Annotated in this window: 98 protein-coding genes (2 of these 98 running past the window's edge); 32 read left to right on the top strand and 66 right to left on the bottom strand. The window is 48.1% G+C overall.

Annotated elements, in window-relative coordinates:
• On the top strand, positions 1–729 hold the 3' portion of the coding sequence (locus ACY2RR_RS14920) for a hypothetical protein (protein ID WP_490108954.1). It extends 39 nt beyond the left edge of the window; only the last 729 of its 768 coding nucleotides appear in the window; the start codon falls outside the window, past its left edge; the stop codon is at positions 727–729.
• Between the two features lie 68 nt (positions 730–797).
• Here the strand turns inward: ACY2RR_RS14920 and ACY2RR_RS14915 are convergent, their stop codons facing one another.
• Together ACY2RR_RS14915 and ACY2RR_RS14910 are read right to left on the bottom strand one after the other, a co-directional pair.
• Complete coding sequence (locus ACY2RR_RS14915; protein WP_490108953.1) at positions 798–1,088, bottom strand: DUF406 family protein; 291 nt, start codon at positions 1,086–1,088, stop codon at positions 798–800.
• Between the two features lie 59 nt (positions 1,089–1,147).
• Positions 1,148–1,669 carry a hypothetical protein gene (locus ACY2RR_RS14910; protein ID WP_490108952.1) on the bottom strand — a complete coding sequence of 174 codons (522 nt, stop codon included), beginning with the start codon at positions 1,667–1,669 and terminating at the stop codon, positions 1,148–1,150.
• A 213-nt stretch (positions 1,670–1,882) separates the two neighbouring features.
• Between ACY2RR_RS14910 and ppc the strand changes: the two genes are divergently transcribed.
• The 8 genes from ppc (at position 1,883) to ACY2RR_RS14870 (ending at position 9,517) form a co-directional block, all read left to right on the top strand.
• A complete protein-coding gene (gene ppc / locus ACY2RR_RS14905; RefSeq protein WP_490108951.1) occupies positions 1,883–4,537 on the top strand; it encodes a phosphoenolpyruvate carboxylase in 2,655 nt (884 codons plus the stop codon).
• 114 nt (positions 4,538–4,651) lie between these two features.
• Positions 4,652–5,302, top strand: coding sequence for an adenylate kinase (gene adk / locus ACY2RR_RS14900; RefSeq protein WP_490108950.1), 651 nt, complete (start codon positions 4,652–4,654; stop codon positions 5,300–5,302).
• A 41-nt stretch (positions 5,303–5,343) separates the two neighbouring features.
• Positions 5,344–6,075, top strand: a complete 732-nt coding sequence (tsaB, locus tag ACY2RR_RS14895; protein WP_490108949.1) for a tRNA (adenosine(37)-N6)-threonylcarbamoyltransferase complex dimerization subunit type 1 TsaB — start codon at positions 5,344–5,346, stop codon at positions 6,073–6,075.
• Positions 6,075–6,881, top strand: coding sequence for an undecaprenyl-diphosphate phosphatase (locus ACY2RR_RS14890; RefSeq protein WP_490108948.1), 807 nt, complete (start codon positions 6,075–6,077; stop codon positions 6,879–6,881). The genes tsaB and ACY2RR_RS14890 overlap by 1 nt, the downstream gene beginning before the upstream one ends.
• Positions 6,882–6,918: 37 nt before the next feature.
• Complete coding sequence (locus ACY2RR_RS14885) at positions 6,919–7,719, top strand: class I SAM-dependent methyltransferase (RefSeq protein WP_490108947.1); 801 nt, start codon at positions 6,919–6,921, stop codon at positions 7,717–7,719.
• Positions 7,720–7,883: 164 nt separating this feature from the next.
• Complete coding sequence (locus tag ACY2RR_RS14880; protein ID WP_490108946.1) at positions 7,884–8,240, top strand: metalloregulator ArsR/SmtB family transcription factor; 357 nt, start codon at positions 7,884–7,886, stop codon at positions 8,238–8,240.
• A 37-nt stretch (positions 8,241–8,277) separates the two neighbouring features.
• Positions 8,278–9,273 (top strand): permease, encoded by a 996-nt coding sequence (locus tag ACY2RR_RS14875; protein WP_490108945.1) that lies wholly within the window; start codon positions 8,278–8,280, stop codon positions 9,271–9,273.
• 13 nt (positions 9,274–9,286) lie between these two features.
• Positions 9,287–9,517 carry a thioredoxin family protein gene (locus tag ACY2RR_RS14870; protein WP_490108944.1) on the top strand — a complete coding sequence of 77 codons (231 nt, stop codon included), beginning with the start codon at positions 9,287–9,289 and terminating at the stop codon, positions 9,515–9,517.
• A gap of 2 nt (positions 9,518–9,519) precedes the next feature.
• Here the strand turns inward: ACY2RR_RS14870 and ACY2RR_RS14865 are convergent, their stop codons facing one another.
• Complete coding sequence (locus ACY2RR_RS14865; RefSeq protein WP_490108943.1) at positions 9,520–11,580, bottom strand: hypothetical protein; 2,061 nt, start codon at positions 11,578–11,580, stop codon at positions 9,520–9,522.
• Positions 11,581–12,017: 437 nt separating this feature from the next.
• Between ACY2RR_RS14865 and ACY2RR_RS14860 the strand changes: the two genes are divergently transcribed.
• A complete protein-coding gene (locus tag ACY2RR_RS14860; protein WP_490108942.1) occupies positions 12,018–12,536 on the top strand; it encodes an NUDIX hydrolase in 519 nt (172 codons plus the stop codon).
• A 6-nt stretch (positions 12,537–12,542) separates the two neighbouring features.
• Here ACY2RR_RS14860 and ACY2RR_RS14855 read toward each other — a convergent pair whose 3' ends face one another.
• The 7 genes from ACY2RR_RS14855 to dapE all read right to left on the bottom strand — a co-directional run bounded on the left by ACY2RR_RS14855 (position 12,543) and on the right by dapE (position 21,703).
• Entirely contained in the window at positions 12,543–13,433 is an 891-nt protein-coding gene (locus tag ACY2RR_RS14855) for a radical SAM protein (protein WP_490108941.1), read from the bottom strand.
• 129 nt (positions 13,434–13,562) lie between these two features.
• On the bottom strand, positions 13,563–14,594 hold the full coding sequence (locus ACY2RR_RS14850) for a threonine aldolase family protein (protein WP_490108940.1): 1,032 nt from the start codon (positions 14,592–14,594) through the stop codon (positions 13,563–13,565).
• A 153-nt stretch (positions 14,595–14,747) separates the two neighbouring features.
• Positions 14,748–17,288 carry a glycerol-3-phosphate 1-O-acyltransferase PlsB gene (plsB, locus tag ACY2RR_RS14845; protein ID WP_490108939.1) on the bottom strand — a complete coding sequence of 847 codons (2,541 nt, stop codon included), beginning with the start codon at positions 17,286–17,288 and terminating at the stop codon, positions 14,748–14,750.
• Positions 17,289–17,406: 118 nt separating this feature from the next.
• Complete coding sequence (locus tag ACY2RR_RS14840; protein ID WP_490108938.1) at positions 17,407–17,790, bottom strand: hypothetical protein; 384 nt, start codon at positions 17,788–17,790, stop codon at positions 17,407–17,409.
• Between the two features lie 8 nt (positions 17,791–17,798).
• On the bottom strand, positions 17,799–18,641 hold the full coding sequence (locus ACY2RR_RS14835) for a putative RNA methyltransferase (RefSeq protein ID WP_490108937.1): 843 nt from the start codon (positions 18,639–18,641) through the stop codon (positions 17,799–17,801).
• Positions 18,642–18,698: 57 nt separating this feature from the next.
• Complete coding sequence (locus ACY2RR_RS14830; protein WP_490108936.1) at positions 18,699–20,435, bottom strand: ubiquitin carboxyl-terminal hydrolase family protein; 1,737 nt, start codon at positions 20,433–20,435, stop codon at positions 18,699–18,701.
• Between the two features lie 113 nt (positions 20,436–20,548).
• Entirely contained in the window at positions 20,549–21,703 is a 1,155-nt protein-coding gene (gene dapE, locus ACY2RR_RS14825) for a succinyl-diaminopimelate desuccinylase (RefSeq protein ID WP_490108935.1), read from the bottom strand.
• Between the two features lie 204 nt (positions 21,704–21,907).
• On the opposite strand from dapE, the gene ACY2RR_RS14820 reads away from it, so the two are divergent.
• Entirely contained in the window at positions 21,908–22,219 is a 312-nt protein-coding gene (locus ACY2RR_RS14820) for a hypothetical protein (RefSeq protein ID WP_490108934.1), read from the top strand.
• Positions 22,220–22,269: 50 nt separating this feature from the next.
• Here ACY2RR_RS14820 and ACY2RR_RS14815 read toward each other — a convergent pair whose 3' ends face one another.
• Both ACY2RR_RS14815 and ACY2RR_RS14810 read right to left on the bottom strand, forming a co-directional pair.
• The gene (locus ACY2RR_RS14815) at positions 22,270–22,659 is read right to left on the bottom strand and encodes a DUF2721 domain-containing protein (RefSeq protein ID WP_490108933.1); all 390 of its coding nucleotides are present in this window, start codon (positions 22,657–22,659) and stop codon (positions 22,270–22,272) included.
• Positions 22,660–22,777: 118 nt separating this feature from the next.
• A complete protein-coding gene (locus tag ACY2RR_RS14810; RefSeq protein WP_490108932.1) occupies positions 22,778–23,029 on the bottom strand; it encodes a hypothetical protein in 252 nt (83 codons plus the stop codon).
• A gap of 181 nt (positions 23,030–23,210) precedes the next feature.
• On the opposite strand from ACY2RR_RS14810, the gene ACY2RR_RS14805 reads away from it, so the two are divergent.
• Complete coding sequence (locus ACY2RR_RS14805; protein ID WP_490108931.1) at positions 23,211–24,293, top strand: alpha/beta hydrolase; 1,083 nt, start codon at positions 23,211–23,213, stop codon at positions 24,291–24,293.
• Here ACY2RR_RS14805 and ACY2RR_RS14800 read toward each other — a convergent pair whose 3' ends face one another.
• The 3 genes from ACY2RR_RS14800 to ACY2RR_RS14790 form a co-directional block, all read right to left on the bottom strand.
• On the bottom strand, positions 24,294–25,232 hold the full coding sequence (locus tag ACY2RR_RS14800; protein WP_490108930.1) for a hypothetical protein: 939 nt from the start codon (positions 25,230–25,232) through the stop codon (positions 24,294–24,296). It abuts the gene before it with no gap.
• Positions 25,232–26,626: a hypothetical protein gene (locus ACY2RR_RS14795; protein ID WP_490108929.1), complete on the bottom strand. Its 1,395-nt coding sequence runs from the start codon at positions 26,624–26,626 to the stop codon at positions 25,232–25,234. The genes ACY2RR_RS14800 and ACY2RR_RS14795 overlap by 1 nt, the downstream gene beginning before the upstream one ends.
• Positions 26,627–26,845: 219 nt before the next feature.
• Positions 26,846–27,679: a DUF547 domain-containing protein gene (locus ACY2RR_RS14790; RefSeq protein ID WP_490108928.1), complete on the bottom strand. Its 834-nt coding sequence runs from the start codon at positions 27,677–27,679 to the stop codon at positions 26,846–26,848.
• A gap of 172 nt (positions 27,680–27,851) precedes the next feature.
• Between ACY2RR_RS14790 and ACY2RR_RS14785 the strand changes: the two genes are divergently transcribed.
• Complete coding sequence (locus tag ACY2RR_RS14785) at positions 27,852–29,075, top strand: threonine/serine exporter family protein (protein ID WP_490108927.1); 1,224 nt, start codon at positions 27,852–27,854, stop codon at positions 29,073–29,075.
• Positions 29,076–29,221: 146 nt separating this feature from the next.
• Positions 29,222–29,650, top strand: a complete 429-nt coding sequence (locus tag ACY2RR_RS14780; RefSeq protein ID WP_490108926.1) for an OsmC family protein — start codon at positions 29,222–29,224, stop codon at positions 29,648–29,650.
• A 24-nt stretch (positions 29,651–29,674) separates the two neighbouring features.
• Here the strand turns inward: ACY2RR_RS14780 and ACY2RR_RS14775 are convergent, their stop codons facing one another.
• The 14 genes from ACY2RR_RS14775 to ACY2RR_RS14710 all read right to left on the bottom strand — a co-directional run bounded on the left by ACY2RR_RS14775 (position 29,675) and on the right by ACY2RR_RS14710 (position 44,817).
• A complete protein-coding gene (locus tag ACY2RR_RS14775) occupies positions 29,675–30,553 on the bottom strand; it encodes a DMT family transporter (RefSeq protein WP_490108925.1) in 879 nt (292 codons plus the stop codon).
• A gap of 106 nt (positions 30,554–30,659) precedes the next feature.
• The gene (locus ACY2RR_RS14770) at positions 30,660–32,132 is read right to left on the bottom strand and encodes a pyridoxal-phosphate dependent enzyme (RefSeq protein WP_490108924.1); all 1,473 of its coding nucleotides are present in this window, start codon (positions 32,130–32,132) and stop codon (positions 30,660–30,662) included.
• A gap of 150 nt (positions 32,133–32,282) precedes the next feature.
• The gene (gene thrC, locus ACY2RR_RS14765; RefSeq protein WP_490108923.1) at positions 32,283–33,470 is read right to left on the bottom strand and encodes a threonine synthase; all 1,188 of its coding nucleotides are present in this window, start codon (positions 33,468–33,470) and stop codon (positions 32,283–32,285) included.
• A gap of 431 nt (positions 33,471–33,901) precedes the next feature.
• Entirely contained in the window at positions 33,902–34,540 is a 639-nt protein-coding gene (nth, locus tag ACY2RR_RS14760; RefSeq protein WP_490108922.1) for an endonuclease III, read from the bottom strand.
• Positions 34,541–34,603: 63 nt separating this feature from the next.
• Positions 34,604–35,602 (bottom strand): metallophosphoesterase, encoded by a 999-nt coding sequence (locus ACY2RR_RS14755; RefSeq protein WP_490108921.1) that lies wholly within the window; start codon positions 35,600–35,602, stop codon positions 34,604–34,606.
• The gene (locus ACY2RR_RS14750; protein WP_490108920.1) at positions 35,602–36,615 is read right to left on the bottom strand and encodes a hypothetical protein; all 1,014 of its coding nucleotides are present in this window, start codon (positions 36,613–36,615) and stop codon (positions 35,602–35,604) included. The genes ACY2RR_RS14755 and ACY2RR_RS14750 overlap by 1 nt, the downstream gene beginning before the upstream one ends.
• 114 nt (positions 36,616–36,729) lie before the next feature.
• Positions 36,730–37,362, bottom strand: a complete 633-nt coding sequence (locus ACY2RR_RS14745) for a hypothetical protein (protein ID WP_490108919.1) — start codon at positions 37,360–37,362, stop codon at positions 36,730–36,732.
• 52 nt (positions 37,363–37,414) lie between these two features.
• Positions 37,415–38,119 carry an electron transport complex subunit E gene (locus ACY2RR_RS14740; protein WP_490108918.1) on the bottom strand — a complete coding sequence of 235 codons (705 nt, stop codon included), beginning with the start codon at positions 38,117–38,119 and terminating at the stop codon, positions 37,415–37,417.
• On the bottom strand, positions 38,112–38,816 hold the full coding sequence (rsxG, locus tag ACY2RR_RS14735) for an electron transport complex subunit RsxG (RefSeq protein ID WP_490108917.1): 705 nt from the start codon (positions 38,814–38,816) through the stop codon (positions 38,112–38,114). Before rsxG ends, ACY2RR_RS14740 begins: the two co-directional genes overlap by 8 nt.
• A complete protein-coding gene (gene rsxD / locus ACY2RR_RS14730) occupies positions 38,813–39,856 on the bottom strand; it encodes an electron transport complex subunit RsxD (RefSeq protein WP_490108916.1) in 1,044 nt (347 codons plus the stop codon). Before rsxD ends, rsxG begins: the two co-directional genes overlap by 4 nt.
• Before the next feature lie 9 nt (positions 39,857–39,865).
• Positions 39,866–42,118, bottom strand: coding sequence for an electron transport complex subunit RsxC (rsxC, locus tag ACY2RR_RS14725; RefSeq protein ID WP_490108915.1), 2,253 nt, complete (start codon positions 42,116–42,118; stop codon positions 39,866–39,868).
• On the bottom strand, positions 42,115–42,708 hold the full coding sequence (rsxB, locus tag ACY2RR_RS14720) for an electron transport complex subunit RsxB (RefSeq protein WP_490109023.1): 594 nt from the start codon (positions 42,706–42,708) through the stop codon (positions 42,115–42,117). Before rsxB ends, rsxC begins: the two co-directional genes overlap by 4 nt.
• A 35-nt stretch (positions 42,709–42,743) precedes the next feature.
• Entirely contained in the window at positions 42,744–43,328 is a 585-nt protein-coding gene (gene rsxA / locus ACY2RR_RS14715) for an electron transport complex subunit RsxA (RefSeq protein ID WP_490109022.1), read from the bottom strand.
• Positions 43,329–43,605: 277 nt separating this feature from the next.
• Positions 43,606–44,817: a hypothetical protein gene (locus ACY2RR_RS14710; RefSeq protein ID WP_490108914.1), complete on the bottom strand. Its 1,212-nt coding sequence runs from the start codon at positions 44,815–44,817 to the stop codon at positions 43,606–43,608.
• Positions 44,818–45,050: 233 nt separating this feature from the next.
• Here ACY2RR_RS14710 and ACY2RR_RS14705 point away from each other — a divergent pair, with 233 nt between their 5' ends.
• From ACY2RR_RS14705 to ACY2RR_RS14690, 4 genes are all read left to right on the top strand, one after another.
• A complete protein-coding gene (locus ACY2RR_RS14705; protein WP_490108913.1) occupies positions 45,051–46,106 on the top strand; it encodes an ABC transporter ATP-binding protein in 1,056 nt (351 codons plus the stop codon).
• Positions 46,096–47,388, top strand: coding sequence for an ABC transporter substrate-binding protein (locus ACY2RR_RS14700; protein ID WP_490108912.1), 1,293 nt, complete (start codon positions 46,096–46,098; stop codon positions 47,386–47,388). Before ACY2RR_RS14705 ends, ACY2RR_RS14700 begins: the two co-directional genes overlap by 11 nt.
• A 160-nt stretch (positions 47,389–47,548) precedes the next feature.
• On the top strand, positions 47,549–48,421 hold the full coding sequence (locus tag ACY2RR_RS14695) for a carbohydrate ABC transporter permease (RefSeq protein ID WP_490108911.1): 873 nt from the start codon (positions 47,549–47,551) through the stop codon (positions 48,419–48,421).
• On the top strand, positions 48,418–49,257 hold the full coding sequence (locus tag ACY2RR_RS14690) for a carbohydrate ABC transporter permease (RefSeq protein WP_490108910.1): 840 nt from the start codon (positions 48,418–48,420) through the stop codon (positions 49,255–49,257). The genes ACY2RR_RS14695 and ACY2RR_RS14690 overlap by 4 nt, the downstream gene beginning before the upstream one ends.
• A 20-nt stretch (positions 49,258–49,277) precedes the next feature.
• Here the strand turns inward: ACY2RR_RS14690 and ACY2RR_RS14685 are convergent, their stop codons facing one another.
• The 3 genes from ACY2RR_RS14685 to ACY2RR_RS14675 form a co-directional block, all read right to left on the bottom strand.
• Positions 49,278–50,075, bottom strand: a complete 798-nt coding sequence (locus ACY2RR_RS14685; protein WP_490108909.1) for a glutathione S-transferase family protein — start codon at positions 50,073–50,075, stop codon at positions 49,278–49,280.
• Between the two features lie 40 nt (positions 50,076–50,115).
• Positions 50,116–50,787: a glutathione S-transferase family protein gene (locus ACY2RR_RS14680; protein WP_490108908.1), complete on the bottom strand. Its 672-nt coding sequence runs from the start codon at positions 50,785–50,787 to the stop codon at positions 50,116–50,118.
• Positions 50,788–50,876: 89 nt separating this feature from the next.
• Positions 50,877–51,308 (bottom strand): MarR family winged helix-turn-helix transcriptional regulator, encoded by a 432-nt coding sequence (locus tag ACY2RR_RS14675; RefSeq protein WP_490108907.1) that lies wholly within the window; start codon positions 51,306–51,308, stop codon positions 50,877–50,879.
• A gap of 226 nt (positions 51,309–51,534) precedes the next feature.
• Here ACY2RR_RS14675 and ACY2RR_RS14670 point away from each other — a divergent pair, with 226 nt between their 5' ends.
• Entirely contained in the window at positions 51,535–52,773 is a 1,239-nt protein-coding gene (locus ACY2RR_RS14670; RefSeq protein ID WP_490108906.1) for a B12-binding domain-containing radical SAM protein, read from the top strand.
• A 79-nt stretch (positions 52,774–52,852) separates the two neighbouring features.
• Here ACY2RR_RS14670 and ACY2RR_RS14665 read toward each other — a convergent pair whose 3' ends face one another.
• Positions 52,853–53,074, bottom strand: a complete 222-nt coding sequence (locus ACY2RR_RS14665; RefSeq protein WP_490108905.1) for a hypothetical protein — start codon at positions 53,072–53,074, stop codon at positions 52,853–52,855.
• 350 nt (positions 53,075–53,424) lie between these two features.
• On the opposite strand from ACY2RR_RS14665, the gene ACY2RR_RS14660 reads away from it, so the two are divergent.
• On the top strand, positions 53,425–55,644 hold the full coding sequence (locus ACY2RR_RS14660) for an inositol phosphate phosphatase SopB (protein ID WP_490108904.1): 2,220 nt from the start codon (positions 53,425–53,427) through the stop codon (positions 55,642–55,644).
• 230 nt (positions 55,645–55,874) lie between these two features.
• Here ACY2RR_RS14660 and ACY2RR_RS14655 read toward each other — a convergent pair whose 3' ends face one another.
• Complete coding sequence (locus tag ACY2RR_RS14655) at positions 55,875–57,527, bottom strand: aspartate-alanine antiporter-like transporter (protein ID WP_490108903.1); 1,653 nt, start codon at positions 57,525–57,527, stop codon at positions 55,875–55,877.
• 275 nt (positions 57,528–57,802) lie between these two features.
• Here ACY2RR_RS14655 and ACY2RR_RS14650 point away from each other — a divergent pair, with 275 nt between their 5' ends.
• Positions 57,803–59,527 carry an ABC transporter transmembrane domain-containing protein gene (locus ACY2RR_RS14650; protein ID WP_490108902.1) on the top strand — a complete coding sequence of 575 codons (1,725 nt, stop codon included), beginning with the start codon at positions 57,803–57,805 and terminating at the stop codon, positions 59,525–59,527.
• Between the two features lie 3 nt (positions 59,528–59,530).
• On the opposite strand, the gene ACY2RR_RS14645 is transcribed toward ACY2RR_RS14650, so the two are convergent.
• From ACY2RR_RS14645 to ACY2RR_RS14625, 5 genes are all read right to left on the bottom strand, one after another.
• Positions 59,531–59,956 carry a hypothetical protein gene (locus ACY2RR_RS14645; RefSeq protein ID WP_490108901.1) on the bottom strand — a complete coding sequence of 142 codons (426 nt, stop codon included), beginning with the start codon at positions 59,954–59,956 and terminating at the stop codon, positions 59,531–59,533.
• A gap of 137 nt (positions 59,957–60,093) precedes the next feature.
• Positions 60,094–60,948, bottom strand: a complete 855-nt coding sequence (locus tag ACY2RR_RS14640) for a hypothetical protein (protein WP_490108900.1) — start codon at positions 60,946–60,948, stop codon at positions 60,094–60,096.
• Between the two features lie 122 nt (positions 60,949–61,070).
• Positions 61,071–61,778: an SDR family NAD(P)-dependent oxidoreductase gene (locus ACY2RR_RS14635; protein WP_490108899.1), complete on the bottom strand. Its 708-nt coding sequence runs from the start codon at positions 61,776–61,778 to the stop codon at positions 61,071–61,073.
• A gap of 126 nt (positions 61,779–61,904) precedes the next feature.
• Positions 61,905–62,282, bottom strand: coding sequence for an SET domain-containing protein (locus ACY2RR_RS14630; RefSeq protein WP_490108898.1), 378 nt, complete (start codon positions 62,280–62,282; stop codon positions 61,905–61,907).
• A 93-nt stretch (positions 62,283–62,375) separates the two neighbouring features.
• Complete coding sequence (locus ACY2RR_RS14625) at positions 62,376–62,762, bottom strand: winged helix-turn-helix transcriptional regulator (RefSeq protein WP_490108897.1); 387 nt, start codon at positions 62,760–62,762, stop codon at positions 62,376–62,378.
• Between the two features lie 140 nt (positions 62,763–62,902).
• Between ACY2RR_RS14625 and ACY2RR_RS14620 the strand changes: the two genes are divergently transcribed.
• Entirely contained in the window at positions 62,903–63,814 is a 912-nt protein-coding gene (locus ACY2RR_RS14620) for an alpha/beta fold hydrolase (RefSeq protein ID WP_490108896.1), read from the top strand.
• A gap of 137 nt (positions 63,815–63,951) precedes the next feature.
• Here ACY2RR_RS14620 and ACY2RR_RS14615 read toward each other — a convergent pair whose 3' ends face one another.
• The 4 genes from ACY2RR_RS14615 to ACY2RR_RS14600 all read right to left on the bottom strand — a co-directional run bounded on the left by ACY2RR_RS14615 (position 63,952) and on the right by ACY2RR_RS14600 (position 71,579).
• Positions 63,952–67,347 (bottom strand): hypothetical protein, encoded by a 3,396-nt coding sequence (locus tag ACY2RR_RS14615; protein WP_490108895.1) that lies wholly within the window; start codon positions 67,345–67,347, stop codon positions 63,952–63,954.
• A gap of 142 nt (positions 67,348–67,489) precedes the next feature.
• Complete coding sequence (locus ACY2RR_RS14610; protein WP_490108894.1) at positions 67,490–69,172, bottom strand: alkaline phosphatase D family protein; 1,683 nt, start codon at positions 69,170–69,172, stop codon at positions 67,490–67,492.
• Positions 69,173–69,333: 161 nt separating this feature from the next.
• Positions 69,334–70,803 carry a HAMP domain-containing sensor histidine kinase gene (locus ACY2RR_RS14605; RefSeq protein WP_490108893.1) on the bottom strand — a complete coding sequence of 490 codons (1,470 nt, stop codon included), beginning with the start codon at positions 70,801–70,803 and terminating at the stop codon, positions 69,334–69,336.
• A complete protein-coding gene (locus tag ACY2RR_RS14600) occupies positions 70,797–71,579 on the bottom strand; it encodes a response regulator transcription factor (protein ID WP_490108892.1) in 783 nt (260 codons plus the stop codon). The genes ACY2RR_RS14605 and ACY2RR_RS14600 overlap by 7 nt, the downstream gene beginning before the upstream one ends.
• A 200-nt stretch (positions 71,580–71,779) precedes the next feature.
• Here ACY2RR_RS14600 and ACY2RR_RS14595 point away from each other — a divergent pair, with 200 nt between their 5' ends.
• The gene (locus tag ACY2RR_RS14595) at positions 71,780–72,439 is read left to right on the top strand and encodes an outer membrane protein (protein ID WP_490108891.1); all 660 of its coding nucleotides are present in this window, start codon (positions 71,780–71,782) and stop codon (positions 72,437–72,439) included.
• 80 nt (positions 72,440–72,519) lie between these two features.
• Here the strand turns inward: ACY2RR_RS14595 and purU are convergent, their stop codons facing one another.
• The 5 genes from purU to ACY2RR_RS14570 all read right to left on the bottom strand — a co-directional run bounded on the left by purU (position 72,520) and on the right by ACY2RR_RS14570 (position 79,807).
• The gene (gene purU / locus ACY2RR_RS14590) at positions 72,520–73,383 is read right to left on the bottom strand and encodes a formyltetrahydrofolate deformylase (RefSeq protein ID WP_490108890.1); all 864 of its coding nucleotides are present in this window, start codon (positions 73,381–73,383) and stop codon (positions 72,520–72,522) included.
• Between the two features lie 371 nt (positions 73,384–73,754).
• Positions 73,755–74,888, bottom strand: a complete 1,134-nt coding sequence (gcvT, locus tag ACY2RR_RS14585; protein WP_490108889.1) for a glycine cleavage system aminomethyltransferase GcvT — start codon at positions 74,886–74,888, stop codon at positions 73,755–73,757.
• A 69-nt stretch (positions 74,889–74,957) separates the two neighbouring features.
• On the bottom strand, positions 74,958–77,870 hold the full coding sequence (gene gcvP / locus ACY2RR_RS14580) for an aminomethyl-transferring glycine dehydrogenase (RefSeq protein WP_490108888.1): 2,913 nt from the start codon (positions 77,868–77,870) through the stop codon (positions 74,958–74,960).
• A gap of 106 nt (positions 77,871–77,976) precedes the next feature.
• On the bottom strand, positions 77,977–78,354 hold the full coding sequence (gene gcvH, locus ACY2RR_RS14575; protein WP_490108887.1) for a glycine cleavage system protein GcvH: 378 nt from the start codon (positions 78,352–78,354) through the stop codon (positions 77,977–77,979).
• 76 nt (positions 78,355–78,430) lie between these two features.
• Positions 78,431–79,807 (bottom strand): L-serine ammonia-lyase, encoded by a 1,377-nt coding sequence (locus ACY2RR_RS14570; protein ID WP_490108886.1) that lies wholly within the window; start codon positions 79,805–79,807, stop codon positions 78,431–78,433.
• A gap of 275 nt (positions 79,808–80,082) precedes the next feature.
• Here ACY2RR_RS14570 and ACY2RR_RS14565 point away from each other — a divergent pair, with 275 nt between their 5' ends.
• The gene (locus tag ACY2RR_RS14565; protein WP_490108885.1) at positions 80,083–80,727 is read left to right on the top strand and encodes a helix-turn-helix domain-containing protein; all 645 of its coding nucleotides are present in this window, start codon (positions 80,083–80,085) and stop codon (positions 80,725–80,727) included.
• A gap of 226 nt (positions 80,728–80,953) precedes the next feature.
• Positions 80,954–83,452, top strand: a complete 2,499-nt coding sequence (locus ACY2RR_RS14560) for a ricin-type beta-trefoil lectin domain protein (RefSeq protein WP_490108884.1) — start codon at positions 80,954–80,956, stop codon at positions 83,450–83,452.
• Between the two features lie 130 nt (positions 83,453–83,582).
• On the opposite strand, the gene glyA is transcribed toward ACY2RR_RS14560, so the two are convergent.
• On the bottom strand, positions 83,583–84,884 hold the full coding sequence (gene glyA / locus ACY2RR_RS14555; RefSeq protein ID WP_490108883.1) for a serine hydroxymethyltransferase: 1,302 nt from the start codon (positions 84,882–84,884) through the stop codon (positions 83,583–83,585).
• 472 nt (positions 84,885–85,356) lie between these two features.
• Here glyA and ACY2RR_RS14550 point away from each other — a divergent pair, with 472 nt between their 5' ends.
• On the top strand, positions 85,357–86,733 hold the full coding sequence (locus ACY2RR_RS14550) for an alanine/glycine:cation symporter family protein (protein WP_490108882.1): 1,377 nt from the start codon (positions 85,357–85,359) through the stop codon (positions 86,731–86,733).
• Positions 86,734–86,847: 114 nt separating this feature from the next.
• Positions 86,848–87,597, top strand: a complete 750-nt coding sequence (locus ACY2RR_RS14545; RefSeq protein WP_490108881.1) for a substrate-binding periplasmic protein — start codon at positions 86,848–86,850, stop codon at positions 87,595–87,597.
• An 11-nt stretch (positions 87,598–87,608) separates the two neighbouring features.
• Here ACY2RR_RS14545 and ACY2RR_RS14540 read toward each other — a convergent pair whose 3' ends face one another.
• Complete coding sequence (locus ACY2RR_RS14540; RefSeq protein WP_490108880.1) at positions 87,609–88,865, bottom strand: metal-dependent hydrolase family protein; 1,257 nt, start codon at positions 88,863–88,865, stop codon at positions 87,609–87,611.
• A 183-nt stretch (positions 88,866–89,048) separates the two neighbouring features.
• Here ACY2RR_RS14540 and yfcE point away from each other — a divergent pair, with 183 nt between their 5' ends.
• On the top strand, positions 89,049–89,609 hold the full coding sequence (yfcE, locus tag ACY2RR_RS14535; RefSeq protein ID WP_490108879.1) for a phosphodiesterase: 561 nt from the start codon (positions 89,049–89,051) through the stop codon (positions 89,607–89,609).
• Between the two features lie 128 nt (positions 89,610–89,737).
• On the top strand, positions 89,738–90,946 hold the full coding sequence (locus tag ACY2RR_RS14530; protein WP_490108878.1) for a diguanylate cyclase domain-containing protein: 1,209 nt from the start codon (positions 89,738–89,740) through the stop codon (positions 90,944–90,946).
• A 79-nt stretch (positions 90,947–91,025) separates the two neighbouring features.
• On the opposite strand, the gene putP is transcribed toward ACY2RR_RS14530, so the two are convergent.
• The 4 genes from putP to ACY2RR_RS14510 form a co-directional block, all read right to left on the bottom strand.
• Complete coding sequence (putP, locus tag ACY2RR_RS14525; RefSeq protein WP_490108877.1) at positions 91,026–92,516, bottom strand: sodium/proline symporter PutP; 1,491 nt, start codon at positions 92,514–92,516, stop codon at positions 91,026–91,028.
• A 133-nt stretch (positions 92,517–92,649) separates the two neighbouring features.
• Entirely contained in the window at positions 92,650–95,826 is a 3,177-nt protein-coding gene (putA, locus tag ACY2RR_RS14520) for a bifunctional proline dehydrogenase/L-glutamate gamma-semialdehyde dehydrogenase PutA (protein WP_490108876.1), read from the bottom strand.
• Between the two features lie 106 nt (positions 95,827–95,932).
• Positions 95,933–96,715, bottom strand: coding sequence for a helix-turn-helix domain-containing protein (locus ACY2RR_RS14515; RefSeq protein ID WP_490108875.1), 783 nt, complete (start codon positions 96,713–96,715; stop codon positions 95,933–95,935).
• 85 nt (positions 96,716–96,800) lie between these two features.
• Positions 96,801–97,379: a hypothetical protein gene (locus ACY2RR_RS14510; protein WP_490108874.1), complete on the bottom strand. Its 579-nt coding sequence runs from the start codon at positions 97,377–97,379 to the stop codon at positions 96,801–96,803.
• Positions 97,380–97,566: 187 nt separating this feature from the next.
• On the opposite strand from ACY2RR_RS14510, the gene ACY2RR_RS14505 reads away from it, so the two are divergent.
• Positions 97,567–98,796 carry a sterol desaturase family protein gene (locus tag ACY2RR_RS14505; RefSeq protein ID WP_490108873.1) on the top strand — a complete coding sequence of 410 codons (1,230 nt, stop codon included), beginning with the start codon at positions 97,567–97,569 and terminating at the stop codon, positions 98,794–98,796.
• A gap of 53 nt (positions 98,797–98,849) precedes the next feature.
• Here ACY2RR_RS14505 and ACY2RR_RS14500 read toward each other — a convergent pair whose 3' ends face one another.
• The 3 genes from ACY2RR_RS14500 to ACY2RR_RS14490 all read right to left on the bottom strand — a co-directional run bounded on the left by ACY2RR_RS14500 (position 98,850) and on the right by ACY2RR_RS14490 (position 101,356).
• Entirely contained in the window at positions 98,850–99,791 is a 942-nt protein-coding gene (locus tag ACY2RR_RS14500; RefSeq protein WP_490108872.1) for an esterase/lipase family protein, read from the bottom strand.
• A 91-nt stretch (positions 99,792–99,882) separates the two neighbouring features.
• The gene (locus ACY2RR_RS14495; RefSeq protein ID WP_490108871.1) at positions 99,883–100,929 is read right to left on the bottom strand and encodes a lipase secretion chaperone; all 1,047 of its coding nucleotides are present in this window, start codon (positions 100,927–100,929) and stop codon (positions 99,883–99,885) included.
• Positions 100,930–101,170: 241 nt separating this feature from the next.
• Positions 101,171–101,356, bottom strand: coding sequence for a hypothetical protein (locus ACY2RR_RS14490; protein WP_490108870.1), 186 nt, complete (start codon positions 101,354–101,356; stop codon positions 101,171–101,173).
• A gap of 449 nt (positions 101,357–101,805) precedes the next feature.
• Between ACY2RR_RS14490 and ACY2RR_RS14485 the strand changes: the two genes are divergently transcribed.
• Positions 101,806–102,546, top strand: a complete 741-nt coding sequence (locus tag ACY2RR_RS14485) for a hypothetical protein (RefSeq protein ID WP_490108869.1) — start codon at positions 101,806–101,808, stop codon at positions 102,544–102,546.
• A gap of 155 nt (positions 102,547–102,701) precedes the next feature.
• Here ACY2RR_RS14485 and ACY2RR_RS14480 read toward each other — a convergent pair whose 3' ends face one another.
• The 9 genes from ACY2RR_RS14480 to ACY2RR_RS14440 form a co-directional block, all read right to left on the bottom strand.
• Positions 102,702–103,370: a YciC family protein gene (locus ACY2RR_RS14480; protein WP_490108868.1), complete on the bottom strand. Its 669-nt coding sequence runs from the start codon at positions 103,368–103,370 to the stop codon at positions 102,702–102,704.
• 104 nt (positions 103,371–103,474) lie between these two features.
• Positions 103,475–103,951: a BamJ family beta-barrel-assembly machinery protein gene (gene bamJ, locus ACY2RR_RS14475; RefSeq protein WP_490108867.1), complete on the bottom strand. Its 477-nt coding sequence runs from the start codon at positions 103,949–103,951 to the stop codon at positions 103,475–103,477.
• 17 nt (positions 103,952–103,968) lie between these two features.
• Positions 103,969–104,562 (bottom strand): HD domain-containing protein, encoded by a 594-nt coding sequence (locus tag ACY2RR_RS14470; protein ID WP_490108866.1) that lies wholly within the window; start codon positions 104,560–104,562, stop codon positions 103,969–103,971.
• Between the two features lie 115 nt (positions 104,563–104,677).
• Positions 104,678–105,160 carry a hypothetical protein gene (locus tag ACY2RR_RS14465; protein ID WP_490108865.1) on the bottom strand — a complete coding sequence of 161 codons (483 nt, stop codon included), beginning with the start codon at positions 105,158–105,160 and terminating at the stop codon, positions 104,678–104,680.
• On the bottom strand, positions 105,157–105,492 hold the full coding sequence (locus ACY2RR_RS14460) for a hypothetical protein (RefSeq protein WP_490108864.1): 336 nt from the start codon (positions 105,490–105,492) through the stop codon (positions 105,157–105,159). Before ACY2RR_RS14460 ends, ACY2RR_RS14465 begins: the two co-directional genes overlap by 4 nt.
• Before the next feature lie 123 nt (positions 105,493–105,615).
• Positions 105,616–107,694: a methionine--tRNA ligase gene (gene metG / locus ACY2RR_RS14455; protein WP_490108863.1), complete on the bottom strand. Its 2,079-nt coding sequence runs from the start codon at positions 107,692–107,694 to the stop codon at positions 105,616–105,618.
• 141 nt (positions 107,695–107,835) lie between these two features.
• A complete protein-coding gene (locus ACY2RR_RS14450; protein WP_490108862.1) occupies positions 107,836–109,797 on the bottom strand; it encodes a preprotein translocase subunit SecA in 1,962 nt (653 codons plus the stop codon).
• A complete protein-coding gene (locus ACY2RR_RS14445) occupies positions 109,794–111,950 on the bottom strand; it encodes a site-2 protease family protein (protein WP_490108861.1) in 2,157 nt (718 codons plus the stop codon). The genes ACY2RR_RS14450 and ACY2RR_RS14445 overlap by 4 nt, the downstream gene beginning before the upstream one ends.
• 1 nt (position 111,951) lies before the next feature.
• Positions 111,952–113,769: a GAF domain-containing protein gene (locus ACY2RR_RS14440; protein ID WP_490108860.1), complete on the bottom strand. Its 1,818-nt coding sequence runs from the start codon at positions 113,767–113,769 to the stop codon at positions 111,952–111,954.
• Positions 113,770–114,106: 337 nt separating this feature from the next.
• Here ACY2RR_RS14440 and ACY2RR_RS14435 point away from each other — a divergent pair, with 337 nt between their 5' ends.
• On the top strand, positions 114,107–115,343 hold the 5' portion of the coding sequence (locus ACY2RR_RS14435) for a TolC family protein (protein ID WP_490108859.1). 335 nt of this gene lie beyond the right edge of the window; the window shows 1,237 of its 1,572 coding nt (coding positions 1–1,237); the start codon lies at positions 114,107–114,109; its stop codon lies beyond the right edge, outside the window.

Here is a 115,343-nt window from a genome sequence, read left to right as displayed (position 1 = left end):
GCCCGTGGCAAGACTACTGAACAGCATGCAGGCAATAAGGATTCTGTGTCTGTAAATAGCAGAGGCCATGAAATTGCAATTGTAGACAGTGAGAGTGACGACGATTCAGAAATGTTTGCTCAGGTGAACCCGTCCCTCTTTTCAACGACTACAAGTTTAAAAGAAGTCACACTTCCTGAAAGGAAGACGGAAAGTGCGGAATCTGATTCAACTCTCACCGTTTCTACTTCACCTTCATCCTCTCGGGCTGCTCATAAAGTAGAGCTTGCGCTTGCACTACACACCCCTTTAAGACCCAGTAATGAACAATGCTTGGCTGCATTAAGAAAGCTATACGATAAACCAAGGAAAAATCCATTGTTGTTTGTTTTCGGGCCACAGCTTACTGATTATGCTAAAGCTTGTACTGAACTCCTTTTATCTAAGGACTTTAAGGAAAGCCATAAGGAGATAAAAGGTTATCAAGAGAATATTGCGAAGGAAATGGCCAGACGCGAACTAAGTAAAGCGAACAGGGCTGGCTCTAAAGATGAGATGGTCGAGAAAATTCTGGCGAAATACGCAGAGAAAACAGGCTCTGGAGATGGTTCACTCTTGAGCAAATTTCAAGATGATGACATCCGTGGTTTAAAGTCTCGTAAGAGAAAGGCAACAGATGAGCTATTGGATGCAGAAGGTCTTGAAGGAAAAACACCAACCAAGAAAAGCCTGGAATCAACCGAAGACTGATATTGGGTGTGTACATAACAGCGAATGCTTGCTGTTATGTACACTTTCTTAAGTGATGCCTGCAACAGTTACGCTATAAGTGAGCGGGCACGCATTTCAAATATCAATTTCTCAGCTGCACAGCTAAATGTAAAAGAAACCTGAGAGGTTTTGTCTTCACCTTCCTGAATAGAAATTTCGCAGGCATCGTCGTTTTCAACGCTTCGGGCCAGCTCCGTCAAACGAACCATAACCTCATCCTTGTTATCTCCCGACAAGGTGATTTGAGAGACGCAATCTGATTCTTGAATAACGGTTCCGATATCCATCACATTGCAGGCCGTGCAGGTTACATCTTCGCTTTGGTCAGAAATGCTCATACTTTCCACTCCGGAGTCATTGAATGAGCGAATTATAGGGCACTGTCTTGTACCCCGGACTAGGGGTTTTCCGGTTCAAAGGTACTGCGTTCTAAATGATCGAGATTCTGCCCCTCTATGCGAATAAGACGGCCGGGCTGTGCGCGCAAGGGAGAGTGGATAGCTCCAGTCGGGTAATAGTGCACATCGCCCGGATTGAGAGAATAGGCTCTTACTTTGCGTACCTTGCCGAGAGTTTCTTTATCTGGTGGCGTTACCAGTTCCCAATCAGTCATTTCGGTTTTGCCGGCAGCCTGGCCGTAAATCGCCCAGGTTGAACCGTGGTTATGGGGAGGAACTTCTCTTCGGGCGCTGTTGATATGAGCGCAGATACAAAAGCCAAACAGGTCATCTTCGTAGATGATTTTTCTACCTTCCCAATCTGCCGGGCCGAAGCAGGCTTTGAGGAACTGAGGGTTTAACAGTTGTTGCCCCAGATACTTCACAATTCTTTTGCAGGCCGTGTTCTGATCGTATTTTTCGAAAGAAACACGGCAAGTAGCAGCAAAATCCAGTAAACGTGCTGAGTCGGGTTGAACCATAACCAATTCACCTCGGAATACTCAGAAGTAACATAGCAATGAATGATGAGAAACAATGCTTCCAGTGCTACAAAATCAGGTGAAATCCGTTCAGATTGTTATGCTGAATGCTGTTTGTACGCATATTCCCTAGTGGTCTTTACATATCAAAGATGTTTTTTTAATCAACATAAGATACTTTCTCTGCATTGCTGCTTAAAGGGGGCTTTTGTTATGGCGCAGGATATAACCGGTCAGTCTGAGGATGAGCACGCGGTACTCCGTCAGAATGTACACCTGATGGGCAAACTGCTGGGTAATTCGATTAAAGGGCAGTTGGGCGATGATTTTCTCGAAAAAATAGAGCAGATTCGCCATCTCTCCAAAAGTGCCAGAGCCGGAGATCAGGGCGCCCAGCAGGAACTTCTCGATTTTCTGCATGGCCTCTCTGATCACGAACTGCTCCCGGTTACTCGAGCTTTTACCCAGTTCCTTAATCTGGCCAATATTGCCGAGCAATATCACACCGTCTCCCGCCATAGAGAAAAGTTTGGCAGTACCCTTGATAGCCTCGATGAACTCTTTACCCGGCTGTTAAAGCAGGGTGTTGATGCTGAAACCATCCATAAGCATGTAGAAGATATGGAGGTTGAGCTGGTACTCACCGCCCACCCTACAGAAGTAACCCGCCGTACGGTTATCCAGAAATTCAATGGAATTACTCGGTGTCTGGCCCGACTCGACAGAGATGATTTGCTACCAAGAGAGCAGGCCGAAACCGAGAGCCGGTTACAACAGCTGGTCAGCCAGATCTGGCATACCCGGGAAATCCGTGATCGCCGGCCAACTCCGGAAGATGAATCCCGCTGGGGTTTTGCCACTGTTGAACATTCTTTATGGAAAGCTGTTCCTCGCTTCCTTCGTCAGCTAGATCAGCGTTTACTGGATAAAACCGGCAAAGGTCTTCCCATCACTGCCATGCCCGTGCGTTTCTCCTCCTGGATGGGTGGGGATCGGGATGGCAACCCTAATGTCACCGCTAAAGTAACAGAGCGTGTATTGCTCAATGGCCGTTGGATGGCAGCTGATCTGTTTATCCGCGAGTTGAAAGATCTGGCTCCCGAACTTTCCATGCCAGAATGCAGTAAAGAACTCGACGCTCTGACGGAAGGTGCCAGTGAGCCCTATCGTTACGTTTTACGTGACCTGCGTAACCGTCTCAAGAAAACCAGAGCCTGGTGTGACAGCCGGTTGAAAGGGGAGCAAGGAGATGAGTCCGATGTTCTGCATCGGGATGAAGAGCTGATTATTCCTTTACAGATTTGCTACGACTCCCTGTGTTCCTGCGGTATGGAGTTGATTGCTAACGGCGCTCTCCGTGATCTTCTCTGGCGTGCTCGCTGTTTTGGTCTGGGGCTGGTGCGACTGGATATTCGTCAGGAAGCCGATCGTCATACTCAGGTGCTTTCAGAGCTGACCCAGTATCTTGATCTTCCTGATTATGGTCGGGCCTCTGAAAAGGAGCGTCAGGCATTTCTGCTGAAAGAACTGGATAACCCCCGGCCACTGATTTCTCCCCGCTGGCAACCTTCTGCAGACTCTCAGGAAGTTCTGGATACCTGCCGGGTGATAGCCGCTCAGGAGCCGGAGCGCCTGGGGCCGTATGTGATTTCTATGGCCAGTACTCCTTCCGATGTTTTGGCGGTGATTCTACTTCTGAGGGAAAGTGGCTGCTCCTTTGATATGCCGGTAGCACCACTGTTTGAAACTCTGGCTGACCTTGATCAGGCCAGTGACAGTATTGAGCGGTTGCTGAGTGTTCCCTGGTATCGTGATTATGCCGCTGACCGGCAGATGGTAATGGTCGGCTATTCTGATTCGGCTAAAGATGCCGGGCAGATGTCTGCAGCCTGGGCGCAGTATCGGGCAATGGAAGGGTTAACAGAGCTGTGCAAGCAGAAAGGCGTGAGTCTGACTTTGTTTCATGGTCGTGGCGGTACAGTTGGTCGTGGCGGTGGCCCTGCTCATCAGGCGATTCTTTCCCAGCCTCCCGGCTCTGTGAATGGTCATTTGCGGGTGACAGAACAGGGTGAAATGATTCGCTTCAAGTTTGGTTTCCCTCGTGTAGCAGTGGAGAGTCTTTCTCTCTACATGAGCGCAACTCTTGAAGCATCTTTGTTGCCACCTCCGGCTCCCAAAAAGGAGTGGCGTAAGGTGATGGATCAGCTGTCCGCAGACTCTCTCAAGGTTTACCGGGGCATGGTGCGTGAAGAGCCGGAGTTTGTGCCTTATTTTCGTTCTGCGACACCTGAATTGGAATTGGGCTTGCTGCCCTTGGGAAGCCGCCCAACTAAACGTAAACCCAATGGTGGTGTGGAAAGCCTGCGGGCGATTCCCTGGATATTTGCCTGGAGCCAGAATCGGCTAATGCTTCCCGCCTGGCTGGGCAGTGGCGTGGCGCTCAACAAAGCTGTTGAGCGTGGCCAGGAGCCTATGCTGCAGGAGATGGTCGCTAACTGGCCGTTCTTCCGGGCGCGTCTGGCTCTGCTGGAAATGGTGTATCTGAAAACCGATGCCGATATTGCCAGTTATTACGATGAACGACTGGTGCCAAATGAATTGAAACATTTGGGTGAAAAACTCAGAACGCTGCTGAGTGAAGCGATAGAGGTCACTGTTGAACTGAAAGGCGGAGCTCTTCTGGGAGATCAACCCTGGGTGCGGCAGGCGATTGAATTGCGTAACCCTTATTCTGACCCTCTGCATTATCTGCAGGCAGAATTGCTTCACCGGGCCAGATCAGTTCCTGAAGCCGCAGGGCAAGACCGGGATCAGGCATTGATGATTACTATTACGGGTATTGCTGCAGGTATGCGGAATACCGGTTAGATCAGACCACTGACTTGAGTTGACGGGGCGGGATGTGTATTGTTGCGCGTTTCGGCCCTGTCAGAGCGTTTCTCTGTTCAGACGGCAAGGATCATTATTCCAGGAGCATAATACATGCGTGTCATTCTGCTGGGCGCTCCGGGCGCAGGCAAGGGAACTCAGGCTAAGTTTATTACTGAGCAGTACGGCATTCCCCAGATTTCTACTGGCGACATGCTGCGCGCAGCTATCAAAAATGAAACCCCGCTGGGTTTGAAAGTGAAAGCTGTTATGGATGCTGGCCAGCTGGTATCTGATGACATCATCATCGATCTGGTGAAAGAACGTATCGCTCAGGACGACTGCGCAAAAGGTTTCCTGTTTGATGGTTTCCCTCGCACTATTCCTCAGGCTGAAGCGCTGGTTGAAGCTGGTGTGGATATTGACCATGTTCTGGAAATTGCGGTTGAAGATGAAGAAATCATCAAGCGCATGAGCGGTCGTCGTGCACACCTGTCCAGTGGTCGTACTTATCACGTTATCTACAACCCACCCAAGGTTGAAGGTATCGACGACGAAACTGGCGAACCTCTGGTTCAGCGTGATGATGACAAGGAAGAGACTGTTCGCGAACGTCTTTCTGTATATCACAAGCAGACTAAGCCACTGGTTGGTTTTTACACCGACCTGGCTGAGCAAGAAGGCAAGGTTAAGTATCACGCAGTGGCTGGTGTTGGCTCTGTTGAAGATATTACCAAGGCCGTGCTGGCCGCTCTGAGCGAGTAAGCACAATTTAGCCTTTTGCAAAAACCGCCCAGGGGCTAACCTTGGGCGGTTTTTGCGTTTTATTAGTCGCCCCTGATTTTGTGAATGCCATGGCTCTGATACTTGCCCTTGATACTGCCACCGAAGCCTGCTCTGTTGCCATTAACGATAATGGCGAAGTGCAGGAAATCTATGAAGTGATTCCCCGCCAGCACAGTCAGCGTCTTTTGCCGATGATTGATGAACTGTTGGCCAAATGCGGCAAGTCCCGCAGTCAAATTGATGCCATTGCTTTTGGCCGGGGGCCGGGTGCCTTCACTGGTGTACGCATTGCTACTGGTGTTGCACAGGGGTTGGCATGGGCGCTGGATCGTCCGGTTATTCCGGTATCCACTTTGGCAGCGTTAGCCCAACAGGCTTACCGGGAATATCAGGCCGATAAGATTCTTACCGCCATTGATGCCCGTATGGATGAAGTTTACTGGGGTGTTTTCGGTATTAAAGATGGTTTGGCAGTACCTGAGCTGGATGAAAGTGTCTGTGCTCCTGAGTTGGCTGTTAATAAATTGCCTGAAGGCTGGCAGAGGGAAGCCACAGGTATTGGCTCAGGCTGGATTTACAGCGATAGGTTGGCCATTCCATTGAAGCAGGAAATTGAGGAAGCTTACCCTCATGCTGCGGATATTGCTGTTCTGGCGGCTCCTGCTCTTGCAGCCGGGGAAGCGGTTTCTGCTGAACAGGCTTTACCGGTTTATCTGCGGGATAATGTGGCACTGAAAAAGAGCGAACGTTAATGGATTCACTCCAACTCTTTATTCTGGCGATTATTCAGGGCATTACGGAATTCCTGCCGATCTCCAGTTCTGCGCATCTGGTTTTGCCCTCTCAGGTTTTGGGATGGCCTGACCAAGGGCTGACCTTTGATGTGGCTCTGCACCTTGGCACGCTTACGGCAGTGTTAGTCTATTTTCGTAATGATCTGCGGGCGATTATTCAGGACTGGTGCCTGAATACTGTGGGTAAGGGGCCAAAAACTGTTCATAGCCGTCAGGGCTGGTTTTTAATCTGGGCGACTATTCCGGCTGTTGTTTTTGGTGGGCTGGTTAGTGTGACCGGTGCCGACGAAGCCATGCGCTCCACTACTGTTATTGCTGCTACCACGTTGATTTTCGGTACGCTTCTGGGCATAGCTGACCGCAGAAAAAATCTGGTTCAACCACTGGAAAAGCTGACTTTGAAACAGGCCATGATTATGGGCTTTGCTCAGGCGCTTGCGATTATTCCCGGTACATCCCGTTCTGGTATTACCATGACTGCGGGTTTGATGATGGGCTTAACCCGCGATGCAGCTGCCCGCTTTTCATTCCTGATGTCTATCCCCATTATCGTTGCCGCTGGTGCATTGATGATTTTGAAGCTACTCAGTTCCGGTGAAGCGATTCACTGGGGGGAACTGGCTATGGGTTTTGTGGCATCCGGCGTCAGTGCCTATCTTTGTGTGCACTACTTTCTGGCCTTTATCAATCGCATTGGCATGATGCCTTTCGTGATCTACCGTTTGATTCTCGGCTTTGTGCTTCTTGGCATCGTACTTTTCTAAGATTATGAGCAGATTCTAAGTTGTTCTGGTACTGATTGTGAGTGAAGCAATATTTGATATCTCTGTTCTGGTAACGCCGGAATGTGATACTGAGCAGTTGGCTGCATTAAAAGAGTCAACTGGCCTCAGCGTAATTGAAGCAGAATCCCCCAAAGCGATTCGTCATCAACAGCTGGTGCTCTGGTACAGCCCGAAAGGGTTGGCATTACAGCAAACAGGTAAAGGCGCTCCGGGCCCGGTGATTGTTGATTTTGTGGGAGGGGCTGTCGGTCATCGTCGTAAATATGGTGGTGGCAAAAGCCAATCCATAGTCAAAGCCGTTGGTGTTGCTGATGCCAGCAGACAGTTGCATGTTCTGGATGCTACCGCAGGTTTGGGGCGCGATGCTTATGTTCTGGCAACTATGGGGTGTCAGGTAACTATGATTGAGCGTTCGCCAGTAGTGCGAGCGTTGCTGGCCGATGGTTTAGCCCGTGGCATTGATGGTGCGGAAGTCGGCGAAATAGTTCGCCGTATGTCTCTTGTTCCTGGCCATGCACCGGAACTGATGAGCAATTTCATCGCCCAGCAAAAACAGTTTGATGTCGTTTATCTTGATCCTATGTTCCCTCACCGGGATAAATCCGCTGCAGTTAAGAAAGAGATGGTGCTGTTTCAGAGCCTTCTTGGGCCGGATATGGATGCCGATGATCTTCTTAATCCGGCATTGGAGCTGGCGCAGCACCGAGTGGTGGTTAAACGACCGAAGAAAGCGCCGGACCTGAATGATCAGGAACCCGGATACCGCCTTGAAGGCAAGTCCGGCCGGTTTGATGTTTATCCTTTAAAACGTTTTTAAACGACGTTTTTCTCTTACTTGGCCCCTGAACCTTTCCTGGTTCAGAGGCTACCTCACCTTTCCCTCAAAGTTGGCAAATCCCGCCCCAACTTTTCCCCGTTTTTTGCCCTTTTTATATGTGCCTAAGCGTATATATTCCTATCCGAATATTCGATTTGGCGTATATGAGCGACTTGATGGACCCTCTGCAGTTTTACAAGTGTCTCGCAGATGAAACCCGGCTGCGTTGCCTGTTGCTGATTCAGCAGGAAGGTGAGCTGTGTGTTTGTGAGTTGACAGCTTCTCTGGAAGAACACCAGCCCAAGATTTCCCGCCATCTTGCAGTCTTGCGTAAGCATAAGGTTCTTGTTGAACGCCGGGAAAAACAATGGCTGTTTTATCACCTGCACCCTGAATTGCCTGCATGGGTTCGGAACGTTTTGAAGGCAACAGCAGACAGTAATCGTTGTTTTATAAAAAAGAACAGCAACAATTTGTATTGTATGGAAAACCGGCCAAATACTGTGCGAGTTAACGACTAATTCAACCGTAATCAATCTGATGTAAGGACAGGCGGTTATGTTTCAAATATTTACCAGTTTTGCTGACTGGCTTGTTTATCAGTTGATAGGGTTGTCTCCGGAAACTAAATCCGGCGAAGCACTACATTTCTTTGTGGAAGACACCACCAAAATTTTTGCTTTGTTAGTGGTGATGATTTATTTGATAGCCCTGATCAGAGCCTCTCTGGATGTTGAACGGGTGCGTGATTACCTTAGCGCTAAGCATCGGGGCATTGGTTATTTGATGGGATCTGGCTTCGGTACCATTACGCCGTTCTGCTCCTGTTCCAGTATCCCGGTTTTTCTTGGTTTTACCTCTGCGGGTATTCCGTTAGGTATAACCATGTCATTCCTGATTACTTCCCCCCTGATTAATGAAGTGGCTGTACTGCTTCTGGTTAGCCTTCTGGGTTGGAAGTTCACCTTCTTTTACGTCGTGATCGGTATGAGTGTGGGTATGTTGGGTGGTTTCTTCCTGGATACTATTAAAGCTGAGCGCTGGTTGCAGCCTTTTGCCCTGAAAGCCCTCAGGCATGGACAGCAACAGGAAAAAAACGACTCTGGTGAAACCACTGTAACGTCTATGACGCTGCAAGAGCGCCATAAGTTTGCCAGGGAAGAAACCCAGGAAATCTTCAGGCGTGTATGGAAGTGGGTCATTATCGGCGTTGGTCTGGGTGCCGCTCTTCACGGTTTTGTTCCTGATGGCTGGATTGAAAGCTATCTGGGTGATGGTCAATGGTGGTCGGTGCCGGCCTCTGTTGTGCTGGGGATTCCCCTTTACTCCAATGCAACAGGGGTCATTCCGGTGATGGAAAGCCTGATTATGAACGGGCTGCCTATTGGAACCACGCTGGCGTTCTGTATGAGTACCGTTGCTGCCAGCTTCCCTGAATTTATCTTACTCAAGCAGGTGATGCAGTGGCGTTTGCTGGCCACTCTGTTTGGCCTGCTGCTAGTGGCATTTACCGTTGTTGGCTGGATCTTTAACTTCCTTACTCCCTTTATCTGAACGGAGAAACATCATGAAAGAAATCAAAGTACTGGGCAGTGGCTGCAAGAAATGCAATCAACTTGTTGAACAGATCAAAGGAATGGCTGCAGAAGCTAATGCTGAGGTTTCCGTTGTGAAGGAAACCAACCTGGAAGCGATTATGGGCTACGGCGTTATGAAAACCCCTGCCGTTGTGATTGATGAAGAGGTTGTTCACAGCGGCTCTCTGCCGGATGAATCCATGGTCCAAAGCTGGTTGTAAATCTACTTGTGCGCCCCACTTTTACGAATAAGAAGTTCCTGTAATTGTGGGGTGTAGTGTTGTTGCATTTGATCAAGAACCTGAACGGCCAGAGCATCCCTTTGTTCTTTATCTATTTTGGGAAACATGTGCTTACTGGCTTTGTGGTACATTTTCAATTCCGGGCGGTCGTGAACTGGGAGGTTGGGGCTTTGGAAATAGGCTATAGAGGATACAGCTGTTAATTCACAGGGTAGTGTCGGGTCATATAGGCACTGCTCATGGATAGACCTCTGCCTTATTTTGTCCAGCAATTTTGCTAGTTTGTTGATATTGACAGGCATGCGCTTTTCATCATGTGTCAGTACGGTCCAGCCTGTTAATTCTTTCGATGTCTCCATAAAGTCACTGATGACTTCGTTTGGTACTCTATCCAGAGATCCTGAAATGCGAAGTGGAAAGTGTAATTCCTGACTTTGCAGCTGGGATAAAAGATCCCGTGCTCCAATGGGTAACTCCTGATAACCCATCAAAAAGAGTTTGTGTACAAGACTGCTGCCAAGTAACTGAGGGTGGCTGGCCATTGTGGTATGAGAGTCACCAGACAAGGAGACATTGGTATATTGTCCCGATGATGGGGTAGGGTTAAGCAGGTAATCGTTCAGGACATGAGCAAGAAATGTATAAGGTAAATACGACCAGGCTCTTGAAACAACTTTTGCGATAGCGGCAATGGTATTTTCTTGATGAGTTTTGAGGAAGGTTATTGTTGTTGGAAATGCTCTTAAAGGATTTTGGCAAAGCTTATTGAGTTCTATATAACGCGCGACATGGCGTTTCCATGCATCAGGTGAGATAAAGAATCCCTTATCTACATAGCCCTTACTAAAGGCCGGGTGATGTGGATCCTGATTGAAATACCCCAGAGCTTGATAAGCCGATTCCAGTGCCTGACAGGCCATGTCCTGATCGAACTCAACAGCAAAGCTGAGATCTGGCTTGTTAATCAGATCCACCCCCAGTGATGTATAGAAATCCCTCCACCTCTGCATAAGTGGAGCGTACTTTGAGAAAAATGGGAAGTGACCGCTAACGACCTGATGCAGGTGATGGTCGCCTGTTTGAATATTCAGCAGTGTTAATGTTTGTGCAGGATTAATGGGATTGACATGTGCCAAAGTCAGATTTCGGCTTCTACCACTGAAGAGCTGGCTTATTGTTGCAATAACCCAGTCTGGCTGTTTACCTTCAAAGCTATGGCTTAATAATGCAAAGCTCAGAGCGCTCATGAATTCAACACTACAGACGGGCTGTTGATATTCTTCGGAAAGGGAGGTGGAACTAAGCATTTGCGTGACAGAGTCCATCGTGGATGGACCTTGCCAGCTGCCCTGAAAGCTGGATGAAGACGCATTAGTGGAACTTCGACTTCTGTGGGTGCCGGTATCGGAGCCAGAGTGGTCAGATGAAAAACTGACACCGGATAGTTTGGGGGATATGCCTGTGGGTGTTGAAATCGGATAGGTTTGTGTACGCGTTTTGTGGCGTGCAATATTTGTGGGGGTGGAGGCTTGTTGAGTATATTGAACGGTGTGAAGTTGCCCCGTCATATCATTGCTTAACCGCCATAAGGTTCTGCGCACTTCGGCCTCTTTGGAAAAGTCTATCAAAATTGGGAAGCCCGCAGAATTCAGATCTACATACAATGGCGGCCTGTGGGTATGATCCAGAAACAGAGTTTGCATATCCCAGTTGGGGGAAGAAATCTCGGCAAAACTTTCCTGTAATATCGCATAATCCGCGGAGCTGATTTGAATAGTCGTATACCAAAACTTGTTCACAAGGTCTGTTTGTGTAGGCATTGGCGTTAAATACTGGCCTGCTCCCACCAGTTGCTCAGGTGTAATATCTTTGATGTACAGAGTTAAAAGATAATTGTCCGAATCTGCCTCTTTTCTGGCCAAAATAATGCTGACAAGGCGGGCTGTTAGCTCCTCATCCTGCATGTCCTCCATCAGGGGAGTTAACCCCTGATGTGCCATTGCCTGAGTAAAGGGCGCTGAAATAACCAATGGAGCTGACACGTCTGGTTCTGAATGGACTGTTGCCATTGAGAGTTGATCGAGACTTCTGATGAATGCGATGTATCCGCTTTCTGAGCTTTGGGCTATGTGGAAATACACCGGAGCAATATAGCCACGTACAGCTTTAACTGGAGAGGATGTGAAGCAGAAATAAAGACCGAAGATGGCTGTTAAAAAAAGAGGTATAAATCCCGAACAAGAGCCTCTCGTTCGAAGCTCCTGTCTGGTATGGAGGTAAAGACTATAGGTCATAGCTGTTTCCTCTCATGATCATTTTTCTGTTGATTGCGTTGGCATCCTGCGAATTGCAAATTTTCAGAAATACTAGCTAAAAAGTTTGCGCTTATTGGGAATATTTTCTTATAAACAAAAAAATCCAAGATTGGAGTGGCTATATTGAAGCTGTATGATTTCGCACTTTTAAAACTGTTCTGCTCATGAACCTTCTTCGCACAACCTGCCATCCTGACGTGGATAGCTCTAATCCCTCCCGTCTCAATCGTATTGCTGCCCGTGGAATTATTCTTAACGGTTCAAATATTCTGCTGATGTATACCGAGCGTTATCACGACTACAGCCTTCCCGGAGGTGGTGTTGATGACGGTGAACATATTATTGAAGGCCTGGTTCGGGAAATTGAAGAAGAAACCGGTGCCCAGAATATTCAGGTACTGGAACCCTACGGTATCTATGAAGAGTATCGCCCTTGGTACAAGCCAGAGCATGATGTGCTGCATATGGTTTCCCACTGTTATCTCTGCAGTGCCGATGAAGAATTGGGTGAAACCAGCCATGAGGATTACGAGCAGGCCAATGGTATGGCGCCTGTGTGGATAAATATTCATGAAGCTATCGGCCACAACCGTGAGGTTATGGCCAACAGTGATAAGAAAGGACTGTCTCTGGAAAGAGAAACCTGGCTGCTTGAGAAAATAGCCGGTGACTTTTGTTCTTAATTCAGACTAAAGCCCTCTCTCCCACTCATTGCGTAAGGGGATAGTTCCGGGCTGGTTAATAGCCGCTTTGACCGTGCTGAGAAGTTTCTGTTTGTCTTTTCCAAGAGTACCTTTCAGAACCAGATAATTTGAAGCATGGTCACTGCGGAAAATGGTTTTCTCCAGCTCTAATGTTTCCAGCAGTATTTCCATCTCCCGAAACAGTTCGGCCTGCTGGAGAGGTTGAAAATCACCTTTAAAGTTTTCCTTAAACCGTTGATCGCCCAAAGGGAATGAAACAACCAGTGTGGAAAGGTAATCCGGTTGAGCATCATTCATCAGCTTGGCGGAGTTGGTGGCGTGCTGCTCAAGGTATTTGCTGCCACCAAGGCCATTAAGAATCATTACTGAGCTTTTCATTCCGGCAGCACGAATTTTGTTCAATGCTGCCAGGGAGCTGTTGTAAGTTTCTCCCTTTTCTACCAGCTCAAGCACCTTGTCGTCCCCAGATTCACAGCCCACATACATCAGGCTTAGCCCCAGCTCTTGCAGTTCATGCAGCTCTTCAACAGTTTTGTTATTGAGGTTTCTCGGCAAACAATAAGAAGAAATGCGCTGAACACCGGGCAGGTATTTATGAATGGCTTCCAGAATCGCTTTTAACCGGCGGAATGACAAAGTCATAGCATCGCCGTCAGCGAGAAAAATACGCCTTACCGGCATATTGCTTTGGGCAATGGTTTGTAGTTCCTGCTCCAGATCTGCCTGGGATTTTGGGCGAAACTTTTTCTGCGGCTGGGTATACATATCGCAGAAGGTGCATTTGTTCCAGGAGCAGCCATTGGTCACTTGCAGGATCAGCGATTTCCATTCACTGGGTGGGCGAAAAACCGGTTCAATATAGTTGAGGTTATACATGGCGATTACGGCTTTGACTTGGATTTATATTGATCGCGTCTGGTAAAGCGGAGTCACAAAGAAAATGCGCCACTGCTAACAGTGACGCATTATAGGGAAGCTGTGGAATGTATTGTAGAAAACTGTTTATTACGCTGCTTTACCGAGCAGTTGATCTACAAGGTTCAGGAAACCATCCACATCTTCTTCTCTGGTGTCATGGGACGTGATCAGACGAACCAGATTTTTCTGCTCATCAAACACATAGAAAGGGTAGGCTTCCTGTAGTGGCGCAATAATATGTTTGGGCAGAGTAATAAACATCTGATTACTTTCCACAGGAAAAGCTGCCTCTACCTGTTCTCTGTTTTCCAGCCCTTGCCAAAGCCTCTGAGTCATACGGTTGGCATGAGCGGCAGCGACCATTCCCAGATCATCGGTAAACAAAGCCTGAAACTGGGCAGAAACAAAACGCATTTTTGATGCCAGTTGGAGGCCGAGCTTTTGCTGGCGACCAAAGTGCTCTCCCAGCTGCTGGTTGATAAACACCATGGCTTCACCAAACATCAATCCGGCCTTGGTACCACCCAGGCAAAGAATATCGGCGTACTGAGCCAGTTCCGCCAGAGAACAGTTCAGGGCTGCGGCAGCGTTATATAGACGACAGCCGTCCACATGAATTAGCAAATCCAGTTCATTACAGGTGTTGCGAATAGCTGCCAGCTCGTCAAGCGTATAAACAGTACCGAACTCGGTAGGTTGACTGATGCTGAGTACTTTTGGTTCCGTGGAATGAATGCCCCAGAAAGACTCTTTGTTATGAAGTTCTTTGATCGTATCCGGTGTTATCTTGCCGTTTTCACAAGGTGCGGTTAGAAGTTTTGTACCACAGATGTGTGCAGGTGCTCCGGTCTCATGGGTAACAATATGAGCTGTGTCCGGAGCAATAACACTCTGGAAATCTTTCAGCATCACCTTTAGAGCCAGAGTATTGGCTGCTGTGCCAGTACCAACAAAGTAAACGGGCGCTGTTGTATTCAGGGCTTCCTGAATCAGTGAAACAGCGTTCTTGGTGATTGGATCATTGCCGTAGGCAGGAACATGTCCAACATTGGCGTCTGTAAGAGCTGTAAGAACGGCAGGAAGGGCGGTTGCGTAATTGTCGCTGGCAAACGAAATCATAAAATAATTGTGGTTCTTTCCGTAGGTTTGATAGCAGATTCTGCCATCTTGTTTTTTTAATGGGCTGTCTCAGGTCATCAACCGTGATACATGAAAACACAAAGCCCGGTTTTATAAACCGGGCTTTGTGTTCGAACTTAAGGTTTGGAGCGATCAGGGTGCTTCAGCTTCTTTTTCCTTCTCGACTTCAACCTTCTGGATAGTAACTTCCGGTTCATCAACTTCCGGGCCACTGCTCCAGGTTACCTGACGAATGCTGTGGCGAATTTCGCTGGGCAGCAGACGACGGGAGTCTTCGGCCATAGCGACAATCCGGTCATCAAAGGCCAGATGACCACTTTCATCCTCTTCGAGTAAGGCCAAAGACTTCAGCTCACCGATAAAGTGACGGAACAGGGTTTTGTCGAAGAACTCTGGCGCATTTAAGCCGTGAAGCATAGACAGACGCTGAGACATCTCTTGGCTCTGTTTCTCCAGTTCTTGGGCATCCACATTGCCGGAACCATTGCGCAGCAAGAGGCTGACCACAACAAAGTAACGTTCCAGAGGTTGCTGAATAGCCCGGGACAAAATTGTCAGGGTAATAAATTCAGAACTGCTGGAATCCGGGCGAATAAAGGTTTCCCCTTCGCAGCTCAGCAGGCCAGCTTCAACCAGCGCTTCCAGCCACTGATTAACGACATCTGTCAGTTGATCATTGTCCCAGCGCAGGAATAACTCTGCTTTCAGGTATGGATAGAAGTTCTGGCAGTTAGCCAGGATTTCACTGCGCTCCAGCTGATAAGTATTGGAGTACAGGCGGCAGATCAGAGACGGAATCGCAACAAGATGGAGAATGTTGTTGCGGTAGTAAGTCATCAGAACAGTATTGCGCTCATCCAGGCAGATAATATCGCCAAGGCTGTCGGAACGACGCTCGACCATATTCAGTGCTTCTACCTGCTTGATCATGGCCTGACCATCCAGATCCGGGCGGGTGATGTAGTCACTGTAAGGAACCCGTGCCATCAGGGTATTCAGGGCATTCAGCAGTAGTACAAGCTCTTCTTCACCCAGTGCCATACGAGGCGTATTGAGCAGTGCGGTACCCACCATGTTTACAGCATTAATAGCTGCAGCATTGTTGATACTGCTGGCAATAGCTGTACCCAGATTGTCAGTGACATCCCGCAACCATGCCGGACGGTACTCTTCGTCATATTCCTGTTCCTGCCAGTCAGGCTGAACCTGATTCAGGAATTCACCCAGTTTGATGGGCTCGCCAAAGTTTACGAAAGCGTTGCCAAAGTTTTCTTTAAGAGCCGCTACTGTGCGAAAAATATCCAATGGTGATTCTTTCTTCTTCTGGGCACCGCGGAGTTCACCCATATAAGTACTGGCTTCCAGGACCTTTTCATAGCCCACGTAAACCGGTACCAGAGCGATAGGTTTGCTGTGGCTGCGCAGGTAGCTGCGTAGCATGATAGCCAGCATACCGGTTTTTGGTTTCAGGGTGCGGCCAGTGCGGGAGCGTCCGCCCTCAACAAAGAATTCTGTTGGGAAACCACGGGTGAACAGAGTATGCAGGTACTCATGAAACACCATCGAGTAAAGCTGGTTGCCTTTGAAACTACGGCGAATAAAGAAAGCACCACAGCGACGCAGGATAGAACCTACAATCGGCATGTTCAGGTTGATACCTGCAGCAATATGGGGAACCTGAAGGCCACGGTAATAAAGCACATAAGACAACAGCAGATAGTCTATATGGCTGCGGTGGCAGGGCAGATAAACAACCTCGTGATCCTTGGACAGCTCACGAACGGGTTCAATATGATTGACCTCTACGCCGTTGTAAATTTTGTTCCAGAACCAGGTAAGCAGCATATCCATAAAACGCACGACTGGGTGCGAATAGTCGGACACAATCTCGTTGGCGTATTTACGGGCACGCAGGTAGGCCTTCTCTTGAGAGATGCCTTGTTCCTGAACTTCTTTTTCAATGGCGCGGCGAATCACATCGGATTCCACCAGACCATCGACCAGTGTTCTGCGGTGTGAAAGGTCTGGACCATTTACAGACGTATGCAGCTGGCGGAAGTGAACGCGCAGAATACGATTGATTTTACGCAGGGTGCGTTCTTCATCCTGGCCTTCGTCCACAATCTCACGCAGAGACATCGGAGCATTGAAGTGCACCAGGGTCTGGCGACCGTGGAACAGCACGGCCAGGAATTTCTTGAAGCGACTGCCAACGTTGTAGTTCCAGGCAAACAGCAGTTTAAATGCAGACTGCTCTTTATCTGGCTGGCGTCCCCAGAAAACGCTGACTGGTACGATTTGTACGTCGGAACCATCGTTTTTGCTGATCGCCTGTGCAAGCCGCATCAGACGCGGCGCATTATGCATTTTCTCCCGACGCAGAATGACGCCTTCTGGCTTAGTCAGGAAGAAATAGGCATGGCTTTCATCAATATCCTGCCCGGTCATAGGTGCGTATGGACGCGGAAGGCCTGCCTTCAAGCACTCCCGGTCAAGAACCAGAAGGTCTGATAATGAGCGGCTGTGCAGCACATAAATAATGGGCTTTTTGCCATCAACTTCGTTGTCCGGCAATGGCGGAAGGGTACCCTGTACAGACGTCTTCACCCAAAGAAACATCAGGCGGCGTAACAGGTTAAAAAGGTATCGACTGATACTGACAGTTGTGTCCATGCTTATCTTTCAGCTTTACAGCATTGCTTTGTATTGGGGCATTCTATCACTCCTCTGGCACAGAATGTTGACTCGGTGCCTGAGGAGTTGTCTTCAACCGGGAATACTGGCTTTAAAATCAGGATGGCCAGTCAATCAGCTTTTCGTTGCCGTCGGTGCCTATTTCCAGCCATTCATCCATGTTTCCGGCATTTTCCTGCCAGAAAGAGGCGTTGCAGCGGACTCGTGCACTCAGCTTGGCGTGCGCTTCCCGGCCACATTCCGCATCACAGGACCAAGGCGTGTTGACGGAATCAAACCAGACGCTGGTCCACGCCTTACCCGAGGCATTTTCTACAATGTTCACCGGAATCACCCGCTCATCATGTATCACTTCCAAACTATGACTCCGGCCATGGGTGACAGGTTCCGAACAGCTGTCAAAACGATCGTCGAGCCATTGCAGAATGGATTCAACAGATTGTTTCATCAGATAAATTTCAATATCCGTCTGGGTGTCCATGGTCAGCCTCACAGCCTGCCGGGTTGATAGGTAATGGTATACAGGCGCATGTCGAGCTGACAGGTCAGCTCTTCCAGTTGTTCCAGTTTCTCACGCTGGGATGGCTTAATGTGCCAGAAGTGCGGAGTCATCGCCAGAAGGTCCATGATGGTTTGCTTTCCCTTGACATATAGCTTGTCTGAGACTGTATCTTTTTTCGTCAGTTCAAAGCTTTCTGGCAGTTTTTCCAGAAGCTTGTCTTCCGGATATGAGCGGACATCTTCATAAATTTCCTGTCGTAATTCCAGAAGATGATCCGGACCTGGGCCGAGAATAAGAATCTGCCCACCGGGCTTCAGCAAACGGCCAAACTCTTGCCAGTCCACACGGGAAAACACACTGATGATCAGGTCGGAACTGTTATCCAGCAGTGGAATATCCGCCACGCTGGCAACCAGCCATTGAGTGTTGTTTGTTGACCGTCGGCAGCATCGCTGAACAGCGGCCTTGGAAATATCAAAACCAACAATAGAGGCACTCGGCAAAACATTGGCCAGACGCTCTGTGTAGTAACCCTCGCCACAACCAGCATCCACGATCACTGGGTTGTTTTTACCCACGGTAGAATCAACAGCTGCCTTTTCCAGCGCTGAAGCGGGAGCATCGTAGAGATTGGTATCCAGAAACCGGGTACGAGCCTGCACCATCTCGGCACTGTCGCCGGGATTGGCACTGCGCTTTTTATGAGATGGCAGAAGGTTAAGGTACCCCTGACGGGCCCGGTCAAAACTGTGCCCGCTGGTGCAGGATGCACCGCTATCTGTAGAGGTCAGCAGTTGCCGGCATACCGGGCAACGAAGGGGGGATGGCATTATGTCTGTTTACAGCTGGTTACAAAGATGCGTAGTGTACAGCTCCTTGGTTTTTGCTCAAGTTAATGTGGCATAAACCATCTGTTTCATAAGACCTGTTGCTGTGCTCTGGAGCTGCTGGATTCTTGTTGGCTTCTCAACGGCCTGCAGGGCAAAAATATAGCCGCAGGCTGACTGTCCCTTAAAGTAATCCTTCAGCGATGAATAGCCCAGGTTCTCGAGAGTTTTTACGCTGCTGTCATCGCAAATCACATACTTGCCATTATTGGATTTGACGGTGAGATAATGCCCACCGGCGAACTGAGTATGTACAACTACACTTCGAACCCGGTATTTCTGTGGAACAGGGGAATCACCGGTTACCTTAACTTCGTCCCCAAACTTTTCAGCCTGATAACAAGGGATGACCAAGTCATCTTCAAAGTGTTCCATCAGGCTTTGCCCTTCTTTGCTCAGTCTTTGGGCTCTGCGCGTTGCCTGATCAAAACTATATAGTTTGGGCATAACAATTAATGACCTGGGAGGCCTGGCTCCGGTAAAGGCCAGTACCAGCTCTTTATGATCCTCAGTACCTTCCAGAAGCTTGTCTACCTCTTTTTTACTAGTTGGAGCTTTGTCCTCAGACTCAATAAGTTTTGCTTCGACCAAGTGTTTTGGTTGCCACTCGCAGCGAGAGTCTTTGTCCATAGGCTCTTTGGCCAGAAACTGGTCAGTACAGCCTTGAAGAGTAACGATGTCTTGTCGTGGCGTTTCCATACATAAAACTGCAGAGCGGTCACCGGAAGCACTGCCAAAGCGCTGTGTCAGTAAGGCATCTTCTCGTTGGAGACTGAATTTACTCAGAGTATTCAATGAGCTACTGTCTTCTGAGTTAAGGCCCAGCACATCATTAATAACATTCAGGAATTCCTGAGCATCCTGCTGAGAAAAGCAGCCATCATTGTTGTCAACGACCTTGAGGGCGGACTCTCTGTTAGTCGCCTTCGCAAAGTCTCTGTAACTTCTTACAAACTTTTTCATTTCGCTGTTAACTTTGGTTGAGTCCCAAGGGTCAGCGGTTAAAGCTGCACATAAAGTCCTTATGTCAGATCTAAGAGCGTAAAACGGGGTGTTTATATCCAAAGCTGATTTATTTGGAGGCGCGTTTCTTTCCAGTTCCTGAAATAAGGCATCAGGAATAGCACATGTGTAGGCTTGCTCAGAAATACCATGAAATGTGATGAAGTCTGCAACCATCTGCATGGCTGCATTCATAAAGCAACTGTTCCCTTGATTCATTAAACCGGGGCCAGCAACAGAGCTGGTAGGGATTAGTCTACCCAATATATTCGGCATGGAAGATTCCGCCCAGTCCACTGCTTTATAGGTCATACCAACAACCTGTTCTCGTAAACCAAGCCATGAGTATGAAGACGGTGGTTCGGATTGTGTCACCCGGGGCCTGCTGTAAGCTTCAAGATCAAAGCTCTGCTCACCATCTGCGAGTTCATCTTCTGAATCATCTGCGAAATCAGCGGGAACAAAGCAAACACCTCGCGGTACGCTTACAGTCTGCATCAAGCGGTTTGGATTTGTTGATGGTGTGTCACCGAGCCTGGCTATTTTTGCTGGCCGAGGGATTTGAGGCGGTGCACTGAAGCTGTGGACACTCCCAAGGGTAGAGTGAGAGCCCTGTCTGGATGTTCCCCCGGGTACCTCCCAAGGAAACCTGTCGCTGTCGTCTCTGTGACTGACGGAACGCTTTTCCCCTGTCTGTGGTGGGGACGGTGGTGGTGAACCAGGAACCTGTTGCATATCCCTTCAGTGACCTCCAAATCAACGCTTCTGGTGTAAGGTTGATTTAGAGGTTTGTATGGGCGGTGTGTTCACCGGTGGTTAGCAGATCAAACAACCTGGTTCAGTTTCGCTTATTTACTCAGCAGCAGGTTTTGAAGAATTTGTTCATAAATATCTGAAAGAGTATTCAGGTCTTCAGCTTTTACCCGTTCATCAATTTTATGGATGGTGCCATTGCAGGGGCCAAGTTCCAGAACCTGGGCTCCAGTGGGGGCGATAAAACGGCCATCGGATGTGCCTCCGGCTGTAGAGAGTTCCGTGTCATACCCGCAAACAGATTTAATTGCTGCCACAGTAGCACTGACCAGCTCACCTTTGGCCGTTAGGAACGGCTGTCCGCTAAGATTCCAGTCAATGTCATATTTCAGGCTGTGGCGATCCAGCAGAGCTTCAAACTTGGTGCGCAACCCTGAGTCGGTTTGTTCCGTGGAAAAGCGGAAATTGCAGACAATATTTACATCGCCCGGAATCACGTTGGTGGCACCAGTGCCAGCCTGAATATTGGAGATTTGGAAGCTGGTGGGGGGGAAGAATTCGTTGCCTTTATCCCATTCCGTCGTCGCCAGTTCTGTAATAGCGGGAGCTGATGTATGAACCGGGTTTTCTGCCAGGTGAGGGTAGGCCACATGCCCCTGAATACCTTTGATGGACAATTGTGCTCCCAGTGAGCCCCGTCGACCATTTTTAATTACATCACCGACTTTATTTGTGCTGGAAGGTTCTCCTACCAGGCACCAGTCGATTTTTTCACTGCGGTTTTCCAGGGCCTCAATAACTTTCACCGTGCCGCAGGTGGCTGGGCCTTCTTCATCACTGGTAATAAGTAAAGCGATAGAACCCTGATGATCAGGATGGTTCTCAACAAATCGTTCTATCGCAACAATGATGGAGGCAATACTGCCTTTCATATCTGCCGCGCCACGACCACAGAGATAACCTTCGTGGATACGTGGCTCAAAAGGAGGAAACTGCCACTGATCTTCCGGGCCAGAAGGAACCACATCGGTATGGCCAGCAAACACAAATAGCGGACCACTATCGCCTTTTCGTAACCACAGATTATCAACGGTGCCATGATGATCGCTGTATTGCATGGATTCCGCTTTAAAGCCAAGGGGAGCAAGACGATCGATGAGAAGTTGTTGGCATCCGGCATCTTCAGGAGTGACTGAAGGGCGGGAAATCAGTTCGCAGGCCAGTTGCAAAGTGGGTGACAGCTCAGACATCAGGGCATTCTTCTGGTTTGTTTGGCACGAATAATAACAGATTAGGGGCTGTTGATGTTTTATGTTCCGTTGAGTTTGACCACAAAAAACCAACAGTTCCTACACTCAAGTTTGCTTCCAGAGTGTTTTCTATTCCATACTGAGGAAATGGCTGTCGTTGTACTTTTGTTTAAATAACAATCAATTCGAAGGGATTTACCAAGAATGAACAGCTCTCAGTTACTGCTGGTGCACTTTCCTGAGGAGTTTGCCGCACTGCCCTGCGTACACGCTCGTGTTTACGTTGGGGTGATGGAAAAAGAAGAGGAAGGCATGTACCAGATTGGCTGGGCCATGTATTTCTATGAAGATGAAGAACATACACAGGCCAGCGAACAGGAACCTCAGTATGTTGTGAAAGACCTTTCACTGGCTCCTGATGACCTGAACGCTACTCTGGATGCGTTTCAGGAACTGCCTTCTATTTATGGTGATGATGACCAGTCCTGTAATTACAAGCTGGTTATTACTCACTGATTCCAAACCTGTATACAGAGCGCTGTTATTACAGCGCTCTGTATGACTATTTATTCCATATCATGCATCTGCAGATCGAGTGCTGTGGTAGAGATATGAATCTCAATCGCGCAGAACAACAGCGAAGCCAGCAGCAGCAAAAGGCAGGCACCGAAAACCAGCAATGCTGCATGCTCCATTCCCAGATACAGCAAGAACATATCCATTACACAGAAAATAAAGCTGCCGATTCCTAATCCCTGCATATATTTGATCAACAGCATCCTGCGTCTCAGATTGACGATTTGATCAGGCAGATGTAGTTGGTCTGGATTTACCTGAAACTCCTTGTGAAGGCTGCGGATCAAGGTGGCCAGCGCAAGAAACTTATTGGTGTAAGACAGGAAAAGCAAAGATATAGCGGGGAAAAATAGCGCTGGGGTTGTCAGGGTGAGCTGCATGTAGTCTCCATGCGTGTGGCTAAAACAGCAAAGCTGGGTTTATTTCGTTCTATTTTAGCCACCATTTATAGATGGTTTTCACCGATTTCCCCATTAGTAAAAACACAGAACCTCAACGTTATTCATGGTGATGAGACTGGATCATTTCATCATCCACGGCTTCTGCGAAATGCATACCCCGACGGTCAAGGTGTTCTCCGGGAATATCAGGCAGATGTGTAACCGGCCAGAGATAGGCCGTGGTACTTCCCAGTAATGCACCAATAGCAAGGCCAGCAAAGCCCCCACTCAGGCCAGCAAGAACAACACCTGTAATACATCCAACGCCAGCTCCTGCAATTCCCGCAGCAGATAACTTACTGATTTCCATAATCTCTCCCTAATCCTTAGGTCCTGAAAAATGAAATATCAATGTCTATACGCTTCGAAGGAACAAATGGATCAGCCCTTGGTGATCCTGATAACTGGTGATATAAACAGGGCATTGATAAAAATAATAGTGCTAAAAGTTCCCTGGATCGGGGCTTTTACAGTTGTAAGGGAGGGAGACAATGTTTGAAGGGATCGTAAAAGGCTTTGCAAAGGTTCTGGCCACTATGCATAGCCCGAGCCCAGCCTGGTTAGGAATGGATCGGGATATGCGTAAGTTGATGTCCCTTTTTCAACGCATGCCATCTCCTGAGACGCAGCCGCCCCAGAAACTGCGCCGATCTTATCGTCTAAGTACATCTCTCTGGAGTCTTCCGGCTCAACCATCAGTCGCAACTCGGGATGAGATTGTCAGCGAAGATATAACCCTGCGCTGGTACGAATCTCCGAGGGAGAATGACCAGTGCCTGGTTTATTTTCACGGTGGTGGAATGATGGTAGGTGATTTACAAACCCATGATCGTTTCTGCCAGTGGGTTGCCAACCGCCGTGGTATGACCGTTGTTGCGGTTGATTATCGTCTTGCTCCGGAAAATCCATTTCCTGCTGGATCTGAAGATGCCATTAAGGCCTGGAATCATATTGCTGCCACTTGGAGCGATGCCGGGAAAGAGTTGAAAAACCTGGGCATTGGGGGCGACAGTGCCGGCGGCTATCTGGCAGCTATGGTGTGTCAGCAGTTTGTTCGTCCCGGTCTTTCCGTTAAACCGGATGTTGCGCCAGCCTGGCAGTGGTTAATTTATCCGGTAACTGATTGCACAGAACGTTCCAGCGATGCCTGGGGAACCTACAGTCATGATCTGGTGTTGACCAGCCAACTGATGAGTCGTTTTCACGACAACTATGTGCCAAATGCTGAGCAGCAAGGTTTGCCTGAAGCTTCACCTGGATTAGCTACTGATGAAGTGTTTGCCCAGTTGCCACCGGCGATTGTGATTACGGCAGAATACGACCCTCTGCGGGATCAGGGGTTGGCTTATGCCCGTAAACTCCGGTCGGCAGGTGTGGCTGTGGTTTCCCACCATGAACCCAAGTTGCCCCACGGCTATATCAGTTTTGGAGGTTACTCTGAAGGGGCACGGAGAGGTATTGAAAAAGCGATAAGCCTGATTGATGTCATCTGTCTTCAGGCTCGCAGAACTCTGCCCGGGCAGGTCGATAAAGTAACTGCGGATAAATCCCGTCAAACCCTGTTTCTGGATTAGTCAGGAACAGGGTTCTTCCATTCCCTGCAACAGAGCCATTTTCATCGCGGCGGGTGCTGCAAAGGATGAGCCTCTAAGAACTTTCCAAAATGTTTTCGGATATTTTTCTTTTGGTGTGCTGCTGTAGCCGGTCAGGCGATTCAAAGGAATATCAATACAGCGGTCACCATCCAGGTCGTAGCCGAGAGGTTCACCGGCTTCATTGTCGACACGTACCAATTGGTAAGCGGCTCTGGCATAGGTATCGACAAAAACATTGTTGGCTACAAAATGTTCCAGCTCCTGTTCGGATGCCCCCACAGTAATAACGCCCTGTGCAAAAGAGAATGTGTTGATCATTCTTCGGCCACCGTTACCGGCAATGGTGTAAACAGCCACGCCATTTCGGGCTAACAATTCCAACTCCTGAATAATTTTCCAGGTATCCATCCAGATCTGTGATTCCTTGCCCATGGATTTAACGGTTGCAATATATTGCTGTGCTTTATGTTTTTGGAGTGGTTGTTCAAAAGAGCTGACCAGTGTTGAAGATTCCCAAGAAAGCACCAGTGCATCTACAGGTTGAACGGACATCCGTGTATTTATCTTCTGCAGGTTTTCCAGAATATCGGCCATTGGATTTTGGTTATTGTGAATCGGGTAACTGATGAAGTTAATATTACGATGGGCTGCCAGCATTTTAACCAGATCACCGTGATAAAACGGTTCGGACTGTTCGTCCTCATCAATGTCCGTTAGTCCATACAGAGCCAGATGGTGATCCCGTTGAACGTCGGAGGTAAAACCTTCTGCGGGTGGAAAGAAACGATCTAGTATGGCAACCCGGTATTGCTGCTCAGTGTAAGAAGCGGGTTCAGTGAAGATTCCCTGCCCAGCAAAGCTGTGAGCAGATAAGAAAACAAAAAGGCTGAAACATAAAAACGTGTATCGATAATTCACTAACACCTGCTGGCATCCTTGCACATCAGAGAAGTAGGAGAGGGGTACGGGCAGTTATCGAGCAGCGTCTTAATCAATAATGCCTTCTTTTTAGAATAGCTCTCACTGGCAATACTGCCGGGGGGGATGTGCAAGAGATCAAACCAGAAATTAAGAATTTCTTTCAGTTCTTTGGGGTGAAGTGAGAGGTCACTGTCGTTTTCAATACAGGAGCCACCAAGAACTATCTGCACCCAGGGGCGGTACAGTTCGTGGCGAATAAACACATAATGAGAGCCAGCCCAGTAACTGTACTGATCTATATGCTGCAGATCTTCCGGAATCAGGCTGTGAGGAATTTTGAGTACTACAAGATCCCCTCGAATAGGCATAGATGGTTGGCAGCCAAAAATAGCACTGGCACCGTGTCCGCTGGCATTTATCACAAAGGTTTGGGTATCTGGTTGAAAGTGTTCAGTGAGTTCGGTGTAACTTTCCAGAGGGGAGGGGAGTTGGGTAATAGTTATGTTTTTCTGCAGGACTTCCTCCATTGAGTAAAGCAGTACTGATGAAGTGTCTACCTGTATAAAGCTGTCAAAAGATGTCATATCCGGGAAATTAAAAACTTCGCAGGTTGGTTGCTCAGCTTTGCTGTAATCGTTTCCCAAACATTGGGTGTAACCAAGTTCAGCAGCGTTCATCTCCGGATATAGAGGTGTATGAAAAAGTCGGTTAAGGTCTTCAACCTTAGGCTTCTTCTCAGAATAGGAATTGGCCGGCTCAGGGAAAACCAGAGCACGAACGTCTTTAACCGTTTCACTAAGGGCTGGACTCTGACTCATCTGCTCCCAGATTTCCTGTGCCCGAAGAACAATTTTTGGCCAACGCTTCTGGTCTTTTAAATGGCCGATATGAAGCGGCAGAACAAAACCACCTGCAACCTGACTGGGGAAATTATCAGCCAGGGAGGGTTCTGAAGTTTCTGGAAGAATTGTTGAACAGCCTCTGGGAAGTGCTGAAGCTATTACGCGAATAGTAATATCCTGCCTTTCCCGGTTATCCAGATCTTTACGCAGAGCCAGAGCGGTAAATATGCCGATATAACCGGCTCCCAAAATAATAACTTCGTTGTGTTTGTGGGGAGGAGAAGGTTGCAGGATTTCAGGGCAAACCGTGTGACTGATTTCTTCTGCAATTGCTGGAGCCAGGGTCAGCCCTGCACCACCAAAACCATAAGCGTGAAAAACCGGGTTACGGCTGGTCAGTGTGCGGGTTTTATCCCAGCCCAGGGCGATCGGTTCAGAAAAGTGGCGCTGACCGGTTAAGGCCTCTACCTCACCGTGGGTTAAAGCCAGCTCAGCAAGCCGGAACAGGTCAGGCAGGTGAATACGGTGTGCTTCGGTATTAGATGCCATAGGCCGACCTTTTGCCAGATCGGCCGAAGCATAGACGCTAGCCCAGATATTTCATAAACATGCTCCTGTTCTCGCTTGCCCTTTGCAGCTCTAAGAAAGTTTGGCTCAGTCGACCGTACTCCCTGGTACGGCGCTCTTTCGCCAAATTCCTTAGAGCCACAAATGCCTGCGCGAGATTCAGGCAGTTTATGAATTATCTAGGCTGGTTTCGGAATGGCACTATTTTATGAATTGGTTGAGATTCCAGTCATAGCGGTATTCAACAGCGCCCCTGAAGTTTTTCAGGTCAGAAGCCTTATCGGCTGGCGCGTATTTTTCCAGGTGTTCTCTGAGCTGCTCCATGGAGCCAAAGTCAGAACCGTACCAGTCATAGATACTGGAGAGAAACAGGACTTCACCTCTGATCTCAAAACCTTTTGATTGTTGGGCATAGCGACGAGCTGCCAGCTCCAGCATCTGCTCCTTGTTCTTTCCCGTCCAGGCCTGTGGGAACAGATCCGGGCAACCTACGCTGGCACAGTTTACGGCGTAGTGAATACGGGCATCTTTCCAGATAGGGCGCAGGATTCGGTGCTCAATATCGTTCAGGGTCAGTTCTTGACCAGCCACTTCGGCAATATCATTATCCCAGGGGCCAAATCCCAGCCAGCTGCCGACCTTGCGAATGGATTTCACGGGGTAGTTATCAAGAATCAAACGCACAGTAAGAGCGTTATAAAGGTTCACCCAGTAAGCAAACTGTTCATCTTTGTTATAAGTTCTTGGATCGAGGGACTGCATCTGGCTGAGGTAAAACTTCAGCATCTGCTTATCTTTTTCGGTAACTTCTTTGTATTTCACCCGGTACATGGTGCCGGTCATATCTTCCTGAATATAGGTTTTCAGAAAACTGTCCCATAGCTGGTGGTCTATTTCCTGGGAATTTCGTTCATCACTTTTATCCCATTTTGGCCAGTATTCTGCGGACGGAGCTGCGTGACCTGCCGACACAAGAGACAGTGTGAAAAAAAACGATAAAAAAATTAGCCTCAAATTCAGAACTTGTTTTCGCATAACCTGCTCCGGAAAGAATTATTCTCTGTTTTTCTCTTACTGAAATAAGCCTTCTTTGGATTCAGCGTTTTTCACAATCTTAATAGTTGAAAACCGGTGTAACCCCGCTGGAATCATTCCTGTACCATCCGCCGATCTTTTATCGTTCACCCCCTATTTCCGGAAGTTTTCGATGGATCGTGAGAGCTATCGTCAGCGGCGCAATTTCATTATTGAGCTTGGTAAAGCCCTGCATAAATTTGGTACCCCGGCCTTTAGGCTTGAGGCTCATTTACACAACGTGTGCCAGAGCCTCGACCTTGAAGGCTATTTTATAGTGTCTCCCACATTGTTCACTATTGTTCTGTGGGATCCGGAGTATCCAAAGAAACATAATTATCATATTCGAGTGCGTCCCGGTGACCTGGATCTTGGTTCTTTGGCGGTGACTGATCAGCTGGTGGATGAAGTTGTTTCCGGTGATTGTTCTGTAGAAGAAGCGTTGGAACGTCTGGAGCAGATTCATAGCCGCCCCGCAACGTTTGGCATGTTTTCTACCTTGCTGGCCTTTGGTGTTACCAGTGGTGCCTTTGCCATGCTGGTTGGGGGGAGCTGGCAGGATGCTGGAGTTTCCTTCATTACCGGATTGGTGATCTTTGCCTTGCTGTGCTGGGTGGAAGGTTCCGAGCGCCGGGGCGAAGTGCTGGAACCTTTGGCAGCCATTGTTTCTGCTATCTGTGCCAGCCTGATGGCGTACTTTGTACCGGGGGTGAATATTCCGCTGGTGATTCTCTCCGGCATTATTGTGTTTATTCCTGGCCTTTCGATCACCATGGCTTTGAAAGATCTGGCGGCGCGGCATCTTCTATCAGGCACCACGCGGTTGATGGATAGCCTGATGTGCCTCTGCAAACTCTACTTTGGTTCTGTGTTGGGCACAGCCATGATGGGAATGTTCGTGCCACATGACTCTATAGCAATTGGACCAGCGGTGCCGGATTGGACTCTGTGGTTCACCATCCCTCTGTTATCCATGACCTTGATTGTGGTGTTCCGAAACCGGTTGAGGGATATTCCCTGGGGGATTCTCTCTGCCGTGGTCGCTTACTTGGGCAGCGTGATCGGTGCAAGTTATCTGGGTGATAATGTTGGCCCGTTTGTGGGCGCGTTAATTGTTGGTCTGTACAGCAACATTTATTCCCGGATTTCCAATACACCATCTCTGGTTGTTTTGCTGCACGGTGTGGTTTTGCTGGTACCGGGGAGTAAAGCTTACATTGGCTTGAATCAGGAAGTAACAGGCAGTGCCTTTATGAATATGCCCCAGGTCAGTGCCCAGGCGTTTCTGATCTTTATGTCGATTCTGGCCGGTTTGATTTTTGCCAATATGATTTTCCCCTCCCGTAAAACACTCTAAGTGTTTTCTTGATAACGATTCAGCAATGCCTGTTGTTTAAGCAGGCATTGTTGTATTTGTTATCGGCTGTTGTGTTTTGTTGATGTCCATCAACATTCGTTGAATCACGAGTGATTATGGTTTTCCGCTCTAACCAAGGAGCATTTATGAAAGCCACACTGCAATGGAACGGTGACTACAACTTTAAAGGCCAGGTAGGTACTGGCGACGAGAATCACGAGTTTGTAATGGATGCGCCAGGCCGCGCCGGTGGTGATGGTGTTTCCATGACCCCAATGGAAGCGGTTCTCGGTGCTACTGGTACCTGTGCTGGTATGGATGTGACTATGATCCTGCGTCAGGCTCGCCAGAATATTAAAAATTGCAAGGTAGAGCTGACATGCGAGCGCGCTGATTCCGAGCCTGCTGTTTTCACCAAGATTCACATGCACTTTGATATTTATGGTGAAGATATTTCTGACAAGCAGATTGAAAAAGCACTGAAGTTGACTTTCGAAAAATACTGCACAGTATCTATTATGCTGATTAAGGCTGGCGTGGAAGTGACTTCCGATTACACCTTCCACCAGGCTTGATACTCAATCACCTTTGAATGCTCCTCAGGTTTTATTTATTGGGGAGCGTTGTATCCGCTGGCTTTGAATAAGAATATATCCCCCACTGATCACTACAACTGCACTGCCAATTAAGGTGAGGGCATCAATAGTTTCACCGAATACCAGCATGCCTAATGCTAAAGCAAACAATAATCGGGTATAGCGGAACGGAGACACCACAGAAATTTCCCCGGTTCTCATGGCAATGGTCAAGGCGTAGTAGGCAATGACACCAAAAACTGTGGCCGCCAATGTTTGTGCGCCGGACAGAAGTTGAATGTTCACCGGTGAAGAGCTGAAGGCCATAATAATCAGCCCGGTTGGTATCAGAATAAAGAATCCATAAACTCCTAGCTGTCGGTTAGACAGTACCGGTGGTGCTGCACGGGTGGCGAGATCACGCCCGGCAAAACCAAGGGTGGCAACTACGGCAAACAACGCATAAAAATCAAAACCTTCCAGTCCTGGGCGAAGAATCATCAGTACACCCAGAAAGCCAATGAAAACAGCTGTCCATCTTTTCAGGCCAACATGTTCGTTAAAGAACATAGCGGCACCTAACACCACGACTAATGGGGCGGCCTGTAGAATTGCCGAAGCGCTGGAAAGAGGCGTTAAAGTAATTGCGAGGGCAAAGGTTAACCTTCCCGTCAGCTCACAACTGGCGCGAACAAGAATTGGCTTCGATTGCAGGGCAGGGTGCAGAATCTGTTCGTGGGATAACCGAGTCCAGATAATAAAAACAGCGGTTCCGCCCAGACCAAACAACGTCATAACCAGCCCGAGCGATGCAGAGCTGGCAGCCGCTTTGATAAACATGTCCTCTATGGCAAAACAGGCCATAGCCAGCGCCATAAACAGGCTTCCACGAAGATTATCCAAACAGCACCATGTATTGAGTTCAAATGACTGAAACGCCCCGACACTGTAACAGTGTCAGGGCGTGGTTTTACAGGGCAGCTTTATTTTTCAGTATTGAACGATTGGATTAGCGGTTCAGACCAACCATATCGTTAAACTGCTCAATCAGGTCATCCATCTGTTCGGCCATGGCGAAGGTGCCCTGCCAGTAGTTGTCATGATCAGTCCACTGGGCATTCAGTTCCTTCACATCACGCTCCTGCTGCTCAACCCATGTGTAGTACTTCAGGTTGTGCACAGACTTCTTGTCCCAGTAACCCATTTCCTTAACGAAATCGATACCCACATTTTCCAGCAGATCGGCATCACGGTGTGCCTGGAACTCATTGTACGCACCACGCTCTTCAGTCATTTCAGACAAGCGGGAGCCGTACATCTTCAGAGAGTCAGTGCCGATAGTCACCAGAACCTGCTTCTCATCCATTTCCTGGTGCTTGGCAAACTTGATAGCGGCCACAACGTTGGCAATACCAGAAATACCCAGCAGGCTCAGCTTTTCAATCAGCTGAGGGTCAACGCCCTGGGCTTTCAGTAGTTCACGGCCTTGAGGCTCGTTGAACAGACGCAGCAGACGTACTGGAATTTCGTCGTCTACAGCCACGCCAGCGTCCATGTTGCGGCAGTCATGAATCCATGGGATGTGCTTGTCGCCGATACCTTCGATACGGTGGTCGCCGTAACCATTGTTCACGATAGTTGGGCATTGCAGGGCTTCAGCTACAACCAGCTTGGATTTAGGGAACTTATCCTTCAGGTAGTAACCGCCAGCCAGTGTGCCGCCGGAACCTGAACTGGAAACGTAGCCAGCCAACTGCATGCCTTGATCCAGCAGAGGCTTGATAGCCGCTTCAGCAGAAGGACCTGTTACGTTGTAGTGCCAGGTTGGGTTACCCAGTTCTTCGAACTGGTTGAAGATCATCAGGTCCTGACCGGAACGCTTCAGCTCCCAGCACTTGTCGAAGATCTCTTTAACGTTGGATTCGCAGCCAGGAGTCGCGATGGTTTCACCGGCAACTTTGGCCAGCCATTCGAAACGCTCTTTTGACATACCTTCTGGCAGGATAGCGATAGACTGACAGGCCATCAGGTTGGAAATATACGCACCACCACGGCAGTAGTTACCGGTGGAAGGCCATACAGCTTTGGTTTGCTCAGGGTTGAACTGACCCGTTACCAGACGTGGAGCCAGACAGCCGAAGCTTGCACCAACCTTGTGTGCGCCGGTAGGGAAGAACTCACCACACAGAACCACGATAGTCGCCTTACAGCCAGTCAGTTCTGGTGGCAGAACCAGATGGTTCACGTCACCATACAGGCCGCCTTTTTCCTTCTGCTCGTTGCGCCAAGTGATACGGTACAGGTTCAGTGGGTTCAGGTCGTTGCGGCCGATATCCTGCAGACCGTCTTTGATGTTCTGAGGAACGTGCTGCTCCGGATCACGCATCATCTTGAAAGTTGGCAAGGTGATGCCTTTTTCACGGCAATAGCGGGCAGATGCTTCCAGTTGCTTCTGGTTAATGGTCAGGTCGATAGTTTTCATATTCCCCTCCCCGGGGACAAAAATTAAAAGTTCGGTCTGGACAGGCCTGCCGACTTGCGTGACATCGACCCAACCTGTTCCTGTTTTTTATGAGGAGCTTCGGGGGAGTTCACCGAAGCTGTCTTTAAAGACCGGATTACGGGCGGTTGCTTACACCGCCAATTCATCCAGAGACGAAATAGGTTTTGGCAGATCCGGGCAGCCACTTGCTGCTGTTTTGGGATCTTTCAAGCCATGACCGGTGGTTAGTACAACAACCTTGTCGTTAGTATTTATTTGATCTCTGACTGCCAGCAGGCCAGCAAATGCTGTAGCACCGGCAGGTTCACTGAACAAGCCAGAGGTTTCAGAAAGTTTTTTCTGGGCTTTGAGAATGTCGCTGTCTGATACGGTGATGCAGCGGCCACCGAATTCTTTCAGTTGCTTCAGAGCGTGGTAACCACTGGCAGGCATATCTACAGAAATAGAATCCGCAAGAGTTGAGGCAGGCTTGGCTTCAAACTTGTGCTCTGGGTGGTTAAAGGCGCGGGTCAGGGTATCGCTGTTTTCAGACTGGATTGCCCAGATCGTTGGTACTTTTTCAATTACACCAGCCTGGTACAGATCCTTAAAGCCTTTGTAGACGCCGCTGAGAATGCAACCATCACCACAGGAGACAAATACATGGTCAGGGTTGTCTTTCAGTTGTTTGAACAGTTCCAGTGAAACGGTTTTCTTCCCTTCAATCGTCATAGGATTGAAGGCGGTGTTGCGATTCATGCCACCAAACTTCTGGCAGTACTCCATAGCCATGGCAAAGGCCTGATCGTAATTTCCATCAACCAGTACCAGACGAGCGCCGTATTGCTGACCCTGAATCAGTTTTGCAACAGGAGCCGCGGCAGGCAGGAACAGAGTAATACGCTGGCCAGCAGCGGCGCCAATACCTGCCATGGAAGAACCGGCGTTGCCAGTAGAGGCTAGAACGATGTCATTCACACCGTGCTGCTTGGCAAAAGCGGAGACCAGCCAGGATGCACGGTCTTTGAACGATGCCGTTGGATTGGCACCGCCATCTTTTACATAAAGATTGGGAAGATCCAGTTCTTTGCGAAGGTTGGCAGGCTGCCAGAGAGGGGTGTTACCAACAGGAATGGAAGCAAAGTGTTCTGCGGGTACCGGCAGCATATCGAACAGTGACCAGTTCTCACCGAGTATTTGATCCTGGTAAACCACTTCCAGAATACCTTTCAAAGGCTCATCGGATGTTTGGCTGGAAGAACAGGATGGGCAGACCATCAACTCAGGGGAAATATCATAGCGTTGACCACAGTCGGTACAGATATAGCTGGCTTTCAAGATCAGACCTTTGTACGGCTACTGACAGCGGAGCGTTGCAGCCGTGATTTTCTATTGATCATTTTTTGTATTGCCGGCATTTAGCTTTATCGAGTCTCTGCGGGCAGAACGCAGACTGCTGTTAACTGAAGATGCCAGCTGGGATGGGCTCAGTTTATGGACTGGGAAGGGGCAAACTTTGACGAATGTCGGTGTTTGAGAGTTTCAGGCATGGAGGCTAGGAAATAATTACTAGTGTGCTCTGTTGCCTAGCTGTTGGAGTGTTTAAAGGCTATTGAAGTTGAGCTTGGTAAAGAAGAGTGTACTTCTATCAACGTAGATAAATAATTGCTGGCTATACCGTGTGATGTGCTCTGAATTTGAGTGGCGGTGAAGTCACAGTTAAACAAAAAGGGAACACATTGGCTCCCGATTATTAGAGTCTCAAAACATCAAATGTATCTGTCTTTATCTTTAAACTCACACAAATCTTCAATCCGACAGGAGCCGCATTGAGGTTTTCTGGCTTTGCACACATAACGGCCATGTAAAATCAGCCAGTGATGGGCATCCAGCAGAAATTCTTTGGGCACCAACCGGATTAATCGTTTTTCCACTTCCAGAACATTTTTTCCGGGAGCTATGCCAGTACGGTTGGATACCCGGAAAATATGGGTATCAACAGCCATAGCAATCTGGCGAAAGGCGGTATTTAAAACCACGTTTGCTGTCTTGCGCCCAACACCAGGTAAGGCTTCCAGCTCTTCACGGGTTTCAGGGATTTCACCACCGTGCTTCTCAACCAGCATGGTGCAGGTTTTCATCACATTTTCAGCTTTGGTATTAAACAGGCCGATGGTTTTTATATAGCTTTTCAGGCCATCTAGACCCAGATCGAGAATCGCCTGTGGAGTATTGGCAACAGGATAAAGTTTACGAGTAGCTTTGTTGACGCCCACATCTGTTGCCTGTGCAGACAGGAGTACCGCTATCAGCAGCTCAAAGGGGGAATTGTATTCCAATTCAGTTTGTGGGTTGGGATTATCATCCCGCAGGCGGGTGAAAATTTCCTGACGTTTTCCCTTGTTCATTCTCGGCTCGTTACAACAGCAGGCTTGGTTATTGTGAGCCGAGTATACCTGAATCAGTGGCGATTACTGATTATCGAGGGGGAAGTAGTCGTGTTTACTCTGCCAGGCCATTTTCGGTTGATTCTCACGATCGAGAGTCCAGGCCTCAATGGTCATTTCGTTATCAGAGAGCTGAATCCAGAAAAAGCCCAGAGTATTTTCTGATTGCCAGTATGCCGGGTTGCGATCTTCATCTACCAGACTTTCACGTTTCCCTGCGGCACCAGAAACAACAAACAGCGTGCGACCACACTGACTGTTTGCCTGGAGAAACTGCAGAGTATGATCATGGCCGCTAAGTAGCAGATGAACTTTATCGCAAAGGTTGTTTTCAACAAGTTGCTGCCAGAGTTGTCCCCGCCCTTGAACCCCGTCGTAATCTCCAGCATTACCGTGGCGGCCATTAGAAATATATGGGTAATGGGCAAAGGCAATGCGCCAACGGGCTTCTAACTGGGGCATCAGGTTGCTGAGCCAGTTGGTGTGGGCAGTCATCTGCTCTTGCTGGTCATATTCTTTCTGGTAGGTGTTGTCTCCCGCTACGGTAGACGAGTCCAATGAAAGGAAGTCTACATCCGGTGATTCTTTGGGGTAGGGCGCGTGATAATAGCGGGCGGGCATGTACCATTTTTCGCTGATGCGATCTTCCCGGTAATGGTACTGAACCTGAATATCTCCCCGCTTGATATCTAGATTATCTTTGTTTTTGATCTGGGTAATATCGTGATTGCCAAGGGTCATATAGAAAGGCATATCAAGGTTGGCGTAAGGGATTTCAAACCGGGTCAGAAAATTCAGGTCATTTTCGCTGGTGGCACCGTGATCATAAATATTATCGCCCAGGCCAACAGCCAGGTTGCACTGGCGCTGTTCGCTGCACACTTTACCAATGGCTTCAGAAACCGCGTGTTGTCGCCAGTCTCCTGTGCCAAAATCTCCCAGCGCAACAAGGCTGACAGTTTCCGCATTCAATTGGGTGGACAGGAAATAGCAGAGCAATCCAGCTCTTAGCTGGCTGCTCATTAGCTGAGATCCTCGAGTTGTTCGGCCAGTCTTGATTCCCGGATATCCTGATTGGGGTGGGCGTCATGCCACTCTGGGGTTAGTTCCGGGTAATCGTTACCCGTGGTCACTTTTTCAAAGGCAATAAGGATTTGCTGCTCAGCCACAGCCCGCTCAGATTGGGTATGGTAATTTTTAGAAGCCCAGTCATTACGCACCTTATCAATAAGAATTTCTTTGCTGTGTTCCCGTTGGTCGGCAGGAACTTTTGAAAGATATTTCTCAGCCAGCACGCGGGTACGGTAAGCATGACCACCGCTGGTTTGGCGCAGTAATTCACGGGTCAGGTTAGAGGTGTTGCTGTAACGGGAGAGCTGTAAGAAAAGGTCAGGGTCTTTCTGCGCGGCTTGCTCTGCCCATTCTTTTGCTTCGTCGAGTTTGTCTTCCATATAAAGAATATTATCGTTGGCGGTATCTTCGAGATTGTTTCCTTGAATACCTTTGACATGGTCATGAGCATTTTTGATTTCAGCGTAAAATATGGCTCGTGAATTCTCACCATGATGCCGTTGAGTATTACCTTTCAGCCTTGTTTCTATATCTGAACGAATCTTATCCGGATCAACTTCAGGCTGGCTCATAACATCCTCCAGAAATAAACGAGCCTCATAAGCTTGTCCCTTATCAATCATTTTAAAACCGTATTTTATTGCATCCTGAGTACCAATCTTCTGCTGGTTTGGGCGGTGGCTTACAGATGGGTCTTTCTGGTCTGCTTCGTTGGCCAGGTCTTTTTTAATTTTAGCTTCCAGCATTTGTACAGACTGGCTTGCTCTGGTATGGGCCACATGCCTCTGGGCTAATGGCACAAAGCGGGGTTTGTGATTGAGTTGTGGGGCAAGACTTCGAATACTGTGATCAGGACGAATCAACTGCACCAGACGGTTTAAATGGGTTCCCGCCCTGCGACTGGAACTGGAATGATTGTGTATAAAATCTGCGATGTTGGTTCTTATATTATCGAGAACTTTCATTAGCCAACTCCACCCTGGAATAAATTTGCGCCTTCAATGGGTATCAATCGGCAATTTGACGGAGTGGGTTAGGTTCAGGGCTGGTGTTTGGTCGGGTTTCTGGTATTCGTGGAATTAATAGACTTCCTCCATCGCTTTTCCGTAAGCCAGTTCTATGGCCTCTAATGTGTCATCTATTGTGGGGCGGGAATAAGTAGCGTAACGATCTGAGGTAGAGGCAAGGAGCTTGAGATCTTCCTTATGTTTTTTAAGTCCGGCTTCCTCTGTCGCCAGGTTCTGAGCGTGCTTCTTCTCATCCCTGCCATGGCCAATCAGTCCATCAACACTAGTACTGATAAGCGTTTTAGAAATGGCCTCTTGCTTTCTCTCCATTGAGTACTGTAGCAAGAGCAGAGCTCGTAAAGGTTTACCTTTGTTGACCTGTTCTATTGCCTCGTTAACAAGTGTTGAATCATAAACATAAGCACCGACAAAGCGTTTCAGATATTGGTGCTTCCAGATATCTGCCTTTTCCAGCGGGGATTTTTTATGGAACAGACTTCTTTTCGGGGGCACAGGGGCGATATCCCAGTCATCAAGGGTTTTTCCGTTTGGATATGTGGATGCCTGGTCAGAAGGCCAGAAATGTTTCTGAGGGCTGATCTTTTCAACCAGCCAGTTCAGGTGGGTGTACTTGGTACGTGCGGATTTAATATGGCTGCGCAGGGAATCGGCAACAGCCGCTCGAACAGTTGAGACAATGGACATTGTTGCTCCTTCCCTGGAGTCTCCAATTCATTGTCTTCAGATTAGCAGCTGGTTACCCGGTGACCCGAACCCGTTTGGTTCCTTTGGAGGGTTTTTCCCGGTTGGCCAGCCTGGCCTGCTCCATTTTGCTGTCAGCGATATTTTTCACGGCGATCAGCAGCCCCATAAACACAAAGGCTCCGGGTGGCAGAATGGCGAACAGGAACATCTTGTAGTCAGGGATTACGGTAATCTTCCAGCTAGCCGCTACAGAGCCGAGCAGGAAGTCCATATTAGCCATCAAAGTGCCCTGACCAACCAGTTCCCGCAGAGCGCCAAGCAGAATCAGAACCCCGGCAAAGCCTAAGCCCATCATCAAACCATCCAGTACAGCTGGGATAGGAGCATTGCGAGAGGCAAAAGCATCAGCCCGCCCCAGAATAATGCAGTTGGTCACTATGAGAGGAATGAAAATGCCAAGAATTTTGTACAGTTCATAGGTGTAAGCCTGCATCACCAGTTCCACACAGGTGGTGAGTGAGGCAATAATCATCACGAAGACTGGCAGACGAATAGTATCTGGAACATAGTTGCGAAACAGAGACACCAGCAAATTGGAGCAAACCAGAACAGCGATAGTCGCCAAGCCCAGTCCAAGAGCATTGACCACGCTGCTGGAAACACCCAGCAGAGGGCACAAGCCAAGCAGCTGAACCAGCGCCGGGTTATTCTTCCATAAACCCTGAACCGTGATTTCACGAGGTTGAAAGTCAGCCATTGGAGTTCTCCTGATCAACCTTGCTGGCATTCAGCACAGCTTCGCCCCGCTGAAATAACTCTTCCCGGTTTTGGGCGAAGTATTCCAATGCCCGATAAACAGCCCCAACAACCGCGCGAGGCGTGATGGTTGCGCCGGTGAACTGGTCAAAATCACCGCCATCTTTTTCAACGGCCCAGCCATCGGCTTCGGGGTATAACAATGACTTACCCGCAAAACTGAGAATCCAGTCAGAAACGCGGGTTTCAATGCCGTCACCCAGTCCGGGGGTTTCTTTGTGAGATACAACCCGTACACCAGTCAGTTCGCCTTGATAGTTCACAGACACCAGCAACTGAATGCGGCCGTTATAACCATCTGGAGCCACCACTGGCAGAATCACCGCAGCTGGTTGGGCATTTTTAAAGGCCACCCAACCTTTTGCGCCATTTGCGATGGGGCCCAGCAGTTCTGTGTCTGGCAGAGAAATGATGGTATCCAGCAGAGAGTTATCAAAGTTGCTCTTTGGTAATACCTGATACAGCGCTCGCTCTTCACTGGCACGCACCTGATCAGCAATACGGTCTTTGGTTACCAGCCAGGTTAGGGAGACCAGACCGACAGTCAGCAGAGCAAACAGCCCAAGGCTTAAGCTGTTCCGGCGAATGGCCGTGAATGTTCCATTGCCAGTCTCAACGGGGGGAGTTTCTGTGGTCATTCTGATTTCGCCATCCCGCGCTTAGGTTTACGGTGCCCGTAAGTGCGGGGCTGAGTCCAGTAATCGATGGCAGGAGCCGCCATATTCATAAGCAAGGTGGCGAAGGCAACCCCATCAGGGTAACCGCCCCAGGCCCGAATAATATATGTGATTACGCCAACCCCAAGGCCAAACAGCAGGCGGCCTTTATTGGAGGTTGCGCCACTGACCGGGTCGGTAACAATAAAGAACGCGCCCATCATCGTCGCGCCGGAGAACAGGTGAAATATGGGGGAACCGTGGGATTCGGAACCAGTACCATTCCAGAACAACAGAGCCATAACGCTCAGGCCTGCCAACATTCCTACAGGGGCATGCCAGCTGATAACTTTCTGTTTCAGCAGAAACAGGCCGCCAGCCAGAAAGGCAAGGTTTACCCAGAACCAGCCAGTACCCGTCATGCCGGAAAGTTGAGGCTTTTCCTGCCACAGTTCAGCAATAGTCAGGCTTTTGTTTTCCCGCACAACATCCAGAGGGGTTGCCATTGTCCAGCCATCAATGGCGTGGCCAGCGAAAATCGCCTGAAGAGAGTCAGCGAAACCGGCGATTTCGATACCTGCTCCCTGCGGAGAAAACCAGCTGGTCATTTCCAGCGGGAAGGAGATCAGCAGAAGTACATAAGCGAGCATGGCCGGATTAAAAGGGTTCTGCCCCATACCGCCATAAAGCTGTTTGCCAAACACAATGGCGAAACTTACGCCAATCAGGGAGAGCCACCAGGGTGAGCCGGGAGGGATAGCCATCGCTATCAGCCAAGCTGTAACCAGAGCGCTGCCATCTTTCAGGTAAAACGCCAGCGGCCGTTTACGCAGTTTTAATACCAGAGCCTCTGAACCCAGAGCGATCAGAGAACACCAGATAATATTGACCAGCGCGCCCCAGCCAAAGAAACCGATTTGCACGGCCAGAGCTGGAACCAGTGCCACCATCACCAAACGCATAATATGGTTGGTCTGGTTCTTTCCCAGAGTATGGGGCGAAGTCTGTCTAATTAATGCCATAGTGTTGTCTTACGCCTCCGCACTTTCGCTTTCAGCCAGCTCACGACGCTTGTCTTCCAGCGTCTGGCGCAGGGTTTCAATTTGATCGCTGCCTGATTCTTCCGCTGCAGCTAAAGCTCTTTCAGCTTTCTTAATTGCAGCTTTTTTCATCGCCAGCTCAATCTTGCGCTTCTTTTCTTCATCGCTAAGAGCAGGTTTTTTCGGTTTCGCAGGTGGAGCTGATTGCTCCAGCTTTCCCAGAGTCTGCTTCTGTTCTGCCAACTTTTGTTTCAGCTGCTCAGTGTCTTCGCTATTGCTTTCCAGTGCGGCAGCCAAAGCGCGTTCCGTTTTCTTCATAGCGGCTTTCGCCATTGCCAACTCTATTTTGCGTTTTTTCTCATCGGCGCTGAGTTCTGGCTTTTTCGCTTTAGCAGGTTTTTCTTCCCCAGCTTTGCTTTCAGCAGGTTGTGGAGCAGCATCAGCCAGAGAATCAAACTCTTTCTGTAGCTTCTCAACCTGTTGCTTCAACATGGCAATGTTGTCGTTAAGTTTGGTCGCTTCTTCTGAACCGTCTTCAGCTTGTCCCAGTGCTCGCTCTGATTTCTTCAGCTGAGCCTTGGACATAGATAACTGAATCTTCAGTTCTTTCTGTTTAGGAGATAGCTGCGGTTTAGCGGGTTTCGCAGGTGCTTCTGTTCCGGCGGCACGGGCCGCTTTCTTGGCTTTTGCCCGTTCAAGGGCTGCTGCAACCGGGTCAACCTCGGCTGCTTTAGCAGGCTTATCCGCTTCTGGAGACTCTTTCGCAGCGGCGGCCTTGGCTTCTTTCAGCTTGCGAGCCTTCTCTGCATTGGCTTTACGACGAGCTTCTTTTTCAGCAGCGGCAGCATCCAGACGAGCCTGACGCTGTTCAAAGCGAACCCGTGAACGTTCAGCTTTTTCACTCTTGGCTTTTTGAACCCGAATTTCATCTTTCGAAGCCCGATAGTACTGCACCAGTGGAATAGCGCTGGGGCAGACATAGGCGCAGGCGCCACATTCAATGCAGTCAAACAGGTTGTGGTGCTGGAGTTGTTCATGGTTCTGGGCTTTGGAATACCAGTGCAGCTGTTGTGGTAGCAACTCAACTGGGCAAGCATCAGCACACAAGCCACAACGAATACAGGCTTGTGCCGAAGGCGCTTCTGGGAACTCCTGCTGCGTACCGGCAATAAAACAGTTGCTGGTTTTAATCACTGGAACAGCTGTGGTTTCCAGTGTGTGACCCATCATCGGGCCACCCTGAATCAGGGTGTGAAACGCATCATCTTTAATACCGGCAAATACCAGCAGATGTTCTGCCGGTGTACCGATCAATACTTCAACATTGCCGGGGCGCTCAAGAGCGGAACCGGTCAGTGTGGTAATACGGGAAATCAGTGGGCGGCCATGAATAATGGCATCGTGAACGGCAACAATCGTACCGACGTTGTAGCAGAGAATGCCGATATCCACGGAGCGGGCATCGCTGGGAACTTCTTTACCAGTAAGGAGCCAGATCAAACGTTGTGCGTCACCGGATGGATATTTAGTCGGTACCGTGCAGACTTCAATGCCTTTCTTGCCAGCGCAGGCTTTTTCCATCGCGGCAATAGCTTCAGGCTTATTATCTTCAATGCCGATTAATACTTGCTCTGGCGACAACATGTGCTGGAGGATTTCTATGCCGGACACCAGTTGCTCAGCTTGCTCACGCATCAGCATATCGTCGGCAGTAATATAAGGCTCACACTCGGCACCATTCACAACCAGTGTGTGAATCTTACTGGCTTTGCGGGATGCTATTTTTACTGCTGCGGGGAAACCTGCGCCACCCAGGCCAACAACGCCTGCGTCGTGTATACGCTGTACCAGATCTTCCTGTTCTGCGGTTGTGTAATCAGCAACAGGTGAAAGTTCACACCATTGATCTTTTCCATCCGGCTGCAGGATCAGGCAGGTTTCTTCCAGCCCTGACCAGTGCGGAACCGGGTGCATTTCAATAGCGGTGATTGTTCCGGATGTTGGCGCATGAACCGGCGCGCTGACAAAACCACTGGCTTTGGCCAGAACCTGACCTTTCAATACCTGATCACCCACATTCACCAGTGCCTGTGCAGGTGCGCCGGAGTGCTGATTCAGTGGCAATACCAGTCGTGATGGTAATGGTGGTACTGCAATCGGTGTCTGGGTGGACTGATGTTTATTTTCTTCCGGATGTACGCCACCCGGAAAATCATGAATTGTTCTCAGAGGGATCGCATTCATGCCACTTCCCCCTGTTTATCGGTTGCAATCAATTGCGCTGTGTTCTGTTCTGTGGGTGTAGGCAGTGACCACTGCCAGTTACGGGTGGTGGTTGCAATCGGCAACATATCAATACAATCCACCGGGCAGGGCTCTACACAAAGGTCGCAGCCAGTACATTCATCGGTGATAACTGTGTGCATCTGCTTGGCGGCGCCGAGAATGGCATCCACAGGGCAAGCCTGAATGCACTTGGTGCAGCCGATACATTCATCTTCCCGGATGTAGGCGACCATGGGAGGTTTTTCCTCGCCATGTTCGTCATCCAGTTCCATGGGCTCCATATCCAGCAGGTCGGCAAGGGCATTGATGGTTGCCTGACCACCGGGAGGACATTTATTAATAGGCTCGCCATTGGCAATGCCTTCTGCATAAGGTTTGCAGCCAGGGTGGCCACACTGGCCACACTGGGTTTGGGGCAGAAGATCGTTGATCTGGTCAACAATAGGGTTGCCTTCTACTTTGAAACGCTCGGAAGCAAAACCGAGTATTGCCCCAAATACCAGCGCAAGCGCCAACAGAGCAAGAAGAGCGTAAATCACAATTTCCAGGGATAAAAAGTCCATAAACCTGTTTCCGGCTCTCCTTACAGCTTGATCAGACCGGTGAAGCCCATAAAGGCCAGAGACATAAACCCAGCGGTCACCATACCAATCGCAGCACCACGGAAAGGCGTGGGTACATCGGCAACTGCAATACGCTCACGCATAGCCGCAAACAACACCAGTACTAAAGAGAAGCCTGCGGCAGCGCCGAAGCCGTACATGGCAGAATCAATAAAGGTAGAGTTCAAACGGTTACTGTTCAGCAGAGCCACACCCAACACGGCACAGTTACTGGTTATCAGCGGTAGGAATACACCGAGAACCCGATAAAGCAGCGGGCTGGTTTTGCGCACAGCCATTTCGGTGAACTGCACGACTACCGCGATTACCAATATAAAGGAGAGAGTCTTAAGAAACTCCAGCCCAAGCGGTACAAGAATGTATTGATAGGTGATATAGGAGCATATTGATGCCAGTGTTAATACAAAGGTAGTGGCCAGTGACATTCCCACAGCTGTTTCCAGCCGGTTGGAGACACCCATAAACGGGCACAGCCCGAGGAACTGTACCAATACAAAATTATTGACCAGTATGGCGCTGACCAGAATAAGAGACAGCTCGGTCATGGTTTCCATAAATCTTTTTACCCTGGCAGCGGCGGAGTGGATTCTTTGCTCCAGCCGGGCAGTGCGATAAGCAAGGCACTGCGATTGTGTCTGTAATCCGGTGGGTGCCTATTATTCAGGAGCTCAATATTCCATACAACTAGGGTTTTGTATGGGATTAAGTCTTTTCGGGAATATGTATATAAGCGGGATGCAAAATTTGCCGCCCGTTACTGTGGAGCCCTGAACAAATCAGTCACTGTAACCGGACGGCGCATTATAAAGGGTGAGGGGTAAATTAACAGCTCTCAGCTATGCCTTCTGATTGATTCTCTGATGACTCGTCGCAGTTACAATCCATCTCTGAACCAAGGTTTTGCGGAATTGACCTTCTGCGTTGGCCCAGTCCCACATGGGTGTCTGGATCGATGTCTTCTTCCGGAGTAAAGGCCAGGCCAAGCTTTTCACTCAGAGGAGCATTCGCTGCGTCTATAGTTGCATTGTGGCGAATCTCTTCCCTGACTTCCTCAAAGGTTTTACCTTCAAGTCGGGCAACCAGTTTATCTGTTCCAGCTTCCACAAGTTCCTTTGTCATTTTGCATCCAACTCTGAAAGCGGATTTCCCAAATAGCTTTTGGGCATAGCTTTGAGAAATGTCTGACATTTCTGTCCAGTCATTAAACAGGGCCTTGACCATGGCAATAAAGAAGCGACCACGGATCAAGTCCATGCTCACATTGCAGCCCGCAACCGGGTCCAGCCCTGTTTTAAGCATTCTTCGGAAATCTTTGCCCATGTCCTCAACATCTTTCTCATAGGTCAGAATAAACATGGTTGTTGGATCTATAGTCAGGCCTCCTGCCTGAAGCAGGCGAGCTGTTCTTGATGGGCTTTTGGCAATGAACTTGGCACAGTCCCAGAAGGACTTCCAGGGATGCATCAGCATTGAGCTAAGAGCATTGGCCTCATCACGAATAAACTGCAGGGGGGTAGAAATAATCCATGGTCCACGGCGAATCAAAATGGATACCGGGTTAATGGTGTCCCAAGCCTTTGCCAGAACATTGAGTGGTTTCTTCAGCGGACTGGAGATGGCCTTGCTCAATAGAGAGACGGCAGAACTGGCACGCAGATAGTTTGTTGCTGTTGCATGACAGACCTTGGCTGTTGCCAGGCGAAAAGCAAAAAGTGCGTAGACCGTTGCATAAACGCCACGATCAATTTTTCGCGCTATGGCGAGTGTTGCTTTACGGCCAAATTCGTAGGTTTTAGTTTTGGTTGCTGAGATCGCTTTACAGGTCCGAGATCCGATCCGCTTCACAACAGAACAAGCGGTTACCGCAATGTGGAAACCCAGAAACAGCGCAGATACGGCATGTTGTGCAGCTTTACGGCCATAATGACGAGTTGTAAGAATTCCATCGACCAGAGCATCCCTGGCATCAGGAACAGAGCTCCGAATCAGCTCTTGGCTGATATAACCATTATCGACTGCTGCTTTCATGAACATATCCGAACCCTCCTGATTCGCCTGTAAAGACCGTTTTCCTTAGCTGTTAGTGATACTGACACGACTGTTGCCATGAATGACTGACAGGGTTGTTAGTATTCCTAACACAAACTTGATTACCGTATTCGTCTAAGACCAAAGTCTTAGAGTCATATTTCTGAAACATTTCCTTCACCTGAGTGTCACCAAATCGCAGCAATATAGAGATCAATCTTCTCTCTGGCTGTCTTTTTATGAGTCGCTTAAGCATTCAGAAATTACGCAAATCCTGGGGTGATCCACCCGCCGCAGACGATATTGATTTTACTGTTGAGTCCGGTGAATTTGTTGCCCTTCTTGGCCCCTCCGGCTGTGGTAAATCGACAACACTACGCATGATTGCTGGTCTGGAAACTCCAGATAGCGGAAGCATTTATCTCAATGGCAAAGATATAACCCACCTGCCACCCGGTAAGCGGGATCTGGCTATGGTATTTCAGTCCTATGCACTGTTTCCCCATTTAAGTGTGCGGGAAAACATCTTATTCGGTTTGCAGGTGCGAAAGGTCTCTAAAGAGGAGCAGAAGCGTCGGCTCAATTTTGTGATTGAGCTGGTGGATCTTGGTCCACACCTTGATAAGAAACCCGGTCAGCTCTCAGGTGGCCAGTGCCAACGTGTTGCACTGGCACGTGCTGTTGTTTCAGAAGCCCGCCTTTGTTTGATGGATGAGCCGCTCTCAAACCTGGATGCCAAATTGCGAGCTGAAATGCGATCAGAGCTTAGAGCGTTGCAGCAACGTCTGGGCATGACTGTTCTCTATGTCACCCATGATCAGACCGAAGCCATGAGCATGGCGGATCGAATCATCCTTCTGAATAAAGGACGTATTGAGCAGATTGGCCGACCGGAAGAACTTTATAACCAGCCAGAAACAACATTTGTCGCACAGTTTATTGGTGCACCTCCTATGAACCTGTTGCGAACCCAAAGTCATGTACTGGGTATTCGGCCAGAACATATTCAGTTGGTGCAATCGGGAGCGGGTTTAAAAAGTTCTCATCGGGCGATTGTCAAAGGTTGTGATTATTTGGGTGCAGATACCCTGATTCAGTTGCAACTGGATGAACATAGTTTGCAGCTGAGAATTACAGGGCACCAGCAGTTACAACTTGGCAGTTCTCTCGAAATCAGCTGGGCCGAGCAGGATCAGCACAGTTTCTGTCGTACAAGTGGTCAGCGGTTAACCGCTGATTCTCCGCAAGAACAACACACCGAAAATACGAAGAAGGAAACTCACTATGCTGCGTAAATTGCCAGCGCTTGGCCGCACTGTCACAGCGGCCCTGGCCGCCATTGGGTTCTCGGCCTCTGTTAGCGCCCAGACTGAACTGACTATGTACTATCCAGTCGCTGTTGGTGGCCCACTGACCAAAGTCGTGGACAATATGATTGAAGGGTTTGAAAAGCAGAATCCTGATATCGATGTAAATGCCATCTACGCCGGTAACTACAACGATGCCCGGGTAAAAGCTCTGGCGGCACTGAACAGTGGCAAGCCAGCTCAGCTCTCCGTGATGTTTTCTATCGATGTGCACGAACTGATGGATCAGGACGCCATTGTCGCTTTTGATGATCTGGTAAAAACTCCAGAAGAAAAGCAGTGGCTGAGCAGCTTCTACCCAACTCTGATGCAGAATGGTAAAGCCAAAGGTAAAACCTGGGGTATTCCATTCCAGCGTTCCACCATTGTTATGTATTACAACAAAGATGCCTTCCGCGCCGCTGGCCTGAACCCTGAGCAACCACCCAAGAACTGGGATGAGCTGGTGACCATGGGGCAGAAACTCACCAAGCGAGATGCCAGTGGCAAAGTGCAGCAGTGGGGCGCAATGATTCCTTCCACTGGATACCCTTACTGGATGTTTGGCGCACTCACCAAGCAGAACGGTGAAGTGTTGATGAACCAGGACGGCACACAAACTTATTTCAACAACCCCGGTGTAGTTGAAGCTTTGAGCTTCTGGAAAGACCTGGGCAGCAAGCACGAGATTATGCCGCAGGGAACTGTTGAATGGGGCACATTGCGCCAGAACTTCCTCGAAGGAAAAACGGCCATGATGTGGCACTCCACCGGTAACCTGACCACAGTGAAGAAGAATGCCAAGTTCGACTTCGGCGTGGCTATGTTGCCTGCACAGAAGGAACTGGGTTCACCAACGGGTGGCGGTAACTTCTATGTGTTCAAAAACTCCACTGCAGAAGAGAAAGCCGCTTCTCTGAAACTGATTCGTTACATGACTGCACCTGAACAGGCGGCGTCCTGGAGTAAGGCTACTGGTTATATGGGGGTGAGCGAAGATGCTTACAAAATTGCTGAGCTGTACGACTATGTACAGAAGTTCCCAGCTGCCGCTGTAGCCCGTGATCAGCTTAAGCATGCTACTGCTGAACTTTCTACTCACCAGGCCGGTCGGGTTCGTAAGCTTCTGGATGATGCGATTCAGTCTGTACTGACTGGTGAAAAAGAAGCGGATCAAGCTCTGGCTTCAGCCCAGAAACAGGCTGACCGAATTCTCAAGCGTTACCGCTAATTGATGTTTCGTCGGCAGAGATGCTGGCAAGGGAGACTCTGGTTTCTTCTTCAAAGGCCAGGATGGCCTGAGAGCGACTTGATACAGGGATGTATCACTGGAGCGGAAGAAGATGCCAGAGTTTCGCCATTCACCCGAAAGTAATAAACAGAACTTCAGAATGAATCGAACCCAGCAACTCCACGCCTGGTTATTGCTGTTACCGGCCCTCGTGATGCTGGCAGCATTTACCCATATTCCCGCCGTGCAAACCCTGTTGCACAGCTTTTACAACAACCCGATGGGCGGCAAACCATCCAGCTTCGTTGGCATGGAAAACTTTGAGTTTCTGTTAGAAGACGAAACCTTCTGGCAGGTGCTCTGGAACAACTTTTGGTATGCGCTAGTCACTGTTCCGGCCAGTATTGCTCTGGCACTGATTATGGCCATCTGGGTAAACGGCAGACTGGAAGGTCGCGCGATTGTACGACTGGCGTATTTTACTCCCACCGTTCTGCCAATGATTGCCGTGGCTAATATCTGGCTGTTCTTTTACACACCAGAAATCGGCCTTCTGAATAATGTACTGGGCTGGTTTGGTATTGATGGCATCAACTGGCTGGGAGATCCTGACTTCGCCTTACCAAGCCTGATGGCAATGACCATCTGGAAAGAAGCCGGCTTCTTTATGATCTTCTATCTTGCCGCACTGCAAGGTTTGGATCGTTCACTCTACGAAGCTGCTGCTATAGAAAATGCGGGCCGCTGGCAGGTATTCAAACGTATTACCTGGCCACTGCTGATGCCAACCACGCTGTTTATTTTTATAAACGCACTTATCAATGCTTTTAAGCTGGTGGATCACCTTTTCATTCTTACCAAAGGTGGCCCGAACAATGCCAGTAACTTGCTTCTTTATTATATCTACGAAAATGCATTCAGCTTTTTCGACACAGCTTATGCCGCAACATTAACCACCGTAATGCTGATCATTTTAGCGCTGCTGGCCTGGCTGCAGTTTGGCGTACTGGATAAGAGGGTTCACTACCGATGATGGCCTTGGCAATAAATACCTCAGCAGTTGATAACCAATTGTCTCTGGCAGAAAAGCTCTGTGCTTGGGTTCTCGGTTTCTTGTGGCTTATGCCGTTACTGTTCGCATTCTGGGCAGCACTTCACCCCGCAGAGTATACAACCAGTTTTGATTTGTTCGCTCCTCTGACTCTCGAACACTTCTACTCAGCCTGGGAACAGGCACCTTTTGCCCGGTATATGCTCAATACCCTGATTATCACCATGATTATTCTTGGCTGCCAGCTGGTACTCTGCACATTGGCGGGTTATGTATTGGCCCGGATTCCTTTCCGAGGGCAAGGCTTGGTTATGGCGCTGGTAATGATGCAGCTGATGGTTATGCCAGAAGTTCTGATTGTTGAAAATTACCGTACACTGGCAAACCTGAATATGATCGATACCTGGGTTGGGGTTGGCCTGCCTTACATGGCCAGTGCCTTTGGTATTTTCCTGCTGCGACAAACCTTTGCCACAGTTCCACAGGCTTTGGATGATGCCGCCAGAGTAGAAGGCTGTTCACGTTTGCAAGTGTTGTGGAAAGTGTATGTGCCGCAGGCCAAGCCGGTCTATCTTGCCTATGCTCTGGTGTCCATCAGCTATCACTGGAATAATTTTCTCTGGCCGCTGGTGGTGACTAACACTGAAGCCAGTAGACCATTAACTGTTGGGATGGCCATTTTTGGCGCACCTGAATCCGGTGTGGATTGGCCAGTCATCTGTGCCGGCACCCTGATAGCTGTATCACCATTACTGGCAGCATTCCTGCTTTTCCAGAAGCAGTTTGTACAGTCGTTTATGCGAGCAGGAATTAAATAACCGGCTGGAACAACTCATAGTTAAGAGCGCTGCCCGGTTGTTCGGAGAGTTCTCGTGACCGTTCTGGCTACAATCCCCAGTAACCAAAAAGGAATCGGAGGAAACTCTGTTCGATAGTGGTTTCTGTAAGCGGGTCTGGCCTCTATACGTTTGATCCATTTCTGGGTGTTGGGAAACGGTTTGTAGGAATAACCCAGTAATCTAAGGGGAATGGTATTGGCAAACCAGGCAATATCTGCCAGAGAGTAGCTATTGCCTACCAACCACTTCTGCCCTTCAAGGGCTCGTTCCATTTTTTGGTGCTGCTGATGCAGAACTTCCAAAGCCTGAGCTGGATTGCAAGCGACTTTCTTTTGCCGTCGCAGCTGATGAAAGCGAGTACGATGAGGGATATGTTTTTGATAGAACTCCCAGTCTCTCGGGGTAGGCAAGCGGCCGTAACCATGAGAGTAAACATAATTAATTACGCCTGATTCATGGGAGCTTCTGGCCTCCTCTAACCAGATGTTCATTTCCTCTTTTAGTTGTGTCGCTTTTGGAACCAGAGAAGGTGATGGGAAGGTTTCTTCGAGATAGTGCAGAATATCAATAGATTCATGCATAGCTTTGCCATTGTGAACGATGGCTGGCACTTCTCCTTTTGGGTTGATGCGAATGTAGGCTTCACTCAACTGTTCGCTTTTCATCAGGTTGATTTTGTGTTTTTTCGGATTCAGCCCCTTCTCGGCCATGGTTAGTAATACACGACCGGAGCAATCTGATACTGGATGGTAAAAAAGATGCAGACCCTCCAGTTCTGTTGGATATAGCATTTCCATTGTTTCTTAATACCTGTTTTAAAGAATCTGTTTCCGGGAACTACTCAGCTAACGGACAAAACGGGCCACTTTTCTTTAAGGCCGCCTGATAGGCAGGGCGTTCACGCATTCGTTTTAAAAATCCATGAATGTGCGTGTACTTCTTGTCAATACCAGTGCGCACTTCGGCCACTTCCAGGCAGTAACCCATTACGATATCAGCTGCAGTTAATTCCTCTCCTGACAACCAAGTTGAGCAACTTAATTCTTGCTCCATAAAGGCAAGGTGACGGTTGTAGCGTGGCCATAGAAATCCATTACGTACCTTCTCAACAACCAGTTTGATGGCCGGGCGTATAAAGAAAGGCACTTTGGACACCATACGTTTGAAGATCAGCGCATCCAGTAAAAGGGGCATAAAGCTGGCTTGGGTGGCGTGCATCCAGTACAGGTAGCGGGCGCGTTGTGGATGGCCTGCTGCCGGACGCAAGTTTGAGTGGGGATGCTGATCGAGTATGTACTCGATAATTGCTCCGGTTTCAGGAAGCACCAAATCGCCATCGGTCACAGTCGGTGAGGTACCAATGGTATGAAGCTTTTTATATTCCTCTGGAGCGACTGTTAGAGGGCCGACACGTTGGTAGTGCAGTAGCCGGTAATCGGCACGCAGTTCTTCTAGTAACCAAAGAATGCGAATGGATTGGGAATTCTCCAGATGGTGGACGGTGATCATTGTTAACTCCAATAGATTACATGGAAATATATATCATGATATATATTTCCATGTAAAATAACCCCAAGAAAAATAGCAAGGTAAGAGGGTTAGAATTTTGCTAGAAGTTTACAGAGTTGCTCAGACTCTTTTGTGTTCAGGGGCAGCTTGTACGACAGTAAGGCTTTATCTGCTTGCTGGTGGGTTGTGCGTCCTTGGTCGGTTATTTCCACATATACGACGCGCTGATCTTCCACGCTGCGTTTTTTAATCACCAGCCCTGTATCTACCAGTTTGTTAAGGGTGCGGGAAACATTAGGCGTTTCGTCCAGCATCACAGATTTCAACTGGTTAACAGTCAGAGTGCCGTCTGGAGCACTGTCCAGAGCATGGAGGATTTGTAGCTGCAGCATTGATATGCCGAAATCACTGATTAACCGTTCCATGGCAACCTTGGATTCCTGAGCAACACAGACCAGCATAGCCAGAGCTTTTTGTTCGATGGTCAGGTTCAGATGTTCAAGGAGTTCTTTATTGGCCATAGGGTGGGAATCAAGTTAGGCAACTGTGAGAGGTTTAAAACGAATTTTAACGGTAGGCCACAACGGGCTCAAGGGTACTGACAGAGAGTGGCAGGAGGTTTTTATAAACTCAGCAGTTTTGGACACAAACCCAACTCTTCCAGGCACTACTCTGTGTACATGAAATGCGAGTTGTTCTCTGAGATATGTGAGAGGACACTCTGCCACATGTTTACGGAGACTGTTAATGAAAGTCACTCTTATCAAGGCTTCTGCCCCAAGCGAGTTTAAAAAGTACAAGAAAGCGCGAGGAGGCCCTCCCCAATCTCTTTTCTCTGCGGCTGCAGCAACTCCTGAACGCTATGAGCTGGAAATGATTGATGAGACAGTGCAGAAGTTGAATGTCTCCAAAATAAAATCCGACCTTGTGGTTTTGTTCTTTTCTACACCGGATGCAGTGCATGGTTATCGGATTGCAGACCAGCTGCGCGGTAATGGCATACAGGTTGTGATTGGCGGCCTTCACGCCACTTTTATGCCTGAAGAAGCTATGGAACATGCTAATGCTGTGTTAACGGGCGAGTGTGAAAATATCTGGCTGCAGATTCTGAAAGATGCAGAGAACAAACAGTTAAGTCCTTTGTACAAAGGAACTCCTGCTGATTTAAGTCAGGTTGCACACTATCCCACGCATCTAATTCCTCATTCCAAATATGATGGTTTCTGGTCGGTGCTGGTGAGCCGTGGTTGTCGTCATAAGTGCAGTTTCTGCCTGGTGCCAGGCATGCTGGGTGGCAGTCGTTATCGCCCGATTGACGATATCGTTAATGAGATAAAACAGCTGGATACCGACTGGCTGGAACTTCATGCGGATAACCTGACCGATGACCGTGATTATGCTCTGGCATTGTTTAAAGCGCTGGAACCTCTGAATATAAACTGGGTGGGTGAAACCACAATCAAGATTGCTGATGATCCGGAGCTGCTGGAAGCGGCGGCACGTTCAGGTTTGAAGTATTTGCTGATCGGTATTGAAACTCCATCCAAATCAGCTTTGAAATATTCCGGTAAAGGCTTTGTGAAAGCCGAGAATGTTAAAGCTCAGATTGCCCGCTTGCATGAATATGGCATTGTTGTGGATTCTGCGGCCATTCTGGGATTTGACGAGCACGATACAACGATCTTCAGTGAAAGCGCGGAGTTCTTCCATGATGCAGGTGTGGATGTGTGTGTGCCGGTGATTATGATTCCTTTCCCTGGTTCCCGAGTGTTCCAGCAGCTGGAGAAAGAAGGCCGGATTATGACGTACGACTGGTCGAAATATGATGGCACCCATGCGGTTTATAACCCCAAGGGAATGACAGCTGTTGAGTTGGAAGAGGGCGCTGAATCTTTTTACTACCAGTTCAATAAACCTGGGCGATACATCAAACGGAAAGCCCGGCAGTTTCGACAGCTTGGTGTGACGGCATCACTTTATATTTAACAGTTTTGGTGTTGTGCGTATTTGGAAAGGCTCAGTCGCTCTGACTGTAAATCCATCCCCCCGGAGAGCCTTTCCCGTTTTATAAGCTGTTCTTTCTTTTCTTGCACTCTGCTTGTGCAAGCATGACTTTTTCATAATCCAGATTCAGAGGATCGTACCAGTCAGAATTCAACTGAATGGGAGGCTTCCCGGACGGTTTCTCAGAAGGCATATACTGAGTGAATAGAACAAGCCCACCAACGGCCAGTGTTATCAGAAATAGAATGAATTTCTTTCGACTGAATGGTGCCGTTGCTGACATATGTCTCTCCCTTCCTACTATTGATTTACAGGTATTGGAAGATTATTGGGAAAGGTTCAGGGAATCACTGACGGGGTTGTTGGATTGGCTAACATATGTGTGTGACACACTCGTTATATACAAAGAAGTTTAGGGTCAAGAAACCTTTATCAATGGCGTTGGTCTTTCTTATACGGTAAATCCAATAAGCTGGGCTTTGTATTATGGAGAGAGCATTTTCTGACTCTAGGGTTCAATATGTCAGCGGGGCTGGGGGTGGCACTACTGAAAGGCCATCAAGCACTGATAGACCAGATATTTACGTCACCCATAGTGACGAGACACTTTCTCGCACATTGAGCTCAAGCCCTGTGCCCAGAAAACATCTTTATCAGCGGCAAGCTTCTCGGAGCCGGCTGGAATCCTGGGTAGATATTGAGAGTAAGGGAAGCGTTGTTGGTGAAGTGATGCTACCTGCGAAAGAGGGTTCAACAATACAAAGCATATTGCCATTCATGGGGGCTCAAGAGAGAAAGTTTTTAAAGAATGAATCTGCTTTCTGCGTCTTATCTTCAGAGTGCGAAGATAAAGCTCAGGCACAAGCTGCGTTAGAAAAGAGCGTTGACAGATTATTTCTTGGTACAAGAATGCTCCCAAATATCAGTAAAACACTGGGTCAGTTTTGCTTTAAAATGATGAGTTTGCGCAATTCACCTGCACACAATGCACTGGTTGCATATGCAGGTGGTCTAGCAAAGGCTGTCTGTGTATCCCCTCTCGATGATGCCAGCAGTCAAAGCTGGTCTGAATCCCTCAGTACACTTAAGCAGGCAAAGATAAGGCTGGAAAAGTTAGTACATGATTGTGAATGCGAAGACCCTGATAATTGTGAAATATACAGCGCAGACGGTTCAATACTGAATGAAATTATTGAAAACAAGATAAAAGAAATTCAGCTTCTTATGACTGCAGATTATCGTCAAGGTCATGTCATACATTCATTGGCTGGTCTTCTTTTCAGGGCTGCTTATAAAACGATTGATATAAGTACACAGGAAACTCCACCGCTTGCTGAAAGCCCCACGCCAGAAACTTTGGAGAGTGGGATGCACTTATTGAGCACCGGTTTAAGTAAGCAGCTCAGTGTTGGCTCCAGCCAAAGTAGTCAGGAAGAAACTGATGTGCACAGTGTGTCGCCAGGTTTGCTTACCGGAAGAACGCTTGATACTGGCAAGAAGCACTCAATGCACTTGAAGGTAGATAACCTGAATTCAGAGCTTCGCACAAGTATTCCTCATGATCACAGTGTCCACTGTCCGCAGAAGGTTCTGGCAGCTCTTACAGGAAAGGTAAAACATTGTGTGAGGCACGTACATGGACATAAACGTCAGTTTAAAGCTATGTATATGTCTGAATTGCTGGCTGAACCATGGGAGGAGCTCGTCCACTCTTTGTATATCCCCTATGGCTTGGATTCTTTGAAGGTGAGGTGTCAGATTATACCTGCAAACATGCTGCTTAAAGGTCGTTACGATGCAAAGCAAGGCGTTCCCAGCGTGATTCGTGATGAGAGTAAACATGTATGCAACCTGAATTGCAGTCAGATTACAGTTATGGAACAAGGACAAGAGAAGGACTTGCTTGTTGGCCTGCACTCCTCATGTTGCTGTGCCTTTGGCATAGAAGATGAACGCGCTCGAAAAGCTGCAAACCTGAATAAAGCCCGAGAAGTGTTGACGGCAGCTCTTGATAGGTATTTAGCCATTAATCCACAGGCTGCTCTGAATCTGGCTGAGCATGAAGTTCCTGTACTCGTTCTTTCGTTAATGACTCCGGACACTACTCGTCAGGCAGGTCATAAACTTGGTGTAGTCAAATTTAGCCAGGATGAAAGGAAGTTATTGCAAGAAAGCATAGAGGCCTTGAATACAGTTTGCAGAGAGGCCAGCGAAGGGGATGGTTTTCCTGTCGATCTTGGGAGTGGTATTGTTAAATTCCCGGTAAATTTTAAGTTGTTTCATTTTTGTTTTGGGGTAAATATTTTCTCTAAAAGCTTGTTAGGTAAGGTTTCAGGTTCTCAGAGTTATACTGACAGAATGAATGACCTTGCCTTTGAACAACTGTTTTCCAGCGATTTTTTTGAGCCATGTATCTCAAAGCTCTCTGATGAAAAAAAGACTTTGGCTATTGGATTAAAGAACTATCTGACTGGCCTCTATGAAAGTGGAATTCATAAGGGAGAGATGAGGCATACTTATATTATTCCAGAGGCTTTAATAGCTCTGGCCTTTTCAATGGGGATAATACCCTACTGGTTTTGTAAAAGTGGCACAGATCGAACTCTTGACTGCCTTCTTAATGTTTGGCGTTTTGTCTGTGATCTTCATGCAGGTTTGGGAACGAGTGCTCTTAATCTTGAAGGCCATCCCTATAGTGATGAATGTTATAAGCACCTGTTTCTTGGTGGAGGAGTGCAAAAGTTGCAGGGGCAAAACAGGGGGACATTAAATTTTAAGTCGGATACACATTTTGCTGAAGTGTGCCCCTCTATGGCTGATGAGGCCGTTTATGTAAAGTCGATGTTTAACTAACTCCTGCCTTTATCTGATTGTTGTATCGCAGTCCCTGGAAGGTACATTGTTTACGTGAATAAAAATGGAGCTTGTGTACTTTCGACTGACAGCCTTACAGTTCTTTATAGTTAAGAACTCAGGCAAGTAGCTGTTGAAGTTTTGCCTGAGTTTGTGCATTAAATGCTTTTATCTATTTCCTGCTATGAAAAGCCGTCGCGCTTTAAGAGACAACATAAAGTGCCCTTCACTTACAGCACAATCATCATCGTGCCCACCAATGTCAGGAATACGTTAGCAAAAGTGTAAGTGCCGGCATAACCCAAAGATGGAACATTACTGTCAGCTTCCTGGGTAATAACATTCAGAGCTGGTGTTGATGTCATGGCACCGGTAATTGCTCCGAGCAATAAAGCCCGATTCATTCCCATGCAGTAACGCCCGAAGATATAAGCGATCATCATCAGAGTGATTTCGATAGTGACACCACTGATAACCACCTGCAAACCTGCACTGCTCATAGCCGTGACAATGCCACCACCAGCTTTCAAACCAACATTAGCCATAAAGAACATCAGGCCGAGTTCCATCATTATATAAATGGCAGCCGGAGGAACCTGACCAAAGGTTGGTTGGTTCGCCCGTAAGTGACCAATCACAATACCAGAAAGAAGCAGGCCGCCCGCATTACCCAGAGTGACATCCAGCCCCCCCAGCTTAATGATAATCTGACCAACCAGCAGACCCATCACAATGCCCAGACAGAAGGTGATCAAATCGGTTGCGTGGGATTGTTTTTCTTCATAGCCCAGAATGCCGGTCAATCGTTCCAGACGAGAGCGTTCGCCGGAAATCAACATGATATCTCCCTTGGATACCCGCAAACCTTTGTTGATTGGCATTTCGATCTGGGAACGTTTGATCTTGTGAACAAAGCAGTGATGCTGTTCATCAATCGCAAGGCTGGAGAGTTCTTTACCTGTAACCTTTTGATTGGTTAAAACGATCTTGCGATATTCCACCTGGTGATCAAGCATTTCGGTATCGAGAATTTCATCGCCCAGCTCATAAGGAAACTTGCGAAAATCCCTTGGCTTACCAACCAGAGCAACAGAGTCACCTTCCAGCAGCGGTGTATCACCACTGGGTTCAAAAATACTGCCATTGCGGCGAATCTTATCAACCAGACAACCGGTGCGTTCATGGAGGGAAAGCTGGCGCAGGGTTTTGCCTTCAAGGGTTTCCGCCAGTTTGGCACTAACGCGGTACACCCGAATAATTGGCAGGTCACCTTTACCGATCGCATCCGGATCTGCTGTCAGGCCACGTTCCCGGGCCAACATTTCGGACTCGTTTTTCAGATTAATATTCAGAAGTTTGGGGAAGTAGCGAACGCCAATAATCAGCAGCAGAGTACCGGTGATGTAGGTCATGGCGTAACCAACACTCAGCATTTGCAGCAGATCAAATTCATTCCCTGGAGCCAGTTGTTTAATGGCATCCTGTGCACCAACCAGTGTTGGAGTGCTGGTGAGAATGCCTGCCAGCATACCGGCTGCCAGTGCTGGGTCCATATCCAGATACCAAGCAAAGATTTTAGCCATAACCAGCGCACTGCCGGACACAACTGCTGCCAGAAGAATATATTTGGAACCATCTTCAAGAAATACGCTGAAGAATCGTGGACCGGCCTGTAAGCCAACGCAGAAAATAAACAGAATAAAACCGATGTCGTCTAATCCGCCTGGCATCGACAAACCAAAGTGCCCGAATAAAAGTCCTACTAACAAAACCCCCGATGTCGATCCCAGCTCGAACGAGCCAAATCGCAGTTTGCCAAGGGTGTAGCCAAGAAACAGAACAACAAAGACGAGCAGTGGCACGCTCTTATGTAAGAGGGCCATAAGGTCAATTTCCACGGTAGTGTCCGCAATGATATGGGGGGGAGAATTGGCGCGAATAATAATACTGCCGATTGCGAAAATATTGATGTATATCAACGGAATTGCCGGTCAGTTAAAAATGATGAAAATCAGTTTTTCAGCTGAATTTTTTCTGCGGCTAATGCCCGCGTATTGCCGGTTTTACGAAGAGTTTTCTGGGCTTCCGTTGAATAATTAGTAAACAGCCCCGATAGTGAGTAAACAGTTCAGCGAATTTGCTTCAGGGAATAAAAACAATGCTCAGTTGGATCTGGTTATGGCTCCGCCCTTATAAATGGCAGATGACCGGCGCCCTTATTGCGCTGGTGTTTACTGCGGGCGTTACCCTGGCTTTAGGGCAGGGGGTTCGGCTGATGGTTGATCTTGGTTTTGTCCAGGGCTCCATCGAAGGCTTGGAGCAGGCGTTAATGTTTTTCCTTGTGCTGGTTGTGGCTATGAGTGTAGGGGCTTACTGCCGGTTTTATCTGGTGTCCTGGTTAGGGGAGCGAGTGGTTGCTGATATTCGGCGCAAACTCTACAGCCATCTGGTTACCCTGCAGCCTTCATTTTTTGAAGAGAATCTTTCCGGTGAAATTCAAAGCCGAGTCACAACAGATACCACTCTTCTTCAGTCTGTTATCGGCTCTTCGGTTTCTTTTGCTTTGCGCAATGTGCTGATTTTCTTTGGTGCTTTTGCCTTGATGGTGATCAGCAACCCCAAACTGAGTTTGATCGTTTTAACCGCCGTTCCTCTGGTTATTTTCCCGTTACTGTTTTTTGGCCGCAAAGTTCGCAAGCTCTCCCGGGACAGTCAAGATAAAGTGGCAGATGTTGGAGCCTGGGCCGGTGAAAGCCTTCAACATATTAAAGTTGTGCAGGCCTTTAATGGTGAGCAGCGGGTTGTAGAACGTTTCAATGGTTCTGTTGAAGGTGCGTTTCAGGTGGCCCTTCGCCGTATTCGCCAGCGCGCATTATTAATCGCTCTGGTGATGTTGTTGGTGCTGGGCGCTGTGGGCGGCATGCTTTATATTGGCGGTAAGGATGTTCTGGAGGGAACATTGTCTGGCGGTGATCTGGCGGCCTTTGTGTTCTACGCCATTATGGTGGCCGGCTCACTAGCTGCGGTGACTGAAGTATATGGCGAGCTGCAAAGAGCAGCGGGCGCTGCAGATCGTTTGCGGGAATTGATGGCTACTGAACCGGAGATTTTCTCTAAAACTGACCCTCAGATCATTCCAAGGGTTGAAGGTCGTATTCGGGTTGATGATCTTTCTTTCCGTTATCCATCACGACCCGATGTTCCGGCGCTGGATAATGTAAACCTGCAGGTGGAAGCGGGAGAGCGGATTGCTCTGGTCGGCCCGTCTGGTGCAGGTAAATCTACATTGTTTGAATTGTTGTTGCGTTTTCGTGATCCGGACTCTGGCTGTGTACTTTTGGATGGCACGCCACTGGAGGATATGTCTCTGGAGCAGTTGCGCCAGCAGTTCGCTCTTGTGCCCCAGCAACCGGTGCTGTTCAGTGCCAGCGTTCGGGATAATCTTCGCTATGGTGCTCCCGATGCCACAGATGAAGAGATTGAAGCTGCGGCTATTGCTGCTCACGCTGATGAATTTATCCAGCAGATGCCTGATGGTTATAGCAGCTTTTTGGGTGAGCAGGGTGTGAAGATTTCTGGAGGCCAGCGACAACGGTTAGCTATTGCCCGTGCATTACTGCGTAATCCTAAAATTCTTTTGCTGGACGAAGCAACCAGTGCACTGGATGCAGAAAGTGAACACAAGGTTCAGAAGGCTTTGGATCAGCTGATGGAAGGGCGCACCACATTTATTATTGCTCACCGTTTGGCAACCATTGCTCATGTTGACCGGATTGTAGTGATGGACCGAGGGCAAATTGTGGCTGTGGGTACCCACGACCAGCTGTTAGCCAGCTCGCCGTTATACCGACGGCTGGCAGAGTTGCAGTTCCGGGCTGCGTAATTCTTATTTTGGTTTGACCTCATGGTCATGAAGACAGCAGGGGCCGGTATCATGGAAGGTGACATTCTCTGGCGTAGGAATGTTTCCCACAAATGTGACCGGAACCCTGCTGATCCAGTGAGTATCTGAACTGCCACTATCCTGGATAAGTTTCACATCAAATAATCGGCCGTAAACCTTTCCCCCAACAAATTGTCTTTGGGTAATGCACACAGTCACTGAGTCCCCAGGCTCTCCGCTTATGCTGTTCACAGTAACATCATGGCTGACCGGCAGATCATAAAAAATGGGAATGTCTGTAGTTTTACCTCTGGTAAAGGCAAAAGCTAAATCTGAAGAGGTTTTGTTCTCCATCACAATACTTTGTTTGAAGTCTGCGTGGCTAAACAGGGATATGAATAAGGTAGTGGTAAGACATAAACGCTTCATAGGAAGTAATGCTGCTGAAATATGAAGGCGTAAAGGTTAGAAGACAGAGCTTGGTTTATCCAAAATATTGGAGACAGCAAAGAACTCCGTTGCTCCTGTTTTCTATGCTGTCTTCAACCCTTTATGGAGTAAAGTATTTAATTAGCCTTCCCGGCCCACTTCTTGATAGTTGCTCTCGGGGAGGCAAGAAAAGACTGAAGGGTGGTTTTTTCGTGTTTGGCTGGCTGCAGTGATCTCACAGCGTCGAGGTTGGCTTGGGTATATTGTGAGTGGACCCCTGTACCATGAACTTTCTTGCCAGCGTTATCTAAGGTGCTGGCTCCAGGTACATCGCCGTAAACCTGCTGACCTTCACTCTCTATTCTATGTAGATTTTGATGGTGCTGTCGTTCGCGACTTCTTAGACGGCTATGGCATAGCATCTGTGATCCCGGAATAGCAGCAGTGAACAGCAGTGAGAGTGGCAGGCCAAACTGCTGGGCAAAAAATAGTGCTGCCCCCACGCCTAAAGCCAGTTCATAGCTATGCTGCCTCATAAAGGTTTTCCAGTAGCTTTCACTGTTAATACTGCTCCCTCCAGACACAGTGTCCATAATCGCTGCGTTCTGTTGATTAAGCTCCTGACGCAATGCCAGGTTGCTCTGACTCTGGGCTGGCAAATGTTTCTGTTGGACTTGTATGCTTTTCAGCGTCTGGATATTCGCTGCAAACTTGTTAGCTTCATGAGTACACTTTCGATCAAATAAACAGTAATCCAGCCACGGACTAAGGCCTGCCCAGGCCATACAGGCTGCGCCACCAATAGAAAGGTAGTTAGCGGTTGTTTCGAACAAGGCTACAGCCCTGCCTGAAAAAAGCCCCAGAGAGGAGGATATGATTTTCTGGCTGCCAGCAAGTAATAGAGCTCCTGCTACAGCGGCTGAGGCAATAGCTGTGTTTTCTCTGTTTATTAAGGATGGCCTTGGCGGGGATGCGTGAACTGAACTGTGCATAGGAAACTGTCTCCTGAGTTAACAATAGTGGTATTTGGTACCATTTCATTGACAGGAGCAGGCAGGTTTTGTTGCAGATAGGTAGCAGGGTTGTTAGGGCTGTTAACTCTTGTGGATAGAGCTCACCATACAATTTCAGAGCCATCAAAACTGATAAATTTTCCAGTATCACTCGGTGTTGAAGTATTAATTGTTTTTAACAGTGCAGAGGCGGTAACGTCGGGAGTATGTAGCTGACCTGCAGGTAGCCTTGCCTGAAAGGGTTTTGATAGTTGGGTATCTGTTGTTCCCGGATGGAATAATAGAACACAGCAATTGGGTAACTTTTTCTTCCATTCAATGCTGATGGTTTTCATCGCCATATTCAGGGCGGCTTTTGAGGAGCGATAACTGATCCAGCCCCCCAGTTTATTGTCACTGATACTGCCTACTTTTGCTGACAGCACAATATAGTAAGTATTATTTTCTGAGCGAAGAGTATTTATAAAATGTTTCGCCAGAAGAATGCTGGGTAGTGTGTTCAGGCTCAGATTTGCTTGATAAAAATCGACATCGAATTCCTTAATGCTTTTTTCCGGCTTGCGGTCGGGAGTGTGAAGAAAACCGACAGCATTTATAAGAATATCTATGGAACCCAGCTCGTTAGCTAAATTTCTTATCTCTTCTTCATTGGTGACATCAAGCCTGGCCCAGCGAAGTTTCTGGTGTTCCAATTCAGGAATCACGGAGTTATAGGTCGCTATAATGTTCGCACCGGAATAATGCTGCAGACACTTTTCCACAGTCGCGAGGCCGATTCCGCCAGAACCGCCAACTATCAGTATCTTCATACAGTCCCCAAACAAAGCCTCAATAAAGTATATAAAAGCTTTGGATCACACTTTTGTACATGAACGAAAGCTGGTTAGTTTCCTTTATACGGATTTATGGAGGGGCTGGTTTTAGAAGAGTGAAATTTAATCGACCAGGTTTCTGCCTTCACAGGTGTCGAGCTCATCATAGTCCTGCAACAACTCGGAACCAGCAGATATGTCTTTTATTGCGATTAAAGAGAACTCATCATGAAGTGTAATATTTGAGTCTTTTGCATGATTGCAAAAGCGAATATGGTCATGAAACAGAGTCCACTTCTGAGAGTTTTTATCAAAAAATCCATAGTGAGCAATAAAGCTCTGTTCTTTGCTGGGAAGGGCTCTGTATTTTTCGTCACTCAAAAGAAGATTCAGTGTCATGTCGGGAGTATAAACAAGCTCTCCTTTCTTGATCTCTTCTCTGGTAAATATCCCAACGCCGTGAATAGGGCTGTTCTTCACTACAACATCATGGTGAAACATCTATCCAATCTCGCAGAATGAGTGCGATAAAAGATAGACCAAGATTATTATCAAACTTCAGCGCTGCACTTATATATCTGCGGAAAAAGCGGTTTACTTTTCATTTTCTTGATCATATTGCTGACGTGCTTTGCGAATATCGACATGATGATCATCCGCCCAGGACACTAGCTGCCAGACGGAAGACGACAGGCCTTTCCCTAACTCCGTTAGCTCATATTCCACTTTAACAGGAACTTGCGGGTAAACCGTGCGCAGTACAAAACCGTCACGCTCCAGGTCTCGCAGGGTTTGCGTCAGCATACGTTGTGAAATGCCTTCAATACGGGACTTCAGGGAATTGAAGCGATCTGGACCATCAACCAGCGCAAATAAAATCAGAATCGACCATTTGTCGCCTATCTGGGCAACAACATTTCGGATGGGACAATCTTCATTGTTCTGGAACACGCGCCTTTCACTGATTGCCTGTTGGGCCATCGTCCACTCCACGGGTTATCAAAAGGTAACTTAATCACAAAATACTGCCTTATTGTGGTGTAACACTCAATGCACTAGCCTAGTATATAAAAGTAACTAGCATTAAAAATAAATACTTTTGTAGAGAAAGGAGCCGCATAATGACACAACACCTTCTTAACAAGGCATTGGCCCAGTTTGCTTCCGATAAGCCAGAACCTGTTAATGATCTGTTTGCACCACAGTTTGTGAAGGTTGGAAAGTTCGATATACGTTACCTGCGCAGCGAGAAGCGGAATGCTCCAACTCTGCTGTTACTGAATGGGCTGCCACAAAGTATTCGTATGTGGGAATCCTCCATCGAAGCGCTTAGTAATAGATTTGATGTGCTGGCCTTTGATATTCCGGGTTTTGGTTTATCGAAAGCAGATGAAGTGGATATGTCGCCGAGTAAATTGAGCGAGGTGATTGTTCAGGTCATGGATCATTTTGGCATCGGGCAGGCTCATCTTGTCGGCCCTGATGTCGGAGTACCCATAACTCTGACCGCAGTTATTAATCACCCGCAGCGATTTTTGAGTCTGAATATCTTTGATGGTCCGGGAAGCTACCCACCCAAGCTGTCTCCCATTTTGATGGCTGTAATCAAATCACGTTTTGTACGCTGGCTGGCGAAAGGCATAAACAAAAAGCCGGTGATGAAAACCAATTTTCTGACTGCGGTAAAAGAAGGTTATCACCACTACAAACCCAGTAAGCGTGCCGTCAAAGAGTATTACGACATTACTTTTAACGAACAGTCACATAATTGTGCGATCAGCTTCTTTGGCACCTATTCAGAAGAGTTGCCATGGATTGAGCAGCGGCTGAAGGATATTCAGGTACCGACTTTAATTACCTGGGGTAGGAAAGACCCCTTTGTATTGGTTGAAAACGCAGAATTTCTGGCGAGGAGCATTCCCAATAACCAATTGGTGGTCTTTGAAAATGCATCACACTTTTCCTCAGAAGATGCTGGAAAGGAGTATGTGGCTCTGTTGACCGACTGGATTGAGGTTGGTTTTAATTCATAGGCTTTGAGCTCAAGAGCATAAATTAATGAAGTTTCTTCATATAGATCTGTAGACCTGTCCGTCACCTCCTTTCAAGGGAAGGAGAAGAACAGGTCGAATTTCAAGCTACAGATTTCTTCCTTTATAAATTCACGCCTTTAAGCACTGATAAGATCCTGAACCTGAGAAAGCTCAAGTTCCAGATCAGTGTGCGGGCACCCAGTCATTTGTGTGAAATGTTGCTGCAGGGTGGCCTTTATCCTATCGATTTGGTTGAGCAGAGTTGATCCTGGCCCGGGGTTATCGAATGTTGACGAAGGCAGTCGATAAATGCCGGTTAAAGGGCTGCTTATTAACCAGCGGCCATTGGTTTGCGGAACCATATCAATAAAAAAGTTGTATGGTGCTGCAAGCTCATTTTCTGTCTGGTTTGAGTAGCGCAGACGGAATGGAAGTGGATACTGACGGGCAACGTTATCGAAAACGGCATCCTCGAGATCCTGAACTGAACATCGTTCTCTTGTTAATGGAAGAGAAAGCTCTCTCTCCTCTTTTCCTGAAACCTCCAGGTAATGACGCATATAGGCTTCATTCCGGTCATCAGTGTTGCTCTCTGGTAAAAGCTGGGCGATACCTATTGTTCGCACGGCATTGAGGGCATCACGAAATACCTGTGGGGAACAATCAAAAGGAGAGTTTTTTCTGCTGTGGAGTAGCTCTTCCGGTGTTCTTACAGGTTGCATCCCGGTTCTGATCAGCTGTTGCTGTATTTCGGAAACTAAAACTGTATCTGCGACTTCCTGAAGCTTTTCAACAGGTGTAGTCATTGACGTGGAGAGTTGTTCAGCACTGAGTTCTGGTTCAGCAGAGGCATGAGTTGTGTTATCACCATCATGTTCGTTGAGATCACTGAACTGGTTGATATCTTCAGGTGGGGTTACAGGAATGTGTAAGTCTGCCACTCTATGTTCGTACATCCTGTGTGGGGACATAGAAAGGTGGGGATTAGTTTCATGGAAGCGACTGATTGATAACTGACTGTTCATAGTGCTCGTGATTATTCTAAACAGAGCTATGATTTTCTGGTCATAGGTTTCGCCAGCAATATGAAGATTATGAAAATCAGGTATAGAAAGCATTCCCCATGAAGGGATAACCAGCAGCCAACCATTTTCCCCAACAGGCAGGAAACAACAGAGTTCTGTCAGGCTGTTCTCTACCTCTTCGGAGGCTTCCTCCCTTATTTTTACCAGTAAAGTATTGTCCATCGGGCAAATATGAATGACGCCTGCCTGTCGTCTGGTAATGATTCTGTGTAAGCAGTCATCACAGCTGTGGTGTGAAGTTTGCGTGGCCTTTGAAAGATCATTTAACAGGTCACATACATTTTTCTTGAACTCCAGGATTGTTCCGCCAGGTAGGGAATAATGATCATCGTGAGCTTCAAGCACAAAGGTCCCAAGACTGGAAACCAGACTAGATAAACAGTTGACTTGGGGAAGATGCACAGATTTCCAGGTGGTTGAGTTTGCAGAGGCAATCACGTTTAGTCCGGTTGAATCTGTAAGCCGGTTTTGTGCGGCGACTATCGATGATTCATCTCTGGGAAGCATCAGCCCTTTTATTGAAGGTGTGGGTAACTCAAGAAGCTGTTTGCTGAACGGAGCTATTGTGAGCTGTTGGCTGCCATTCGGAGAAACAGGAATGTTAATGTTGTCGCACATAATCCGGCTGACGACCGTAAGCAGAGATTCCATTTTCTGTGCATCGGTTTCACCTTCAACATTGAGGCGGGATAGCGGAGGAATGGCAAATATCCCCCATGACGGTATAACCACCAGCCATTTCTCTTCGTCACCTACTGGGATAAAACAGCAAAGTTCCGTCAACTGACGTTGCACATCAACTTCTGAAAGCCCAGGAACTTTAACTATTTCACCAGCTTGCATAGGGATAAGCGAAAAAATTCCGGCTTTTCGGCCTTCAATCATTTCCTGTAAACAGTCATTTGTGGTTTTGTTAGATTCTATAACATCGCACCTGGCAAGATGGCCACAACTACGCAGTACATCTTCACTGAAGGTTTCACCAGAATAATGAACGGGTTTTTCCAGGCTGCTTTGGGTCAGTAATAATGCATGTTGAAGCCTCTCGATGAGAAGCTGTACTTCACAGACTCGATGGACCTTCTGCTCTTTCCAATCCTGATTGGTGGCAGATAGTGCCTGTGTCATATTTGTTGCCGCACAGAGCAACCCGCTGGCGTTGGTAACAGCTTCATCCGATCCAGGGAGTGTTAGTGCCTTTACGCTGTATTCGAGCTGTGGAGTAGCCGTTGTACCTTCGCGGACAGAAGCTGAGGCTGGAACTGGTGTTGATTCTGGTTCGGTGTGTCTCTGTAAGGCTGCTTCAAGTGGTGATGTGTTCTGGTGTGGAGTCGGATCAGATGAAGTTGATTCAAATGCAGCTGTTTCAAATAAGGTCGTTTCAGGTGCAGAAGTGCTGCAGGGCTCCACTGATAAATCGTTTTCTGGAGAGGATGGAATGTCTTCTCTAGCTGCATCAACTGGTTGTTCCACTTCGGCTTCAGTGTCGGGCTCTTCTTCGGAATCGCTGGGAGTCATCGGTGGGCTGCTCTCAGCAACTCCTGCGGCTTCTTCTGCTTCATCCACCTCTGGAGAAGGTAAGCGGGCACGACTCTTTTCATCAAGATACATTGGATAAACAGAACCAACTGTAGCCTGAACAACAATATCTGCTGTGTGTTCTTCAAGATGTATTGGTGGCGTGTAGCATTTATCCAGCTCATTAATGATTTCACTAATAATCTCTGTAACAGATGCCGGGTCTGTTTTATCTGAAGGTAACAGTGCTGCTCCTGTCACCTTGTTAACAAGCACCCATCGATCACCAACAGGTAAAAGCACAAGAGTAAGATGCTCTGAAGAGTCGCAGGGTGAACCTTTAAGCGTTGGACTTACGTGAATAACAACAGCTTCACGCCTGCTTAACCCTTGCTCTATGGCACTGCGAGGAGGTTGAGGATTGCGCAGCGATAAATCTTTTTTTGCTAATAGGGTCAGGCCGTTGTGCAACCTCTCGCACAGTTCTGGAGTACGCTCCTCCTCAGCAAGAGAACGTGGAAGGTGGTGTGGCTCTGTTGGTACGACCTTGCTAACGGTTTTTAATACTTTTTTGGGACTATTGTCGTTGTGGCAGGCATTGCGTACATGGCCTTCAATTGCTTCCCCATGCATGCTGTGAAGCGGTCTCAAACCAAGCTGTGTCTGTAGTCGTAATAAACGATAAAAACGCTGGGTGGAGTTTAAAACGTGTCCGGTCAATCTGGCGGTGGCCAGACCTGAACATTGTGCAGGAGTAGTAAGCGCCTCGGCAGAACGTTGAGGCAGGCTTTTGCTGTTATACCTGAAACTGTCAGAGTCATCGGTGCCAGGCATGAGTGGTGTAACAGAAGATTGGTTATCTTCTGGTGTGGGCTGGGTTCCGCCCCAGACCATTCCGCCTTTGTTCGGTAAATATCCAGTGACTGCCATCTGCGCTTTTCCTTGAGAATCCGTAATCTCAAATAGACAGCAGTCAGCTTTAATTTATCTCTGGAAGGACTTGATGGTTAGAGTGGGTAACAACTCTGCAACCATTCCACTGAAAGATTGCAGAGTACTGTTATATCAACCGTTAGTCTTTGCGCTTGATCCACATCCAGTATGGGTCGTATTTGTAACGGCGGTGCAGTTTCTTCTCAGCATTTGGGTTGAAGGTGTACTTGTCTATTTCATAGACATTCCAGTACATATCATCCCGATCCAGTTCAACTACGGCATAACCGTAAATATCAGTCGACATGTGCTTGATATGAGGGTTATTGAGTTTTAAAGCCGCTGCCATGGCTTTGTCCAGTTTCAGACCATCGGTATTCAGTGCACTGTTGGCATAATCTTCCGGGTTGGGAGAAGTGACAGAAGGTGTCATAAACTCTGCACCTACCAGGTTGTCATAATCCCAGTTGTTGATATTGCGGTAGTCTACCTTCAGGTAGGAGGCCAGAGACGTGTGATAATCACCCGTTATCACCACAAAGTTATCAACCTTGGCACCTTTAATGGCGTTCATGATTTCGGTGCGCTCAGCCTGATAACCATCCCATGCATCAAGGTTCAAATACCCCAAACGACGGCCAGCAATGGTAATTGCCAGCTGAGCCATCATGGTCTGGTTGCCCCAGAACTTCCACTTGGCATCAGAGTTGGTAATACCATCAACAATCCACTGCTTTTGGCTCTGGCCAAGCATGGACTGTTCTACATCCTGCTGTTCGCGACATTCCGGCCAGGATTCCCCTTCATCAGAACATGGCTGTTCCGTTCGGTAGGTTCGGCTGTCGGAGATAAACATTTCCAGAAGATCACCGGCTTTAAAGCTGCGGTAAATAGATACCTGCTCGTGTGGGTGAGTTGTATCTTCATTCACTTCAAGACGTGCAGGAATATATTCGATCCAGGCTTTCTGGGAATCCAGCTTGAGCTTACGCATATCGGCGGCACTGCCGCCGTTTTTCATAATGGGGTGCTTAGGTGCGCTGAGAGTGTCGTTCTCGTAATCCCAGTAAGCATTATCAACAATCTCATGATCATCCCAGGTTAATACCCAGCTATGGGCTTCCATAGCGCGCTGCAGTGCCGGATCACTGCGATAGGTACGGTACAGATGACGATAATCTTCCAGGTTAACAGCAACCTCTTCACCGCTTGGCAGTGGAATGGGGCGCACGTGGTTTTCCATACCTTCGTAAGCTGCGTACTCATAAATAAAGTCGCCTAGGTGTACGACAAAGTCGAGATCTTCTTCAGCCAGGCGCTCAAAGGCGTTGTAATAACCTGTGGTGTAATCCTGGCAGGTGAGTACAGCGAACTTAAGTTGATCCACTCTCGTATTATCGCTGGGAAGAGTTTTACAACGACCGGTACGGCTGCTGACACCACGATAAATAAAGCGATAGTAATAACGACGGCCACTTTCCATACGACCATCAAGATCAAGGTTGACGGTGTAGTCCCGTGAAGCCCCAAAATCTTTTGGTTCAACCTGACCCTGAACAACAACCGCGCCAAACTGTTCGTCTAAGGCAACTTCAAAGTAGAGAGGTTCAAAGGCGTTGTACTGATCTGGATTAATACGGGTCCAGAGAATGACGCCAGTGGCAGAAGGGTCACCAGACGCTACAGACAGGCCAAAAACTTCCTGTGGAGCACGTGTTGTATTAATAAAACTGGCCAGTGCCTGAGAGCTTGTACCGGGAAGAACGGTAAAAGGTGTTACCAGACTCACACCAAGAGCCTGAAGAAAATTTCTTCTTTTCATTTAGCGTTATTATCTTTTGTTGGTTTGTTGTACTGCGCATCCATGCAACATTGAAACCACCTGTTACGCAGGTGGTGCTATGTTAAACGAAAAGTGTCGTATTGTGTTGATTTGGCGGGAACTTTGTTCGCTGGCGCTTTGATTTTATGAAGCTGGAATCTTTATTGAGTGGGAAGGTGGAAGGTAAATTGAGCACCACCGTTAGCCCTGTTGCGTACTTGAATCTCACTCTGGTGCAGCATCAGTGCCTGTTTGACAATGGTCAGCCCTAACCCTGAAGACGAAGTTGTTTCGTCAGGTTGAGATGAAGAACGATAATAGCGTTCGAAAACAAAGGGCAGGTCACCCTCATCAATACCGGGGCCAGTATCATCAATAGTAATTTGGGTTGATTGGTTTATGGGGTCTGTAAGTGTAATTGTTATCTGGCCATGTGATGGCGTGTGTTGAATAGCATTGCCAATCAGGTTTTCAAACACTCTCTGTATCAGCCCTATATCAGCATAAACCTGAATATTGGCAGATGGACAATGAACCATAAGCTGAATGGATTTCTTATCCGCTTCAGGCTGGCACTCCTGCACAGTGTCATAGATCAGTTCTGTTAATGAAAAGCTTTCTTTTTTGATTTGCCCATTGAATGTTTCCAGTTTGGAAAGTTCAAACAGGTCGGCAATCAGGTGAGACAATCTTTGTGCGCCTTTTTCGGCAGTCAGTAAGTACGTGTGGCGCTGTTCCTGGTTTAGTAAGTGATTCTTTAAAATCAGTGTCTCCAGATAGCCCTGTACAGAGACAAGAGGTGTGCGCAGATCGTGGGAAATATTCGAGACTAATTCTCTTCGTTGTTGATCAGACTGTGTAAGCAGCAGGAACTGTTCCCGAATACGTTCAGCCATTCCTGTGAAAATCGTAGATAATTTATCAATTTCATCACCGACCACTGTTTTTTTATTACAAGCAGTTGGTTCATCTGGCATCAGCTCTTGATGTGAAAAATCACACATAGTATTACTGAGGTTTTCCAGCCTTGCTGACAGTCGCCTGATAATAAATCCGCCTGCTACCAGTGATATGACGAAGACAATGCAGAGTGCGAGAAGAGAAACTTTTCCGATATGGCTAAGTGGTGCAAACAAACTTGATGAGTTTGAAGTATTGAGTACAACATAGAAATAACCTTTCAAGCGTCCGTCTTGAATGACTTCTGAAGCGGAAAAAATAACATCGACACCCGGCTGTTTAGGATCTGTGCTTCTGAGAGGGAAGTTTGTACTTCCATCAAGAAATTCATAAATAGGTTTCAGGTTAATCTGGTTTGTTTGCAGAGTGTTCGCAGGAAATGGATGAGAAACAACTGCACCTTGCGGATCAAGAAGGTAAACCTCAACAACCGGGTTAATAATCATTGCCTGCCTGGCCAGGCTGTTGATGATATGGGTGTTGTCGATAGTGTCTGCAAACAGGCTGTACTCCTGAGTCACATACATAGCAATACTGCGATTTTTTAACTGTGTCTGTTCTTCGAAGTACAGCTGCATACTTTTTTGTCCAATAACAACAGCCAATACTCCAACGGTCAGCATCAGTACACAGAGAAGAAACAACAATCTGGCACGCAATGAGCTCAGCAAGGGGAAAGCCCAGTCTCTAGTGAAACCGTTGCTGACTTATTCGCCGATGTATGGGCTGTCGGGGGTTCAAGCTTGTAGCCAACACCCCAGACCGTGACGATATATTCAGCTTGCCCAGCAATAGTGTTTAACTTGGTTCGCAGCCGGTTTATGTGGGAGTTAACCGTGTGTTCATATCCCTCATAGCCGTAACCCCAAACTTTGTTCAGCAGTTCGCTTCTGCTGAACACTTGCCCGGGGTGTTTGGCAAAATGTTCAAGAAGACTGAACTCCCGGGCCGTGAGTTCAACTCTTTGGCCTTGAATAGAAACTTCATGGCGATTGTGATCGATAGATAATTCACCAAACTGGAGTTTGGATTCTTCCGGTATTTGTGTGGGGCAAACTGCTTCCATTCTTCGGAACAGGGCTTTCATTCGGGCAATTAATTCGAGAACACTGAAGGGTTTGGAAATATAGTCATCTGCTCCTGCATCAAGGCCAAGGATGCGGTCAGTTTCTGTTGTTCGTGATGTGAGAAGAATAACTGGTATGTAATTGCCGTTCTTTCTTAGCTGCCGGCATATTTGCAGTCCGCTTGCTCCCGGGAGCTGTATGTCAAGAATGACTAAATCCCAATCGGAGCTGGAGAGGGCGCTGAGTGCTTTGTTGCCATCAGCAATATGGGTCACTCTTGCGCCCATATCTTCTAAATGAAGCGAGAGCAGGCTGGCGATATCCTGCTGATCTTCGACAATAAGAATGTTTTTATTATTCATATTTCTCAGGCTGTCCATTAACCCTTCCCTATATACGCAGAGTTTATGAACATGGATTCAACTATCACAAATACATTTTTTCTTTGTGATGAAAACAAATGTATTTCGTGATTTTTTTGTGAGATTTGGCCTTTAGGGTGATTAACCAGAGTTTGATGTTCATCGGCGTTCATAAAACGGCGTGAGAACTCTTGCCAAAAATCACAAGGACTCAATTAATGAAAATGAAAGCACTCACTCTGGCAGCAGCACTGCCGCTGGCTCTAGCTGTTGCTGGTCAGGCATCTGCCGGAGATGGTTTCTATGTATCCGGTTTTATCAATAACAGTACTCTGGAACACAGTCTGGAGCGTGACACCGGAACAAATACAACACCAAGTATTACCACCAAGAGTGATGAAACGGATGTCGGCTTTGGTGTAGGTATTGGTTATAAACTGCACGTTGCTGATGATATTTTCCTTGGTGCTGAAGCTTTCTATACCAAGGAAGATGTAAAGACCACGAACCTGAATAATCTGCTCCGGACTGAGGTTACTCTGGAATCCACTTATGGAGCCAAGCTTCTGGCCGGTATCGATATCACCCCAAAAGTGGCTGTATATGGTTTTGCCGGTGCAACCCGTTTGGACTTTGATCTGCGAAATTCTTATCCCTTCGCTCCACCAGTAAGAACAGCGACAGAAAAAGAAACAGCTTTTAATTTCGGTTTTGGTTTTGCTTACAGTATTAACAAGAACCTTTCCCTGGTAGGTGAATACTCACAAATTAATGATGTGGATTTTGATCCTATCCCTGAAGTGGCTGTGGCAGGAAAGATTAACGAAAACGAACTGGATTTGAGCAGCTGGAAGCTGGGCCTGAACTACTCATTCTGATTTCTCTGCTGTGTTGTGTGAACGCTCTCCCCTGAGACCATTAGCCCGGGTTAACCCCGGGCCTTTTTGCTGCTGCATCTTTAGCGAAGAATGATGGTTCGCTGACCATTGATAAACACCCGATGCTCGCTGTGCAGGCGCACGGCTTCAGCCAGGGTCTGGCTTTCGGTGTCTTTTCCTTTTGTGGTTAAATCTTCTGCACTGTGGCTGTGATCAACAACTGCTACCTGCTGGGTAATGATTGGCCCTTCATCCAGGTCACTGGTTACGTAGTGAGCGGTAGCACCGACAAGCTTTACACCGTGTTCAAAGGCGCGCTGATAAGGGCGGGCACCTTTAAAGCCTGGCAGCAAAGAATGGTGAATGTTGATGGCTTTACCATGAACATCAGCACACATTTCTTCTGTCAGAATCTGCATGTAGCGGGCAAGAATCAGTAGCTCGCTGCCGTCTTTCTCCATGATTTCAAGTAGCTTCTTTTCCTGTTCCCGCTTGTTTTCTTTGGTGACCGGCAAATGGTAATAAGGCAGGTTATGCCAGTAGGCCAGCTGTTCAAGATCAGGGTGGTTGGAAACTATACCCTTGATATCAACCTTCAGCTGGTTTGTACGCCAGCGATACAACAGGTCGTTAAGACAGTGGTCGTACTTGGACACCATGATCGTGACCTTGATACGCTCATCACTGTTATGAATCTCCCAGTTCATATCAAAGTTTTTGGCTCGGTCAGCCATAGTGGCACGAAAGCCCTGCAGACAGTTGTCATCTGCCGTGCAGCGGAATTGAACCCGAATAAAGAACATATCGTTGGAGGTATCATCGAAGCTGGCCATATCATCGATATAGCAATCATGTTCTACCAGAGTACGGGTCACAGCATCGACAGTTCCTAAAGCACTGGGGCAGGAAGCTGTCAGGATAAAGTGTTTGGCTGCAGAAGACATAAAACCACTCTCTTGATAATTCTGGTTTTTTTTAGGCTTTTCTGAACACGCTCTTGTGGCGTTTCGTAGAAATAAAATGGGCTCCGGCCTTGCGAGGGGGAGTGCAGTCAGAATATGACCGACCGGAACCCGGAAAACTTTATTATGGCTGTGAAAAAACAGGGAGCCTGCCAATGGAATCAAACCGACACGATTTGAGGTCACCAGTGCAGCACATACAGGCTCCCTTTGCCCCAACGATCAGGACATAAACAGGGGCTCAGTGCGCTCTTTTGCCTGCATAGTCCAAAAGAGCGCTGATCCGTCAGCCCCAATAACGAATCAAGGACATAACTATTTCGCTTTAACTTCTCGTGCTTAACCCTGCGCTCTTAACCTCTGTAATAGCGCTGCTCGATGAATGGCATACGACTAACGGTCATAGACAGTTTCTTACCACGAACCAGGGCAAATACTTCGGTATCAAGGACGGCGTATGCTTTGTCTACATAAGCCATAGCAACGGGCGCATTGATAGTCGGGCCGAAGCTGCCAGATGTTACCTTTCCGATAACTTCACCGGCTTCGTTCACCAGTGCTGTACCTTCACGTACTGGTGCACGGCTGGAACCCAGCAGACCAATACGCTTGGTGGTGAACTCTTTGGTTTCAATCTGGCCAAGAACCTTTTCAGCACCTGGGAAGCCTGCAGCACGATCGCCACCGTTACGGCGAATCTTGCTGATTGCCCAGATCAGGCTGGCTTCAATAGGTGTGGTTTCGGTAGTGATATCGTTGCCGTACAAGCACAGGCCAGACTCAAGACGCAGGGAGTCACGGGCACCCAGGCCAATTGCTTCAACTTCTGGCTGGTCGAGGAACATTTTGCAAAGACGCTCAGCATCAGCTGCAGGAATGGAAATCTCGAAACCATCTTCACCGGTGTAGCCAGAACGGCTCACAAAACAGTCAATGCCTTCTACGCTCAGCTTGCGGGAATCCATGAAAACCATGTCTGCAGTTTCCGGGCAGAAACGCTTCATCACTTCGCCAGCCGCTGGGCCCTGCAGAGCAACCAGAGCACGGTCATCCAGCAGTTCCAGCTCAACACCTTCAGGCAGATGTGCCTGGATGTGGGCAATGTCCTGTTCTTTACAGGCTGCGTTCACAACAACGTACAGAACTTCGCCAGCTTCGGAGGAGTAGTTGGTGACCATCAGGTCATCGAGAATACCGCCTTCCTCGTTGGTAAACAGAGCGTAGCGCTGCTTACCGGATGGCAGGTCGATAATGTCCACAGGAACCAGAGATTCCATCATGGCCGCAGCGCCTTCACCTTTCAGAAGAACCTGGCCCATGTGGGAAACATCAAACAGACCGGCTTTTTCACGGGTTTGCAGATGCTCATTCTTTACACCCAGTGGAAACTGCACAGGCATTTCATAGCCGGCAAAGGGAACCATCTTGCCGCCAAGGGAAACGTGCAGGTCGTAGAGCGGTGTTCTTTTCAAATCGACATCAGACATATCTATTTCCTTAATTCTCAATAGTGGCTGGGCAAATTGAAAACCAATATTGCCCAGCACTCCTGCGATTTAGTCCTGGTAACTTTCAATAGAAGGACAGGAGCAGATGAAGTGACGGTCACCGTAAACATTGTCGACACGGTTCACGGTTGGCCAGTACTTGGAAACCCGGGTAGCTTCAGATGGGAATACCGCTTCCTCTCTGCTGTATGGGCGATCCCAATCTGCGCTGGCAAGGTCCACCATGGTGTGTGGGGCATTCACCAGAGGGTTACTCTCCAGTGGCCACTCGCCGGATTCGACTTTGCCGATCTCTTCACGGATGGAAATCATGGCCTCGATAAAGCGATCAATCTCAACCTTGGATTCGGATTCTGTAGGCTCGATCATCAGGGTACCGGCCACAGGGAAGGACATAGTTGGCGCATGGAAACCATAGTCCATCAGACGCTTGGCAATATCTTCCTCAGAAATACCGCTTTCTTCTTTGAGTGGACGAATGTCAACGATGCACTCATGGGCAACCTTGTTGTTGCGGCCACGGTAAAGAATCGGGTAATGAGCAGACAGCTTTTCAGTCATGTAGTTGGCATTCAGGATAGCCAGCGCAGTTGACTGACGCAGGCCTTCTTTACCCAGCAGCACGCAGTACATCCAGCTGATTGGCAGAATAGATGCGCTGCCATGTTGAGCTGCTGCAACAGCACCAATGCCTTCGTTGTCACCTGCCAGAGGGCTTACTACGTGGTTGGGCAGGTAAGGTGCCAGATGGCTCTTAACGCCAATCGGACCCATGCCGGGGCCACCACCACCGTGAGGAATAGCGAAAGTTTTGTGCAGGTTCAGGTGAGAAACATCGGAGCCAATTTCGCCAGGCTTGGATACACCAACCTGGGCGTTCATGTTGGCACCATCCATGTAAACCTGACCACCATTGTCGTGAATGATCTGGCAGATCTCACGAATCTGTTCTTCAAACACGCCGTGGGTAGAAGGATAGGTCACCATCAGGGCAGACAGGTTTTCTGAATGCTCTTCGGCTTTGGCACGCAGATCTTCAACGTCTACGTTACCGTCTTCATCACAGGCTACGATAACGACTTTCATATCCAGCAGTGCTGCAGAAGCCGGGTTAGTACCGTGAGCAGAAGAAGGAATCAGGCAGATGTTGCGATGCTCCTGATCGTTCGCCTGCTGGTAGTTGCGAATGGCCAGCAGACCAGCATATTCACCTTGTGCACCAGAGTTAGGCTGCATGGAAATGTTATCGTAGCCAGTAATCTCAACCAGAGCATCCCCCAGCTCTTTGATCATGGTTTCATAACCCTGAACCTGATCTTTTGGCGCAAATGGGTGAACGTTAGCAAAGCCATTCCAGGTGACCGGAATCATCTGAGCAGTGGCGTTCAGCTTCATGGTGCAGGAACCCAGCGGGATCATGCCATGGGTCAGGGAATAGTCTTTGTTCTCCAGACGCTTCAGGTAACGCAGCATATCGGTTTCAGAATGATAGCTGTTGAAGGTTGGATGAGTCAGAACGTCATCTGCACGACGTTGTTCGCTTGCGATACCAGTTGCTTTACCGGCAATGATTGCGGCATCGAGTTCTTGAGCGTTAAATGCAACATTCTCTCCCGCGAAAGCACTGAACAGATCGGCAAGATCTTCAGGTGTTGTGCTTTCGTCAAGGCTGATGCCCAGACGGTCGCTGCCAACAAGGCGCAGGTTGCAGCCAAGTTCCAGTGCACGCTGGTAAATAGCGCTCTGTTGATCGCCAACTTTTACAGTCAGAGTATCGAAGTAAGTGTCATTGGTTTCGAAACCTGCGCCGGCCAGGGCATGTTGCAGAATGCTGGTGGAGCGATGCACGCGTTCCGCAATAGTTTTCAGACCTTCGGGGCCATGATAGATGGCATAAGCGGCGGCCATATTGGCCAGCAGTGCCTGTGCAGTACAAATGTTGGAAGTGGCTTTCTCACGACGGATATGCTGTTCGCGAGTCTGCATAGCCATACGCAGAGCCTGATTACCGCGACTGTCTACGGAAACACCAATAATACGGCCAGGAACGGAACGCTTGAGCTTTTCGCTGGCACCAAGGAATGCTGCGTGTGGGCCACCAAAACCCATGGGAACGCCAAAACGCTGGCTGTTACCAAGAACAACATCAGCACCCAGTTCGCCAGGTGATTTCAGCAGCATCAGTGACAGCAGGTCGGTTGCAACAGAGACCATCGCCTTTTGAGCTTTGGCCTTGGCAACCAGTTTTTCGATATTGGTAATATCGCCGTAGGTGCCAGGGTACTGTAACTGAACACCAAACACTTCAGTGGTATCCAGTTCTGTTTCTGGATTGCCCACTACAACAGGGATACCGAGGTAATCTGCCCGGGTTTTAATAACGTCGATAGTCTGCGGATGAACATCATCAGCAACAAAGAAAGCCTGATGTTTGCTGCGGTTTGCACGGCGGCACAAAGTCATGGCTTCAGCGGCAGCGGTCGCTTCGTCCAGCAGGGATGCGTTGGCAATCTCCATACCGGTGAGGTCCATAACCATTTGCTGGAAGTTCAGCAGCATTTCCAGGCGGCCCTGGGAAATTTCAGGCTGGTAAGGTGTATAAGCCGTGTACCAACCTGGGTTTTCCAGAATATTGCGCAGAATGACATTGGGGGTTCTGGTGTTGTAGTAACCGGTGCCAATGTAAGAACGGTTCACAATATTCTGGTCAGCCAGCTCTTTCAGGTAAGCCAGAGCCTGCTGTTCAGTTTTGCCTGCTTCCAGATCCAGGGCATCTTTCAGGTGGATACTTTCGGGAACAGTCTGGGTGATCAGCTCGTCTACGGAAGACAGACCAAGCTCAGAAAGCATAGCCTGTTGTGCCGCTGCATCAGGACCAATATGGCGCAGGGCAAAAGAATCATTGGAGGTCAGCTCAGCAAGTGAGGCTTGTCCATTTTTTTTCTGTTTCTCAACAGCCATGTTATTTCCTTTCGTTCACCCAGCCAGATTCCGAAGATGTGTCTGGCTGGTTAGCAAATACTGTTTTTTACGGTTATTTATCTTTGCAGATTACTTCTCTGGCTACTTATTCTTCGATTGTGGCCTGATAGGCATCTTCGCTCAGCAGCTGTTCCAGTTCAGCGCTATCGGCCAGCTTGATTTTGGCGATCCAGCCATCTTCCAGAGGAGATTCGTTAATGGTTTCTGGCGCGTCTTCCAGAGCTTCGTTTACAGCAACAACTTCGCCAGAAACAGGGGCGTAGATATCGGACGCGGCTTTTACAGATTCAACCAGAGAGAACTCGTTGCCAGCTTCAGTAGCGGCACCCACTTCAGGCAGTTCAACAAACACAACATCACCCAGCAGCTCGGTAGCATGCTCAGAGATACCTACAGTGACAGTGCCGTCGCCGTTGTCCAGAACCCATTCGTGAGACTTGGCAAATTTCAGAGTGGCAGACATGGTCAATTTCCTTCGCTCTTTAGCGGTTTGTTTTTGTTAATCGTTTTTGTTGCAGTTGCTGGTTTTTTGATGTTGATCAGCAGGCTACAACGTTCACAGCCAGACCGCCGGTTGCGGTCTCTTTGTATTTGTTTTGCATATCAAGCCCGGTCTGGCGCATGGTTTCCACCACGTCATCCAGATGAACCCGGTGACTGCCATCGCCCTGCATGGCAAGACGGGCAGCATTAATCGCTTTAATTGCACCCATGGTGTTACGTTCTATGCATGGCACCTGTACCAGGCCAGCAATTGGGTCGCAGGTCAGGCCAAGGTTATGTTCCATGCCAATTTCTGCGGCATTCTCAATCTGGCTGTTGGTTCCACCAAGAACGGCGCAAAGGGCACCAGCAGCCATGGAACAGGCCACACCAATCTCGCCCTGACAGCCAACTTCAGCTGCGGAGATAGAGGCGTTCTTTTTATAAATCATGCCGATGGCAGCAGCGGTGGCCAGGAAGGTAACGATGTCGTCTTCGCTGCGACCATTGATAAAGCGAACGTAATAAGCCAGTACGGCTGGGATAACACCGGCGGCACCATTGGTTGGCGCAGTCACAACCCGGCTGCCGACAGCATTTTCTTCATTAACAGCGAGAGCGAACAGGCTGACCCAGTCCATCACCTCGAAATGATCTTTGTCGTACTCTGCGCGATTGATCAGTTCCTGGTGCAGATCGTGTGCACGACGCTTAACGTTTAACCCGCCTGGCAGGGTTCCGGTGGTTTTACAGCCGCGGTCAATGCACTCTTTCATCACCTTCCAGATATGGAGAAGGTCTTCTTTTGGATTGTGAGTGCGGGGGAGATGCAGCTCGTTAGCCAGAACTATCTCTGCAATAGATAGATGGTAGTTGTCACCTATCTCCAGAAGATCTTTGGCATTTTCAAAAGGGTAGGGGATATTCGCTGTAGCCTGCTCAGCAGCAGGCTGGTCAACTTCTTCTTCGCTAAGTACAAAGCCGCCACCCACAGAGAAGTAACTGTTTCTATGGATCACCATGCCGTCATTATCAAATGCGGTAATGGTCATGCCATTGGGGTGCTGGGGTAGAAACTGATCCATCAGGAACAGCAGGTCGTCTTTTTCTTTGAACGGAATAATGTGGAAGCCGTCGAGGCGAATATGCTCAGAAGCGCGAATCTCTTTGACCAGCTCTACAGCGTGATCAGGATCAATTTTGTCTGGAGACTCTCCCGAGAGTCCCTGCATAACAGCAGTGTGTGTGGCGTGACCTTCGCCGGTCAGGGCTAGAGAGCCAAACAACTCTATCTTGACCCGGGCTGTCAGAAGAATCTTGCGCTGTTCTTTCAGCTCTTCCAGAAAGCGGTTGCCAGCAACCATTGGGCCAACGGTATGTGATGAAGAAGGTCCGAGGCCGACTTTGAAAAGGTCCAGTACACTTAAACCCATACAGCTCTCCGCTCTTTTTATTCTTACCGACGATCTCAGCAGATCTGGCGGTAGGGTTTGATATTCTGCTCAGCGTCCTGATGTTGGATGCTGTTTGTACAGTTTCATTTTTGGTAGAGATTATCAGTAGCTTTTTTCTTCATCAATAGAAAAGTTTCCAATAGGAAACTTTTTTGTAAAAGAGTGTTAAAAGGCGGAGATGATGGAGAGGTTCCATAGAGTATTGTGTAACCGGGTGATAGAGTAAGCGGCAACCTGTATTTGTCGGGGGATAAATGTCCGAACAAGCTCACTTCCTCAGGAAAGAAAAAGAAGCTGTCCTTATTCAGCGTAAAAAAGCGCAATCTGCCGCTGGCGCTGCTTTGGAACCTCTGCAGCTCGGAAAACGGGTGAAAGAGATTCGTCTGGGTAAAAATCTGACTCTGGAAGAGGCCAGCAACCTAACGGGACTGGCACGCTCTACGCTTTCCAAAATTGAAAACGAACAAATTTCACCAACATTTGCCGCTGTCACCAAACTGGTAAATGGTTTGGGAATTGATATTCCTCAACTGTTCAGCCCTGCCAAGCGTGAGGGGGCAACTGGTGGTCGAAGGGATGTTACCCGTAACGGTAAAGGCAGCCTTCACCCTACGCCAACCTATGAACATGAGTTGTTGGCAACGGAATTGTCTGGCAAGAAAATGATTCCTTATAAGAGTACAATCTGTGCGCGCTCTTTTGAGGACTACCAAGACTGGATTCGTCATGAGGGTGAGGAGTTTATGCTTGTCTTGAGTGGGCGTGTCTGCCTGTACACCGAGTTCTATCAGCCAGCAGAAATGGAGGAAGGTGACAGTGCTTACTATGACGCCTCCATGGGGCACGCTGTGGTTTCTCTTGGTGAGGAAGATGCTCGAATCCTTTGGGTAACAACCTGAATGGCAGATTGGCTGAAGCTAATCTCAGTAAAACCTATCCGGAACCCCGCCATTGATTGGCGGGGTTCTTTTTTGTTTACTTCAAAGCGTAGTTGAATCTTCAGCAGGGTTTTGATCGAGGTGTTTACAAAAAATTGTATTAAGAGAATAGTATGGGACCATCGTTCTGTAATAAGAATCATGATAATGGAACGAGAGCACCTAACAAAAACAACAGCTGGTTCTTATGAAAAAAATTCTAACGTTTGCTGCGGCATTGAGCTTCAGTTTGCTGGTTCATTCAGCCGGCATGACGACCCACCTCAATATGAGCAAAGATGCACTGGCAAAACTGCCAGATGGAGAGCTCAAAACCGTTATTACTCAATACGACCGATTTATGCTCACGGGTACTGTTTACCCGGATTTTGATCAGGCTATTAAGGTGTTGCCCGGCAGGGAGTCTTACGGGCATTTTGGTCGTACCCATGGTGCGGGGTTCCACAAACCCTACTTTGACCATATCAAGGGAAAATATAACGTTGCCCAGTGCCTGGAAGCGAATGATACCGATTGCTTGTCTGCCGTCAGCAGTTATATGGGTATTGTCGCTCATAGCATTCAGGACGCCACCTGGGACATTCTGATGATGCGAAAAGGATTCCAGAAGGAGTACTGGAGCGATGATCTTTGGGTCGGTGACCTTGATACTGGTGGCGATGTCGTAATGTGGAAAGCCGGAAAGCATTTTACCTTTAGTTATACCGCTCCCTACCAGGATTTGATCGAAACCTACAGCAAGCTGGGTGTGCAGACCGATGCTTCTTACTTAGGTGATGGTTTGCGCGCCCATAACATTGCACTGACTTTTGAGCCTGGCCTCTTTATCGCCAAAAATTCCTACAGTGATTATATGTCCCATGCGCCCTGGTATATGAAGAACGTGATGACAGATCCTATTGGAATCCCTCTTTATGGTGATATTACTGCCGGAATCTGGCAGGAGATGTGGAAAGCTTTCAAGGCTCCAGAAGGTTTGGGAGCCATCAGCCCAATTATGATGACATGGCCGCATAATGGTCAGACCCATGACGCTGATGCTCATCTGGTGATGATTACCAATCGCACCTATGCGGGGGTGAATAACGATAATGTTTATGTCGTCGATTCCAGTGGGCAGAAAGTATCGGGGTACTTTCGGGGAGGGGATTATTTTATTGCCTTTTTCCCTGATGGCTCCCTGACTCCGGGTGAAACCTATCGTTTTACTGTGACCACAGGTGTACAAAAAAACGAAGGTGGTGCTTTGCTGGATGAAGATTACAGTGTGACCTTTACGGCTGGTCCTAAGGCCGGTTACTGGCGGCTGAACACCCTTTACACCACTCATGGACCAAATGGTAAACCGCCAGAGCAGGAAGGGGGGCCAAACTATTTTGCTTTAAAAGATCATCGCAGCGGCCTGTGTGTGTCAGTTAAAGATGGGGTGATGAACAACAAGCAGAATGTAGAGCTGGCTGAATGCTCCGAGTCTCGCCATGATCAGAAGTGGTATCTCAGAGCCAGCGAAGCGGCAGGGCATACCCGTGGAGTTAAGCTGGTCAATAAAAAGAATGACTCATTCTGTCTGGATCTTTCTGAGGGGAATGCCAGCAACGGTGGTAATGTCCAGATTTTCACCTGCCAGAATAAGCACAACATGCGCTGGGGCATAGATGACGAGGGTTATGTGCGTAATCGTCATAATTTCTCTATGGTGCTGGATGCTAATGGTAATTATGCTGGCGCAAATGTCTCCGTCTGGCAGCAGCATGGTGGTTCAAATCAGCGTTTTGATCGAATATACGACCGATATAAGTGGTTCCAGTTGAGAGAGAAGCAAAGTGGGCAGTGCTTAACTGTTGGTGAAAGCAATAATACTGTGCTTGCCGGCTGCAGCTCTTCCAACGGTCAGAAGTGGATGCGCGATGGTGAGGGCCGAATTCACTCCCGTTATAACTGGTTTACCTGCCTGGATGTCCAGGATGCATCTTCAGCCGATAACGCAAATGTTATGCTCCATGACTGCCACAAGGGTTCTAACCAAGCCTGGGACTTTATGGGTAACAGCATTCGTACCCGGCTTGATAACAATAAGTCTCTGCAGGTTAGTCATGGTAATGCCAGTATTGGCACCTTTGTTGGGCAGAATAATCAGTTGTGGGACGTAGTGTATGAAAATGGTGATATAGCATCTCCGGTAAATGGTGACTACGCCTGTTTTTATGAGCACCCCAACTATCAGGGGCGTGCGTTTTGCTCTTCGGGTGATAATGACTGGCTTGAGCATATGAACGACAGCATAAGTTCTATTCGTCTGTTTGGAAGCGTTACAGCCGTCATTTACAGCGATCGTGACTTTAGTGGACGAGAAATCAAGGTCATGGGTGATGCTGTGCAGCTTGATGAGATGGATGACTCTATTTCTTCAGTTCGCATAGGAAAGCGGGCGTCTGGGCGCTATGCATGTGCTTATGAGCACCCGAATTTCCGCGGTACGCCTTTGTGTGCTGAAACTGGTCAGTCTTACCGTAATATGGGGTGGTATGGCCTGAACGACACAACAACCTCGTTTAAGGTTAATGGAGGTGCCAGGGTGACCATGTTTCACGACTATGATTTCAAGGGTGGATCGAGAACAATCTCCAGTTCAGAAGTGTCGATGCCTGCAATGAATGATGCAGTTTCTTCGTTTCGTGTGCAGTAATAATTGTCTGTGAGTGAAATCTACCAATAAAAAAACCTCGCTTTAAGCGAGGTTTTTTTATTGTCTGGCATTCATGTTTATGAGTGCCGTGGTGGGGAAGTTAATCGAAGATATCGATCATATTATTTCCTCACTCAAAGTTGTACAGAGGGAATGCGTCGCACAGGGCTTCAACTTCCTGCTTCACTCTGGCTTCAACTTCACTGTTGTTTTCGCCGTTTTCAATCAGACCATCCAGTACATCACTGATCAGATGGCCAACCTTGCGGAACTCTTCTTCGCCAAAACCACGGGTGGTTCCTGCAGGGGTTCCCAGGCGAACGCCGGAAGTCACCATGGGCTTCTCAGGATCGAACGGAATGCCATTTTTGTTGCAGGTGATGCCGGCACGCTCCAGGGCTTCTTCAACCTGGTTACCTTTCAGGCCTTTTGGACGCAGGTCTACCAGAACCAGATGAGTGTCTGTACCGCCAGTGACAATGTCACAACCACGCTCAACCATAACTTCAGCCAGAGCGCGGGCATTATTTACGACTGCTTCAATGTAAGGTTTGAAAGAAGGTTGCAGAGCTTCGCCGAAAGCAACAGCTTTACCAGCAATAACGTGCATCAGTGGGCCACCCTGCAGGCCAGGGAATACAGCAGAGTTAATCTTCTTGCCCAGCTCCAGATTGTTGGAGAGGATCATGCCGCCACGGGGACCGCGCAGGGTTTTGTGTGTTGTAGTAGTAACAATATCAGCGTAAGGCAGTGGGCTTGGATGCACGCCCGCAGCGATAAGGCCGGCGATGTGAGCCATATCTACCATCAGGTAAGCGCCTACCTTGTCGGCAATTTCGCGGAAGCGTTTGAAGTCCAGCTCACGTGGGATAGCAGAACCGCCAGCAATTATCATTTTTGGTTGGCACTCAACGGCCAGTGCTTCAACTTCATCGTAATCAATGCGCTGGGTTTCTTTGGATACACCGTACTGTACTGCTTTAAACCACTTGCCAGACAGGGCAGGACGTGCGCCGTGAGTCAGGTGACCACCGGCATCAAGAGACATTCCCATAATGGTGTCACCAGGCTGCAGCAGTGCCAGCTTTACAGCACCGTTAGCCTGAGCGCCGGAATGCGGCTGTACATTCACATACTGGCAGTCGAACAATTGTTTGGCTCGTTCAATGGCCAGAGCTTCAACTTTATCGACATGCTCGCAGCCACCGTAGTAGCGACGGCCGGGATAGCCTTCAGCGTATTTGTTGGTAAGAACAGTACCCTGTGCAGCCATCACCGCTTTGGAAACAATGTTCTCAGAAGCGATCAATTCGATCTGCTTGTTCTGGCGAATATCTTCCTGATATACAGCGGACATGACATCTGGGTCTGCTGAGGGAAGGTTTTCGGAGAAGAAGGTGCGAAGCTGTTCGGAGGAGTAAGGTTTGCTCATGGTATTGGCTCGCAGTTGTCGTTTTTATTAATGCTGCATCAGGGCAGGGTTGTTTGTGCCCTTTGCTAGTTTCCTACTCTAATCTCCAAATTTCCTATAGGCAACAAAATATACAATATGAAACAAAAGTGAACTCTGTCGTTGTTTTGTCCTGTCGTTGCTTTTCTTTCTTATGGATTGTTGGGTTTTCAGTGTTTCTGCTGCTTTAGATCTCTAGCAAAAGGGTTTTATTTGTATTTTTCTGATGCATTTAGAGGAAAAATCTTTTTGTTGTTAATTGTCGGTTACACAAAGTTGTAGGTTATTTGTTGAAACAAAATTTCCTATAGGATAGTTTTGCTCACAGCTGTTCGGTTTCTACCAATCCAATAAGTAGTTTTTATTGGGTGTGATAGAAACAGCACAATAAATACAAACAACAGCAGTCGTGCTCTCCCGGAGTCGGCCATAACAATAAGAAGGTATTCCCCCTATGGAAGCTCTTACCAATTTTTTCAGTGAACTAAACAGTATTGTATGGGGGCCGGTTATGCTGGTTCTTATACTGGGTACCGGCCTTTTCATGATGCTTGGTCTGCGTCTGATGCCCCTATTAAAGCTTGGAACTGGTTTCAAGTTGATGTGGGATGGCAGAAAGAGCAAGGATGACGAAAAGGAATCCGGTGAAATTTCTCCTTTCCAGGCGCTGATGACAGCCCTGTCTGCAACCGTAGGTACCGGTAATATTGCCGGTGTTGCCACTGCCGTATTCCTGGGTGGCCCCGGTGCTCTGTTCTGGATGTGGTGTACTGCCCTTGTGGGTATGGCCACCAAATTCTCCGAAGCCGTTCTGGCGGTGAAATTCCGTGAAGTTGATGAAGAAGGCAACCATGTTGGTGGCCCGATGTACTACATCAAGAATGGTCTAGGTCCAAAGTGGGCATGGCTGGGCACCACCTTCGCGGTGTTTGCTTCTATTGCTGCTTTCGGTATCGGTAACACTGTTCAGGCGAACTCTGTTGCTGACGTACTGAACGTAAACTTCGGTATTCCTCTGGCAGTGACTGGTGTAATCCTGATGGTGCTGGTTGGTGCTGTTCTGCTGGGTGGTGTTAAGCGTATCGGTGCTGTTGCCGGTGCTCTGGTGCCTGTCATGGCGATTGCTTACCTGGTAGCCGGTCTGGTGGTTCTGGGTATTAACGCTGATCAGCTGCCTCACGCTCTGGACCTGGTATTCACTTATGCCTTCACTGAAACTGCTGCTGAAGGTGGTTTTGCCGGTGCGGCTGTGTGGATGGCAATTCGCTTCGGTGTGGCCCGTGGTATCTTCTCTAACGAAGCTGGTCTGGGTTCCGCTCCAATTGCTCACGCAGCATCTCAAACCAAGGATCCTGTTCGTCAGGGTTTGGTGGCCATGCTGGGTACCTTCATTGATACCATCATCATCTGCTCCATTACCGGTCTGGCGATTATCTCCTCCGGTTTGTGGACGTCTGGTGAATCTGGTGCCGCACTGACTTCTGCAGCATTTGCTCAGGCTCTGCCGGGTGTTGGTAACTACATCATCGCTATCTCCCTGACCATCTTTGCCTTCACCACCATTCTTGGTTGGGCTCTGTACGGTGAGCGTAGTGTTGAATTCCTGTTCGGCGTAAAAGCTATCAAGCCTTACCGCATTGTTTGGATTTTGGCTGTTCCTGCCGGTGCTGTCCTTAGCCTGGACTTCATCTGGCTGGTAGCTGATACCCTGAATGCCATGATGGCCCTGCCTAACCTGATTGCCATTATCATGTTGAGCCCTGTGGTATTTAAGCTGGCTCGCGAATACTTCTCTCGCGACACTAAGGGCGAGACTGTTTCTTCCCACTAAGTCCTACTGCTAACAGGAAGAGCTTCGGCTCTTCCTGTTCCTGTTTTTACACCTGTTGAAGCATGATAGGCAGTCGCTTTCGACAGCGCTGTTCCCTCTAAAAGGAATGAAGCTGTGAGTTATTCCCAAATTATCAATGGTATTGTTCTGGTGTGCTGTGTGTTAGTAGCACTGAAGGGCAATGCTCAGGAGAAGCTGGTTCTTCTAACTGAAAACTATCCTCCTTTTAATATGAGTGTGGAGGATAAGAATTTTGCCCGTGGCAATGGTATTGATGGCGTCTCTACTGACCTGGTACGGGAGATGATGAAACGGGCTGGTATTCCCTACAGCCTGACTTTGCGTTCCCCCTGGAGTCGTATTTTTGATATGGCCCAGAAGAAGCCAAATTATGGATTGTTTTCCACCACATTCACCGAAGAGCGTAAGCCTTTGTTTAAATGGGTTGGTCCACTGGTTGCCAATGACTGGGTCATTTTCAAAAAGTCTGGCAGTAATATTGAAATTAAATCCCTGGCTGACCTGAAACGCTACAAGGTAGGAGGTTACAAAGGGGATGCAACATCTGAGTTCCTGAAAGGAAAAGGCATCAACGTTATCGAAGCTGTAACCGATAAACGCAATGCTGAAAAACTGTCCAGTGGTCATATCGACCTATGGGCGTCCAGTCGTTATTCCGCTCCCTATATTGCTGATGTGGCCGGAGTGGACGAGCCTGTTGCGGTATACACGTTTCGCTCCGTAGAGTTTTATCTCGCCCTGAATAAAGGAACTTCAGACGGTATGGTTTCCAAGCTTCAGAGTGCCCTCGATGCCATGAAGCGTGACGGTACGACAACTGAAATTATGGATCGTTACCTTTAACTGATTTCGAATCAGGGGTGAAGGTAGACTTCCCCCTCTTTCATCACAAACTCTACGTCTTGTAGAAGGCTGATGTTGTTTAGCGGATCACCTGAAACAGCAATAATATCGGCGGTGAACCCGGGCTTTATCTGCCCCCGGTGTCTTTGCCCCAGAAGCTCTGCGGCCTGTGTTGTTGCTGTGCGCAAGGCATCAATTGGAGACATCCCCAGTTCAACCAGATGCTCAAACTCTCTGGCATTTTTACCATGGGGAACAACAGCTGCGTCTGTGCCAAAAGCGATTTTTACTCCAGCATTGATAGCCCGCCGTATATTCTCAGCAGCCTGACCGGATAGTGCGGTTGCCTTGCACAGTCCTTGTTGGGAGAGCCCGGCAGATGGCAGGTAATCATTGACTGATAGGGTCGGTACCAGAAAAGTCCCTCGCTCTAGCATCAGGTCAATATCTTCCGGTGCAATCATAAAACCGTGCTCAACAGAATCTACACCAGCTCGAACGGCAGCATTTATGGAAGATGAAGTGTGAGCGTGGGCTGCAACACGAAGGCCGTGGCGGTGAGCTTCCTGTACCAAAGTGTTTAACTCTTCCTGAGATATATCGGTACCGCTGAGAAATGTGTTTTCTGATGTTGCCCCTCCGCTGACTGCTACCTTGATAACTCTTGCTCCCATACGAATCTGGTGACGGACAGCTTTAATGATCTCTGCTGTACCGTCGGCCATTCCATACTCTGGGCGAGAAGGAATAACACCGTAGGCATAACCTCCAAAGTCACAATGGCCGCCAGTTCGGCATATCGCATGCCCGCAGGGCAGCATATTGGGGCCAGGCACCATGCCCCTGTTAATCGCTTTCATCAGGGATATATCAGCAAAGCGATATGAACCAAGATCTCTGACCGTAGTAAAACCTGCCAGTAAAGTGATACGCGCATTGCGTGCGCCCCGTAAAGCCCAGTCGGCCTCACTCTCTCGTACAGGTTGTTCCCGCCAGCCGGGAACAATGTCCCGGGTCAGGTGGGTATGACAGTCCATAAGGCCCGGGATCAGGGTGAAACCGGGCAGGGTGATCACATTGCCTTCTTCAGGAATCTCTTCTGGGTTAATCGACTGTATATACCTGTCGTTAATCACCAGAGTGGCAGGTGCTTTTCTTTCGCCCGCTTCAACATCCAGCCATGCGTCGGCATTAATAATGGTGAGCTTGGCCAGAGTCTGGCTGCAAAAAATGGCAAAACTAAAAACAAGGAGACGGGAAAGCTTCATCAGAAACTCCCTGACTTTGGCAAAGGGCTAATAGTCTGGCTGACTTGAGGGATTATGCCGATTTATTTTAGGGGGGCGTTACGGTTTTCACCCAGTCATTAGTGGCGAATAAGGTGATACCCTGATAAAACCTGTGTTTTCTGCAGGCTTTCTTTTACCTTTTTCTACAAGGACAGCTTCGGCATGAAGTTAATGCTGATATCTGATATCCACGGCAGCCCCGTTGCTCTGGATAAAGCGCTGACACTGGCAGACCGTGAGGGTGCAGATCGCATTCTCGTTCTGGGCGATCTGCTCAACCATGGCCCACGCAACCCTCTGCCAAAAGGCTATTCCCCTAAAGATGTTGCCGAAATGCTCAATGCCAGAGCTGCTCAGGTCACCTGTGTGCGCGGTAACTGTGACAGCGAAGTTGATCAGATGCTGATTGATGTTCCAGTGCTGGGAGAGTATGCCCTGGTACTTGCAGATAATCGCCAGATGTTTCTGACTCATGGGCATATCTGGAACCCGGATAATCTGCCGGTTCTGTCTCCGGGAGATATCTTCAGCTTTGGTCATACCCATATTCCGATGATCAGTTTGTCTGAAGAAAAGAGTGGGCGTGCTGGCGTGATCCTGTTTAATCCTGGTTCTGTGACCCTCCCTAAAGGAGGAAATAAACCGTCTGTTGGCTGGTATGAAAAAGGGCGATTGTGGATTACCGGTTTGGATGGAGAGACACTGCAGGAGTACAGGTTCTGAGGTTTTCACTATTTTTCAGGGTATGCAGTCATTGAGATAGGTTCTAGGCTCTCACCAGCCTCAGCCTAGTCACAGTTTTCTTCTATTCCGCCGATGTATGTTCTAATCACTGTGTCAGCGGTTCAAGCATGAAAATCCAGCTTGGAAAAAGCAACTACGCTCCTCTCTTTGCCGCCTTGGCAGTACTGGTTTCCCTGGTACTGTGCGTGATTTTTTATACTCCCAGAGCGCTGGAATCGTTTGCCGAGCAGCAGGCGATTCTTTATGCCCAAAAAGAAGTCAAGAAAGTCGGTCTGCTGATCAATTATTACAACGAACACATTGGTGACAAGGTCAACCTGTCGGATGACTTGAGGCTGGCGATAGGACATCAGGGAGACAATAAGAAGCTTCCTGTGCCATTTACCTTTGTTGTAGAAGTGAATCAGGCTTATCAAGAGCTGTCTGATAGCTTTTCTGTATACAGTCCCTATCCGTTTGAAGGGCGGGTTCGAGATGTAGTGCCTTTTGACTCTGAGGCCTGGAATGCTCTGAGTCGTGAGCCTCTCTCCCATTTTATGAAGCGTGAGAAGGTTGATGGTCGTGAGTGGGTCAATATAGCGGTTCCCCAGACCATGACTGCAGAGGCCTGTGTAAGCTGCCATAACGCTCACCCTCAATCTATTAAGAAAGACTGGGAAGTTGGTCAGTTAAGGGCAATCTTTAAAACCAGGATTTCACTGGATGCAGCAAGAGCAAAAGGCAATGAAATAGCTGTAGCTATCTCCATTGCTCTGACCATAGTTGCGACCCTTGCTCTGGTTCTGTTTTATCTGTTCTTTCATCGAAAGAAATCGGAAGATGCTATTCGAAAGCTTGCTCTCTGCGATCAATTGACCAGTTTGCAGAACCGTTATTCTCTGCAGGCTTCCATATCCACCTTATTTGAAAGCGATGCAGAATTTGCACTTCTGTATATCGACCTTGATGGTTTTAAACAGGTCAATGATACCTACGGCCATGACGCCGGTGATCATGTGCTTAAGGTGGCCTCAAAAAGAATGAACAGTGCAGTGTCAGAACAGGGTGTGGCCTTCCGGCTGGGAGGAGATGAGTTTGCCATTATTCTTGATCAGCTTCACGATACAGTCGGAATTCAGAGGTTGGCAGAAAAGATTTTAAAGGATGTTTCGCGGCCAATTGAGTTTAAAGGGAAGAACTTGAAAGTGGGATGCAGTATCGGTGGGGCTCTCAGCCGGTTCGCAAATGATCCTGAACAGCTGATTAAGTCTGCGGATGAGGCAATGTATAAGTCCAAGGAAGGCGGTAAAAATCAGTATACCCTGTCCGAAAACTAGGAATACCTCTTATCGTTGAAGATGTAAAAAAGCCGTGATCGGTAGTGCTGATCACGGCTTTTTACTGACCAATTATGGATCAGGAAATAGCACGCTGTACTTCATCAAACTCATTGGTGATTTCCTCAGAAGGCTCACCAGAAACCAGGCTGACAACAACGATTGCGACAGTCGCAAACACAATGCCAGGCACGATCTCATAGAGATCAAAGATTCCACCGCTTACCTGCTTCCAGGCAACAACGGTTACACCACCAACAATAATTCCAGCCAGAGCTCCGTTACGGTTCATGCGCTTCCAAAACATACTGATCAGTAGCGCAGGTCCAAAGGCGGCACCAAAGCCTGCCCAGGCATAAGACACCAGACCAAGTACAGAGCTGTCTGGGTTCATGGCTAGGAACAGAGCTACCAGAGCAATGACGATCACGGCAATACGGCCAACCATCAGCACTTCTTTGGAAGAGGCATCTTTTCGCAGAACCGCTTTATAGAAGTCTTCAGCCAGGGCTGAGGAAGACACCAGCAGCTGGGAATCCGCAGTACTCATAATGGCTGCAAGAATGGCTGCCAGAAGAATACCTGCAACAACTGGATGGAAAATGGCATTAACCAGAACCATAAAGATGGTTTCGCCATCACCAAGTGTTGCGCCACTGTTGTTCAGATAAATCAGACCGGCAAGACCAACAAGAATAGCGCCAGCCATAGAGAGGCCACTCCACACTACTGCGATACGGCGAGCAGTCGGTACATCGTCCTGAGAACGGATGCCGGCGAAACGAGCCAGGATATGTGGCTGGCCAAAATAACCCAGGCCCCATGCCGCAAGAGAGGCAATGGCAATCCAGGTCAGGGCTTCGCCTTCAGAGCTGGTCCAGATGTCCAGCATTTCTGGGTTATGGCTTTCCAACAGTTGCAGCAGAGACTGATCAGAAGAACCAGATTGCAGAGCAATAACAGGTACAATAACCAGTGCGGCTGCCATCAGCAGACCTTGTACAAGGTCGGTCCAGGACACAGCCAGGAAACCACCAAACAGGGTGTAGGAAATTATGCATACTGTACCGACAATAACCGCCAGACTGTAATCCAGGCCAAATACTGTTTCAAACAGTTTGCCGCCAGCTACCAGGCCGGAGCTGGTGTAGAACAGGAAGAACAGCAGAATAAAGAAGGCTGACACCACCTGCAGCATTTTTGAACTGTCGCGGAAACGGTTGGTAAAGAACTCTGGCAGAGTCAGCGCATTACCAGCAACTTCGCTGTAAACCCGGAGGCGTCTCGCCATCAGCAACCAGTTCAACCAGGTACCAATCAGCAAACCTCCGGCAAGCCAGAAGGCTTCAAAGCCGGCCGCAAATGCGTAACCGGGCAGACCAAGCAGAAGCCAGCCACTCATATCAGAAGCACCGGCACTCAAAGCTGCTGGCCAGGGCCCTAAGGAACGGCCGCCAAGAAAGTAATCTTCAGAGTTGCTGGTGCGCTTCCAGGCCCACAGGCCTATACCCAGCATCATGGCAAGATAAACGATGAAGGTGCTGATAATTGCACCGCTGTTTTCGGTCATGGGATATCCCTCTTGTATTTATATTGGGAATGGTTTTTGTTTTAAGTTTGTGGACAAAGCGCCCAAAAAAGCTCAAAGGGGACTCCTCCGGTCAAGAACCGAAAAAGTCCGAAACATCTATTAAATCAAGACGTTAGTGCTCACTCCCTAACGATAACAGGGTAGCATTTCCACCAACTGCTGTCGTGTTGATTGTGAGTGTTCGCTCTGTTGCAAAACGGTACAGGTAATGTGGACCGCCAGCTTTGGGGCCAGTGCCAGACAAGCCCTGCCCACCAAAAGGTTGAACGCCAACAACTGCGCCAATCTGATTGCGGTTTATGTAGGCGTTGCCAACGTTCACGCTTTCCTGAATAAGCGTCGATGTTCTTTCGTTGCGACTGTGAACGCCGAGAGTCAGGCCGTATCCGGTACTGTTGATCTGCTCGATAATCTCTCCCAGTTGTTCTGCCTTGTAGCGAATAACATGGAGGATTGGGCCAAAGTGTTCCTTTTCCAGAACATTGATATGGTCAATTTCAAAAGCGACAGGTGCAACGAAGTAGCCATTTTTAGTTGTTTCTGGCAGTTCGCAGCGAGCCAGCAGTTTCGCTTCTTTGCTCATTCGCTCAATGTGAGCCTGCAGGTCAGAGTGAGCTCGTTCATCAATAACGGGGCCAACATCTGTTTCATGCAGGCTTGGATCGCCAATAACCAGTTCTGCCATGGCACCGGACAGGAGGTTAAGGACCCGGTCAGCAATATCATCCTGCACATAAAGAACCCGAAGAGCAGAACAGCGTTGACCTGCGCTGCCAAAAGCGGACTTAACAACATCCTGAACTACCTGCTCAGGCAGAGAGGTCGAATCAACAATCATGGCATTCTGACCACCGGTTTCGGCAATCAGAGGGATGATCGCTCCCTGACGATTGGCAATAGCCAGATTAATGGTGCGGGCTGTTTCTGTAGAACCTGTAAAGGCGACGCCGGCAATACGATTATCAGACACCAGCCTGTTACCAATGCGGGCCCCATCACCAGGAAGTAATTGAATCGCCTCACCAGGAACCCCAGCTTCCAACATCAGTTCAACTGTTCGTGCTGCAATAAGACTGGTTTGCTCTGCTGGTTTGGCAATCACAGTGTTACCTGCCGCTAGTGCTGCGGTAACCTGACCAAGGAAAATAGCCAGTGGGAAGTTCCATGGGCTGATGCACAGGAATACGCCACGGCCATTGAGTTGCAGCTCATTGGATTCCCCTGTGGGGCCTGGCATAACCAGAGGTTCGCCAAACTTCTCGATAGATTGTTTGGCGTAGTAACGACAGAAGTCCACCGCTTCCCGAATTTCATCAATGGCGTCGTGGATAGTCTTTCCTGCTTCACGATGGCACAAGGCAATAAGCTCTTCCCGGTTCTCCTCCAGAAGATCAGACAGCGCAACCAGTTTGGCAGCTCGTTGTTCTGCAGGTGTGTTGTTCCACTGTTTGAAGGCTTTGGTTGCGGATTCTATCGCCGTATCGATTTCACTTTCTGTAGACCAGTGCATACGGCCGACAACTGCATCGGTTTGATAGGGGCTGGTGATATCGGAAGATTCGGTTGTTTCAACCTGCAGGCCATTAATGATTGGCCCTTTATGCCACTGCTTTTCCATAAACATTTGTACTTCTTTTTGGAAAGGGTGATCGATGGATTCAATATCGATATTGATGCCGGAAGAATTACGACGATCATCGCCAAAAATCTCTGGAGGCAATGCGATCAGGTTATTGGCCAGATGCTCATGTTTGCTGAGCAGATCGGCCGGGTGGTGAATCAGAGATTCTACAGGAGTTTTGGCATCCACCAGACGGTGGACAAAGGATGAGTTGGCGCCATTCTCCAGTAGACGACGCACCAGGTAAGGCAGCAGCTCTTTATGGCTGCCCACTGGCGCATAGATGCGAACCGTTTTGGCTTCCTGCTTCAGCACCAGATCATAAAGTGCATCACCCATGCCATGCAGGCGCTGGAATTCATAGTGTTCGTTTCCAGCATTCGTCGCCATAGTTAGAACACTGGCTACGGTTTGAGCATTGTGACTGGCAAACTGTGGATAAAGTGTACCTTTGACCTGCTCACTTAATAAGAAACGGGCACATACGAGGTAAGCAACATCTGTCGCTTCCTTGCGTGTGTAAACCGGGTAGGCGGGGTAGCCATTCTGCTGGCAGAGTTTGATTTCACTGTCCCAGTAGGCACCTTTTACCAGACGAACTGGAATAATGTTACCCTGCTCTCTGGCAAGAGCTGACAGCCAGCAAAGGGTAGGGAGTGCTCGCTTACCATAGGCTTGAACGACAAGGCCAAACTTGCCCCAGCCTTTGCAATCAGGATGGCGATACAGTTTTTCGAAGAGCTTCAGAAACAGTTCGTGGCGATCCTGTTCTTCGGCATCCATATTGATGGCAACATTTCCGGCGCGTGCTGCTCGGATCAGAATCAATACAGAATCCAGTAACTCGCTCATAACCCTGTCACTTTGGGCAACTTCATAGCGAGGATGCAAAGCGGAGAGTTTTATAGAAATGCCGGGTTTAGGGGAGCCATCAATCTCTGGCTCAGCGGCGATGGCTTCAATCGCAGCAAGATAATCAGCATGATACTTAGCAGCATCATCGGCAGTTAAAGCGGCTTCCCCCAGCATATCGAAGGAGTAGGTGTAACCGCTTTTGCGCTCATCACGGCCATTGTTCAAAGCTTCTTTAATAGTACGACCAAGGACAAAGTGCTTGCCCATAATCTTCATGGCCTGATTAACGGCCTGACGAATCACCGGCTCGCCCATTTTATTAACCAGGCGGCTGATAATACCTGCTGGCTTGCCATCGTCCTGGGTATCCATGGTGACAACCTTGCCGGTTAGCATCAGTCCCCATGTGGAAGCATTCACCAGTAAAGAGTCACTTTGGCTCAGGTGTTTGTTCCAGTCCGCGACGCTGAGTTTGTCGCGAATCAGGGCGTCAGCGGTTTCGGCATCGGGAATTCTTAACAGTGCCTCTGCCAGGCACATCAGCAGAATGCCTTCACGGGTATCAAGGCTGTATTGCAGCAGCAGGGAGTCAACCATGTGAATGGCGTTATCGCTGGCACGCACTTGCTCGATAAGAGATGTTGCCCGGCTGGCGATAGAGGCTTTCTGGTCAGCATTTTCTTCCAGCTGCCCCAGCAGCTCCTTGAGCCAGGACTCTTCATCTACGCAATAATGGGGGGATATTGAGCCCCAAATTTCTTCCGGCTTTTGGTGGATAAAAGCGGGGGTAAATGCATCAATGGCCTTGAACATGCCCACTTCCTCTTATGATTTTTTGTGAATTTCTTATCAAAGAATAGTTATGAGGAGGAAGTTACAAGGGAGGGGCTGGAAAGGTCTTTGCAAAAACTCCGGGGTTTTATACAAAAACTTCATCAGGTGATGGTTTTTTAAGCAATCGATGATTTTGTTTGCGGTAGCGTAAAGGTGTGATTTCCAGTTTTTCACGCATGGCTCGGGTCATCAGGCTCTGGCTGGTAAAACCAACTCTTTCGGCAATGTCGGCAAGGGAATCATTGGTTTTCGACAGCAGTCTGCAAGCCGCTTTCAGGCGCAGGTTCAGAATATATTGATGGGGGGTGGCACTGGTGAAGTCGCGAAAGGCATCGTAAAACCGGCTCTCCCCCATACCGGCCAGAGAAGCCAGCTCTGCTACCGGAAGGGAGTGTTCTAGATGGGTAGAGATGTACTCACAGATCTGGTCCATTGCCAACGTGGCGGTAGCGACAGGCTGCCAGCTTTGAGCGAAGCGTAATTGCAAACTGCGAAGCAAGCCTTCACAGAGAGCATTGGCTAGCTGTGTATCCTCCGGGAAGTGTGCCAGTTCATGGCTGACCTGATGAATCAGCTCCATAAGAGAACGATCAATACGAAACCAGGCCGGGCAGGCAAACATTGTCTGCAAATCTTCAGTCAGGTCTTCGCAATCAATATTGATCAATACCAGTTGGTTGCCGGAGTGTCCGGAAAAAGCATGGATGCTCTGGCTGGGAATAACGCAACCAACACTGTGGGCGATGCGCCCGCGCTTGCCTTCAATATTAAAGTCGGCCTGACCGGCAACCGGAATCACCAGTTGATGGTGTTCGTGGCTGTGCTGGTTTTCAATGGCGGGAAGAGTGGTTACAACAAGAGTTTTCATGACCACAGGCTATCGCTGTGGTAAAGGGTTCACAAGAGTGAATAGATAAAAGCTGAGGACTGAACACCCTCAGCTTTGGGGTGACTTACTTATTGCGGGCAGCAAACTCTGCCATCAGGGCAACAGGCTGCTTTTTCTTATTGCTTTTGTTCAGAACAAAAACAACAGTTTCGCCATTAGGGCCAGCGCCAATCTGGGTAAAGCGGTAAGCGGCTTCGCCAGTTTTGCGCACGGCTTCCATATCTTTCAGTTCATTGAAAACATGAATGCGACCATCTTCGTTGCGCATTTCACCGTAGAAGTTTTCTGCGGGAGCCTGGTTGCCTTTAAACATATCAATGCTTCCAATGCCGGAAGACTTCTTCTTGTCTTTGCTGGTCAGGCCAAATACCAGAGTCTGGTTGTGAGGGCCTTCACCGATAAAGACTTTGCGGTAAGGAGTCTCACCGTTAGCGATAAAATCTTTGTAGACAGCGGCATCATCAAAAACGTAGTAGCGACCTTCGTGGGCCACTTCGTACAGGTCGTCGTTATTGACCTTCACAACCGGCTTGGCAGGTGCAGAAGTTTTTGCTGCCATGCTGTCGTTATTCATAGACTGGCAGCCAACAAGAGCTGTAGCCAGCAGGGATGCAGCAGATAGTTTAATTAGAGTGGAACGCATCGGAGTCTCCGGAATGGTTATCATGAGATTTTTATGAATTTCAGTGATAACCAATTTAGGAAGTTTTTTTTACAGTTTGGTGATGATTATATTTCAAAAATATGACGGCAATTGTCGGGGCGCCTTCAGTCTGATGGGTTCCTGTGGTACAACCCACCTATAAAAATAATAAATGATGTGTGAGTTTATGGATCCCATAACCTTTGCGATACCGGGCTTCTTTGTTTTGATCTTGATTGAAATCATCGCAACGGTGGTCCGCAAGAAAGATTACTACCGGTTGAATGATGCAATTAACAGCTTGAGCTGTGGTGTGCTGAGTATTATCACCAAGCTGGTCATCAATCTTGGTTTGTACACTCTGATTTATAACAGCCTCTCAATAACAACCCTGCCTGCTGAGGCGTTATGGGTGTGGATTGTGGCCGTGTTTTTCCAGGACTTTCTTTATTACTGGAACCACCGGATTGGCCATGAGGTGAATATTTTCTGGGCATCACATTCTGTTCATCACCAGAGTGAGGAGTACAACCTTACTACGGCTTTACGCCAGACCAGTACCAGCTTTTTCCTGAGCTGGATTTTTTATGTGCCCATGGCAATTCTTGGCTTCCCGCCTGAAGTCTTCCTGACGGTCAGCCTGGCAAATCTGTTGTATCAGTTCTGGGTTCATACCCGTCATATTCCTAAACTGGGCTGGTATGAATGGATTTTTGTTACCCCTTCCAATCATCGTGTTCATCACGCCAAAAACCAGGAGTATCTGGATAAAAACTACGGTGGTATTTTTATTCTCTGGGATCGTTTCTTTAAAACATTTAAAGAAGAGGATGAGAATTACGAACCTATTCGCTATGGCACTATTAAACCATTACGCAGCTGGAATCCTGTTTGGGCCAATCTTTCTCCCTTTGCAAATTTGTTTCGGGACGCGCTGCAAACCAAAAGCTGGAAAGAAAAACTCACTCTGTGGTTTCGCCATACCGGTTATCGCCCGGCGGATGTCGCATCACCTTCTGAGATGCCGGATATTCATGCTTATATTAATTATGATCCAGCAGCTAGCAATGGAGTAAAGGTTTATACCGGGTTTCAATATGCGTTGTTGCTGGTAGCGACCACAGTATTAATAGGAGTAAGTCATACCACAACGTATGGTTTTGATTTTCTATGGACCTGCATTCTGACTTTAAATCTTGTGGTCATTGGTAAGATTCTGGAATGGCGCAAAGGGTATCTGATGGCAGAATCTATTCGCTTTATTGTTGTCGCTCTGGCGGTTGTCTTCAGTCCGGATCAAGTCATCCCGCTCTGGGGAGTTTTGTGTGTTTTGGGTTGGGGGGCAGGGTCAATGGTATGGCTGGCTTATATTCTTAAGCAGCAACCAATATTGGTGGGGAGTTCTGAAGCTGCGTAACACGGCCAGGTTTGCTCCCAGAAACTATTTAGAGTTTCCGGGAGCAGTTTCTATTAAAGTCCAGCGTTCTTAAGACGATTGGCGTGCTGGCGATACACGGTAACCGGATCGGTATCCAGCAGACTGTGAAGGCCAAACAGCAGGTTGGTTTCATCAATATGGTTCATACGGTAGTTGTCCCTGATAACCATACCCATGTGAGTGCTGCACCGACCGACCAGACCATCGTTTTCTTCATCTACCAGTCTTCCCAAAATTGAGAAGAAGTAATCAGAAGGATCCAATGGGTTGGTGAATGGCTTTGTTCCACCCCAGGAGTAATAGCGAATACCGTCAACTTCATAATCACCCTCGCCACAATCTGAAGGAATAGCTGCAGGATGAGCTGCGTTGAACGCCGCGCTACCCGCTGTGCTCAAAGAATTCAGAGATGCAGAAGCGCTTTGACCATTATCGGTAGGGTTGTTAGACATCAGGTTTAACAGCCCGGCCAAAGCTTCCATAGCGCCATTCAGAACCGAGCCAACAACTGGAGCATTGCTAACCCCCAGGATGGTGTCGGCAACCGGGCTGCCTTTGTGGGGTGAACCAACACTGGTGACAGACTTCACCAGGTCAGGACGAACGCTGGCAACAAACCGGCTGGTGGGGCCACCGTGGGAATGACCAATAAGGTTGAAACCCTGCGCTCCGGTAATGGCCTTGATTTCCTCCAGTTGTTCGACCAGTTCGAGCCCACGTACTTCAGTGCTTTCCAGAGCGGATACCTGAGCGACATAAACGTCGGCGCCACTCTTCTCGAGCTCTTTGGGGATTCGATACCAATATTCAACGAGGCCAAGCGCAGTGGTATCAAAGCCAAACATACCGTTAATCAGTACGATGGGGTAACGGGTATCAGTGTAGGTGTCTTTCTTTTTCCACCACCAGGCAGAAGCTGGCTGGGCCAGTAACAGTGTTACCACTGTTAAAGACAGTAGCGATCGGATTTTCATGCAGGTTGTCTCTCTTTCCCTTTTTCATTGTTGTTATGGGGTGACTGTTATTGTTGTTTTACTGCCTGCAAATGGGAGGACAACTCAACTCTCATAGCCTTTGCAGTTTCTCCAGTGCCTGAACCAGCTTGATTTCAGACCCGGAAAAATGGCTTGTCCTTAAGTCGTCAAGGGAAGTGTCCTGACTTCCCAGTCCGGCAGCCAAAAGCTCTCGCTTCTGCTGACTGTATTCATCCAGGCGTTGCTGCCATTGATTACGTTGGTTATCGAGTGCTGAAAGGCGCTCAGCCGCTTCATAGCCAAATGCCACCGAGCGGAGTTCATAGACCTCTGTGTCAGAGGCACCGTTAGCCCTGGCTTTGGCAACTTGTTCCTTGAGTGTTTTTTGCTGAACGCTCAGAGATTGTTGTTCTGCGTATTCAGGCCAGGCACGGGCAAGTTCATTCAGTTTTTGCTGGCGCTGTTCTTCGGTAAGGCTTTGATCCCGCTCTATGGTTGTTTTGTTCAGTACAAAGCGGTCGTAACGTTCTTCTTCCCCAAAAAAGGCTTCTGCCATTTCTGGGCCTAGTTCTGAAGCTCTGGTCTGGGACAGCAACTCCATACGTTGCTGCAGAAGTTCGGTAATAGAGAGAGCACTGAACATATCCGCAAGTTCCAACTGTTGTTCCGCCAGGTGAATGCGGTAGGAAACATAGCGGTCGAAATAAGCCTGGGTTGCCACAGCAACACGGGGGGAGTACTGCTCTTTTACATAGTTATAGAGTTGAGCCCGAATCGCAGAAACAGGCTGTTCCCCCAAAGTTGCCAGATAGTATTCAAATAAACGACGCATAGAGGGGGTGATAACAGGCAGGCCTGACGCATCCAGTATCAGTTCTCCATCTGGCGTTGTGCCCCGCAGTGATAGTTTGGCAGGAGGATTTGTGTCTGGAGAGTAAGAGGCAACATCAGTGTTTTGCTCAGGTGTCTGCCACTGAGGAATATCAGTAGTGAGCTCCGGAGTTGTAAATGTTACTTCCGGTCTAACTGGTTGCACATCTGGCTGCTGGCCATAGAGTAAATAGATGCTGGTACCGGTAATAATGACCGACAGCGCAATCAGGCTGGAGAGCCTGGATATACCGCTGTTGCGTTCCATGAGAATGACTCGTTTTTATTATTGTTATTGTCGTCCTGCTTTGTTCTGCCGACTGTATCTCCAAGTTGTTTCTACAGATTGGCATAGCAGGTAATTATTTATGTGCATTATTTAATCACTCGCTCCATTTTGGGGCAAGAAAAGACGACAAGTGTTGTGACAGAGTCGGAAAAACGCATTGAAAGCAAAGCCCGCATTTGCAGGCTTTGTTTGGATGAAGTGTTTAATTTTTATGAAGCAGTTAATGATTGGTTGCTGAAATTCTGGTTGAATTGTCAGCCGGACAGGGGAGCAGATCTTTCGGCTGGTAACTTCTTATCTCTCCCCACTCCATACGAACCTTAAGCCAGCCCGGCTGAGTGGTGCTTTCGATAGTTCCCCGTTCATAGGTAATACGATCTCTGACATATAAGTGCTGAACTTTCATCCTTGAAACGTCCTTCCTGGCAATAAGTTGATAGCTTTAAAGTTAGTTGTAGTTTGTTCCAGCTTGGTGAAGCTTCTGTTATTTTTTCATGACGCTCTATTCACGCCTTTTGAATTCAGGCTCTATTCGATTACTAAACAAAGCCCATAAATTTGAGTCTAGAAGATTTTTTGTTAACGCAAGAAAAATCTAGCAAATTGATTTTTCTTGTATGGGACTTTGACAGGTATCGAAAAGAAGTTGAGGAAATGGTGGTAGCAACTTACAGGTAATAGTCTTAAATCTATCCATTGTCGTTTGAAGACTAAGCATTAAGAATGTGAGATAGGTGCCAGGCATGCAGCCCGATTGGGAGTGGCAAAGATATCTGGGGGTTGAGTTGACAAAGCGAATGAAGTCTTGCGCCGTAATAGAGTACAGTTGCGCTCTTAAACAAAGAGGATTTGTTGATGGCGTACTTCAGAAAAATACTTACTGCCGTGGTCATTTTGCTGGCGGGGAGCGTACAGTCTTCGGAGATCTCATTAAAGGCTCAACAAGCACAGGTCATGGCCTATCAGGCGAGCACAGGATTTCACTTGTTAACGGTGCTTTTTGGTGACGAAGAACAACAAGAGCGTATAGAGGCGGTTCTGAACGATCTTGAGGAGTCTATCTCTACTGTTGCCTCGGAACTCGAAGAGGTTGAGCAGCAAACATTGGTGCACAGATATAATGTCTTTGCTGAAAAGGTGCAGAGCAATAGCTATCAGGAAGACGGCTTTACTTCTACCCTGCAAGTAAATGAGATGGAGTCTGCTTTAGAGCAGCTTCAGGAATATTTACAGGGGGTCAGTGTTGGAACTGTCGACCCTTATCTTTCTGCCAGCATTCAGCTGAATAAAACCACTTCACGTTATACACGCCTTGCAGCACACTGGAATGGCAGTACCATGGTGGCGGCAGACAAAGAAGGTGACACAGTTGATATTCATGCTGACAGTGTCGCCCAACAATTGAACGCTTTTCAGGCAGCGTCAACCACCTCTAAAGAGAGAAAGGAAATTAAGAAGGTTCTCTATTTGTGGAACAATCTGGAACCAAGGTTTTCAGATTATAACCGTGACCCGGTGCCATACTTTGCTGCCAAATACTCATTAATAATAACAGATCACTTAGAGTCAATCAGGCTTGGTAAGCTTAATCAGTAATGACGGTTGACCTCAATACAATCCCAGATGCTTGTTCAAGGGGCTATTTTTCCATATAAAAATCAGTAAGACATAAAGAGCGATGATTGCCATAGCAGAACTTGCAGGCTGAGTTGTTGCTCAGCCTGTTCTTTAGTTTTATGCCAGTGCTTGTCTCATGAAGAGCTGCGAATGGCGCTGAATACCCGGAACAGATAAATGGGGTATAAAGTCTGCAGCAAGGCTTGGAAGGTGGTAATCACAACACTGATAGCTGGATTATTCATGCCTGCAGAAAACTGTGCCAGGACTATGGAAAACATTGTCACCGTTGGGAAAAGAATCCCTAACCCCAGAAAAATAACCCATGTGACCGATGAGCTGGCAATAAAGCTTTTACGGATGCTTTCAGTCACCGATGTGCCTTCCAGCATGCAATACATGTCAGAAAGAGCCAGACGAATCATGATGATGATACCCGGCACAATAAACAGTGACAGACCCGCCATAATGGCAAGAGTGGAAAGTAGTGTCAGCAGCAGCATGCGTGGCCAGAATGGCACAGAATAGCGATAGCACTCGCCAACGGAGCGGCGTTGCCCACCGATAACGGCAGCAATAAAGAGAATCAACACACTGTGAACAATGGGGTAAAGCGCCAGTTCAGTCATCAGCCCGGCATAAAGCTGGTCGCCTTCGGCCATAGATTTAATCACTAAGCGGTGGACGAATTCACTGAGAACAGCGTACGGAAGAACAATAACAGCCAGTGTGCTGATGTTACTTCGGAAGAATGTCAGCGTATCTCGAAGGTAAGTCTGTACTTGCTGTGGAGTTGTTTGCATTGATGACTTTCAAAGAAGAAAAGGAATATAACGGGGGTTGTACCATAACTTACCGTTGCCGGTGAATGGACATCCCCCGCTTTTTATTACGCACTTAATCCTGTTTAGGATTCTATACCTAACAGCTCTACATCAAAGATCAGGGTTGAGTTGGCAGGAATACCGCCCATGCTCTGACTGCCATAGGCAAGGTTGGCAGGTATAAACAGGCGATATTTGTCGCCTACAGACATAAGCTGCAAACCTTCCGTCCAGCCGGTAATAACCTGATTCAAACCAAAGCTAATGGGTTGCCCGCGTTTCACAGAACTGTCGAACACAGAGCCGTCAATCAAAGTTCCGTGGTAGTGAACCTTAACCTTGTCGGTAGCAGAAGGAGACGCTCCGCCTTCACCTTTGGTAATGATTTTGTATTGCAGGCCTGAATCGGTAGTGAACACTCCCTCTTCATCTTTGTTAGTGGCCAGGAAGGCCAGCCCTTTTTCCAGTGCTTCTTCGCCCAGCTTTTTTTTCTGCTTAAAACGCTGTATGCCCCAGAGCAGCATGACAGCAATAAAAACAATAATCAGGATATTGGACACGAAATTTACCTCGTAAATTAACCTTCCAGCAGCCAGCCTTTTTCAGCTGCCAGATCAATTTGTTCCAGAGCGTATTCCCAGAGGCGTGGCGCCGCTGTTTCAAGATAGCGGTTGCGCTCGACAGCCTGACTCTTTCGAATACTGTGTTTTATCCAGCTGCCGCCATTATTCGCCAGGTTCTGCAGTAAAGGAAGAATGCGATCCATGGCTTTGGCAAAGTGGGCATCGGCTGTTTGTGCGTGTTCGAACTCTAGCCAGAGTGCTTTCATCTGTTGGTATTGATTTTCTGGTAGCAGACCAAACAAGCGATCAACGGCTTTCATTTCCTTTTCTTCCTGACCGTCCAGATCCTGTTGAGTGGCAAAAGCGAAGGTGTCACCGGCATCAATTTCCACAATGTCGTGGATCAACAGCATCATGGTTACCCGGTGGATATCAACAGGTTCACTGGCGTAAGCATGGAGAACATGGGCCATGGTGGCGATATGCCAACTGTGTTCAGCACTGTTTTCGTGGCGGTTGTTGTCGTTTTTTACAGTGGTCTGGCGATAAACGGCTTTGAGCTTGTCCAGCTCAAGAATAAAGGCCATTTGCTGGCTGAGTTGTTCCATGATTTTCCTTATTCTCTCTGTGTCACGCATGAAGCCCAAACACAGAACATCCAGATAGCGGGAATGGCTATGGTGCCATAAATAGTAGCGGCGTGTACCGCGTTAAAACAGATTTTTAACGGCCCAGATTGCGTAGCTTTAGAAATATCTGGACGACACTTTTGTGACCCATCATCAAAAACAGGCCAAGAATGATCTGCAGGGCAGGAGTGAAGATATTTTGGAGAATGTTTGGGACTTGTTCAGACTGGCTCAGTGAAAGTGCTATAGAGACGAACAAAGGAGATAGCGAGCTGAACACAAAATAAAGCCCCAGAATAAAAACCAGAACGGGCAGCAGTGTATCTGCCGTTACGTCAATTGTGAGCTTGCTATCTTCATGAATCAGTTTGCTGGATAGCTTGGGAGCCAGAAACCAGAGTACAACTCCAATACAAACCGGCAGAAGCTGAGTGATTACCAGAACGGTTGTATAAATGTTTTGGGTATTATTTGTGGCCTGATCAAAAACAATTAGTAACCCAGGCAGCACAGTCAGGCCTTTGGCGAGAAAAATAATAGCTATGAGTCTGATAGTCGCAAATGCCAGCTGGTTCATAAGGTCTTGTACTCACTCAGCAGAATATTTCTGATAACAAGGTACGCCATCACGAGATAGCCAACAATCCAAATGAGATTCACGGATAACCAGCTTGGTTTCTGGTCATAGATCTCAGAGAGTGCCAGCAGTGTATTGGTAATCAAACTGCAGATAATAAAAATAAAGGCGCAGGTTGTTAGAGTCCTTATATAGGTTAAAAGTTCATTGTTAACCGTGATGTTATCGGCGGTTGAAACAGTAGTGGTGGCAGATCTTGCTCTGGCATCAATAACAGCAATAACAATCGGTGAAATAGCCGTGATAATTCCGGCAATATTGATAGCATCCATAGCTCTGCAAAATTCCCTGTTTGTTGTGTTGATAGAGAAATATTGCAGGTAAGTATAGGGAACAGTTTGAGGTGGGAAGTAGGTTGGGTTAGCCGCAAAGCGGCGTAACCCAACACAGCAGAATTACATCACTCGCATGCCAGGCTTGGCACCTTCGTGAGGCTCGAGAATCCACAGATCCTTACCGCCAGGGCCAGCAGCCAGAACCATGCCTTCACTCATGCCAAACTTCATCTTGCGTGGCTTAAGGTTGGCAACCATTACAGTATGTTTGCCAATCAGGGCTTCCGGTGCGTAAGCAGCCTTGATGCCGGCAAAGACATTGCGGGTTTTCTCTTCGCCAATATCCAGAGTCAGGCGCAGCAGCTTGGCAGCACCTTCCACATGCTCGGCATTCACGATCTTGGCAATACGCAGATCGGTTTTGGCAAAGTCGCCAAACTCAATCTCTTCTGCCAGAGGCTCTTTGTCGATTTCGCTCTGCTCGGCTTTCTCTGCCTTTGGAGCAGCAGCGGCCATAGATTCCAGCAGCTTCTTGGCATCTTCCATCATGCCATCAACATTCTTCTGTTCAACACGGGTCATCAGCGGCTTGAACTTGTTGATGTCGTGGTTGAACAGCAGGGTTTGGCTATCTTCCCAGTTCAGGTTTTCTACCTTCAGGAACGCTGCGGCTCTTTCAGCTATGTCTGGCAGAACCGGCTTCAGGTAGATCATCAGCAGGCGGAACAGGTTGATACCGGTGGAGCAGATATCATGCAGCTCCTGGTCTTTGCCTTCTTCCTTGGCAACAACCCATGGCTTCACTTCATCAATCCAGGCATTGGCTTTGTCAGCCAGAGCCATGATTTCACGCATCGCCTTGCCGTATTCACGATCTTCATAGTACTGGGCGATGGTTTCGGAAGCGTCCATGTAAGCTTTGGTCAGCTCAGGCGCGCAATCGGTACCAGACAGCTGCCCACCAAAACGCTTGGCGATAAAACCGGCGTTACGACTGGCGATGTTAACAACCTTACCCACCAGGTCACTGTTAACACGCTGCATAAAGTCATCAGTGTTCAGATCAATATCATCAACCCGGCTGGAGAGCTTGGCCGCGTAGTAGTAACGCAGATATTCAGGGTTCAGATGATCCAGGTACGTGCGGGCAGTAATAAATGTGCCGCGGGACTTGGACATCTTCTCGCCGTTAATAGTCAGGTAGCCGTGTACGCTTACCTTGGTTGGCGTGCGGTAGTCAGCACCGGTGAGCATGGCTGGCCAGAACAGGCAGTGGAAGTTCACGATGTCTTTGCCAATGAAGTGGTGCACTTCACAGTCAGAGTCTTTCTTCCAGTACTCGTCGAAGTTCAGACCTTCGGTGCGGTCACACAGGTTCTTGAAGGCAGCCATGTAACCAATAGGTGCGTCCAGCCAAACGTAGAAGTATTTGCCAGGTTCGCCAGGAATCTCAAAACCGAAGTAAGGCGCGTCGCGGGAGATATCCCAGTCCTGCAGGCCACTGTCCAGCCACTCGGCCAGCTTGTTAGCGGTTTCGTCCTTGATAGTGCCGGAGCGGGTCCAGCCTTTCAGGAACTCTTCAAAGTCAGTGAGTTTGAAGAAAAAGTGTTCGGAGTCCTTCTTTACTGGCGTAGCACCAGAAATGGTGGAGTAAGGATCTTTCAGGTCGGTTGGGCTGTAGGTGGCGGAGCACACTTCACAGTTGTCACCGTACTGGTCGGCAGCGCCACACTTAGGGCAGGTACCCTTGATGTAACGGTCAGCCAGGAACATTTCCTTCTCAGGGTCGAAAGCCTGGGTAATGGTACGGCTGGCAATATGCCCCTTCTCTTTCAATGCCAGATAGATAGAAGAGGACAGCTCGCGGTTTTCTTCGCAATGGGTGGAATGATAGTTATCAAACTCCACATGGAAGTCGCCAAAGTCGGCGATGCGCTCTTTGTTGATCTTGGCAACAGACTCTTCCGGAGTCATGCCCTGTTTTTCAGCGTGCAGGCTGATAGCAGTACCGTGAGCATCGTCAGCACATACGTAGGTGCACATGTGCCCACGCATTTTCTGGAACCGGCTCCAGATATCGGTCTGGATATATTCAACCAGATGGCCCATATGAAGAGGACCATTGGCGTAGGGCAGGGCGCTGGTGACAAGAATTTTGCGCGTTTCTTGCGTTTGTGCAGGCGTGTGCTGTTCGGACATGGGCGAACGACGTCTCCAGAATGGAAAACCCCGAAGAATCTCCGACGGGGAAAGGAAAACAGTAAACTCCCATTATAAGGGGATGAACAGGATTCGGGAAACTGTGATCAACACTTGTTTCCCTGCCTTTATAGCTGTCAATTAATGCCCTGCAGAAAAGCTTAAGGATTTTTTCAGGTTGATATCGCTTTTAAGAACCTGCTGACGTTGTTTGTAAGCTGATCTCTCAGATTTTTTTTGAGCCAGGGCAAAGAGCCCGAGAATGATCGGGCGAACAGGCTTTATGCCTGATAACCTGCGTAAATAATCTATGCTCCTTGGGGACAAAGTCTGCTGGATAAGCTCATCCTCAAGACTGAGAATTGTGGTGGTTTTGCCAGGATCTCCCTGGCGAGCGCAACGACCTATCAGTTGTCTGTCAATCCGGCCGCTGTGGTGTCGTTCCGTTACGATGACATAAAGTCCGCCTGCTTTTTTGCTTATCTCATCAAGTGAGATATCAGTCCCTCTGCCGGCCATATTAGTCGCAATAGTTATGGCCCCTTTCTGGCCCGCTGTGGCAATAATATCTGCCTCCTGCTTGCTGAAGTTGGCGTTCAAAAGTTGATAGGCCAAACCCTTCAAGTCAAACAGCTTTGCAACCTGCTCGCTGTCTTCAATAGTGCGTGTTCCTATCAGCACTGGCTGACCGGTCAGGTGATGGTCATGAACGACTTGATACAGGTAATTCCATTTTTCACTTTTGCCCGGAAATACTTTGGTTTCCTGTGACGTTCTGTTGCACTGCTGGTTTCGGGGTACTTTTAGCAAGGGAAGTTGATAGATCTGCCATAGCTCATCAGCAGCCTCTTTCACGGTACCACTCAGTCCGCTCATACGGGAAAAAAGCCGGAAAAAGTTTTGATAACTCATTCTTTCCTGGACTTCATTGGGAGCCGTAATCGGCACTCCTTCTTTCGCTTCTACAGCCTGGTGAAGGCCAAGGCTCCACGAGCGCTCCGGCATTTTTCGACCACTGAACTCATCAACGATAATGACTTTCTCATCTTCAACCACATAGTGTCTGTTTATGAGATAGAACTCTCGAGCTGATAATGCCTGTTTGATAAGCTCCAGGCTGCGAGAGCGACTCTGCCACATTCTGGGGAGTTTCTCTGAAAGTTTGGCAATGACTCTCAGCCCTTCTCCATTTACCTGTATGTGCTTGCTTTTCTGGTCGACTTGATAATGGCGATTAATCTCAAGTTCCTGCGACAGCTGGTGGGCGAGTCGAATAGACTCTTCAAGCAAAGGGTTTTCAGAGGGTGCTGCAATGATTAATGGAGAGACAGATTGATCAATCAGTATGCTGTCAAGCTCGTCAACTATAACGCTGTGTATGCCACGGGTGGCAAGGCTGAAATCCGGGTGCCGGGTTTTGCGCAGGTTATGATGAGCCAGCCCTCTGCTTTTTTTCAAAAGAATGCGATCCCTGAGGAAGTCAGCCAGTAACTCATGGCTGGTTGTGTAGACCAGCTCAGAGGCATACTGAATTTGTCTTTCCTGTTGCGACATGGTGGAAAGAACAACACCAGAAGAAATATGCAGGCATTCCAACAGTGGCTGGATAAATTCTCTATCTCTTTCTGCCAGATAATCATTCACGGTAAGGATGTGTGCAGGGCGTTTATGCCAGGCCATAAGAATGCCTGCCAGACCGGCAACCAGGGTTTTACCCTCACCGGTATCCATCTCCAGGGAATAGCACTTGTGTAAGCCCAAAATACCAATTATCTGGACTTTGTGTGGGAGTAGCCCTAAAACCTGAGAAGAGAGCGCGGCGATAAGAGCAACGGCTTCTGTGAGTTGCTCATCAGGAACACAATCTTTGAGAAAAACAGGTTTTACACTACAGATTGCTGCGGTGAGTTTGTCCTGGCTGCGCCTGGCGTACTGCTTTGACAGTGTATGAATGTCTTCAGCCTGCCGCGAAAACTCTGTCAGTATTTTTTTTCTTCGTTTGTAACGACCTATCAGACTATTGCTGACTTGATCCAGGCCGCTTGGAATATTCGCTTTTGCCGGGGCCCTGAAATGGTACTGGTCAGACGAAGGTATCGTCATATCTGATACCTTCTTTGTACGGCCTGCCTGAGCTGTCGATACCATTGCCAGAATAAAGGTTCAGGAGTCAGGCTCAGACGTAAGGTGCCCGATACACCATGGAAAAAATCAAGATTTGTTTCGCTGGGTAAGGCGGCATAAATTTGAAAGAACGGCTCTGTGGTTCGGGTGCCGGTTTCATCATCGGCCTTTACCGCTACGCTTCCTCCACCCAGCCAGCCCAGGGCCGCTGAAGGCAGGCGTTCATTTTCAAAAGGAAAAATCTCTAATCCCGATGCCGTTATATTGTAGCTTTCCTGTCCCTGGATTCGCACTTCTGCAGGGCTATCATTATGACGCTGAAATACCAGTCCATCGTCCTGCTGCATTATGGCTGAGAAGCGATAAGCCTCAATATCGTACAACGTTCCAAGGGTCGTACCTTTTTCTATCCATGTTTCAACTCTCTCTGAAATATCAGGGGCTGACCATATGCCATCAAAAGGTGCCTTAAATGTAAGGTTGTTTTGATCTTCTTGAAGTTTGGCGAGACGCTTTTCCAGGAACTTATGTTTAACCAGCAAAGGTGCTAAATCCGCGTTGCTATCTACTCTTGCTTTTTCCTGCTGATACTTATTTTCCAATAGCTGAAGCTGAGCTGTTTTCAGTTCCCTCTCCAGGTCTTTATTTTCAAAGACCAGAAGCGGAGTTCCTTCAGCAACTGGCTCGTTGTCCTGCACCAGAACTTCCTTGAGATAGCCATCGGCCTGGGTATTCATTTGAGAGAAACTGGTCGCTTCTATAACACCCGGAACTCGAACATTATGTGGTGCGGGGATTAACCCAAAAACCACAATGAGTGAGAGCACAAAACCGGTTGTAATCCATTTGGCCTGTTTTCTGCGACGGGCGATTCTTGGATTACGCATCAGATATTGAACAAGTTTGACCGGTGGCGGAACAAACCACATGAACAGGCTGAACAGAGCCATGATCAGACCCAGTATCAAATATTTGTCGGCTACAAAGAAAATGATTCCGACAAGGATGACAACCCTGTAAACCGTACTCAAAATGGCGTACACAACCAGATACCACGCCTCTTTTAAGCTATAAGCTTCTGACGTTAGCTGCTGGCATCGAAATACAAATCTTTCAATAAGATATACAACCTGCTTTCTGGAGCGCTGGTAGAGATTGGGAATATCCAGAGCATCGGAAAGCATGTAATAAGCATCAAAGCGCAGAAGTGGGTTTCCGTTGAACAGAAGAGTGGAAACTGACGCAATGAAGATTATGTTATAAGCCAAACTGTTAATCAGCCCGCTGCCGGTGTTGGCCCAGACAATAGCGGCTACGGCGGCAAGCCAGAGTTCAACGATCATTCCTGCCCCGCCCACAAAAATACGCTGCCATGGGCGTTTAAAGGCCCAGCTGGACGTTGCATCCATATAAGGGAGCGGAATCAGGATAATCAGCATTACGCCCAGAGTGTGCACTTCTCCGGAGTAGTGGCGGCAAACGATTGCATGACCCAATTCATGGAGGGTTTTCACCAGAGCCATAGCCAGATAAAGGAGAATCAAATTGCCGGGGGCCAGAAGCCCGTTGCTTTGATCTAGAAATGAGCCAGCGTTATCTGCAATAGCTTTTAAACCCAATGCAACAACGGCAAACCAAAGCAATGCTCCTGCTCTGCTGAATAATGGGCTGAAAAAAGGCCCTGCCTTTTTCAGTGCAGCATCAGGATCTAGAAGCGGGATCTTGATAAACATGAAGCTCAGGAGTTTTGCTCGCAGCTCTTGTTTTTTTCGTTGCTGTTGCCGTTGAAAAACCGTTTGGCTGTCTGTAGCTGAACTGTATTGCAACAGGCTGTTCTGGTGCAGCAGGGCCAATAAATCGATAACTTCCTGTTGCCCTGGGGTGTTGTCGGGTTCTTCGTTCAGTCTGGCCTGCCATACCTGATCAATAGTCAGATCCAGGGTCAGGCTGTTAAGAAATAAATAAGTATCTGGTCGCACCCTGAAGAAACGATTGCTGAATGGGTCGCCCAGTACATACCACCAGTCTCCCCGAAACCGCTGTTTGTGGGTTTTTACTGTTTTTTTCAGCGACGCTCTGATATCTGCGACACTGTGCCAGGATTCACTGAATGTTTGAGTTGAGCGCGTCATACTAAATCCAGAACAGCAGGCGCAGGTAATCAGTTGTACGGTGGGTCAGAATCCAGAGGATGTTTCTTTCTCCCACTGAGATTTTGGCAATACCTGTCATTCCCGGGTGCCACCATTCCTGTTTCTGGTCAGTCAGTCTGGCTTTGAGAAGGAACTGGTTGCCATCACTGTTGACTGTTGCTGCAGGGCTTACCTGAACTATTTCGAAAGCAAATGTCTGGTCTGGGATACTTTGAAAACTCATTTCCCCCTTCATGCCGTTTTCCACTTCATGGATGTATTGTTCATCGAGTTTCAGTTCAACAAAGACCTGGTCCAATGGAGAGAGCTTGAGGAGAACGTCACCTTTCTTAACGGGAGCACCCAACATTCGGGAAATATCTCCCTCAACAACAACGCTATGTGCAGCTGCCTTGATGTCGGCCTTGGACAGATATTCACGAACCTGCTGCAGACGAATCAATGATTGTTGATAGCGTGTCTGGCTGATTCGCATGTCCGCCAGTTCGTTCTTCGCACGATACTTTTCTGTTTCTCTGCGCGAGCGGTTCAGATCCGCAATCAGGTTGGCTTCCTGCAGTAAAAGATCTTCGGTACTCAGCTGAACAACTGTTTGCCCAGTATCAACAGTATCACCGGCTTTAGCATGGCTTTCTTCTATATAGCCATCGAATGGTGCAGTAAGAAACAGGGTGTTTTCGGCCCTGAGTACAAAAGGAGCTTCTACGCGATAATTCCAACTACCAATAGCCATATATAAGAAGGCTAGAGTGCAGATTGCGGCAGTTGCTTTCAGAAAAGTATGTTCCACTCCAAATAGTGACGAAAGCTTTTCCCTTCCTGATGAGATCGTTCTTTGGAGAAAGCTGCGGCCTTTTTGTTTTTCTATGTGCAGTGCTTTACCAAGCTGGCTGCCAAGCACCCGCAGTTTGAGCATTTCCTGTTCGCTGAACGGAGTGTCAGTGTGTTCCAGTGTTAAAACGCCGACAACTTTATCCTGATCTCGTAAAGGGATTGAAGCAATCGCCGCAGGAGCGTGTTGACGAGCCAGATCCCTGTGCCGTGGATAAGAATCTACAGAATCCGTGTAGTGAATTTCTGTGTTGAAATCCAGGGCCTCCTCCATGGCATTTTCAATCTGCTGGCAATACTCCATTTTCCTTTCGAGTTTTTCATGCTGACTGATTGCCTGCAGTCGAATGTAGCCTCGCTCAACCCAGCCGAGGCTGACATTGTTGTATCCGTGATAATGGTTGAGGTCGTTGCATAGAGTCAGGGCGGCCTGATCAAATCCGGAACAGTTCTGGAGAGTTGCAAGCAATTCCAAAACTTCAAATGCTGCTTTGTTATTTAAGCCATCCTGTTTGACACTGGCGTATCTGAAGAATGACAGTGGTATATCGGACAATAGCTGAAAGCTAACTGCCAGATTTGAAGAAGAGGTGTTCTGGTGCTCTTCCAGCAACAGGGCTACAGCAATGCTTTTGGAATCATCATCCAGGGGAAGAACTCCAACTAATAAGCGCCCCTCACTGGTATTGTGAATATACAACCCGGAAGTTGAGTTTTTTGCGGACGTTGCTGCATAGGACACGTCCCGCAGAAATTCGGAATTAAAAGAAGTTGATTTAGGATGGTTGAGAAGAGATAGCCAGTTGTCTCCCTGGGATATCAACAAAAGCACTTTGCTGGCATGAAAGAAAAGGCTCAGCTTTTCAATGTATATTGGCCAAAATGTTTCGGCAGTGCCTGAAAAGTGACGTAAGTCCTGTAGTTCAGATATAGTCGTGGTGTTGGTATCCAGACTGCAGATACTCATAAAAAAGAGTTATCCCTGTTGTTATTTTCCCATTGAAGCAGGGAATTTTCCGTTGGTCTTAGCTTATTCGGATGAGCTTTTGCCGCGATCATATAACAGGATTTCAACCAGTACACCCCTCCAAAGTAAAGTTGCAGGTTTTGTCAGCTTTTCTCAGGAATGAGAACTTGATCACAGCTCGGTGAATCAATAGGCTCTCCTGTACTAATAACAGTCAGAAGTCGTTTGTGGGCTCTAGTGCGACTTTTTGAGCAGTAATTACAACAAGAGCGGGCATCAATTAGTTTTGCCAGCCAACACAACAAGAACAAATTTCTAAGTCTGGAAAAAATCGCAGATGTTGAAAAATCAAAGAAACCGATTGCATGGGCGTTCTGCCAAAATGACTGCCACTGTGTTGGCTGGCTTTATTGCAATCGCCTCTACTGCCAAGGCTGAAGAGAAGAAATTTACTCTTGGACTCAACCAGTATATGGATATTGTGACCGGCAATAATATCCGGATTCAGTCTGGTGAGCTTGATTGGGATATTTCCCGCTATGCAACAGAGAAGGAAGAAGGTGCATTTGATCTTGGCCTGAAAGGCAGCCTGTCACAAGAAAAGAATCAACAGCGAAACACTGTTCAGGAATCTCTGAGTCGTTCTTCGCTGTCGGAGTTTGAAGAAGAAAACAAGCTCTACAATCTCAACCTGTATAAGAAAATTGAAACCGGTGCCACTCTGGAGCTGGAGCTGAACCGCCAGGATTTAAGAAACAGTGTTCAGCCAGGGTTTGTTTATGGCAAGGAGCATGTCTTCAAAGCTGGTGTAAAGGTCAGGCAGCCCCTTTTGAAAGGGAACTGGAAAGCGGCAACCCTTGAGCGGGATATTGCCCTTAAAGGTGAAGATGTCGCCTATCAGGACTTCAGACGATTACGCCTTGCAGAAAGTAATAACGCGGTTCAGGCCTATTGGGATTTCTATCAGGCTCAGGGCAACTTGAAAATCAGTCAGCACAGTATCGACTTGCTGAAGGATATGCTTGAACACGGTCGTCAAAGAGTTCGTATGGGTATGGTTCCCATGACTGACGTTATGCAGATTGAATCCCGCCTGGCTGCTGAAAAAGCGATTTTTACCCAGGGTAAGCAACAGTTTGTGGCAGCTATGAACCAGCTGAAGAATTTTATGGCGGTTACGGTTGATCCTGCCTACCAGGCTATTGAAACAGATAATAGAGACTTTGAAGCTTTGATCTCTTCATTGCAGACTCCTGCTGTCGATAGTGCTGGTAGTTTTGATGTTGCCCAAAAGCGCAACCCTCAGCTTTTATCTTCCAGGTATGTAGCGGAACAGGAAAACCTGAAGCTGGTATTTGCCAAAGACCAGACATCTGTTTCTCTCGACCTGGTTGCCAGTTATCACCAGAACGGTCTGGATAACGATTTCCGTAACTCTGTCAGTGACACCTTCACCGGTAAGTATCCCGGTTATGCCGTTGGGCTGGAGTTTAATATTCCCCTGACTAATCACCTTGGGCGTGGAGAGGTTGGCGCAGCATCCGCACGTAAACAGCAGGCCCTTTATGCGATCA

Source organism: Parendozoicomonas sp. 2304DJ65-17, from assembly GCF_058148445.1.
Note: the sequence above shows the minus strand (reverse complement) of the source record. Positions and strands in the feature narration are given on the sequence as shown.

Coding starts and splice junctions, on each gene's coding strand:
- ACY2RR_RS14645 (WP_490108901.1), bottom strand. CDS start 59,956: ATGAAGCGTTTATGTCTTACCACTACCTTATTCATATCCCTGTTTAGC.
- ACY2RR_RS14685 (WP_490108909.1), bottom strand. CDS start 50,075: ATGGAAATGCTATATCCAACAGAACTGGAGGGTCTGCATCTTTTTTAC.
- ACY2RR_RS14490 (WP_490108870.1), bottom strand. CDS start 101,356: ATGAAAGTTCAGCACTTATATGTCAGAGATCGTATTACCTATGAACGG.
- ACY2RR_RS14550 (WP_490108882.1), top strand. CDS start 85,357: ATGGAAGCTCTTACCAATTTTTTCAGTGAACTAAACAGTATTGTATGG.
- ACY2RR_RS14450 (WP_490108862.1), bottom strand. CDS start 109,797: ATGACGATACCTTCGTCTGACCAGTACCATTTCAGGGCCCCGGCAAAA.
- rsxD (WP_490108916.1), bottom strand. CDS start 39,856: ATGGCATTAATTAGACAGACTTCGCCCCATACTCTGGGAAAGAACCAG.
- ACY2RR_RS14705 (WP_490108913.1), top strand. CDS start 45,051: ATGAGTCGCTTAAGCATTCAGAAATTACGCAAATCCTGGGGTGATCCA.
- ACY2RR_RS14890 (WP_490108948.1), top strand. CDS start 6,075: ATGGATTCACTCCAACTCTTTATTCTGGCGATTATTCAGGGCATTACG.
- gcvH (WP_490108887.1), bottom strand. CDS start 78,354: ATGTCTGCCACTCTGAAATTTGCCAAGTCTCACGAATGGGTTCTGGAC.
- ACY2RR_RS14790 (WP_490108928.1), bottom strand. CDS start 27,679: ATGCGAAAACAAGTTCTGAATTTGAGGCTAATTTTTTTATCGTTTTTT.
- ACY2RR_RS14515 (WP_490108875.1), bottom strand. CDS start 96,715: ATGAAAACTCTTGTTGTAACCACTCTTCCCGCCATTGAAAACCAGCAC.
- ACY2RR_RS14625 (WP_490108897.1), bottom strand. CDS start 62,762: ATGGCCCAACAGGCAATCAGTGAAAGGCGCGTGTTCCAGAACAATGAA.
- putP (WP_490108877.1), bottom strand. CDS start 92,516: ATGACCGAAAACAGCGGTGCAATTATCAGCACCTTCATCGTTTATCTT.
- ACY2RR_RS14610 (WP_490108894.1), bottom strand. CDS start 69,172: ATGAAAAGAAGAAATTTTCTTCAGGCTCTTGGTGTGAGTCTGGTAACA.
- dapE (WP_490108935.1), bottom strand. CDS start 21,703: ATGTCTGAGCTGTCACCCACTTTGCAACTGGCCTGCGAACTGATTTCC.
- rsxC (WP_490108915.1), bottom strand. CDS start 42,118: ATGAATGCGATCCCTCTGAGAACAATTCATGATTTTCCGGGTGGCGTA.
- ACY2RR_RS14505 (WP_490108873.1), top strand. CDS start 97,567: ATGGATCCCATAACCTTTGCGATACCGGGCTTCTTTGTTTTGATCTTG.
- ACY2RR_RS14465 (WP_490108865.1), bottom strand. CDS start 105,160: ATGAACCAGCTGGCATTTGCGACTATCAGACTCATAGCTATTATTTTT.
- ACY2RR_RS14510 (WP_490108874.1), bottom strand. CDS start 97,379: ATGCGTTCCACTCTAATTAAACTATCTGCTGCATCCCTGCTGGCTACA.
- ACY2RR_RS14815 (WP_490108933.1), bottom strand. CDS start 22,659: ATGCAGCTCACCCTGACAACCCCAGCGCTATTTTTCCCCGCTATATCT.
- plsB (WP_490108939.1), bottom strand. CDS start 17,288: ATGGACACAACTGTCAGTATCAGTCGATACCTTTTTAACCTGTTACGC.
- ACY2RR_RS14540 (WP_490108880.1), bottom strand. CDS start 88,865: ATGAAGCTTTCCCGTCTCCTTGTTTTTAGTTTTGCCATTTTTTGCAGC.
- ACY2RR_RS14445 (WP_490108861.1), bottom strand. CDS start 111,950: ATGACGCGCTCAACTCAAACATTCAGTGAATCCTGGCACAGTGTCGCA.
- ACY2RR_RS14530 (WP_490108878.1), top strand. CDS start 89,738: ATGAAAATCCAGCTTGGAAAAAGCAACTACGCTCCTCTCTTTGCCGCC.
- ACY2RR_RS14855 (WP_490108941.1), bottom strand. CDS start 13,433: ATGTATAACCTCAACTATATTGAACCGGTTTTTCGCCCACCCAGTGAA.
- rsxA (WP_490109022.1), bottom strand. CDS start 43,328: ATGACCGAGCTGTCTCTTATTCTGGTCAGCGCCATACTGGTCAATAAT.
- ACY2RR_RS14710 (WP_490108914.1), bottom strand. CDS start 44,817: ATGTTCATGAAAGCAGCAGTCGATAATGGTTATATCAGCCAAGAGCTG.
- nth (WP_490108922.1), bottom strand. CDS start 34,540: ATGAACAAGGGAAAACGTCAGGAAATTTTCACCCGCCTGCGGGATGAT.
- ACY2RR_RS14910 (WP_490108952.1), bottom strand. CDS start 1,669: ATGGTTCAACCCGACTCAGCACGTTTACTGGATTTTGCTGCTACTTGC.
- ACY2RR_RS14690 (WP_490108910.1), top strand. CDS start 48,418: ATGATGGCCTTGGCAATAAATACCTCAGCAGTTGATAACCAATTGTCT.
- ACY2RR_RS14620 (WP_490108896.1), top strand. CDS start 62,903: ATGACACAACACCTTCTTAACAAGGCATTGGCCCAGTTTGCTTCCGAT.
- ACY2RR_RS14835 (WP_490108937.1), bottom strand. CDS start 18,641: ATGCCATCCCCCCTTCGTTGCCCGGTATGCCGGCAACTGCTGACCTCT.
- ACY2RR_RS14780 (WP_490108926.1), top strand. CDS start 29,222: ATGAAAGCCACACTGCAATGGAACGGTGACTACAACTTTAAAGGCCAG.
- ACY2RR_RS14570 (WP_490108886.1), bottom strand. CDS start 79,807: ATGGGTTTAAGTGTACTGGACCTTTTCAAAGTCGGCCTCGGACCTTCT.
- ACY2RR_RS14635 (WP_490108899.1), bottom strand. CDS start 61,778: ATGAAGATACTGATAGTTGGCGGTTCTGGCGGAATCGGCCTCGCGACT.
- ACY2RR_RS14485 (WP_490108869.1), top strand. CDS start 101,806: ATGGCGTACTTCAGAAAAATACTTACTGCCGTGGTCATTTTGCTGGCG.
- ACY2RR_RS14820 (WP_490108934.1), top strand. CDS start 21,908: ATGAACAGCTCTCAGTTACTGCTGGTGCACTTTCCTGAGGAGTTTGCC.
- ACY2RR_RS14755 (WP_490108921.1), bottom strand. CDS start 35,602: ATGAGCAGCCAGCTAAGAGCTGGATTGCTCTGCTATTTCCTGTCCACC.
- ACY2RR_RS14460 (WP_490108864.1), bottom strand. CDS start 105,492: ATGGATGCTATCAATATTGCCGGAATTATCACGGCTATTTCACCGATT.
- ACY2RR_RS14640 (WP_490108900.1), bottom strand. CDS start 60,948: ATGCACAGTTCAGTTCACGCATCCCCGCCAAGGCCATCCTTAATAAAC.
- ppc (WP_490108951.1), top strand. CDS start 1,883: ATGGCGCAGGATATAACCGGTCAGTCTGAGGATGAGCACGCGGTACTC.
- ACY2RR_RS14615 (WP_490108895.1), bottom strand. CDS start 67,347: ATGGCAGTCACTGGATATTTACCGAACAAAGGCGGAATGGTCTGGGGC.
- ACY2RR_RS14480 (WP_490108868.1), bottom strand. CDS start 103,370: ATGCAAACAACTCCACAGCAAGTACAGACTTACCTTCGAGATACGCTG.
- ACY2RR_RS14870 (WP_490108944.1), top strand. CDS start 9,287: ATGAAAGAAATCAAAGTACTGGGCAGTGGCTGCAAGAAATGCAATCAA.
- ACY2RR_RS14595 (WP_490108891.1), top strand. CDS start 71,780: ATGAAAATGAAAGCACTCACTCTGGCAGCAGCACTGCCGCTGGCTCTA.
- ACY2RR_RS14795 (WP_490108929.1), bottom strand. CDS start 26,626: ATGGCATCTAATACCGAAGCACACCGTATTCACCTGCCTGACCTGTTC.
- ACY2RR_RS14740 (WP_490108918.1), bottom strand. CDS start 38,119: ATGGCTGACTTTCAACCTCGTGAAATCACGGTTCAGGGTTTATGGAAG.
- gcvT (WP_490108889.1), bottom strand. CDS start 74,888: ATGTCTGATGTCGATTTGAAAAGAACACCGCTCTACGACCTGCACGTT.
- ACY2RR_RS14810 (WP_490108932.1), bottom strand. CDS start 23,029: ATGGAAATCAGTAAGTTATCTGCTGCGGGAATTGCAGGAGCTGGCGTT.
- ACY2RR_RS14805 (WP_490108931.1), top strand. CDS start 23,211: ATGTTTGAAGGGATCGTAAAAGGCTTTGCAAAGGTTCTGGCCACTATG.
- ACY2RR_RS14875 (WP_490108945.1), top strand. CDS start 8,278: ATGTTTCAAATATTTACCAGTTTTGCTGACTGGCTTGTTTATCAGTTG.
- ACY2RR_RS14850 (WP_490108940.1), bottom strand. CDS start 14,594: ATGATTTCGTTTGCCAGCGACAATTACGCAACCGCCCTTCCTGCCGTT.
- ACY2RR_RS14560 (WP_490108884.1), top strand. CDS start 80,954: ATGAAAAAAATTCTAACGTTTGCTGCGGCATTGAGCTTCAGTTTGCTG.
- ACY2RR_RS14745 (WP_490108919.1), bottom strand. CDS start 37,362: ATGTCCATTGTCTCAACTGTTCGAGCGGCTGTTGCCGATTCCCTGCGC.
- ACY2RR_RS14915 (WP_490108953.1), bottom strand. CDS start 1,088: ATGAGCATTTCTGACCAAAGCGAAGATGTAACCTGCACGGCCTGCAAT.
- ACY2RR_RS14650 (WP_490108902.1), top strand. CDS start 57,803: ATGCTCAGTTGGATCTGGTTATGGCTCCGCCCTTATAAATGGCAGATG.
- adk (WP_490108950.1), top strand. CDS start 4,652: ATGCGTGTCATTCTGCTGGGCGCTCCGGGCGCAGGCAAGGGAACTCAG.
- ACY2RR_RS14750 (WP_490108920.1), bottom strand. CDS start 36,615: ATGAAAGTTCTCGATAATATAAGAACCAACATCGCAGATTTTATACAC.
- rsxG (WP_490108917.1), bottom strand. CDS start 38,816: ATGACCACAGAAACTCCCCCCGTTGAGACTGGCAATGGAACATTCACG.
- ACY2RR_RS14440 (WP_490108860.1), bottom strand. CDS start 113,769: ATGAGTATCTGCAGTCTGGATACCAACACCACGACTATATCTGAACTA.
- ACY2RR_RS14470 (WP_490108866.1), bottom strand. CDS start 104,562: ATGGAACAACTCAGCCAGCAAATGGCCTTTATTCTTGAGCTGGACAAG.
- glyA (WP_490108883.1), bottom strand. CDS start 84,884: ATGAGCAAACCTTACTCCTCCGAACAGCTTCGCACCTTCTTCTCCGAA.
- ACY2RR_RS14840 (WP_490108938.1), bottom strand. CDS start 17,790: ATGGACACCCAGACGGATATTGAAATTTATCTGATGAAACAATCTGTT.
- ACY2RR_RS14675 (WP_490108907.1), bottom strand. CDS start 51,308: ATGGCCAATAAAGAACTCCTTGAACATCTGAACCTGACCATCGAACAA.
- ACY2RR_RS14785 (WP_490108927.1), top strand. CDS start 27,852: ATGGATCGTGAGAGCTATCGTCAGCGGCGCAATTTCATTATTGAGCTT.
- metG (WP_490108863.1), bottom strand. CDS start 107,694: ATGTCCGAACAGCACACGCCTGCACAAACGCAAGAAACGCGCAAAATT.
- ACY2RR_RS14630 (WP_490108898.1), bottom strand. CDS start 62,282: ATGTTTCACCATGATGTTGTAGTGAAGAACAGCCCTATTCACGGCGTT.
- ACY2RR_RS14695 (WP_490108911.1), top strand. CDS start 47,549: ATGAATCGAACCCAGCAACTCCACGCCTGGTTATTGCTGTTACCGGCC.
- yfcE (WP_490108879.1), top strand. CDS start 89,049: ATGAAGTTAATGCTGATATCTGATATCCACGGCAGCCCCGTTGCTCTG.
- ACY2RR_RS14670 (WP_490108906.1), top strand. CDS start 51,535: ATGAAAGTCACTCTTATCAAGGCTTCTGCCCCAAGCGAGTTTAAAAAG.
- ACY2RR_RS14700 (WP_490108912.1), top strand. CDS start 46,096: ATGCTGCGTAAATTGCCAGCGCTTGGCCGCACTGTCACAGCGGCCCTG.
- purU (WP_490108890.1), bottom strand. CDS start 73,383: ATGTCTTCTGCAGCCAAACACTTTATCCTGACAGCTTCCTGCCCCAGT.
- putA (WP_490108876.1), bottom strand. CDS start 95,826: ATGTTCAAGGCCATTGATGCATTTACCCCCGCTTTTATCCACCAAAAG.
- ACY2RR_RS14860 (WP_490108942.1), top strand. CDS start 12,018: ATGAACCTTCTTCGCACAACCTGCCATCCTGACGTGGATAGCTCTAAT.
- ACY2RR_RS14655 (WP_490108903.1), bottom strand. CDS start 57,527: ATGGCCCTCTTACATAAGAGCGTGCCACTGCTCGTCTTTGTTGTTCTG.
- ACY2RR_RS14495 (WP_490108871.1), bottom strand. CDS start 100,929: ATGGAACGCAACAGCGGTATATCCAGGCTCTCCAGCCTGATTGCGCTG.
- ACY2RR_RS14665 (WP_490108905.1), bottom strand. CDS start 53,074: ATGTCAGCAACGGCACCATTCAGTCGAAAGAAATTCATTCTATTTCTG.
- gcvP (WP_490108888.1), bottom strand. CDS start 77,870: ATGGCTGTTGAGAAACAGAAAAAAAATGGACAAGCCTCACTTGCTGAG.
- ACY2RR_RS14880 (WP_490108946.1), top strand. CDS start 7,884: ATGAGCGACTTGATGGACCCTCTGCAGTTTTACAAGTGTCTCGCAGAT.
- ACY2RR_RS14500 (WP_490108872.1), bottom strand. CDS start 99,791: ATGAAAATCCGATCGCTACTGTCTTTAACAGTGGTAACACTGTTACTG.
- ACY2RR_RS14770 (WP_490108924.1), bottom strand. CDS start 32,132: ATGAAAACTATCGACCTGACCATTAACCAGAAGCAACTGGAAGCATCT.
- ACY2RR_RS14680 (WP_490108908.1), bottom strand. CDS start 50,787: ATGATCACCGTCCACCATCTGGAGAATTCCCAATCCATTCGCATTCTT.
- ACY2RR_RS14600 (WP_490108892.1), bottom strand. CDS start 71,579: ATGGACAGCCTGAGAAATATGAATAATAAAAACATTCTTATTGTCGAA.
- ACY2RR_RS14830 (WP_490108936.1), bottom strand. CDS start 20,435: ATGCAACAGGTTCCTGGTTCACCACCACCGTCCCCACCACAGACAGGG.
- ACY2RR_RS14565 (WP_490108885.1), top strand. CDS start 80,083: ATGTCCGAACAAGCTCACTTCCTCAGGAAAGAAAAAGAAGCTGTCCTT.